General features: G+C 71.4%; 110 protein-coding genes and 3 pseudogenes (1 of these 113 running past the window's edge). 45 read left to right on the top strand and 68 right to left on the bottom strand.

What is annotated here, in order from left to right:
- Window positions 1–1,295, top strand: the 3' portion of a protein-coding gene (locus OOZ19_RS03610) for an alpha/beta hydrolase (protein WP_266088193.1). Its footprint begins 175 nt before the window's first position; 1,295 of the gene's 1,470 nt are visible here — the last part of the coding sequence; the start codon falls outside the window, past its left edge; it ends in the stop codon at window positions 1,293–1,295.
- Window positions 1,296–1,378: 83 nt separating this feature from the next.
- Here the strand turns inward: OOZ19_RS03610 and OOZ19_RS03605 are convergent, their stop codons facing one another.
- Window positions 1,379–2,953: an AMP-binding protein gene (locus tag OOZ19_RS03605; RefSeq protein WP_266088191.1), complete on the bottom strand. Its 1,575-nt coding sequence runs from the start codon at window positions 2,951–2,953 to the stop codon at window positions 1,379–1,381.
- A gap of 88 nt (window positions 2,954–3,041) precedes the next feature.
- Between OOZ19_RS03605 and OOZ19_RS03600 the strand changes: the two genes are divergently transcribed.
- Window positions 3,042–3,167, top strand: a complete 126-nt coding sequence (locus tag OOZ19_RS03600; protein ID WP_266088189.1) for a hypothetical protein — start codon at window positions 3,042–3,044, stop codon at window positions 3,165–3,167.
- A 48-nt stretch (window positions 3,168–3,215) separates the two neighbouring features.
- Here the strand turns inward: OOZ19_RS03600 and OOZ19_RS03595 are convergent, their stop codons facing one another.
- From OOZ19_RS03595 to OOZ19_RS03575, 5 genes are all read right to left on the bottom strand, one after another.
- The gene (locus OOZ19_RS03595; protein WP_266088187.1) at window positions 3,216–4,808 is read right to left on the bottom strand and encodes an FAD-binding protein; all 1,593 of its coding nucleotides are present in this window, start codon (window positions 4,806–4,808) and stop codon (window positions 3,216–3,218) included.
- Window positions 4,809–4,948: 140 nt separating this feature from the next.
- Window positions 4,949–6,268, bottom strand: coding sequence for an MFS transporter (locus tag OOZ19_RS03590; RefSeq protein WP_266088185.1), 1,320 nt, complete (start codon window positions 6,266–6,268; stop codon window positions 4,949–4,951).
- An 83-nt stretch (window positions 6,269–6,351) separates the two neighbouring features.
- On the bottom strand, window positions 6,352–6,891 hold the full coding sequence (locus OOZ19_RS03585; RefSeq protein ID WP_266088183.1) for a LeuD/DmdB family oxidoreductase small subunit: 540 nt from the start codon (window positions 6,889–6,891) through the stop codon (window positions 6,352–6,354).
- Complete coding sequence (locus tag OOZ19_RS03580; protein ID WP_266088181.1) at window positions 6,888–8,156, bottom strand: 3-isopropylmalate dehydratase large subunit; 1,269 nt, start codon at window positions 8,154–8,156, stop codon at window positions 6,888–6,890. Before OOZ19_RS03580 ends, OOZ19_RS03585 begins: the two co-directional genes overlap by 4 nt.
- 9 nt (window positions 8,157–8,165) lie before the next feature.
- Window positions 8,166–9,029, bottom strand: a complete 864-nt coding sequence (locus OOZ19_RS03575) for an isocitrate lyase/PEP mutase family protein (RefSeq protein WP_266088179.1) — start codon at window positions 9,027–9,029, stop codon at window positions 8,166–8,168.
- A gap of 224 nt (window positions 9,030–9,253) precedes the next feature.
- Here OOZ19_RS03575 and OOZ19_RS03570 point away from each other — a divergent pair, with 224 nt between their 5' ends.
- Window positions 9,254–10,042, top strand: coding sequence for an IclR family transcriptional regulator (locus OOZ19_RS03570; RefSeq protein ID WP_266088177.1), 789 nt, complete (start codon window positions 9,254–9,256; stop codon window positions 10,040–10,042).
- Between the two features lie 23 nt (window positions 10,043–10,065).
- On the opposite strand, the gene OOZ19_RS03565 is transcribed toward OOZ19_RS03570, so the two are convergent.
- The 7 genes from OOZ19_RS03565 to OOZ19_RS03535 form a co-directional block, all read right to left on the bottom strand.
- Entirely contained in the window at window positions 10,066–10,524 is a 459-nt protein-coding gene (locus OOZ19_RS03565) for a dihydrofolate reductase (RefSeq protein ID WP_266088175.1), read from the bottom strand.
- Window positions 10,521–11,318, bottom strand: coding sequence for a thymidylate synthase (locus tag OOZ19_RS03560; RefSeq protein WP_266088173.1), 798 nt, complete (start codon window positions 11,316–11,318; stop codon window positions 10,521–10,523). The genes OOZ19_RS03565 and OOZ19_RS03560 overlap by 4 nt, the downstream gene beginning before the upstream one ends.
- Window positions 11,311–12,360 carry a 3,4-dihydroxy-2-butanone-4-phosphate synthase gene (locus tag OOZ19_RS03555; RefSeq protein ID WP_266088170.1) on the bottom strand — a complete coding sequence of 350 codons (1,050 nt, stop codon included), beginning with the start codon at window positions 12,358–12,360 and terminating at the stop codon, window positions 11,311–11,313. The genes OOZ19_RS03560 and OOZ19_RS03555 overlap by 8 nt, the downstream gene beginning before the upstream one ends.
- A 136-nt stretch (window positions 12,361–12,496) precedes the next feature.
- Window positions 12,497–13,927 carry a purine-cytosine permease family protein gene (locus OOZ19_RS03550; protein WP_266088168.1) on the bottom strand — a complete coding sequence of 477 codons (1,431 nt, stop codon included), beginning with the start codon at window positions 13,925–13,927 and terminating at the stop codon, window positions 12,497–12,499.
- A 16-nt stretch (window positions 13,928–13,943) separates the two neighbouring features.
- On the bottom strand, window positions 13,944–14,453 hold the full coding sequence (locus OOZ19_RS03545; protein ID WP_266088165.1) for a flavin reductase family protein: 510 nt from the start codon (window positions 14,451–14,453) through the stop codon (window positions 13,944–13,946).
- Window positions 14,450–14,890 (bottom strand): ester cyclase, encoded by a 441-nt coding sequence (locus OOZ19_RS03540; protein ID WP_266088163.1) that lies wholly within the window; start codon window positions 14,888–14,890, stop codon window positions 14,450–14,452. Before OOZ19_RS03540 ends, OOZ19_RS03545 begins: the two co-directional genes overlap by 4 nt.
- 28 nt (window positions 14,891–14,918) lie before the next feature.
- The gene (locus OOZ19_RS03535) at window positions 14,919–15,488 is read right to left on the bottom strand and encodes a hypothetical protein (RefSeq protein ID WP_266088161.1); all 570 of its coding nucleotides are present in this window, start codon (window positions 15,486–15,488) and stop codon (window positions 14,919–14,921) included.
- Window positions 15,489–15,745: 257 nt separating this feature from the next.
- Between OOZ19_RS03535 and OOZ19_RS03530 the strand changes: the two genes are divergently transcribed.
- The 5 genes from OOZ19_RS03530 (at window position 15,746) to OOZ19_RS03510 (ending at window position 21,062) form a co-directional block, all read left to right on the top strand.
- Entirely contained in the window at window positions 15,746–16,378 is a 633-nt protein-coding gene (locus tag OOZ19_RS03530; protein ID WP_266088159.1) for a GntR family transcriptional regulator, read from the top strand.
- A gap of 190 nt (window positions 16,379–16,568) precedes the next feature.
- Window positions 16,569–17,699: an LLM class flavin-dependent oxidoreductase gene (locus OOZ19_RS03525; protein WP_266088158.1), complete on the top strand. Its 1,131-nt coding sequence runs from the start codon at window positions 16,569–16,571 to the stop codon at window positions 17,697–17,699.
- Window positions 17,696–18,286, top strand: a complete 591-nt coding sequence (locus tag OOZ19_RS03520) for an amino acid synthesis family protein (RefSeq protein ID WP_266088155.1) — start codon at window positions 17,696–17,698, stop codon at window positions 18,284–18,286. The genes OOZ19_RS03525 and OOZ19_RS03520 overlap by 4 nt, the downstream gene beginning before the upstream one ends.
- On the top strand, window positions 18,283–18,834 hold the full coding sequence (locus OOZ19_RS03515) for an amino acid synthesis family protein (protein ID WP_266088153.1): 552 nt from the start codon (window positions 18,283–18,285) through the stop codon (window positions 18,832–18,834). Before OOZ19_RS03520 ends, OOZ19_RS03515 begins: the two co-directional genes overlap by 4 nt.
- Window positions 18,831–21,062: an aldehyde dehydrogenase family protein gene (locus OOZ19_RS03510; RefSeq protein WP_266088151.1), complete on the top strand. Its 2,232-nt coding sequence runs from the start codon at window positions 18,831–18,833 to the stop codon at window positions 21,060–21,062. The genes OOZ19_RS03515 and OOZ19_RS03510 overlap by 4 nt, the downstream gene beginning before the upstream one ends.
- Window positions 21,063–21,111: 49 nt before the next feature.
- On the opposite strand, the gene OOZ19_RS03505 is transcribed toward OOZ19_RS03510, so the two are convergent.
- The 6 genes from OOZ19_RS03505 to OOZ19_RS03480 are packed head-to-tail and all read right to left on the bottom strand — an operon-like array spanning window position 21,112 to window position 27,756.
- Window positions 21,112–22,644: a CoA-acylating methylmalonate-semialdehyde dehydrogenase gene (locus OOZ19_RS03505; protein ID WP_266088149.1), complete on the bottom strand. Its 1,533-nt coding sequence runs from the start codon at window positions 22,642–22,644 to the stop codon at window positions 21,112–21,114.
- A gap of 28 nt (window positions 22,645–22,672) precedes the next feature.
- Window positions 22,673–23,803 (bottom strand): zinc-binding dehydrogenase, encoded by a 1,131-nt coding sequence (locus tag OOZ19_RS03500; protein ID WP_266088147.1) that lies wholly within the window; start codon window positions 23,801–23,803, stop codon window positions 22,673–22,675.
- A 37-nt stretch (window positions 23,804–23,840) separates the two neighbouring features.
- Entirely contained in the window at window positions 23,841–25,130 is a 1,290-nt protein-coding gene (locus OOZ19_RS03495) for an MFS transporter (RefSeq protein ID WP_266088144.1), read from the bottom strand.
- A 52-nt stretch (window positions 25,131–25,182) separates the two neighbouring features.
- Complete coding sequence (locus OOZ19_RS03490) at window positions 25,183–26,019, bottom strand: fumarylacetoacetate hydrolase family protein (protein WP_266088142.1); 837 nt, start codon at window positions 26,017–26,019, stop codon at window positions 25,183–25,185.
- 19 nt (window positions 26,020–26,038) lie between these two features.
- Window positions 26,039–26,740 (bottom strand): DUF4286 family protein, encoded by a 702-nt coding sequence (locus OOZ19_RS03485; protein WP_266088140.1) that lies wholly within the window; start codon window positions 26,738–26,740, stop codon window positions 26,039–26,041.
- Window positions 26,740–27,756 (bottom strand): NAD-dependent epimerase/dehydratase family protein, encoded by a 1,017-nt coding sequence (locus tag OOZ19_RS03480; protein ID WP_266088138.1) that lies wholly within the window; start codon window positions 27,754–27,756, stop codon window positions 26,740–26,742. The genes OOZ19_RS03485 and OOZ19_RS03480 overlap by 1 nt, the downstream gene beginning before the upstream one ends.
- Before the next feature lie 164 nt (window positions 27,757–27,920).
- On the opposite strand from OOZ19_RS03480, the gene OOZ19_RS03475 reads away from it, so the two are divergent.
- Entirely contained in the window at window positions 27,921–29,084 is a 1,164-nt protein-coding gene (locus OOZ19_RS03475; protein ID WP_266088136.1) for a PucR family transcriptional regulator, read from the top strand.
- A 110-nt stretch (window positions 29,085–29,194) separates the two neighbouring features.
- Here OOZ19_RS03475 and OOZ19_RS03470 read toward each other — a convergent pair whose 3' ends face one another.
- Both OOZ19_RS03470 and OOZ19_RS03465 read right to left on the bottom strand, forming a co-directional pair.
- Window positions 29,195–30,085, bottom strand: a complete 891-nt coding sequence (locus OOZ19_RS03470; protein ID WP_266088134.1) for a TIGR03619 family F420-dependent LLM class oxidoreductase — start codon at window positions 30,083–30,085, stop codon at window positions 29,195–29,197.
- Between the two features lie 35 nt (window positions 30,086–30,120).
- The gene (locus tag OOZ19_RS03465) at window positions 30,121–30,390 is read right to left on the bottom strand and encodes a hypothetical protein (protein ID WP_266088132.1); all 270 of its coding nucleotides are present in this window, start codon (window positions 30,388–30,390) and stop codon (window positions 30,121–30,123) included.
- A 153-nt stretch (window positions 30,391–30,543) separates the two neighbouring features.
- On the opposite strand from OOZ19_RS03465, the gene map reads away from it, so the two are divergent.
- Window positions 30,544–31,323 carry a type I methionyl aminopeptidase gene (map, locus tag OOZ19_RS03460; RefSeq protein ID WP_266088130.1) on the top strand — a complete coding sequence of 260 codons (780 nt, stop codon included), beginning with the start codon at window positions 30,544–30,546 and terminating at the stop codon, window positions 31,321–31,323.
- 238 nt (window positions 31,324–31,561) lie between these two features.
- Here map and OOZ19_RS03455 read toward each other — a convergent pair whose 3' ends face one another.
- From OOZ19_RS03455 to OOZ19_RS03420, 8 genes are all read right to left on the bottom strand, one after another.
- Window positions 31,562–32,110, bottom strand: coding sequence for a snapalysin family zinc-dependent metalloprotease (locus OOZ19_RS03455; RefSeq protein WP_266088127.1), 549 nt, complete (start codon window positions 32,108–32,110; stop codon window positions 31,562–31,564).
- A 321-nt stretch (window positions 32,111–32,431) separates the two neighbouring features.
- Window positions 32,432–33,313, bottom strand: coding sequence for a sucrase ferredoxin (locus OOZ19_RS03450; protein ID WP_266088125.1), 882 nt, complete (start codon window positions 33,311–33,313; stop codon window positions 32,432–32,434).
- Complete coding sequence (locus OOZ19_RS03445; protein WP_266088123.1) at window positions 33,310–34,566, bottom strand: cupin domain-containing protein; 1,257 nt, start codon at window positions 34,564–34,566, stop codon at window positions 33,310–33,312. The genes OOZ19_RS03450 and OOZ19_RS03445 overlap by 4 nt, the downstream gene beginning before the upstream one ends.
- A complete protein-coding gene (locus OOZ19_RS03440; protein WP_266088121.1) occupies window positions 34,556–34,849 on the bottom strand; it encodes a hypothetical protein in 294 nt (97 codons plus the stop codon). The genes OOZ19_RS03445 and OOZ19_RS03440 overlap by 11 nt, the downstream gene beginning before the upstream one ends.
- 93 nt (window positions 34,850–34,942) lie before the next feature.
- Complete coding sequence (locus OOZ19_RS03435) at window positions 34,943–35,836, bottom strand: LLM class F420-dependent oxidoreductase (RefSeq protein WP_266088119.1); 894 nt, start codon at window positions 35,834–35,836, stop codon at window positions 34,943–34,945.
- 64 nt (window positions 35,837–35,900) lie between these two features.
- Window positions 35,901–36,053, bottom strand: coding sequence for a hypothetical protein (locus OOZ19_RS03430; RefSeq protein WP_266088117.1), 153 nt, complete (start codon window positions 36,051–36,053; stop codon window positions 35,901–35,903).
- A complete protein-coding gene (locus OOZ19_RS03425; protein WP_266088115.1) occupies window positions 36,032–37,180 on the bottom strand; it encodes an NAD(P)/FAD-dependent oxidoreductase in 1,149 nt (382 codons plus the stop codon). Before OOZ19_RS03425 ends, OOZ19_RS03430 begins: the two co-directional genes overlap by 22 nt.
- A 5-nt stretch (window positions 37,181–37,185) precedes the next feature.
- Window positions 37,186–37,656 (bottom strand): hypothetical protein, encoded by a 471-nt coding sequence (locus OOZ19_RS03420; RefSeq protein ID WP_266088113.1) that lies wholly within the window; start codon window positions 37,654–37,656, stop codon window positions 37,186–37,188.
- 418 nt (window positions 37,657–38,074) lie between these two features.
- Here OOZ19_RS03420 and OOZ19_RS03415 point away from each other — a divergent pair, with 418 nt between their 5' ends.
- From OOZ19_RS03415 to OOZ19_RS03400, 4 genes are read left to right on the top strand one after another with little or no spacing between them, the layout of a single operon-like run.
- The gene (locus OOZ19_RS03415; protein WP_266088111.1) at window positions 38,075–38,695 is read left to right on the top strand and encodes a hypothetical protein; all 621 of its coding nucleotides are present in this window, start codon (window positions 38,075–38,077) and stop codon (window positions 38,693–38,695) included.
- Complete coding sequence (locus OOZ19_RS03410) at window positions 38,695–39,225, top strand: NAD(P)-binding protein (protein ID WP_266088109.1); 531 nt, start codon at window positions 38,695–38,697, stop codon at window positions 39,223–39,225. Before OOZ19_RS03415 ends, OOZ19_RS03410 begins: the two co-directional genes overlap by 1 nt.
- Before the next feature lie 48 nt (window positions 39,226–39,273).
- Complete coding sequence (locus OOZ19_RS03405; protein ID WP_266088107.1) at window positions 39,274–40,650, top strand: GMC oxidoreductase; 1,377 nt, start codon at window positions 39,274–39,276, stop codon at window positions 40,648–40,650.
- 54 nt (window positions 40,651–40,704) lie between these two features.
- Window positions 40,705–41,817, top strand: a complete 1,113-nt coding sequence (locus tag OOZ19_RS03400) for a ferritin-like domain-containing protein (RefSeq protein ID WP_266088105.1) — start codon at window positions 40,705–40,707, stop codon at window positions 41,815–41,817.
- Window positions 41,818–41,898: 81 nt separating this feature from the next.
- On the opposite strand, the gene OOZ19_RS03395 is transcribed toward OOZ19_RS03400, so the two are convergent.
- Window positions 41,899–42,909, bottom strand: coding sequence for an LLM class flavin-dependent oxidoreductase (locus OOZ19_RS03395; RefSeq protein WP_266088335.1), 1,011 nt, complete (start codon window positions 42,907–42,909; stop codon window positions 41,899–41,901).
- Between the two features lie 232 nt (window positions 42,910–43,141).
- On the opposite strand from OOZ19_RS03395, the gene OOZ19_RS03390 reads away from it, so the two are divergent.
- Entirely contained in the window at window positions 43,142–43,696 is a 555-nt protein-coding gene (locus OOZ19_RS03390; protein WP_266088103.1) for a glycerol-3-phosphate responsive antiterminator, read from the top strand.
- Window positions 43,697–43,733: 37 nt separating this feature from the next.
- Here OOZ19_RS03390 and OOZ19_RS03385 read toward each other — a convergent pair whose 3' ends face one another.
- The 4 genes from OOZ19_RS03385 to OOZ19_RS03370 all read right to left on the bottom strand — a co-directional run bounded on the left by OOZ19_RS03385 (window position 43,734) and on the right by OOZ19_RS03370 (window position 47,942).
- Entirely contained in the window at window positions 43,734–44,135 is a 402-nt protein-coding gene (locus OOZ19_RS03385) for a nuclear transport factor 2 family protein (RefSeq protein ID WP_266088101.1), read from the bottom strand.
- Between the two features lie 121 nt (window positions 44,136–44,256).
- A complete protein-coding gene (locus tag OOZ19_RS03380) occupies window positions 44,257–45,684 on the bottom strand; it encodes an FGGY-family carbohydrate kinase (protein ID WP_266088099.1) in 1,428 nt (475 codons plus the stop codon).
- Window positions 45,685–45,693: 9 nt separating this feature from the next.
- The gene (locus OOZ19_RS03375; RefSeq protein ID WP_266088097.1) at window positions 45,694–47,136 is read right to left on the bottom strand and encodes an FAD-binding oxidoreductase; all 1,443 of its coding nucleotides are present in this window, start codon (window positions 47,134–47,136) and stop codon (window positions 45,694–45,696) included.
- 29 nt (window positions 47,137–47,165) lie between these two features.
- Window positions 47,166–47,942, bottom strand: a complete 777-nt coding sequence (locus OOZ19_RS03370) for an SDR family oxidoreductase (protein WP_266088095.1) — start codon at window positions 47,940–47,942, stop codon at window positions 47,166–47,168.
- 444 nt (window positions 47,943–48,386) lie between these two features.
- On the opposite strand from OOZ19_RS03370, the gene OOZ19_RS03365 reads away from it, so the two are divergent.
- From OOZ19_RS03365 to OOZ19_RS03350, 4 genes are all read left to right on the top strand, one after another.
- The gene (locus OOZ19_RS03365; protein WP_266088093.1) at window positions 48,387–49,637 is read left to right on the top strand and encodes an alcohol dehydrogenase catalytic domain-containing protein; all 1,251 of its coding nucleotides are present in this window, start codon (window positions 48,387–48,389) and stop codon (window positions 49,635–49,637) included.
- Entirely contained in the window at window positions 49,634–50,152 is a 519-nt protein-coding gene (locus OOZ19_RS03360; protein WP_266088091.1) for a formaldehyde-activating enzyme, read from the top strand. The genes OOZ19_RS03365 and OOZ19_RS03360 overlap by 4 nt, the downstream gene beginning before the upstream one ends.
- A 126-nt stretch (window positions 50,153–50,278) precedes the next feature.
- Entirely contained in the window at window positions 50,279–50,824 is a 546-nt protein-coding gene (locus OOZ19_RS03355; protein ID WP_266088089.1) for a DUF2243 domain-containing protein, read from the top strand.
- Window positions 50,824–51,696, top strand: coding sequence for a cytochrome c oxidase assembly protein (locus OOZ19_RS03350; protein WP_266088087.1), 873 nt, complete (start codon window positions 50,824–50,826; stop codon window positions 51,694–51,696). The genes OOZ19_RS03355 and OOZ19_RS03350 overlap by 1 nt, the downstream gene beginning before the upstream one ends.
- 24 nt (window positions 51,697–51,720) lie before the next feature.
- Here OOZ19_RS03350 and OOZ19_RS30085 read toward each other — a convergent pair whose 3' ends face one another.
- On the bottom strand, window positions 51,721–52,017 hold the full coding sequence (locus OOZ19_RS30085) for a hypothetical protein (protein WP_416309389.1): 297 nt from the start codon (window positions 52,015–52,017) through the stop codon (window positions 51,721–51,723).
- On the opposite strand from OOZ19_RS30085, the gene OOZ19_RS03345 reads away from it, so the two are divergent.
- Window positions 52,016–52,210, top strand: a complete 195-nt coding sequence (locus tag OOZ19_RS03345) for a hypothetical protein (protein WP_266088085.1) — start codon at window positions 52,016–52,018, stop codon at window positions 52,208–52,210. The genes OOZ19_RS30085 and OOZ19_RS03345 overlap by 2 nt on opposite strands.
- A 656-nt stretch (window positions 52,211–52,866) precedes the next feature.
- Here OOZ19_RS03345 and OOZ19_RS03340 read toward each other — a convergent pair.
- From OOZ19_RS03340 to OOZ19_RS03330, 3 genes are all read right to left on the bottom strand, one after another.
- Entirely contained in the window at window positions 52,867–53,325 is a 459-nt protein-coding gene (locus OOZ19_RS03340; RefSeq protein ID WP_266088083.1) for an SRPBCC family protein, read from the bottom strand.
- Window positions 53,326–53,400: 75 nt separating this feature from the next.
- Entirely contained in the window at window positions 53,401–53,763 is a 363-nt protein-coding gene (locus tag OOZ19_RS03335) for a DUF3140 domain-containing protein (RefSeq protein WP_266088081.1), read from the bottom strand.
- Window positions 53,764–54,192: 429 nt separating this feature from the next.
- Complete coding sequence (locus tag OOZ19_RS03330) at window positions 54,193–54,339, bottom strand: hypothetical protein (RefSeq protein ID WP_266088079.1); 147 nt, start codon at window positions 54,337–54,339, stop codon at window positions 54,193–54,195.
- Here OOZ19_RS03330 and OOZ19_RS03325 point away from each other — a divergent pair.
- A pseudogene (locus OOZ19_RS03325) lies at window positions 54,275–54,607 on the top strand (PP2C family protein-serine/threonine phosphatase); the annotation flags it as partial. The gene OOZ19_RS03330 and the pseudogene OOZ19_RS03325 overlap by 65 nt on opposite strands.
- Before the next feature lie 49 nt (window positions 54,608–54,656).
- Here OOZ19_RS03325 and OOZ19_RS03320 read toward each other — a convergent pair.
- The 6 genes from OOZ19_RS03320 to OOZ19_RS03295 all read right to left on the bottom strand — a co-directional run bounded on the left by OOZ19_RS03320 (window position 54,657) and on the right by OOZ19_RS03295 (window position 59,808).
- A complete protein-coding gene (locus tag OOZ19_RS03320) occupies window positions 54,657–54,842 on the bottom strand; it encodes a hypothetical protein (RefSeq protein ID WP_266088077.1) in 186 nt (61 codons plus the stop codon).
- 100 nt (window positions 54,843–54,942) lie between these two features.
- Window positions 54,943–55,326 (bottom strand): STAS domain-containing protein, encoded by a 384-nt coding sequence (locus tag OOZ19_RS03315; protein WP_266088075.1) that lies wholly within the window; start codon window positions 55,324–55,326, stop codon window positions 54,943–54,945.
- 272 nt (window positions 55,327–55,598) lie between these two features.
- Window positions 55,599–56,897: an MFS transporter gene (locus OOZ19_RS03310; RefSeq protein ID WP_266088073.1), complete on the bottom strand. Its 1,299-nt coding sequence runs from the start codon at window positions 56,895–56,897 to the stop codon at window positions 55,599–55,601.
- Between the two features lie 5 nt (window positions 56,898–56,902).
- Complete coding sequence (gene dgoD / locus OOZ19_RS03305; RefSeq protein ID WP_266088071.1) at window positions 56,903–58,051, bottom strand: galactonate dehydratase; 1,149 nt, start codon at window positions 58,049–58,051, stop codon at window positions 56,903–56,905.
- Between the two features lie 109 nt (window positions 58,052–58,160).
- Window positions 58,161–58,769, bottom strand: coding sequence for a 2-dehydro-3-deoxy-6-phosphogalactonate aldolase (locus tag OOZ19_RS03300; protein ID WP_266088069.1), 609 nt, complete (start codon window positions 58,767–58,769; stop codon window positions 58,161–58,163).
- A gap of 43 nt (window positions 58,770–58,812) precedes the next feature.
- Window positions 58,813–59,808 (bottom strand): 2-dehydro-3-deoxygalactonokinase, encoded by a 996-nt coding sequence (locus tag OOZ19_RS03295; protein WP_266088067.1) that lies wholly within the window; start codon window positions 59,806–59,808, stop codon window positions 58,813–58,815.
- A gap of 64 nt (window positions 59,809–59,872) precedes the next feature.
- On the opposite strand from OOZ19_RS03295, the gene OOZ19_RS03290 reads away from it, so the two are divergent.
- Window positions 59,873–60,643 (top strand): IclR family transcriptional regulator, encoded by a 771-nt coding sequence (locus OOZ19_RS03290; protein WP_266088065.1) that lies wholly within the window; start codon window positions 59,873–59,875, stop codon window positions 60,641–60,643.
- Between the two features lie 10 nt (window positions 60,644–60,653).
- Here OOZ19_RS03290 and OOZ19_RS03285 read toward each other — a convergent pair whose 3' ends face one another.
- The gene (locus OOZ19_RS03285) at window positions 60,654–62,108 is read right to left on the bottom strand and encodes a carotenoid oxygenase family protein (RefSeq protein ID WP_266088063.1); all 1,455 of its coding nucleotides are present in this window, start codon (window positions 62,106–62,108) and stop codon (window positions 60,654–60,656) included.
- Window positions 62,109–62,178: 70 nt separating this feature from the next.
- On the opposite strand from OOZ19_RS03285, the gene OOZ19_RS03280 reads away from it, so the two are divergent.
- From OOZ19_RS03280 to OOZ19_RS03265, 4 genes are all read left to right on the top strand, one after another.
- Window positions 62,179–62,808, top strand: a complete 630-nt coding sequence (locus tag OOZ19_RS03280) for a TetR/AcrR family transcriptional regulator (protein ID WP_266088061.1) — start codon at window positions 62,179–62,181, stop codon at window positions 62,806–62,808.
- Between the two features lie 480 nt (window positions 62,809–63,288).
- Entirely contained in the window at window positions 63,289–65,409 is a 2,121-nt protein-coding gene (locus OOZ19_RS03275) for a glycoside hydrolase family 97 protein (protein WP_266088059.1), read from the top strand.
- Between the two features lie 302 nt (window positions 65,410–65,711).
- On the top strand, window positions 65,712–66,878 hold the full coding sequence (locus tag OOZ19_RS03270) for a carboxylate-amine ligase (protein WP_266088057.1): 1,167 nt from the start codon (window positions 65,712–65,714) through the stop codon (window positions 66,876–66,878).
- A complete protein-coding gene (locus tag OOZ19_RS03265) occupies window positions 66,875–67,891 on the top strand; it encodes an iron-containing redox enzyme family protein (protein ID WP_266088055.1) in 1,017 nt (338 codons plus the stop codon). The genes OOZ19_RS03270 and OOZ19_RS03265 overlap by 4 nt, the downstream gene beginning before the upstream one ends.
- Here the strand turns inward: OOZ19_RS03265 and OOZ19_RS03260 are convergent.
- The 5 genes from OOZ19_RS03260 to OOZ19_RS03240 all read right to left on the bottom strand — a co-directional run bounded on the left by OOZ19_RS03260 (window position 67,888) and on the right by OOZ19_RS03240 (window position 71,436).
- Complete coding sequence (locus tag OOZ19_RS03260; protein ID WP_266088053.1) at window positions 67,888–68,115, bottom strand: CDGSH iron-sulfur domain-containing protein; 228 nt, start codon at window positions 68,113–68,115, stop codon at window positions 67,888–67,890. The genes OOZ19_RS03265 and OOZ19_RS03260 overlap by 4 nt on opposite strands.
- Entirely contained in the window at window positions 68,102–68,761 is a 660-nt protein-coding gene (locus tag OOZ19_RS03255; RefSeq protein WP_266088051.1) for a HemK2/MTQ2 family protein methyltransferase, read from the bottom strand. The genes OOZ19_RS03260 and OOZ19_RS03255 overlap by 14 nt, the downstream gene beginning before the upstream one ends.
- Window positions 68,762–68,786: 25 nt before the next feature.
- A complete protein-coding gene (locus tag OOZ19_RS03250) occupies window positions 68,787–69,353 on the bottom strand; it encodes a hemerythrin domain-containing protein (protein ID WP_266088049.1) in 567 nt (188 codons plus the stop codon).
- A 29-nt stretch (window positions 69,354–69,382) separates the two neighbouring features.
- Entirely contained in the window at window positions 69,383–69,859 is a 477-nt protein-coding gene (locus OOZ19_RS03245; RefSeq protein WP_266088047.1) for a hypothetical protein, read from the bottom strand.
- Between the two features lie 89 nt (window positions 69,860–69,948).
- On the bottom strand, window positions 69,949–71,436 hold the full coding sequence (locus tag OOZ19_RS03240; protein ID WP_266088045.1) for an FAD-dependent oxidoreductase: 1,488 nt from the start codon (window positions 71,434–71,436) through the stop codon (window positions 69,949–69,951).
- A 182-nt stretch (window positions 71,437–71,618) separates the two neighbouring features.
- On the opposite strand from OOZ19_RS03240, the gene OOZ19_RS03235 reads away from it, so the two are divergent.
- Window positions 71,619–73,073, top strand: coding sequence for a glycosyltransferase family 39 protein (locus OOZ19_RS03235; protein ID WP_266088043.1), 1,455 nt, complete (start codon window positions 71,619–71,621; stop codon window positions 73,071–73,073).
- 150 nt (window positions 73,074–73,223) lie between these two features.
- Here OOZ19_RS03235 and OOZ19_RS03230 read toward each other — a convergent pair whose 3' ends face one another.
- The 4 genes from OOZ19_RS03230 to OOZ19_RS03215 all read right to left on the bottom strand — a co-directional run bounded on the left by OOZ19_RS03230 (window position 73,224) and on the right by OOZ19_RS03215 (window position 78,222).
- Window positions 73,224–74,117, bottom strand: a complete 894-nt coding sequence (locus tag OOZ19_RS03230; protein WP_266088041.1) for a dihydrodipicolinate synthase family protein — start codon at window positions 74,115–74,117, stop codon at window positions 73,224–73,226.
- Between the two features lie 174 nt (window positions 74,118–74,291).
- Window positions 74,292–75,551, bottom strand: coding sequence for a trans-sulfuration enzyme family protein (locus tag OOZ19_RS03225; RefSeq protein ID WP_266088039.1), 1,260 nt, complete (start codon window positions 75,549–75,551; stop codon window positions 74,292–74,294).
- 96 nt (window positions 75,552–75,647) lie between these two features.
- The gene (locus tag OOZ19_RS03220) at window positions 75,648–77,267 is read right to left on the bottom strand and encodes a phospholipase D family protein (protein WP_266088036.1); all 1,620 of its coding nucleotides are present in this window, start codon (window positions 77,265–77,267) and stop codon (window positions 75,648–75,650) included.
- An 88-nt stretch (window positions 77,268–77,355) separates the two neighbouring features.
- Window positions 77,356–78,222, bottom strand: a complete 867-nt coding sequence (locus tag OOZ19_RS03215) for an SDR family oxidoreductase (RefSeq protein ID WP_266088034.1) — start codon at window positions 78,220–78,222, stop codon at window positions 77,356–77,358.
- A gap of 788 nt (window positions 78,223–79,010) precedes the next feature.
- Between OOZ19_RS03215 and OOZ19_RS03210 the strand changes: the two genes are divergently transcribed.
- Window positions 79,011–79,238 (top strand): hypothetical protein, encoded by a 228-nt coding sequence (locus tag OOZ19_RS03210; RefSeq protein WP_266088032.1) that lies wholly within the window; start codon window positions 79,011–79,013, stop codon window positions 79,236–79,238.
- 127 nt (window positions 79,239–79,365) lie between these two features.
- On the opposite strand, the gene OOZ19_RS03205 is transcribed toward OOZ19_RS03210, so the two are convergent.
- Window positions 79,366–80,616 carry an MFS transporter gene (locus tag OOZ19_RS03205; RefSeq protein WP_266088030.1) on the bottom strand — a complete coding sequence of 417 codons (1,251 nt, stop codon included), beginning with the start codon at window positions 80,614–80,616 and terminating at the stop codon, window positions 79,366–79,368.
- A gap of 468 nt (window positions 80,617–81,084) precedes the next feature.
- Between OOZ19_RS03205 and OOZ19_RS03200 the strand changes: the two genes are divergently transcribed.
- From OOZ19_RS03200 to OOZ19_RS03185, 4 genes are read left to right on the top strand one after another with little or no spacing between them, the layout of a single operon-like run.
- On the top strand, window positions 81,085–81,405 hold the full coding sequence (locus tag OOZ19_RS03200) for a hypothetical protein (RefSeq protein ID WP_266088028.1): 321 nt from the start codon (window positions 81,085–81,087) through the stop codon (window positions 81,403–81,405).
- A gap of 3 nt (window positions 81,406–81,408) precedes the next feature.
- Window positions 81,409–82,287: a S8 family peptidase gene (locus tag OOZ19_RS03195; RefSeq protein ID WP_266088026.1), complete on the top strand. Its 879-nt coding sequence runs from the start codon at window positions 81,409–81,411 to the stop codon at window positions 82,285–82,287.
- A 12-nt stretch (window positions 82,288–82,299) separates the two neighbouring features.
- Entirely contained in the window at window positions 82,300–82,536 is a 237-nt protein-coding gene (locus OOZ19_RS03190; RefSeq protein WP_266088024.1) for a hypothetical protein, read from the top strand.
- Window positions 82,537–82,581: 45 nt separating this feature from the next.
- Window positions 82,582–83,523 (top strand): cyanobactin maturation protease PatG family protein, encoded by a 942-nt coding sequence (locus tag OOZ19_RS03185; RefSeq protein WP_266088022.1) that lies wholly within the window; start codon window positions 82,582–82,584, stop codon window positions 83,521–83,523.
- Window positions 83,524–83,975: 452 nt separating this feature from the next.
- Here the strand turns inward: OOZ19_RS03185 and OOZ19_RS03180 are convergent, their stop codons facing one another.
- Entirely contained in the window at window positions 83,976–84,224 is a 249-nt protein-coding gene (locus OOZ19_RS03180; protein WP_266088020.1) for a hypothetical protein, read from the bottom strand.
- A gap of 260 nt (window positions 84,225–84,484) precedes the next feature.
- Window positions 84,485–85,492 carry a 1-aminocyclopropane-1-carboxylate deaminase gene (locus OOZ19_RS03175; protein ID WP_266088018.1) on the bottom strand — a complete coding sequence of 336 codons (1,008 nt, stop codon included), beginning with the start codon at window positions 85,490–85,492 and terminating at the stop codon, window positions 84,485–84,487.
- 249 nt (window positions 85,493–85,741) lie between these two features.
- Here OOZ19_RS03175 and OOZ19_RS03170 point away from each other — a divergent pair, with 249 nt between their 5' ends.
- Entirely contained in the window at window positions 85,742–86,197 is a 456-nt protein-coding gene (locus OOZ19_RS03170) for a hypothetical protein (RefSeq protein ID WP_266088016.1), read from the top strand.
- On the opposite strand, the gene OOZ19_RS03165 is transcribed toward OOZ19_RS03170, so the two are convergent.
- The 4 genes from OOZ19_RS03165 to OOZ19_RS03150 are packed head-to-tail and all read right to left on the bottom strand — an operon-like array spanning window position 86,131 to window position 89,726.
- Complete coding sequence (locus tag OOZ19_RS03165; protein WP_266088014.1) at window positions 86,131–87,261, bottom strand: sulfotransferase family protein; 1,131 nt, start codon at window positions 87,259–87,261, stop codon at window positions 86,131–86,133. The two genes, OOZ19_RS03170 and OOZ19_RS03165, sit on opposite strands and share 67 nt — an antisense overlap.
- Before the next feature lie 10 nt (window positions 87,262–87,271).
- On the bottom strand, window positions 87,272–88,051 hold the full coding sequence (locus OOZ19_RS03160) for an SDR family oxidoreductase (protein WP_266088012.1): 780 nt from the start codon (window positions 88,049–88,051) through the stop codon (window positions 87,272–87,274).
- Window positions 88,048–89,217: a hypothetical protein gene (locus tag OOZ19_RS03155; protein ID WP_266088010.1), complete on the bottom strand. Its 1,170-nt coding sequence runs from the start codon at window positions 89,215–89,217 to the stop codon at window positions 88,048–88,050. Before OOZ19_RS03155 ends, OOZ19_RS03160 begins: the two co-directional genes overlap by 4 nt.
- Before the next feature lie 32 nt (window positions 89,218–89,249).
- Window positions 89,250–89,726, bottom strand: coding sequence for a nuclear transport factor 2 family protein (locus tag OOZ19_RS03150; RefSeq protein WP_266088008.1), 477 nt, complete (start codon window positions 89,724–89,726; stop codon window positions 89,250–89,252).
- Window positions 89,727–89,872: 146 nt separating this feature from the next.
- On the opposite strand from OOZ19_RS03150, the gene OOZ19_RS03145 reads away from it, so the two are divergent.
- Window positions 89,873–90,442: a thymidine kinase gene (locus OOZ19_RS03145; RefSeq protein WP_266088006.1), complete on the top strand. Its 570-nt coding sequence runs from the start codon at window positions 89,873–89,875 to the stop codon at window positions 90,440–90,442.
- Between the two features lie 288 nt (window positions 90,443–90,730).
- On the opposite strand, the gene OOZ19_RS03140 is transcribed toward OOZ19_RS03145, so the two are convergent.
- The 6 genes from OOZ19_RS03140 to OOZ19_RS03115 form a co-directional block, all read right to left on the bottom strand.
- On the bottom strand, window positions 90,731–91,012 hold the full coding sequence (locus OOZ19_RS03140) for a hypothetical protein (RefSeq protein WP_266088004.1): 282 nt from the start codon (window positions 91,010–91,012) through the stop codon (window positions 90,731–90,733).
- A 216-nt stretch (window positions 91,013–91,228) separates the two neighbouring features.
- Window positions 91,229–92,332: a mandelate racemase/muconate lactonizing enzyme family protein gene (locus tag OOZ19_RS03135; RefSeq protein ID WP_266088002.1), complete on the bottom strand. Its 1,104-nt coding sequence runs from the start codon at window positions 92,330–92,332 to the stop codon at window positions 91,229–91,231.
- 49 nt (window positions 92,333–92,381) lie between these two features.
- On the bottom strand, window positions 92,382–93,176 hold the full coding sequence (locus OOZ19_RS03130) for an IclR family transcriptional regulator (protein ID WP_266088000.1): 795 nt from the start codon (window positions 93,174–93,176) through the stop codon (window positions 92,382–92,384).
- 171 nt (window positions 93,177–93,347) lie between these two features.
- On the bottom strand, window positions 93,348–94,769 hold the full coding sequence (locus OOZ19_RS03125) for an LLM class flavin-dependent oxidoreductase (RefSeq protein ID WP_266087998.1): 1,422 nt from the start codon (window positions 94,767–94,769) through the stop codon (window positions 93,348–93,350).
- A 75-nt stretch (window positions 94,770–94,844) separates the two neighbouring features.
- Window positions 94,845–95,348: a flavin reductase family protein gene (locus OOZ19_RS03120; RefSeq protein ID WP_266087996.1), complete on the bottom strand. Its 504-nt coding sequence runs from the start codon at window positions 95,346–95,348 to the stop codon at window positions 94,845–94,847.
- A gap of 41 nt (window positions 95,349–95,389) precedes the next feature.
- Window positions 95,390–96,691, bottom strand: coding sequence for a flavin monoamine oxidase family protein (locus tag OOZ19_RS03115; protein ID WP_266087994.1), 1,302 nt, complete (start codon window positions 96,689–96,691; stop codon window positions 95,390–95,392).
- 364 nt (window positions 96,692–97,055) lie between these two features.
- Between OOZ19_RS03115 and OOZ19_RS03110 the strand changes: the two genes are divergently transcribed.
- From OOZ19_RS03110 to OOZ19_RS30080, 3 genes and pseudogenes are all read left to right on the top strand, one after another.
- A complete protein-coding gene (locus OOZ19_RS03110; RefSeq protein WP_266087992.1) occupies window positions 97,056–97,574 on the top strand; it encodes a 3,4-dihydroxy-2-butanone-4-phosphate synthase in 519 nt (172 codons plus the stop codon).
- Window positions 97,463–98,254, top strand: a complete 792-nt coding sequence (gene ribA, locus OOZ19_RS03105; RefSeq protein WP_266087990.1) for a GTP cyclohydrolase II — start codon at window positions 97,463–97,465, stop codon at window positions 98,252–98,254. Before OOZ19_RS03110 ends, ribA begins: the two co-directional genes overlap by 112 nt.
- Before the next feature lie 135 nt (window positions 98,255–98,389).
- Window positions 98,390–98,539 (top strand): annotated as a pseudogene (locus tag OOZ19_RS30080) (dihydrodipicolinate synthase family protein); the annotation flags it as partial.
- 254 nt (window positions 98,540–98,793) lie between these two features.
- On the opposite strand, the gene OOZ19_RS03100 reads toward OOZ19_RS30080, so the two are convergent.
- Window positions 98,794–99,357: a hypothetical protein gene (locus OOZ19_RS03100; RefSeq protein WP_266087988.1), complete on the bottom strand. Its 564-nt coding sequence runs from the start codon at window positions 99,355–99,357 to the stop codon at window positions 98,794–98,796.
- 340 nt (window positions 99,358–99,697) lie between these two features.
- Here OOZ19_RS03100 and OOZ19_RS03095 point away from each other — a divergent pair, with 340 nt between their 5' ends.
- The 8 genes and pseudogenes from OOZ19_RS03095 (at window position 99,698) to OOZ19_RS03060 (ending at window position 110,749) form a co-directional block, all read left to right on the top strand.
- A complete protein-coding gene (locus OOZ19_RS03095; RefSeq protein ID WP_266087987.1) occupies window positions 99,698–100,705 on the top strand; it encodes a sugar phosphate isomerase/epimerase family protein in 1,008 nt (335 codons plus the stop codon).
- 466 nt (window positions 100,706–101,171) lie between these two features.
- Window positions 101,172–102,356 carry an ROK family protein gene (locus OOZ19_RS03090; RefSeq protein WP_266087985.1) on the top strand — a complete coding sequence of 395 codons (1,185 nt, stop codon included), beginning with the start codon at window positions 101,172–101,174 and terminating at the stop codon, window positions 102,354–102,356.
- A gap of 215 nt (window positions 102,357–102,571) precedes the next feature.
- Window positions 102,572–103,720 (top strand): Gfo/Idh/MocA family protein, encoded by a 1,149-nt coding sequence (locus OOZ19_RS03085; RefSeq protein WP_266087983.1) that lies wholly within the window; start codon window positions 102,572–102,574, stop codon window positions 103,718–103,720.
- Entirely contained in the window at window positions 103,717–105,213 is a 1,497-nt protein-coding gene (locus tag OOZ19_RS03080) for a sugar ABC transporter ATP-binding protein (RefSeq protein WP_266087981.1), read from the top strand. Before OOZ19_RS03085 ends, OOZ19_RS03080 begins: the two co-directional genes overlap by 4 nt.
- Window positions 105,210–106,214, top strand: coding sequence for an ABC transporter permease (locus OOZ19_RS03075; protein ID WP_416309387.1), 1,005 nt, complete (start codon window positions 105,210–105,212; stop codon window positions 106,212–106,214). Before OOZ19_RS03080 ends, OOZ19_RS03075 begins: the two co-directional genes overlap by 4 nt.
- A 23-nt stretch (window positions 106,215–106,237) precedes the next feature.
- Window positions 106,238–107,284, top strand: coding sequence for a substrate-binding domain-containing protein (locus tag OOZ19_RS03070; protein WP_266087979.1), 1,047 nt, complete (start codon window positions 106,238–106,240; stop codon window positions 107,282–107,284).
- A 44-nt stretch (window positions 107,285–107,328) separates the two neighbouring features.
- Window positions 107,329–108,036: pseudogene (locus OOZ19_RS03065) on the top strand (ThuA domain-containing protein); the annotation flags it as partial.
- 259 nt (window positions 108,037–108,295) lie between these two features.
- Window positions 108,296–110,749: a PQQ-dependent sugar dehydrogenase gene (locus OOZ19_RS03060; protein WP_323055093.1), complete on the top strand. Its 2,454-nt coding sequence runs from the start codon at window positions 108,296–108,298 to the stop codon at window positions 110,747–110,749.
- The last annotated feature ends 43 nt before the right edge of the window (window positions 110,750–110,792 follow it).

The following is a 110,792-nucleotide window of genomic DNA, read 5'->3' as shown; positions in this document are numbered from 1 at the left end:
TGGACTACCAGGACCCCGGCGGTCGCAAGGTCGAGATCGCGGTGTCGCGCCTGCCGAGCAAGAACCCGGAGCAGCGGCGCGGCGTCCTGCTGACGAACCCGGGCGGTCCCGGCGGCGGGGGACTGGACTACCCGCAGCTGCTGACCGAGTCCGTGCTGCCGAAGCCGCTGCCGCCGAGCGTGCGGGACCAGTACGACGTGATCGGGTTCGACCCGCGCGGCGTCGGCCACAGCGCGCCGGTGACGTGCGATCTGACACCGGAGCAAATCGCGATCGGCAACCTGCCGTACGCGCACGACTCGGCCGACGTGGTGCGGCAGGCCGAGGTCTCGAAGGCGGAAGCCGAGCAGTGCGCGAACTCCGCGACCGGATCGACCCTGCCGTTCATCACCACGGCGAACACCGCGCGCGACATGGACGCGATCCGCGAGGCGCTCGGCGAGTCCACGGCGTCGTACCTCGGCGCTTCCTACGGGAGCTACCTGGGTGCGGTTTACACCACGATGTTCCCGGAGCGCAGCGACCGGGTCGTCCTCGACAGCAACCTCGGGCCGAACGGCTACGACATCGGGGCGATGCGCGCCTTCGGCCGCGGCATGGAGGAACGTTTCCCGGACTTCGCGAGGTTCGCGGCGGCGCGCCCGGATTACGGCCTGGGCACGACTCCGGACGAGGTGACGGCGAAGTTCGACGAGCTCGCCGACCGGCTGGACCGGGAACCGGTCGCGGCCTACAACGGGACGGTCTTCCGCGGTCTGACGTTCAGCCTGCTCTACAGCGCGGACCTGGAGCCCTTGGCGAAGGCGTGGCAGGCGCTGGACGAGGGAGAGGACCCGGAACTGCCGGGCAGCGAGCCGCCCGCGAGCGACAACGTCCCCGCGTCCCGGTTCGCCGTCATCTGCGGCGACTCGGCCTGGCCGCGCTCGGTGGAGAGCTACCAGCGGGACGTCGAGGCCGACCGGGAGCGGTACCCGAAGCTCGGCGCGGCCTCGGCGAACATCTCGCCCTGCGCGTTCTGGGCGGACCCGGCGGAGCCGAAGGTGCGGATCACAGACCGCGGCCCGTCGAACGTCCTCCTGGTGCAGAACGAACGCGATCCGGGCACTCCGATGGCGGGCGCCCGAGAGCTGCGTTCGGCGCTCGGCGACCGCGCCCGGATGGTCTCGGTGGACGAGGGCGGTCACGGCGTCTACGTGGTCGGCGCGAACCAGTGCGCCAACGACGCGGTGACGGACTTCCTGACCACGGGCGCGCGACCGGAGCGGGACTCCTCTTGCGCGCCGGAATCACGCTGAGCACCACCGAACGCACCCGGCCGGTCGCCTCCCGCGATCGGCCGGGCCGCCGAGCGGTCAGGACACTCGCGCGTGGAACCCGCTCACGCCTGCTCCTGGGGCGGACGGCGCAGCTGGTTGCGGAGGATCTTCCCGGACGCCGATTTGGGGATGGTGCCGGTGAATTCGACCGCGCGGACCTTCTTGTGCGGCGCGATCCGCTCGGCCACGTAAGCGATCACCTCGTCGACCGTCAACGTGCTCCCGGCACGCCGGACGACGAAGGCCTTCGGCACCTCCTCGCCGTGTTCGTCGCGGATGCCGATCACCGCCGCGTCGTCGATGGACGGGTTGGTGAGCAGCAACGCCTCCAGTTCGGCGGGAGGAACCTGGTAGCCCTTGTACTTGATCAGTTCTTTGACCCGGTCGACGATCGTGAGCACGCCTTCGGCGGTCACCGTCGCGACGTCCCCGGTGTGCAGGTAGCCGTCCGAGTCGAGGGTGTCCGCGGTGGCCGCGGCGTTGTTCAGGTACCCGGACATGACGTTCGGGCCCCGCACCCACAGCTCACCGCGCTCGCCGGGGCCGACGTCCGCGCCCGTCGCCGAGTCCACCAAGCGGCACTCGACTCCGGGCAGCGGGAAACCGCAGCTCGCCGGGTCGAGGTCCAGCCGGTCCTCGGGGACCGCGTGCGACACCGGGGACATCTCGGTCATCCCGTAGCCCTGCACGACGGCGCACCCCAGCCGGTCGGTGAGCGCCTTGCCGAGCTCGCCGTCCAGCGGCGCGGCGCCGGAGAAGACGATCTCCAGGCTGGACAGGTCGTAGGAGTCGACGAGCTCGTCCTTCGCCAGCGCGAGCACCGTGGGCGGCGCGACGTAGAGCTTGCGGACCCGGTGCTCGCGCACCAGGCGCAGCATCTCGGCGAGGTCGAACCGCGGCATCGTGGTCAGCGGCGCGCGGGCGTGCAGGCAGTGGTTCATCAGCACGGTCATGCCGTAGATGTGGAACAGCGGCAGCACGGCCAGCTGAGCGCTGCCCCTGGTCGACGGCACCATCCGGTCGAACTGCAGGACGTTGGCGACGAGGTTGCGGTGGGTCAGCACCACGCCCTTGGCCCGGCCGGTCGTGCCCGAGGAGTACGGCAGCACCGCCGTGTCGCCGGCGCCGGTGACCGGCGCGGGTGGCGCGCTCCGCTCCGCCGCGAGATCGGCGAGGCAGGAGTGGCCGTCGACGGGTTCGAAGGTGAACACCGAGTCCGGGCCGAGCCCGGCTTTCGCCGCGGCCTCCACCACCTTGTCCCGCAGCGCCGCCGCCGTGATGACGAACCGGGCGCCCGAGTCGGCGAACTGGTTCGCCAGTTCCCCTGCCGTGTAGAGCGGGTTCGCCGTCGTCACGGTGGCGTTGGCGCGCAGCGCGGCGTGGAAGGCCAGCACCCATTCCGGCGAGTTCGCCCCGACCAGCCCGACCACGTCCCCGGCGCGGGCACCACGAGCGTGCAGCCCGGCCGCGACGTTCCGCACCGAGGAGTGGAGTTCGCCGAAGGTCGTCGCGGTTCCGGTCGCACCGTCGACGAGGGCTGTCGCGTCGGCGTGGTGGCCGGGTCCCGCTCCGAACAAGAACTCGGTCAGCGAGACGTCCGGCACGTCGACGTCGGGGTACGGGCTGCGGATCGCCATGGGGCTCCTCGAATCCTGTCTTTGAGCTTGGTGCGCGTAGCGGGTCGGGTGGCGGAACCTCAGCGGCTTGCTCGCTGCCCCTGATCCGATGTGGCCGCGACTTCTGATGTACGCCGTGCACGGCGGCATCGCCGTCCTCGCGAGGGAAGCCGCTGAGCACCCGCCGGTGGTCTTCTTGCTCGGGCTGGTCACTGCTCAGCGGCTCCGCCGCTGACAAGACGCAGCTCACTCGGGAAACAAGATCAAATAGAGGCTCTCAGGATCAGGCGCGGCGGCCGGAGGCGTGTCCGGCCGCGCGGTAGGCGTAGGTGTAGTTGCGGGCGTTGGCCAACCCGGTGACGTACCCGCGCAGTTCGCGGGTGGCCGCGGCGTTGCCCGTCGCGTAGAGCCCGTCGACCGGAGAACCGTCGCGCCGGAGCACGCGGGCGTCCCGATCGATCCGCAGGCCGAGCGTGCCCATGCCGAACCCGACCAGGGACAGTTCGAGGGCGTGGAACGGCGGTGTCCGCAGCGCGCCCAGGCACGGGTTGGGCCCGTGGGCGGCGTCGCCGTACGTGCGCCGCACGAACGGCAGGGAACCCCGGCCGAACTCGGGATCCTCCCCGAAGTCGGCGGCCCGGTTGAACTCGGTGACGGTCCGCTCCAGCCCCGCTCGATCGACGCCGATCAGTCCGGCCAGCTCGCGGAGGTCGTGGGCGCGCGGGATCGAGCTCGGCCACGGTTCGCCCGGCGCGTGCGGGCCGACGCCGTAGCGGCAGCGGAACTCGTCGTCGACGACGAACCAGCACGGCACGTTCGCCCACCGGCGGTGCCGGGCGTCGAAGCGGCGCAGCGCGCTGATCAACGCGCCGTAGTAGCTCTCGTCGCCGAACCTGCGCCCGTCCCGGTTGACGATCAGCGAATGCGGTGAGCCGAGGTGCGTCAGCAGCGGTCGCACCAGCGGAACGTCCGTGCCGGGGTGGACCTCGCCGGGGAACCCGTGCCCGACGCTGAAGAACGGGTCGGCGCCCCGGACCAGGCCCGCCCCCGCCTGCTCGGCGAGCGCGATCGAGTCGCCGTCGACGACCGGGGGCGCGCTCTCGACGAGTTCCGGCAGGTCCTCCAGCTCCGCGCCCTGCGGGGATCCGCCGTACCCGCCCGCCGCGATCAGCACGCCGCCGCGGGCCCGGACCCGGACTCGCCCGCTCGGCCCGTCGAGCACGGCACCGACGACGGTCGCACCGTCGAGCAGCAGCTCGCACGCCCTGGACTCCAGCAGGCACTCGACGCCACGGTGCACCAGCGCCTCCCGGACGAAGGCGGCGGCGAGCCCGACCCCGTGGGTCAGGCGATCCGCCTCCCGCACGTCCTGCGGCGAATCCGCGTACTGCTCGGTGCGGCTGACGCCCACGTCGTAGTACGGCCCCGGCCGCAGGCGCCCTCGCCAGGCGCCGAGCCCCCGGCCGTCCACGACGCACTCGAACAACCGCCCCTCAGCCGTCGAACCGGGGGCGGGGTAGTAGAGGTCCGGAGCTCCCGGGATGGTCCGCAGCGGCACGCCCGCCGCCGCGAACCACGCGGTCGCCTCCCGGGCGTCGTGGAGGTAGTCGCGCCGGGCCGCGCGATCCACGGGGCGGTCGCCTTGGACGTGGTCCAAATAGGACTCGACCGCGCCGATCGGGTCGTCCTGCGGTGACTCCAGCGGATTCCCGCCGACCCAGACGAAGCCGCCGCTGTAGGCCGCGACCCCGCCGACGACGTCGGACCGCTCGACGACGAGGACGTCGCCGCCGAGCTCGTGCGCCCGCACCGCCGCGGCGAGACCGCCGAGCCCACCACCGATGCAGAGGAAGTCCACCTCCCGGTCAGCCGCCACGTCAGCCCCCTGCCGGAACGTTCACCACATCGCCGGGACGGCCGGACGTGACCTCCGCAGGTGCGGAGCAGCGCGAATCGAGCACGGTCGATCTCCTCTCGGGACTGCGGCCGAATTCCTCCACGGCAACCGAAGCGCGGTCACACGGGAAGCCGTTCGCGGCTGGTCTCCCGCATGGTCAGCACCGTCACGAGACCGATTACCGCGACGCCCATGACCCAGAACGCGGGAGCCATCGGGTCGCCCGTGCTCTGCACGAGCTGCGCGGCGATGTAGGGCGCGCTGCCCCCGGCGATGATCGTGCCGACGTTGAAGCCCAGCGCCACGCCGGTGTAGCGCACGCGTCGCGGGAACAGCTCGGTGAACTGGGGGAACGCCGGAACCTGCGCGAAGCCGTTGAACGACATGTAGACGACGTAGACGAGCCCGACGACGACGATGCTCGACGTCGCCCCGAGCACGGCGAAGGCGGGCCAGGCGATGACCAGGTACCCGACGTAGGCGGTGATCAGCACCGGCCGACGCCCGAACCGGTCCGAGAGCGCACCGGCGATCGGGTACGTCACGCAGGCGAGCGCGATGCCGATCGCCGAGGTCCAGTACACCGCCTGCTCCTCGAACCCGAGGTCGTTGATCAGGTAGACGTTGAAGTAGGTCAGGCCGATGTAGCCGCTGCCGTTCATCGCGATCGCGATGCCGATGACCCGCAGCACGGAACCCGGGCGCTCCTTGACGACCTGCAGCAGCGGGCTGCGCACCACTTCCTGCTTGTCGGCCATCTCCGCGAACTCCGCGGTGTCCTCCAACCGGACCCGCACCCACAGGCACAGCACCGCCAGCGGGATGGAGATCAGGAACGGGATCCGCCACCCCCACGCGGCCATCTGCTCGTCGGTGGTCATCGTGGTGACCAGGCCCACGACCGCCGCCGACAGGGCGAAGCCGAAGGTCGACCCGAGCGCCGTGACCGAGCCGTACAGCCCGCGCCGCCGGGGCGGAGCGGACTCCGCGACGTAGGTCGCGGCACCGCCGATCTCGCCGCCCGCCGAGAAGCCCTGCGCCAGCCGGATCAGCACCAGCAGCACGGGTGCGAGCACCCCGACCGCGGAATACGTCGGCAGGAGGCCCAGCAGCCCGCAGCAGACGCCCATCGCCACGACCGTCACGACCAGCGCGTGCCGCCGGCCGCGGCGGTCGCCGAGCCGCCCGAAGAACCAGCCGCCGATCGGCCGCATCACGTACGCGGAACCGAACACCGCCAGCGTGAGCAGCAGGGACACGGCGGGCTGGCCGCTGGGGAAGAACAGCGGGCCGATCGTCACGGCGAGGAAGGCGTAGACGCTGAAGTCGTAGTACTCGATCAGCGTGCCGACGCCTCCCGCCATGGCGGCTCGCCGGGCCATCGCCGGGTTGGTCCCGGGCGTGGTCGCCGCACCGGCGGGTGAGGTCGTGTCGGACATGGTGGAGCTCCTGATCATCGTTGATCGGGTCGGCGGAACGCCGGTGAGGTGGTCTGCGGAACCGGTCGAGCGGACGGGACCGCTCAGCGCGGACGGGAATCGGCGGCGTGCTCGGCGAGCAGGAGCTTCAACGATCCGCCCGCCTCGATCACCCGCCGGGCGCGCTCGCTGGGCGGCTCCCCGCGCAGCTCGGTGCCGCCGGAGCGGACCACCGCCCGCCGCCAGTCGACCGCCACGTCGTCGCCGGTGCCGACCGCCGTGCTGATGCCCGGCACCGTCAGCAGCGGCATGCCGTTGTAGGTCTCGCCGCGCCAGAAGCCGGGGGAGAAGGACTCCGCCAGGACCGCCGCGATGCCCAGGTCGCGCAGCGCGACCATCGGCGGGTAGTGCGGGTGCCCGTAGCCGAAGTTCCGGCCGCCCACGATCACGTCGCCCGGCCGCACGCGGTCGGCGAACTCCGGGTCGTAGGCCCGCATCACCTTGCCACGCAGGAAATCCGCGTCGTAGGACTTGATGTTCTCGACGCCGATCACCAGGTCGATGTCGAAGTCGTCGCCGAACACCCAGGCCACCCGGCCGCGGATGACGTCCGGTGGCGGCGGGTAGTCGCGCACGGCGCTCATGACCGCGTCACCTCCTCCGCCGAGGTGATGGTGCCCGCGACGGCGCTAGCCGCCACCGTGTACGCCGAGCCCATGTAGATGTTCGCCTCGGTGCTGCCCATCCGGCCGGAGATGTTGAGGACGCCGGTGGAGATGCAGTTCTCGTCCGGTTGCAGCGGTTTCTGGTAGCCGAAGCAGAAGTCGCAGCTGGAGCGGGCGATCTGCGCGCCCGCGGCCCGCAGCACGTCGAGCAGCCCCTCGTCCTCGGCCTGGCGGTGCACGGCGTCGGAGGTCGGCACGACGTTGAGCTCCACCCCCGGCCCGACCTGCCGCCCGTCCAGCACCAGGGCCGCGGCCCGGATGTCCTCGATCCGCCCGCTGGCGCAGGAACCGATGAAGGCCTTGGTGACGGGAGTGCCGGACAGCTCGGCGGCGCCGCGGGTGTTGGCCGAGCGGGCCGAACCGGGCAGCACCACCTGTGGTCGCAGCGCCGACAGGTCGATGGTGTGCACGGCCGCGTAGTCGGCGCCGGGGTCGGGCAGCTGCGGGGTGAAGTCCGCCGCCGCGACCCGGCGCGCGTAGGACAGCGCGGCCTCGTCGGGCTCGAACACCGCCGACACCGCCCCGGTGAACATCGCCATCCCGCACAAGCCCTGCCTGCGGTCGATGGACATCGACCGCGCGCCCGGCCCGGCGAACTCCATCACCTGGTGCGCGCACCCGTCGGCGCCGAACTCGCCGATGATGTGGTGCACCAGGTCCCTGCTGTCGACGCCGGGCGCGAACTCGCCGGTCAGCTCGAAGCGGGTGGTGCGGGGAACGTCGAGGTGGATCCGCCCGGATACCCACGCCTCCAGCAGGTCCCGGCGCACGCCCCAGCCCAGCGCGCCGAACGCGCCCGCGCCGGAGATGTGACCGTCGAAGTGGATCAGGAAGTTGCCCGGCAGCGCATAGCCCAGCTCGGCCATCACCTGGTGCCCGATGCCCTGGGCCTCGTGCAGCGGGATGCCGTAGAACTCGCACCAGTCGCGGGTGACCTGGTGGACCTCCTGCTCCTTGTCGGTGCCCTTGGTGAGCATGTGGTCGATGAACACGAGGTAGCGCTCCGGCTCGGCGAGCTCGCGGATGCCGAAGTCGTCGTGCATCTGCCGGAACATCACGTCGGTGTAGCCGGGGAAGTCGTAGGCGATCATGTAGTCCGGCCGCACCGGCAGGTTCTCGCCCGCCTCAACGGAGGCGACGCCCGCGGCCCTGGCCAGGATCTTCTCGGTGATCGTGCTCGGCATGGCGCTCCTTCAGGCCGTTTCGGCGGCGGGCAGGTACGAGCGCTGCTGCCGCTCGATCTCCGGCATGCCGATGAGCTCGACGAATTCGTGGTGCGCGGTGGCGTCGGCGCTGACCTGCGCCGGGGGTTCACCGGAGGCCAGCCTGCGCAGGGATTCCTGCGCGGCACCGGTCACCGCCATCAGCACCTGGGTGGGCAGCAGGGCGATCCGGACGCCGATCTGCTCCATCACCTCGGGGGTGAACTCCCGCTCGGTCCACGCCGAGGCGGTCAGCGTCGCCATCAGCGGGACGCCCGCGACCTCGTGGCAGCGCCGCCATTCCTCGGTGCTGGAGAACGTCTTGGTGACCGGCATGATCAGGTCCGCGCCCGCCGCCGCGTAGGCCTCGGCGCGGCGCAGCGCCTCGTCACCCTTGGCGTCGGTGCGGGCGATGACGAGCATCCCCGTGGCGCGCGCCGCGTCGCGCACGGCGCGGATCTTGCCGGTGGCCTCGGGCAGGTCGAGCAGTTCGAGCTCGGCACCGGGGATGAGCGGGCAGCGCTTCGGCGAGCGCTGGTCCTCCATGAAGACGGCGGCGACCCCGGCGTCCGCGAACCGGCGCGCGGTCCGGGCGGCGTTGACGGCGTTGCCGTAGCCGGTGTCGATGTCGGCGATGACGGGCAGCGGGCTGGCCTCGCGGATCGTGCGGACCGCCTGCAGGTTCTCCGACATCGTGTAGAGCTCGGCGTCCGGATAGCCCAGCGCCGCGGAGATCGCGAACCCGGACGCGCACAGCGCCGGGAAGCCCGCCTGCTCCGCCAACCGTGCGGTGAGCCCGTCCCAGACACCGGGTGCCTGGACGAGTCCTTCGTTGATCATCTCGCGCAGATCCACTGACCACTCCCTTGTGTATCGTGATCCGAAACGCGTTACGAAACTTTGCGCGAGGGGGTCGGGACATGTCAAGCAATCGGCGCCACGAGGTCGCTGGCGGCCCGTCCACGGCTCGCGCGTCGGGCGAGGTGGCGGCTCCGCCGCTGACGAGACGTTGATCGAAGGATCAGGCTGCGAGGACTCGTTAGCCTGGTCGTGCCACAGACGCGACGGGTGAGGTGACGGTGGGACACGAGGCTGCCGAAGACGGCGCCGGGCGGGAGACGGTCGGCTCGGTGCTGCGCGCCTGCCAGCTGCTCGGCCACTTCAGCGCGCAACGGCCGGTGATCACGCTGGCCGAGCTCACGGTCGCCAGCGGGCTGAACAAGCCGACCGTGCACCGGCTGATGAGCTCGTTCGTCGAAGCCGGCTGGATGCACCGGGACCACAGCGGCGCCTACCGCGTCCGGATGCCGGTGTTCACCATCGGCGCCGCCGCGCTCGCCGGGTTCGACCTGCGCACCGAGGCGCGGCCGGAGCTGGAGGCGCTGGCCGGGCGGTTCGGCGACACGGCGTTCCTGATGGTCCCCTCCGGCGCCGGGGCCGTGTGCATCGACCGGGTCGAGGGCGGCAAGCCGATGGTGCTGGCCGCCGTCGCCATCGGGTCGGTCCTGCCCTTCCACGCCGCGGCGGCACCGGTGGCGATGGTCGCGTTCGACCCCGAACTGCGGCGGCGAGTCCTGCGGGAACCGCTGCCCGCCTTCACCGGTGCGACCGTGGTCGACCCTGCGGAGTTCGCCGAGCACCTGGACCGGGCGCGAGCCGAAGGGATCGCCCGCAGCCGCAACGACTACCTGCACGGCGTCTCAGCCGTGGCCGCCCCCGTGCTCGGCTCCGGCGAATCCCTGATCGGCACGATCAGCCTCGGCGGCCACAGCGACGACTTCGCGGGCGAGGCCGGGGACGACCGGGCCGAAGCGGTCCGCGCCGCGGCCCGGCGCCTCAGCGCCACCCTGAACGCGGCCCGGATCTAGGCGTTCACCGGGCGGCCTCCGCGTCAGCCCCAGGTCAGGAAGCGGTAGTGGAGGCCGGTGGAGGATTCCTGCCACTCGCCGGTGGAGTCCGGGGCGCGGTCCACCTCGGGGGCCCGGGTGTCGCCGTCGAAGAGTTCCCGGATCTCGGTGACGACGATGCGGTCCGCGAACGGCAGCGCCGCCTGGTACACGGCCGCACCGCCGATGATCCACACGTCTCCGTCGGCCGCGTCGAGGGCCTGCCGCAGGTCGGGGTAGGTCTCGGCGCCGTCCTGCGGCGTGCGCGAGAGCACGAGGTTGCGCCTGCCCGGCAGCGGCCGGAACCGCGGCGGCAGCGACTCCCACGTGCGGCGGCCCATCAGCACGGTCGCGCCCGAGGTCACCGAGCGGAAGTGCTTGAGGTCCTCGGGCAGGTGCCACGGCATCGTGCCGTCGCGGCCGATGACGCCGTTGGCCGACTGGGCCCAGACGAGCCCGATCACACCGCCACCGGCGCCTTGATGCCGGGGTGCGGGTCGTAGCCGTCGACCAGGAAGTGCTCGTAGGTGTAGTCGAAAAGGCTGTCCGCGGGCCGCAAGGTCAGCTCGGGGAACGGCCGCGGCTCGCGGGAGAGCTGCTTGCGGACCTGCTCCTCGTGGTTGTCGTAGATGTGGCAGTCGCCGCCGGTCCAGATGAAGTCGCCGACCTCCAGGCCCGCCTGCGCGGCCATCATGTGCGTCAGCAGCGCGTAGCTGGCGATGTTGAACGGCACGCCGAGGAACAGGTCCGCGCTGCGCTGGTAGAGCTGGCAGGACAGCTTGCCGTCGGCGACGTAGAACTGGAAGAAGGCGTGGCACGGCGGCAGCGCCATCCGCGGGATGTCCGCGACGTTCCACGCGGACACGATGATCCGCCGGGAGTCGGGATTCTCGCGCAGGGTGCGCAGCACCTCGCTGAGCTGGTCGATGTGCTCGCCGTCCGGGGTCGGCCACGACCGCCACTGCACGCCGTAGATCGGGCCGAGGTCGCCGTCGGGCGCGGCCCACTCGTCCCAGATCGTGACGCCGTTCTCCCGCAGCCAGCCGACGTTCGAGTCGCCGCGCAGGAACCACAGGAGCTCGTAGCCGACGGAGCGGAAGTGGACCTTCTTCGTCGTGATCAGCGGGAAGCCGTCGGAGAGCCGGTAGCGCAGCTGGTGACCGAAGATCGATCGCGTTCCGGTGCCGGTCCGGTCGTCCTTGCGGGAACCCGTGTCGAGCACGTGGCGGAGCAGGTCTTCGTACTGCGCATCAAGCATGCCCACGAGCGTAGACGCCCGTCCGGCCTGCGGACGTAGGGCGGTCGGAGGAGCGCAGGTCGGTGGTGATCGCCTCCGCGAGGAGGTCCGCCAGGTGCTGCCCGCGCGGGTCGGTGGCCGGGCAGGTTCCGGAGGTCATGTCGCCTCGGACGAGCACCACGATCCCTTCCCCTCGCCGGGCGCAGTCCTCCAGCGCGATGTCCAGACGGCGGCGGCAGCCGCAGTGCGCCGCGCCCGGCACGGCGCTGAGCGCGCATTCGCGGTGCACGTGGACCGGTGAGCTCCCCTCGGGCCAGCCCTGCACGAGGGCGAGGTGCTCGTGCTCGTCGAGCAGGCTGCGGTAGCCGACGGCGCGGAAGGTGCCCGCTGCCAGCGGCAGCCGCGCTTCGGCGCACCGCCGCACCACGCCGTCCCGCCGCATCCGGTGCGCCACGACGTCGTCGATCGAGAGCACCGCGAGCCCGTGCTCCCGCGCGAACGCCCGGGCTTCGGCGGCCGGGGCCAAGAGGGTCGGGTCGTCGAGGCCGATGAGCTGGTCGAACGCTCCTGCGCGGGACAGCCCGGCCAGCGCGGCCAGATCCGCGGCGGCCTCCGCGGGACCCCGGTGGGCGAGCACCCCGTGGGAGCCCACCCGCAGCGGGACCACGTGGCCGGGGCGGGCGAGGTCGTCCGGCGCGGTCCGCGGCTCGGCCAGCGCGGTGATCGTGCGCGCCCGGTCGGCCGCGGAGATCCCGGTGGTGACGCCCGCGACCGCGTCGACCGCGACCGCGTGCACCGCGCCGCCCCGCCGGTCGTCGGCGCTCGTCATCGGGGGCAGGCGGAGTTCGTCGGCGCGCTCGGCGCTGATCGCCGCGCGCAGCAGGCCCGAGGTGTGCCGGACCGCGAACGCGACGAGCCGGGCGGTGGCGTGCGCGGCGGCGAACACCAGGTGCGCCTCCCGGTCGTCGAGCACGACGACCGGTCGTCCGGCGGCCAGCTCGGCGAGCGCCGCGGGCACCGGTTCGGCGGTGCCGGTGCGCGCCGGGGCCTCGATGGTGGTCAAGCGGAGCTCCTCTTCCCTGCGGTCGTGCGGGATTCCCGATCGTGCGGCCGGATCCGCGAGAGGAACGAATTCCCCGTCGTGCGGCCGAATCCGGCCGTCGGAGCGGGTCGATCCGATGGACCGGCCCGCCACTCTGCTACTCGCGGCCGAGCGAGACGTCCACCTCGTCGCCGGTGCGCGGCGCCGACGGCCGGACCCACAGGTACGGCAGGCGGTAGGTGGCCAGGTACGCGGCGGCGGCCACCGCGGCCCCGACGAAGTTGCCCAGGTCGCCCCACTCCGGGTGCGCGGCGGCCACCGGACCGGTGTAGAGGTGCGAGTGCCAGAACGGCACCGAGACCACGACACCGGCGGCCCAGGCCACGAAGCCCCAGCCCACGACGCGGGTGCGGTCGTAGAGCTCGCCGATGCGGGTGCGGTCGGACCGGCCGCCCACGTAGTAGTCCAGCAGCAGCACCGCCGCGAACGGCGCGATGAAGTACGCGGTCAAGCTCAGGAAGACCTCGAACTTCGCTTCGATCCCGGTCTCGCCCCACAGGCTGATCAGGAAGCCGAGCACGCAGATCAGCGCCACGCCCTGCGGCCGGGTCAGCGGCACCCGGAGCGTCTGCAGCGAGATCGCGCCGCCGTAGACGTTGAGGAAGTTCTGCGACAGCGCGGAGAGGATCACCGCCGCCAGCGCGGGCACCGCGAACGGCCCGGTCAGCTGGTGCAGCGCGGCGATCGAGTCGCTCGTGGTCGCGCTGTTGGCCAGCAGCGCGCCGACCACGCCCAGCCAGAACACGGTGATGAACGTGCCGAGCCCGGTGAACAGCGCGGTGAGCTTGCCGCTGCGCCGGGTGTCAGGCAGGTAGCGGGAGTAGTCGGAGGCGAACGGCGACCAGGCGACCAGGAACGCGAAGAACGCCCCGGCGAAGGTGATCCACCCGCCCCAGCCGCCGACGTAGCCGTCCGCGGCGGTGTCGGCCTGGAACGTGCCCGCGCCGCGCGCCAGCGCGACCACCGTGATGAGCAGGAACAGCGCGAGCAGCACGAACGCGAGGATCCGCTCCAGGTAGTGGATCATGTTGTAGCCGTAGATCGCCACGACCAGCTGGACCAGGGTCAGCAGCAGCGATCCCACCCAGAACGGGACGGGAAGCAGCTCGGCGATGGCCTTGCCGCCGAGGATCACGGTGACCGACGCCCACCCGACCCCGGCGAAGACGTTGATGTAGGCGACCGGGATGAAGTTGCCGAGGAACCCGAGCGGACCGCGAGCCTGGATCTGCTGCGGCACGCCCAGCCGCACGCCCATCCGGGACATCGTGGCCATCAGCAGCGACCCCGCGGCGGCACCGGCGGCGACCGCGGTGACCGCGGCGGTGAAGCTGAGCCCGAGGGCGATGGCGTTGAACCCGAGCATCATGATCGGGAAGTTGAGGTTCGCCGCGAACCAGACGAAGAACTGGGAACTCGGCTTGCCGTGGCGTTCGGCGTCGGGGATGTGGTCGACCCCGAAGGGCTCGACCGTCGTGACCGATTCGCCGTAGGCGGGCTGCGGAGTCGGCGCTGACTCGTGCGTCATGGTCTCTCCAGTGCGGTCAGGAACTGAGCGGGGTCATGTCGGTGGGCGCGAAGAACTTCCCCGCCCGGTAGACCATCGGGTCCACGTCGCGGTGCTCGGCTTGGACGATGCGGCCGACGAACACCGTGTGGGTCGCGGCGCGCAGCCGCTCGCCGATCTCCACTTCGACGCGCGCCGCCGACCCCGCCAGCAGCGGCGATCCGTGCGCACCGGGCGTCCAGTCGACCTGGGCGAACTTGTCGGTGCTCTTGGAGGCGAACACCCCGGCCACGGCGAGCTGGTCGGCGGCGAGGATGTTGATCCCGAGGTGGTCGGCGCGCACCAGCGCCGGGTACGTGCTCGACGTGGTCTGCACGCAGACCATGACCACCGGTGGTTCCAGCGAGACGCTGCAGAACGCGTTCACCGCCAGCCCGCGCGGCACGTCGCCGTCCATCGCGGTCACCACGGTGACCCCGGTGACGAAGCGGCGGTGCACTTCGCGCACCGCGGCGGGGTCGACTTCCCGGTCCGTCGGCGTGCTCATCGGACTCCTTCCCCGATCGAGATGATGCCCAGCGCCCGCAGCAGCTGGCGCGGATCCCACGTCACCCATTCCTCGGCCACCACGTCGCCCGCGAACGTCGCGAAGGTGACGCCGACGACCTCGACGGCGCGCCCGGTGGGCGGGACGTCGAAGAACGTCGCGGTGTGCGTGCCGCGGCTGCGCCAGCGGATCACCACCCGGTCGCCTTCCTCCACGAGTTCCTCGACCTCGGTGGTGAGGTCGGGGAAGGCGTCGCGGGTGGCGAGGATCGATTCCTTGAAGCCGGCGCGGTCCTGGACCGCGCCGCCGGTGGCCGAGGACCGCGCGTAGTCCGGGGCCAGCAGCTCGTCGAGCGCGTCGACGTCGCCGCGGTCCCAGCACGCGGTCCACGCTGCGCGGATCCGCCGCTTGCGCGACGAGTCGGGTTCTGCGGCCATGTTCCACTCCTTCGATGCCTGGCCAGGGTCAGCACAGACCCTGGTTCCGGTTCGGCTGCCGTTCGACCGGGTCGCCCAGCCGGGTCCGCACGTCGTTGCGCACGCGCTGCACGACGCGGGTGAACGACCCCTCGCCGAACCGGCCGCCGGTGTACAAGCGCATCCAGCCCGCGCCGTCGAGGTAGCCGGCTTCCAGCGCTGCGCACCGGCCGTCGAGCTCGGTGCGAGTGCGATCGCCCGCGATGTCGCGCAGCACCAGGTGGTAGTCCGGCCCGGTCCGTGCGGACCGGGCTCCGATCCCGGCGTCGCGGTCCTTGAACCGCTCGGTCCGGGCCTTGATGTCGACCGCCTCGGCCAGCGCGCCCGCCTCCGCCGGCAGCCAGCCGGGGTCGTTGCCCGCGGCGGCCCGCTGCGCGAGGACCTGGAGGCAGACCTCGGGTTCGTCCCGGCGTCCGCACCAGGTCAAGGCGATCCGGTGCACGTGCGCCTGACCGGGAACGAGCCGCCGCCGCATCGGCCGGTGGCCGGTGAGCAGTTCCAGCTCCGCGGCCAGCACGTCGATCGCCCCGGCGAGGTCGCCGGATTCCGATTCGTCCACCGTCGTCGTCCTCTGCCCGGATCGAGCGCTCGTCCGAACGAGCCCCTGCTTGTATGTCAGCGGGACGCTATGGGTGCGGTGGGTCACTGTCAAGGATTCACCTTGAGTGGTTTGCCGAGATCACCGTTCACCTGGAAATATGGCAAAAACTCCTGGTTCTTCATTGACCTGGGCGGCCGGCGATGGCTAGCGTCCCTGCCATGCAAGAGACCGGATCGAAGGCCACTGGCATACAAGCTCGGGGTAGTCGGGCTCGGGTGCTGGACGGCTTGCGCGAGGCGATCATCCGAGGCGAGCACCAGCCCGGTGCGCTGCTGTCGGAAGGAACGCTCGCCCAGACCTACGGCACGAGCCGGACTCCCATCAGGGAAGCCCTCCAGCAGCTCCAGATCGAAGGACTCGTCGAGGTCCGCCCGCGGGTCGGCAGCTTCGTGCGCGAACCCTCCCGGCGCGAGCTCGGCGAACTCTTCCAGCTCAAAGCGGTGCTGGAAGGGCTCGGCGTGCAGCTGCTCGCGCAGCGCGGCCGGGTCGCGGAGACCGATCTGCTGCGCGACAACCTGGCGGAGTCCGAACGCGCCGTCGCCGACGGGGACGTGGAGCGCTACGCCCAGCTGGTGCACGACTTCCACAGCCTGGTCATCCAGGGCGCGGACAACACGAGGCTCTCCGAGCACTACCAGATGCTGATGAACCAGCTCGCCTACCACCGGGTCGTGATGAACACGCTGCGGCATCCGGGGCGGCTGGGCGCATCGCTGCACGAACACCGCACGGTGTTCGAACGCATCGTGGACAAGGACGCCTTCGGCGCCGAACAGGCGATGCGCGACCACGTCCGCTGCAGCGAACGCGAGGCCATGACCCACCGGGAAGAGCCTGCTCCGGAGTGAGCCGGCGCGGTGGCCGGGTGGCGGGTCCCCGGGGCTGCGCCCGGAACATCCCGCGAGGGCCCGCTGATCCGGTCTCGATTCGGGCTCGTGAAGGGGAGATCGGCGGCTCCGCCGTCGGGTCTCCCGCTACGCACGCGCACCGTCCGGCGGCGACCGGTGCGCACCACAGATCCTCAACGAGGAGGCGAACATGCGTTTTTCGATCTTCCACAACCTCGGCGCGCCCGGACGGCTCGGGGAGTACGACCAGGTCATGAACGAGACTCGGGAGTTCGCCCGGTTCGCCGACCAGGCCGGCTTCTGGTCCATCTGGTACACCGAGCACCACTTCGGCCACGAGGGCTACGAGCTGATCGCCAACCCGGTGCTGATGGGCGCGGACATCGCCGCGCGCACCGAGAACATCCGCATCGGCCAGGCCGCGAACATCGCCACGTTCTGGCACCCGCTGCGGCTGGCGGAGGACATCGCGCAGCTCGACCAGCTCTCCGGCGGGCGCGTCGAGGTCGGTCTGGGCCGCGGGCTCTACGGCCGGGAGGCGCTGAACCTCAACACGCTCGCCGACCCGCGCGACCAGGAGCAGAACCGGGCGCTGTTCGACGAGACCGTCGAGATCCTGCAGAAGGCGTGGTCGAACGAGTTCTTCTCGCACGACGGGCGCTTCTACACCTTCCCGGCGCCGGGCGTGACCTGGGAGCACCCGCTCTCGCCCGCGACCCCGGAGTTCACCGAGGACGGCGTGATCACCAAGCTCGCCGTCACGCCGCGTCCCCACCAGCGCCCGCACCCGCCGCTATGGCAGGTGATCGACAGCCCGCGCTCCATCCAGACCGCCGCCGAGCAAGGCGTGCAGGGGCTGTTCTGGCTGCCGCCGATCTCGGCGCTCAAGGACCGCTTCCAGCTGTACAAGGACTCCGCGCAGGCGGCGGGCCGATCGCTGGAGCTGGGGGAGGGCATCGGCCTGGTCCGCGACGTGTTCGTCGCCGACACCATGGAGCAGGCCCGGCAGCAGTTCGAGGAGGCGCTGCTGACCTCCTACCGCTGGATCACCCACTGGCGCGGCCTGGGCAACCTGATGGAGGCGGGCGAGGAGCTCACCGCCGCCCACGAGCTGTCCTACGAGTTCCTCGACCAGCGCAACCTGCTCGTCGGCACCCCGGAGCACGTCGCGGGCAAGATCGAGGAGTTGCAGGAGGAGCTGAACCTGGAGCACCTGCTGCTGTGGACCACGCACCCCGGCCTGCGCCACGAGCACGCGATGCGCAGCCTGGAGCTGTTCACCGAGAAGGTCATGCCGCGGTTCGCGGGTTCCGGCGCATGACCGGGCCGCGCAAGGTCGTCACGACGACGGAGACGCTGCTGCGCGAGCTCGGCCGCCCGGTCGATTGCACCGCGCACCGCGCCGCCGCGGCGGCGGTGATCCCCAACCCGTGGGCGGGCCGCGGCCACGTCGAGGACCTCTCGGTCGAGGTCGAGCGCATCGCCCCCGGCCTGGCCCGCACGCTGCACCGCGAACTGGCCGCCGCGCTCGGCGGTTCCGCCGAGATCACGGCGTTCGGCAAGGCGGCGATCGTGGGGCTCGACGGCGAGCTCGAACACGCCGCGGCGCTGATCCACACGCCGTACTTCGGCAACGTGCTGCGGGAACTGCTGGACGGGACCTCGATCATCGTGTTCTCCGACGAGCGCGGCCCGGCGGGAACGACGTTGACCGTCCCGATCTGGCACAAGACCGACAGCGCCACCCGCTCGCAGTACCAGACCATTCCCGTGCGGATCCCGGACGCGCCCGCCGACGACGAGATCGTCGTCATCGCGGCGGCCTCGACCGGCCCGCGCCCCAACGCCCGCATCGGCGACCGCACGACGGACCCGGTCGTGCGGCTGGCAGACCTGGAGGACCGATGAACGTCCGCAAGATCGTGACCTGCACCGAGGACGTGCTCACCGAAGGCGGGCGTCCCGTCGACCCGCGGGCGCGCACCGCGGTGGTGCTGGCCGTGGTGCAGAACCCGTGGGCGGGCGAGGGATTCGTGGAGGACCTCGCCCCCGGCATCGAGGAGTTCGCCTCGCCGCTGGGCGCGCTGCTGGCCCCGCGCGTGGTGGAGGCGCTGGGCGAGCCGATCGAGGCCTACGGCAAGGCCGCCATCGTCGGCCTCGGCGGGGAGATCGAGCACGGTTCGGCGCTGATCCACACGTTGAAGTTCGGCGACCACTTCCGCACCGCCGCGAACGCCACGACGCTGCTGCCCGCGGTGGAGAAGCGGGCGGCGGCCGGGACCGCCTTCGACATCCCGCTCAAGCACATCACCGACGCGACGATCCGCTCGCACCACCAGAGCATCGAGGTGCGGCTGGCCGACGCGCCGCGCGCGGACGAGATCGTCGTCGGGCTCGCCGCTGCGGCACAGGGCCGCCCGCAGGCGCGACTCGCCCCGCTGTCGACCGAACGATGACCGCGGATCTGGTCCTGCTGCACGGAGTCGGACTGGACCACCGCATGTGGGACCGCTGCGCGCCGGAGCTCGCCCGGGACCACCGGGTGCTCGCCCCGGACCTGCCGGGCCACGGCGACGGCGGGCCCGTCGCGCCGGACGCGGAGCTCGGCGACCTCGCCGACGCGGTCGCACGCGAGCTGCCCGGACCCGTGCACCTGGTCGGGTTCTCCCTCGGGGCGCTGGTGGCGCAGTGCCTCGCGGTGCGCCGGCCGGAGCTGGTGCGGTCGCTGGTCCTGGTGAGTTCGGTGGCCGCCCGCAGCCCGGAGCAGGCCGCCGGGGTCGGCGACCGGCTGCGCGGCGTGACCCAGGACTTCGCCGGGACCACCGAAGCCGCCGTGCAGCGGTGGATGAGCCCGCAGTGGCGGGCGCGCGAACCGGAACTGGCCGAACGGCTGCGCGCCACGCTGCTGGGCAACGACCTCGACTCCTACCTCGCCTGCTATCGGATCTTCGCGACGGCCGACCGCGAACTGGAACCCCTGCTGCCCGGGATCACCGCGCCGACGCTGGCCATCACCGGCGCCGACGACACCGGATCGACGCCCGCGATGGCCGAACGACTCGCGGAGCTCCTGCCGGACGCCCGCGCCGTGGTGGTTCCCGGCACGCGGCACCTGCTGCCGCTGGAACGGCCGGACCGGCTGGTCGCCGAGATCCGCACCCACCTCACCCGCACGACCGTGGAGCGCTGGACCATGAGCACCGATCTGCCCCGCTACGAGCACTACATCGCCGGTGAGTGGACCACGCCGGCCGAAGGCCGCTACTTCAGCAGCACCAACCCGACCACCGCGGCGCCCTGGTACGAAGCGGCGCTGGGCACCGAGGCGGACGTGGACCGCGCGGTGCGCGCCGCGCGGGAGGCGTTCGAATCGCCGTCGTGGCGGGACATGTCGCAGACCGCGCGCGGCAGGCTGCTGCGCAGGCTCGGCGACCTCATCGCCGAGAACGCCGAGGAGCTGGCCCGCACCGAGACCCTCGACAACGGCAAGCTGCTGCGGGAGATGCGGTCCCAGTTGGCCGGGATCCCGGAGTACTTCTACTACTACGCGGGTTGCGCCGACAAGATCCACGGCGAGGTCATCCCCGCCAACAGCACCAAGCTGCTCAACTACACCCAGCGCGAGCCGGTGGGCGTGGTCGGGGCGATCACCCCGTGGAACTCGCCGCTGATGCTGACCACGGCCAAGATCGCCCCCGCGCTGGCGGCGGGCAACACCGTGGTCATCAAGCCCTCGGAGCACACTTCGGCCTCGCTGCTGAAGCTGGTGCCGCTGTTCGAGCAGGCCGGTTTCCCGCCGGGCGTGGTCAACGTCGTCACCGGGTTCGGCGCCGACGCCGGGGACGCGCTGGTGCGCCACCCGCAGGTCGCGAAGCTCAGCTTCACCGGCAGCACCGCGACCGGTTCGCGCATCGCGGCGAGCTGCGGGTCGCGGTTCGTGCCGGTGACGCTGGAGCTCGGCGGCAAGTCGCCGAACATCGTCTTCGACGACGCCGACACCGACGGCGCGGCGATGGGCATCGTCGCCGGGATCTTCGCCGCCGCCGGTCAGACCTGCATCGCGGGCAGCCGCGCCTTCCTGCAGCGCGGCGTCTACGAGGAGGTGCTGGAGAAGGTCGCCGCGCGCGCCGCCACCATCAAGATCGGCGATCCGCTGGACGAGGACACCGAACTGGGCCCCGTCGCGTTCGGCGACCAGCGCGACAAGATCGAGGAGTACGTGCGGCTGGGTCGAGAGGAAGGCGGCCGGGTGCTGACCGGCGGCGAGCGGCCGGACCTGGGCCTGGACGGCTACTTCTACAGCCCCACGGTGTTCGTCGACACCGACAACACCATGCGGATCTGCCAGGAGGAGATCTTCGGCCCGGTGCTCTCGGTGATGCCGTTCGACACCGAGGAGGAAGTGGTGGCGCTGGCCAACGACACCTCCTACGGCCTGGCCGCCGGGGTGTGGACGCGGGACCTCGCCCGCGCGCACCGGTTGTCCTCGGTGCTGGAGGCCGGAACGGTGTGGGTGAACACCTACCGGGCGATGTCGCCGATGTCCCCGCGCTCCGGCTTCAAGCAGAGCGGCGTCGGCATCGAGCACGGCACCGAGGTGATCCGCGAGTACACCAGGCTCAAGAGCGTCTGGATCAACACCGACGAAAGCCCCGCCCGCGACCCCTTCGTCCTGGGGTCCTGAGCCGAGCCAGGCGGTTCCGGAGCACGGGACCGCCTGGCTCGTGGCGTGCTCAGCCGTTCTGCGGGAAGCCCAGGTTCAGACCGGCGTGGCTCGGGTCGAGCCAGCGGGTCGTGACGACCTTGCCGCGGGTGAAGAAGTGCACGCCCTCGGTGCCGTGCGCGTGGGTGTCGCCGAACAGCGAGTTCTTCCAGCCGCCGAAGCTGTAGTAGGCCATCGGCACCGGGACCGGCACGTTGACGCCGATCATGCCGACCTCGACCTCGTTCTGGAACCTGCGGGCGGCACCGCCGTCGTGGGTGAACAGCGCGGTGCCGTTGCCGTAGGGGTTGGCGTTGATCAGGTCGACGGCCTGCTCGTAGGTCTCCACCCGCACCACCGAGAGCACCGGGCCGAAGATCTCGTCGGTGTAGACGCCCATGTCGGTGCGGACGTGGTCGAGCAACGTGGGCCCGACGAAGAAGCCCTCGCCGTCGGCGTCGAACTCGCCCGCGCGGCCGTCGACGACCACGGTGGCTCCGTCGGCCTCGCCGCCGTCGACGTAGCCCGACACCCGGTCTCGGGACGCCCGGGTGATCAGCGGGCCCATGTCGCACGAGCGGCGGCCGTCGCCGGTGCGCAGCCCGCGCGTCCGCTCGGCGATCTTCGCGACCAGGTCGTCGGCGATGTCGCCGACCGCGACGAGCGCGGAGATCGCCATGCAGCGCTCCCCGGCGGAACCGAACCCGGCGTTGACCGCCTGGTCGGCGGCGAGGTCGAGGTCGGCGTCCGGGAGCACGACCATGTGGTTCTTCGCACCGCCCAAGGCCTGCACGCGCTTGCCGTGCGCGGTGGCGGTCTCGTAGACGTAGCGGGCGATCGGCGTCGACCCCACGAACGAGATCGACTTGACGTCCGGGCTGGTCAGCAGCGCGTCGACAGCGGTCTTGTCCCCGTTGAGGACGTTGAACACCCCGTCGGGAAGACCTGCCTCGCGCCACAGCTCGGCCAGCCACAGCGCGGCCGAGGGCACCTTCTCCGACGGCTTGAGCACCACCGCGTTCCCGGCCGCGATCGCGATCGGGAAGAACCACATCGGCACCATGGCCGGGAAGTTGAACGGGCTGACGATCCCGATCACGCCCAGGGGCTGGCGCACCGAGTGGACGTCGACCCCCGTGGAGGCGTTCTCGGTGGCGGAACCCTTGAGCAGGTGCGGCATTCCGCAGGCGAACTCGACGACCTCCTGACCGCGGGCCACCTCGCCCGCGGCGTCGGACAGGACCTTGCCGTGCTCGGCGGTGATGAGCTCGGCCAGCTCCCCGGAGCGGGCGTTGAGCAGCTCGCGGAAGCGGAACAGGACCTGCACCCGCTTGGCCAGCGAGGTGTCCCGCCAGCCGGGGAACGCCGCCTTCGCCGCCGCGATGACGGCGGCGGCCTCGTCCTCGGTGGCCAGCGGGAGGTGCGCGGTGACGGCGCCCGTCGCCGGGTTCGTGACCTCGGAGAAACGCCCCGAGGCGCCTTCGAGTCGTTGCCCGCCGGACCAGTGGTGCAGCGTGCGGGCGGTGCCGGCCGAGTCCTCCCGGCGGGGTGATGCGGTGACCATGGGAACCTCTCGATGGGTGGTCTGCGGATCAGCTGTGCGAGGCGTCCATCGTGATCACGGCGCGGCCTGGGATGCGACCGCCGGCCAGGTCGTCGAACGCCTCGTTGACGCGCTCCAGCGGATAGGTGCGGCTGACGGTGCGCTCCAGCGACAGGGCACCGCCGACGGCTTCGGCCACGACGGCGGGCAGCGCCTCCCGCGTTCGAGCGCCGAAGGAACCGATGATGCGCAGCCCGCGGCGGACCAGCGGAGTGATCTCCACCTGGGCGCTCGCGGCGCCCGAGCCGATGCCGACGGCGACCATCCGGCCGCCGTCGGCGAGCATCCGCACGGACTGCTCGAAGGTCCGCGGCAGGCCCAGCGCCTCGAACACCACGCTGACGCCCTCGCCGCCGGTGAGCTCGCGCACCTTCGCCACGGCGTCCTCCTCGGCGGAGTTCACCACGTGATCGGCGCCCAGTTCCCGGACCGCGGCGAGCTTGGCGTCGTCGACGTCGACGGCGATGACCGGACCCGCGCCGTGCGACTTGACCAGTTGCACGATGCTCGACCCGACACCTCCGACGGCGACGACGGCGACGGCTTCGCCTTCGGCGACACCACCGGCGTTGACGACGGCGCCGTGCGCGGTGAAGGCGGCGCAGCCGAGGATGGCGGCCTGCGCGGCGGGAACCGCGTCCGGCAGTGCCACGAGCGCCGTCACCGGCACGACGCAGTACTCGGCCAGGCCCGCCATCGAGTACATGGCCAGGTCCTCGCCGTCGCGCCGCCGCAGCCGGGTCGTGCCGTCGAACAGCTGGCCCTTCCCCCTGTTCTTCGCGAAGAACGGGCCGCACAGGTCGTCCCGGCCCGCGCGGCACGCCGCGCACTCGCCGCAGGGCATGATGAACGCGCCCACCACCGCGCCGCCGACCTCCACCCCGGCGGGGAGCTCGGTGCCGGGCCCGGCCTCGACGACGTGGCCGGAGATCTCGTGGCCGAGGACGGCCGGTGCGGGGAAGGTGACTTCGCCCTTCATGACGTGCAGGTCCGTGTGGCACACCCCGCAGGCCACGACCCGCACCAGGGCTTCGCCGCTGCGAGGCGAGGGGCGCGCGATCTCTTCCAGGCGCAACGGCTCGGTGGGGCCGTTCCAGACGGCGGCGGTCATGGTCTGCATGCTGAGTCCTTTCGGAGGTGGGAGGAGGCCGTCGCGATCAGGAACCGGCGCTGATGACCCGGTCGGCGGTGTCCTGGACGAACAGGCAGCCGACGAGCCCGACCAGCGCCCCCACCCCGCCGAGCGCCAGGGCGATGTGCAGGTCACCTCCGGCGAGGGCCACGGCGCCGAGGGGGAACAGCCCCGAGCCGATCCCGCGGGCGACGTAGTAGGTCGCGTTGCTGCCGAAGGCCCGGTACCGGGTGGGGTAGAACTCCGAGATCCACGTCCCCAGCACCCCGAAACCGGCGTAGCCGATCGCCGGGCCCATGAGCGCGATGACCGCCACCGTGGGACTGCCGGTGTCGGCGAAGGCGAACGCCCCGAACGCGACCACACCGACCACCGAGGCGTAGAGGGTGGCCCGCCGCCGCCCGATCCGGTCGGACAGCGTGCCCGCGACGACGTAGGACGCGATGCCCAGCAGGGTGCCGACGGTGAGGATGATCGTGGACGCCGTCAGCGAGACTCCCGCGGTTTCGCGCAAGTAGGTCGGTGCGAACGTGATGTAGGAGTAGCTGGCGGCGAACACGCCGGTGGTGGTGAGGGTCAAGAAGACCGCGCCCCGGATCACGCCCTTGTCCGGCCTCGCTCGGACGGGTGCCGCCGCGGTCTCGCCGGTCGCGCCCGCTTCGTCCTTGGCCGCCAGCCACACCTTCGACTCGGGCAGCCACAGCGCGGCCGTGCCCGCGATGATCAGGCACCCGAAGCCGATGGCGATGAACCCGGTGTGCCAGCCGGTGTCGGAGCCGAGCGCGGAGATCGTCGTGTAGAGCACGACCTGGGTGATGAGCGTCCCGGCGATGAACATCCCCTGGAGGACGGCGCCCATGAACCCGCGCTTCCGCGACTTCCAGCTCTCGGCGAACATCGCGAAGATGACGCCGAACGCGCCGCCCATCGCCAGCCCGGCGATGGCGCGGGTCAGCGTGAAGGTCGTGTAGTCCTGCGCGAAACCGCCGACGACGGCGGCGATCGAGTACATCGCCGTGAAGATCACGTAGCTGGCCTTGCGGCCCCACCGGTCGGCGATCCAGCCGAACAGGAACCCGCCCGCGATCGAGGCGAGGCTCTGCAAGGTGATCACGCCGACGACCGATTGCGTCGACACCGCGAACGAGGCGGCGAGGTCGGTGAGCGGGAAGCTGAGCAGGTTCAGCTCCATGCTCTCGATCAGCGCCCCGACGATCGCGAACGTGAGGATCAGGCTCCGTTCGCGGGAGGTGTAGGCGGTGGCGGCGGTGACCGCGGCGGGGTGCCCGGGAGCGGCTCCCGATTGGAATCCCATGGTCGGTGTGGCCCTTCGTCATTGGAGGGTGAGCACGAGCGGGTCGCGGGGATCATTTGGGCACGAGCACGTGCCGCATGGCGCCGATCCCCTCGATCTCCGTCCCGAGGACCTGGCCCGCGCGCAGGTAGACCGGCGGGCGGTGGCCGAGGCCGACCCCTTCCGGGGTCCCGGTGAAGATCAGGTCGCCGGGCAGCAGCGTGACGATCGCGGAGAGGCGCTCGATCAGCTCGGCGACGGAGAACACGAGGTCGGAGGTGCGGGAGTCCTGGCGGACCTCGCCGTCGACGGTGGTCGCCACGCGCAGGTCGTCGGGATCGGCCACCTCGTCCGCTGTGACCAGCACCGGCCCGATCGGGGCGTAGCCGGGGAAGGACTTGCCCAGGCTGAACTGCGGCGGCGACCCGGCCTGCTGCACGGTGCGGTCGGAGATGTCCTGACCGGCGGTCAACCCCGCGACGTAGGACCACGCGTCCTCCTGCGGCACCCGGTGCGCCTCCCGCCCGATGACGACGACCAGCTCCACCTCCCAGTCGACGGTGTCGCCGCTGAGGGCGATCTCGCCGCGCGGGCCGGTGACGGCGCTCGGGAACTTGGTGAACACCAGCGGGGTGGTGGGGACGGGCAGTCCGGATTCCTCGGCGTGGCGGCGGTAGTTCAGGCCGACCCCGAAGATCTGGCGCGGCCGGGGGACGGGCGCGCCGAAGTCTTCCGGCCGGTGGTCGAGCACGTCGCCCGAAGCCTCGGCCGCCCACGCCCGGAACGCGTCCCAATCGTCGAACGCGCGCTGCGGGTCGGACCCGAACCGGCCCCCGCTGCTCGTCTCGACGTCGATCGGACCGGCGTCGGTGATCAGGGCCGAGCGGCCTCGAACGGATGCGAACTTCATGGCTTCTCCTCCTCGGAGATCAGGGTGCGCGGCGGAGCTCGAACAGCAAGGTGAACTCGCGAGCGGTGGGCGGAGTCGACGCGTCACCGAGGACCTGCCCGAGCTCGGCGAGCAGCCGGGCCGCAGGAACCTCCGGCTGGGGTTCGAGCAGCAGCAGCGCGGATTGGGCCGCCTGCTGCTGCGTCGTCGCCTTCCCCTCGCTCGTCGCGGCCTTGGCCGCCCCGACCGCGGCGTCGGGCTCGTAGACCGAGGCGGCGTGCAGGAGGTGCGCGGCGCGCATCGCGGGCAGGACGGTTCCGGCCAGCTCGTCGCGGACCGCGTCGAGGCGTTCCGGCGCGAGCTCCACGGCGACGCACCGGCCCGTCGATCCCGCGCCGTGCGCGACGGTGATCCGGCACGTCGAGCGGCGGAACCGCGTGAACAGCGGTACGACGCGGCGGGTGAGCTCGGTCGGGGCGTCGAGCGCTCGCAGGTACGCGGGGGAGGCGAGCACCTCGACGTCGTCGGTCTCGTAGATCGTCAGGAAATCGGTGTGCCCGTCCCGCGAGCCGCCGGGAGCGACGTACCGTCGCGCGCGCCGGAAACCGGGGATCTCGACCCGCTCGGGCAGGTGCTCGAAGTTGTACCAGTCCTCGAAGACCTCGCGGTCGCCATCGGCGATCGTGATCCAGTTGAGCATCGCCCCGGCGCCCGCGACCGAGGTGAAGCCGCCGCCGCCCATCAGAACAACCCGTCGCGCTGCTGGAACTTGGTGGGCTTGCCGATCGTGGGGCCCGCTTCGGCGACCCACGCGGCGACCTCGTCGACCATCTCGGCCAGCGTCGTGCCGGGGAATCCGAACTCCCGCTGCAACTCCGACCCGTCCATCACGTAGGCGCTACCCGATTCGACGCCGTCGAACCGGGGCTCGCGCCCGAAGATCTCGCCGAAGCGCTCCGCCAACCGGCGGATCGAGACGATCTCCGGCCCGGTGATGTTGAGCCGCCGGGGCGGGGAGGTCGCCAGGTGCAGCGAACGCAGGGCGTAGGCGGCCACGTCCCGCTGCCAGATCACGCTCGCATGACCCATCTCCAGCGGGATCGGCTCGCCGTCGTGCACGGCCTGCGCGATCTCGTGCAGCACGCCGTACCGGGTCTCGATGGAGTACCCGAGGCGGAACTGCAGCAGCGGCGTCCCGTTCTTGCGGGAGAAGTGCTCGAAGATCCGTTCGCGCCCGACGCAGGACGCGGCGTACTCGCCGAGCGGGCCGGGCCATTCCGCCTCGCGGGAACCGCCGGTCGCGACGTCGACGAGCGGATAGGTCACCAGCGTGGAGAACGCGACGATCCGGGAGTCCGGGAAGCGTTGCGCGACCCGTCCGGGCAAGTAGGCGTTCATCATCCAGGTGAAGTGCTCGTTGCCGGCGGTGCCGAACTTGTTCCCGGCCATGAACACGACGTTGGCGGCGTCGGGCAGTCCGGCCAGGTGGTCGTCGTCGGTGAGGTCCGCGGTGACGGGCCGCACGCCGTACTTCTCCAAGGTGGCGCGGGCCGACGGGTCGGAGAAGCGCGCGACGCCGAACACCGTCTTGTCCACGCCCGCTTCGGCCACCGCGCGGGCGGCCATCACCGCGACGCTGGGGCCGACCTTCCCACCCACGCCCAGCACGGCGATGTCACCGTCCAAGCGAGCGATCGCCTCGACGACCTCGGCGGTGGGGGTGGTGAGCGAGTCTTCCAAGACGGCGATGTCGGTCATCGATGACCTCCGTGGTGTGGGCTGCATCGACGGCGACATGACTGCCGCCGGGATTCAGCACACACTCGCATTGTGTGAACATCGCAGGCCATCCTAGAAGGACCCAACGTGAGCGGAGCCGTGTTGTGAAGACCTCCCAATCTCCTCGGCGCTACGACCCAGTCGTGGACGAGCTCGTCGAGCAGGCCGCCGAGCGCATGTGGGGCGTCTACCCGGGCTACCAGCCGGAGCGGTTCGACCGGTCGGAGCTCGATCCCGCGATCCGCGCCAACATCGAACTCGCGGTGGTCGCGCTCGGCCAGGGCCGGGGCCCGACCCTCGCCGAACTCGAACCGGCGCGGGCTCTCGGCGCGACTCGAGCCGATCAGTCGGTGCCGCTCGAATCGATCATCCAGGCCTACCGGCAGACCGAACGCGTGATCGTCCTCGACTTCCTCCAGCGGTCGCGGGAGTGGCCGCACGAGGAGGCGAACCGGGCAACGGCGCTGCTCATCTCGGTGTTCGACGAGCTGACCGACGCGATGATCGGTTCCTACCGGGACACCTCCAGCGCCCGCGAGGCGGCGCGACGGCAGGTGGAGGACGAGGTCGTCGCGGCGTTGGCGGACGGGATCGACAGCGACTCGACCCGGTTCGACCGGTGGATCCGGCTGCTCGACGTCGACGAGAACGGGTTCTGGACCGCCGCGGCCCTGCGCGGGCGGCCGAGCGATTCCGGGGAGCCGACCGCGCCGCAGCGCCAGGTCCTGCTGCGGCAGCTGGGACCTGACGTCGACGACGTCATCTGCGGCGAGCTCAACAACACGCTCGTGCTCCTGCTCCGCACGTGGGATCGCCGGGATCAGGTGGAGCAGGTCCTGGCTTCCGCGATGACCGGGATCGGCCAGGGCACGCCGTTGGCCTGCGGTCTCGGGACGGCCACCACGTCGCTGCGCACGGCCGCCCAGTCGTGCCGGCAGGCGCTCGCGTCGCTGCGGGTGTCGGCTTCGCCGACGTGGACGGGCGTCCCGGTCGTCGACTACCGGGACGTCGTCGTCGAGACCATGCTGCTCGCCGACCCGCTCGCCGCGGAGGCCCTGTACGCGAGCCGGATCGCGCCGCTCGAACCGCACCCTTACTTGATCGAGACGCTGGAAGCGTTGTCGGACAACCACTTGTCGCAGGCGGCGACGGCGCGGCGGTTGTTCGTGCACCTGAACACGATCGGCCACCGCCTGCAGCGGATCCGCGAGATCAGCGGCCTCGACCCGCTGCGCTTCCCGGACGTCCTGGAGTTCTCCCTCGCGATCCGCTGGCGGAAGATCCGCACGACCGACCCGACTCCCTGACGCCGATCGCGCGGTTCGCCGCGCCGATCTCCCGGCCGGGCCACCGCGATCCTTCGCGGCCCTGGCCCGGAGCCCGGCGGGACGGCCGCCTGCCGCCCCGCCGGGCGCGATCAGTCGAGGACGTGCGTGGCGAGGGCGTCGAGCATCCGGTGGTCCGCCGCCTGCGAGCGCATCTCGTCCGGAGTGCCGGGGTAGGTGTCGAACAGGACGTGCGTCGCCCCGAGCTCCGCGAGCCCGTCGAGGTCCCGGCGGACCTGGTCGAGCGTGCCCTGACCGGCCAGGCGCGCGTCATCGTCGAGCTCGGTGTCGGTGAGCAGCAGGGGAAGCCGCGGCGCGAAGTCGGGTGCCGCGCGACCGGCGTCCTCGGCGGCGCGCCGCAGCGCGGGCACGCCTTCGTCGCGCAGCCACGGGACCCGCTGGTTGTACGGGTGCCACGCGTCGCCGAACCGCACCGCCCGGCGGATCGCCGCGTGCCCGTTGCCGCCCACCCACAGCGGGGGACGGCGAGTCGGGAGCGGGCCGGTGGACACGTCGTCGAAGGAGACGAACTCGCCGTGGAAGGACAGCGTCTCCTCGGTCCAGGCCCGCGTCAGGACCTCCAGGTACTCGTCGGTCATCCGGCCGCGGCGTTCGAAGGGCAGGCCCAGCGCCTCGTACTCCTGGCGCGCCCAGCCGATCCCGGCCCCGAACAGGAGCCGCCCGCCGCTGAACCGGTCGAGGTTGGCGGTGACGCGTGCGGTGTGCAGCGGGTGGCGGTACGGCATGATCGCGACCGTCGTGCCGAGCTCGATCCGCTCGGTCTGCCCGGCGAGCCAGGCGAGCGTGGTGAACGGGTCGTAGAACGGCGCCGGGTACGGCTCGGCCGCGTCCGGCGTGACCGCGACGTGGTCGGAGATCATCGCGAAGCCGAACCCGCGATCCTCCGCGTACCGGGCCCAGCCCAGCAGGGTCGACGGGTCCGTGCCCGGCCCGAAGTTGAGTACGTTGACGCCGAATCGCACCCTTGGCTCCTACCCCTCGTGGATCTTCGTCTGCGTCACCAAGACTGTCGTCCACGAGGGATCCCGTCCAGGAGCGCCCGGTGAGGGCGAGGTGGCCAGCGCCGATCACGGCACGCGTAGCGCCAGCCGAAGTGCAGCGCGCCCGCCGCGCCGACCACCACACCGGCCCAGCTCACGATCACCGCCCACGGGGTCATGTCGCGCGTGCTCCACAGCAGCGAGACCACGACCAGCGCCACGGCGATCCAGAACCGCTCCGCGCAGCTCGCGCCCCGGCGGGCGGTCAGCGGCCGATCACCTCGCACGCGCACCTCCCGGACCGACGACCGACCGCCCGACCTCACCGACGGCACGAGCGCCACCGCGCCACTTCGGGCGTCGGGTGGATGGTATTTCTATACCGCGAACCTGCTACGGTATCGGTATAACTATACCGACGCGGAGGGCTTGAGGTACTCGTGATCGAACTGAAGACGGCTGCGGAGATCGAACGCATGCACGTGGCCGGGCGCTTCGTCGCCGAGGTGCTCTCCGAGGTGGGCCGGATCGCAGACGTGGGCGTCAACCTGATGGACCTGGAACACCACGCGCGCGGCATGATCGAACGACGCGGTGCGGAGTCGTGCTACTGGGACTACTCGCCGTCGTTCGGCAGGGGACCGTTCCGCAACGTCATCTGCCTGGCCGTCAACGACGCCGTCCTGCACGGGCTGCCGCACGACTACACCCTGCGCGACGGGGACGTGCTCACCGCGGACCTCGCGCTCGGCATCGACGGCTGGGTGGCCGACTCGGCGCGCACGGTCATCGTCGGCACCCCCGCCGAGGAGGACCTGCGGATCATCCGCGCCACCGAAGAAGCGCTGGAAGCGGCGATCGAGGTGGCCCGCCCGGGCAACCGCCTGGGCGACATCTCGGCTGCGATCTGGGCGGTGGCCCGCGACTACGGCTACCCGGTCAACACCGAGTTCGGCGGGCACGGCATCGGCCGCACCATGCACGGGGAGCCGCACGTGCCCAACAAGGGCAAAGCGGGGCGCGGCCTGAAGCTCCGGCGTGGCCTGACCCTCGCGCTGGAACCGTGGTTCGCCGCCACGACCGACCAGATCGTCTACGACGCCGATGGCTGGACCATCCGCTCGGCCGACGGTTCCCGCACCGCCCACTCCGAGCACACGATCGCCATCACCGAAGACGCCCCGCTCGTCCTCACCCGCAGGGAAGGCGAACACCACTAGGAGCCCGGCATGGCATCGTGCGCCTGCCGGCGGCGGAGCCGTGCCTCGCGGCCGAAGGCCGTGCCTGGATGCGCCTAGCGCATGGCCCACGTCGAGAACTCGACCACCGGCGGGTTCTCGGCGTTCTCCTCGCGAGGGCGGCGATTTCGCGCGCGGCGGCGCCACTCGCGAGATCGACCCCGCAGCGAGAAGAACGCCGAGCTTCCCCTAGCCGACCTTCACGCTGCCCCCGAGGGGATCAACGAGCAGGGGCTTCGGTGAACAGGCGGGGTTCGATTTCCGCTCCCTGCGCGAAGTTCTCCTCGATCTGGGCCTTCTCCTCGGGGTTGGCGAGGTTGTTCTTGCAGCCGGTCCCGGCGCTCGCCCCGGACATCAGGTCTTCGCAGACACCGGTCCGGTCGTCGGGCAGCCCGAAGATGTGCCCGATCTCGTGGGTGGCGATGCGCGGGATGTGGTGACCTTCGTTGACGGCCTGACGTCCCATCCACACCGTGCCGACGCCGAGGGATTCGGTTTGCGCGCGCGGCCATTCGTCGTCGGCGAGCACGGTGAGGTCGGCTTCGCCGCCGGTGGACTTCTCCAGTTTGACGTTGGTGAGCTGGCCGTTCCACACCTCGGCGGCCTCGTCGATGGCGGCCTGGAACTCCTCGGCCTGGCTGGCGTCGTAGGTGACGACGCGGGGTTCGGCGTAGTCGCTGGAGACGGCGCCGGCCAGCGGCGCACCCGCCACCAGCAGAACCGCGGTCGCCGCACCCGCGAGCGCGGTCGTCATCGAATACCTGGGCATGTGGGCTCCTCCGCTTCGGCCGTGTTCCGATGGCCTAGATGGACACGCCCGGAGGCTAGGCCCGCGATGTGCCCCGATCCGGGCCTTGGCGGGTAACCGCCACGACCCGCCTTACCTGGGGATCGCGTCGGCGATTCCGCGAGAACCCGCTCCGCCGCCGCCGACATCGGCCGCCGGGAGAAGCGGTACGAGCTGGGGTGATAGCCGCTGACACCTGGTGGTCGGTGGCTCGGCATCTCGCGGAGATGCGAGGGTGCGAAGCGGATGTGGCGCGATCAGGCGGGGAGGGTGCGCGGCTGGGCGACCGGTGTCCTCAGTGGACTACCGGAGCGCCACGAGGTCGAACACGCGCATCCGGCCCGGTGCGGTCGCGGCGCAGGTCAGTGGACGTCCGGTGTCGATCCACCGCTCGCGCAGCAGCACCGTGCAGGCGGGCTCGGCGAGTTCCACCCGCCAGCCGTCCGCCCCGTCGGATTCGACGCCGATCATGCGCAGCGCGTCGATCCCGGTTTTCCCGGTCACCGCCCGCGCGTGGTGCTGCGCGGCCTGCGCCGCGGGCGGGAGCGAGGTCCGGCCGCGGACCCAACGCGGATCGAGGCTCCCCGCGCGGTAGTGCCGCACGGCCTCGACCGCGTCCGGTACCGGAACGCCGCCGAGGAGGTAGCCGTGCGGCAGCAGGACCAGCGCGGGCGCGAACCGGCAGCCACCGACGTGGCTGCATTCCCAGGTGCGTCCCGGCGCGGTCGCCGCGAGCGCCGCCGCCACCGGGCGACCGCGCACCGCGCAGCAGGTGTCGTGCCTGCCGTGGGCGCAGACCAGGTTCAGCGGTCCCTCGACGATCTCGCCGGGGGAGTGCGCGGCGGCCGGTAGTTCGGCGTCCGCGGTGAACTGCCCGGCGCGGATCGACTCGTGACCGGGACGGGAATCCACGCGGAACCACTGGCGGGTCGACCCGCTGCGGGCAGCGCGTTCCGGTCGGCGCACGAGGACCAAGCGCGCGTTCCACGCGGTCCCCCACTCGGACAGCGCGGCGACGACGTCGGGGTCGAGACCTGATTCGGTCAGACCGTCGCGCCCCCACGGTCCGGGGTGTTCGATCAGGAACCAGCGGTCGGCGGGCGGCGCGGAGCCCTCCAGCGGATCACCCGCGGCCTGGGCGACGAACGAGCAGCGCGGCCAGATCGGTGCGGGCGGCCCCGTCACGGCGTGGTGGCCGGTACGAGCACGCCTTCCCGCAGCAGTCGGCGCACCAGCACCACCTGGTCGGCCTCGTCGGCTCCCGGCAGCTCTCCCACGCGGACCGTGCCGCCGGCGAGCAGCGCCCGCAGCGGCACCGCCGTCGCCGCGGGCAGCGCGAGCCGTCGGTCCGGCAGCTCCAGCACCACCTCGTCGTCCTGCTCCAGCAGCCGGTGGTGCAACCCGGTGCGCCGTCGCACGGCGTCACCCGCCGCCAGGCCTTCGGCGAACGCGGCACCGGCCACCGGTCGCACCGGCTCGGGCCGCCCACCCGACCAGACCGCGTCGCGGACGCGGCGTGCGACGGCGTCGGCGGACACGTCCCGCAGCGCGTCGGTCAGCGCCGAGCGCACCGAATCCAGGTGCGGGGCGAGTTGCGCCGGGTCGGCCACGTCGATGCCCAGCGGCAGCGAGGCGCGCAGGTCCTGGTCCTGCGCGCAGAGCGCGGTCAGCGCTTCCACCAGCGCGAACCGGGTGAGCACGTGCACGCCCACCGTCAGGTGCGCCGAGACGTCGCCGAGCGCGGTCGCGGCGTGCAGCCAGCCGCGCGGCACGTACATCGCGTCGCCCGGCTCCAGCGCGGTGTCGATCTCGGGCGGGGTCTCGCGGGCGCGGTCGGCCACCGCGCGGGCGTGGTCGTTCCAGGGCTGATCGCGCAGCGGGTCGGCGTGCACGGGAGCGTGCACCGTCCAGTGCTTGCGCCCGGCGAGCTGGAGCACGAACACGTCGTGCACGTCGTAGTGCGCGGAGAACCCGCGCGAGGACGGCGGTGTCACGTAAGCGTTGGCCTGCACGGGATGCCCGAGCTCCTCGGCGAGCGCCGCGGTGAAGTCGATGACGCCGGACCAGGTCCGGTGCAGCGCCTGCAGCACCACCGTGGTGCCTTCGCCGAAGAGCGCGGCCACCTTGTCGTCGCGCACCTGGTCGCCGATCTCCGCGCCGACCCCGCCGGAGCCGGTGAACCACTCGGAGCCGACCACCGCGCCTTCCCGCGCGAGCCGCAGGAACGGCGTGCGCAGGCCCCGGCGCGAGAGCAGTTCATCGACCCCGTCGAGGTCGAGCACGTCACGGAAGGCGTCGGGATCGGCGCCCCGCACCAGCAACGGCTCGCGTCCCCAGTGCCGGTCGCCGAACCCGTCCACGTCCGGGCCGACCACCCGCGCCAGCGCCGCCGGGGGAGCGGCGGCGCTCTCCGCTGGTTCGCTGAGCTCAGCGGGCACCGCTGTCCGCTCCGCCGTCGGCGCCGCCGTCGTGCTGTCCGGGGGTGCCGCGGCCGGTGCCGGAGTCCGCAGGCCCTTCGGCGCTGCCGTCGGCGCCGCCGTCGTGCTGACCGGGAGTGCCTTGTCCCGCACCGGAATCGGCCGGGCCTTCGGCGCCGCCATCGGCGCCGCCGTCAGCGCCGCCGTCGTGCTGTCCGGGGGTGCCGCGGCCCGCGCCCGAGTCGGCCGGGCCTTCGGCACCGCCGCCGTCGGAAGTCCTGATGTCATCGTCGTCGAGTGCCACGAATCCTCCTCGTGTTGTGACCGACCACAGCAACGTTCCTCCGGCGTACCCCGGTCCGGCGCGCGTCATGCCGCGCCGACCCGAAAGGGACCGTCAGCTCAATCCCAGGGCCGGGGCCAGTTCGCGGAGGACGGGCAGCGGGTCCTCCGATTGGTCGTCGCCGAGGACCTGGACCAGCACGTGGTCGGCACCGGCGTCCAGGTGCCGCTTGACGTGCGCGGCGAGCGCCTCCGCGTCGCCCATGGCGACCATGCCGTCGGCCAACCGTTCGGAGCCGCCGACGACCAGGTCGGACTCGTCGAACCCCTGGCGCAGCCAGGAGTTCTGGTAGTTCGGCAGCTGCGAGTACATGTGCAGGTGCTGGTGCGCGCGCCGCAGGCCGGTCTCCCGGTCGGTGGTGAGGGCGACCGCCTGCTCGCTGACGACCCACTTGTCCGGGCCGAGCTGTTCCCGAGTGCTCGCGGTCTGCCCGGGAGTCACCAGGTACGGGTGCGCCCCGTCGGCGGCGGTCCCGGAGAGCTCGATCATCTTCGGTCCCAGCGCGGCCAGCAGCCGGGCCGGGCGCTGGTCGTTCGGTTCGATCTCGTCCGAGACGGCGTCCATGGTCCGCAGGTAGTCGCGCATGGTGCTCAGCGGTTTGGCGTAGGTGCCCGCGTAGCTGTGCTCCACCAGCGGCGCGTGGCTGACTCCCAGCCCGAGCACGAACCGGCCCGGGTGCAGCGCCCCGAGCGTGCGGGAGGCGGTTTCGCTGGCCGGGGCGCTTCGGGCGTGGATGTTGGCGATGCCGGTGCCGACCACGAGCCGCTCGGTGCCGCCCAGCAGGGCAGCGGCCTGGGTGAAGGTCTCCTTGCCGCCGGCTTCGCCGTAGAACAGCGACGCGTACCCGAGCTGCTCGATCTCGCGGGCACGGGCGATCACGTCGTTGATCGGCCACAGGTCGCTGGTCCACCAGACGCCGACACGAGAACTGAAGTTGATTTCAGGCATTCCGCCGAGGCTACCGGCGCCCGCGGCGCTTTCCCCGTCGTGGCTGCCGCTGGTCGCGCGCGGTTCACGCTTTCGCGGTGTCGTCGACGGCGGCGGACTGCCCTGGCACTTCGACGTCCTGGTCGGACGTCCGCGGCGTGTAGTAGGCGAACGCCGCACCGGCCGGGTCGGCGAGGGTCGACACCGGGGACTTCTTCAAGTACAGGTCGATCGACACTGCGACGGCGGCTCCTTGCCCGGCGGCTTGGGCGATGCGCTGCACGACGCCAGCGAGCGCACGTCGCCGATGGCGAACAGCCCTGGGACCACGGTCTGCATCGGCAACGGCGTGGCGAACACCTCGTTGGGTTGCTCGGTGCGGATGAAGCGCTTCTTGTCCAGCAGCTTGTTGCCGAACCGCACGTCCAGATCGTTGAGCCAGGTCGTGCTGGGCACTCCGCCGATCAGGGCGTACACCCGGTCCACGTCGAGCGACTCGGGTCGCGCGTCCTTGTGCTTGATCTTGATCTGGGTCAGGTGGGTGTCGTCACCTGCGAAGTCGACGACGTCGTAGGGCTGCTTCAGGACGATGAGCTTCCGCTGCATGAGTTCGTCGATCTGCTTCTTCAGCGCGGTCCCCATGCTGAACTCGCCCCGGACCACCATGGTGACTCCGGCGCCGTGCTGGGCGAACATCACGGCCGCGCGCCCGGCGGTGTCGCCTGCCCCCACGATCGCGATCCGCTTGCCGCGGACGGTGGCGTCGGCGTCCGCTAAAACTGCGTCGTAGTAGAGGCCCCGGTCGGCGTACTTGTCCTCGTTGTTCGCTCCGCTGCCGTCCTTCGGGATCACGCGGCGCGGGACGCGTCCGCTGGCGACCACCACGATCCCGGCGGTCACCACTGCGGGCTGCTCACCTTCGGCGTGCCAGTGCACCCGGAACCGCCGCGATGCCGGAGTGGCGAGCTGCTCGATCTTGGTGGCCCTCAGGCCGGGGAGGACGTGGGCGTCGAGGTTGAACGTCTGGTTCAGTCCGCGCTGCACGAGGTCGGATGCCGCCACTCCGCCAGGAAAGCCGTAGTGGTTGTCGATGCGGTTGATGCTGGTGCCCGCCTGTCCGCCGACCGCGTCGTCCTCCAGCACGAGGGTGGTGAGGCCCAGCCCGGCGCCCGAGATGGCCGTCGACATGCCCGCAGGACCACCACCCACGATGACGAGGTCGTAGTCCTTGTTCGCGATGTTCTCGTCCGGGGAGACGAAGTTCAGCAGCTTCGCCAGCTCCAGCGGTGAAGGATCGGCCTTCCAAGTGGGTCCCACCCGGACGGTGACGTTCTGCCCGTTGTTCTCCCGCAACGTGAACGGCACGCGGTTCAGCTGCAGGACCGCTTCACCCGCTGCATCCGCGCGGCGTGCGGGGGGCCTTCGACCTGCACGGCCGCCACGTCGGTGCCGCCGGAGCGGAGCAGGTGCACGAAGTGGTACATCAGCGCTTCGCCGTCCGGTTCGGGGACGAAGCGGACGATCCCGTCGTCGCCGGCTTCTTGGGGCTTGGCGGTGAGCAGGCCGCGCAGCCGGAGACCGGTGCCCACCGGCTCGGTCTTGATCTGCTTGAGGAAGTCGATCCCGGACGCTCCGCCGCCCAGGTCCTCGGCGGCGAGCAGCACTCGTGTGGTGGCCGTGCTCGGCATGCGGTTCAGGATCGTCCGCGCCTCGGCGGCATCCGCGGCCCGGATGATCCGGCAGTCGCCGCCGACCCAGTTCGCCATGCTCCGGGCCAGTTCCGCTGCTCGCGCGGCGTCGGGTTCCACCGCGACGACGTACATGTTCACATCGATTCGCATTGCTGCGATCTCCATTTCGATTAATCCCGCGCTGTTCTGCATAGGGGCCGTGGAAGCGGGATCTGGAAAGCCGGTTGCAGGCCGCTTTGAGTGGCTCGATCGTGCCGGTGGTTCCACGAGGATTCGGCAGTGCGATGGCGGTCCAGAAATGGGCGAACCGATGTTGCAGTCGCCGAGGAGGGCGTGCAACTCGGGGTGGTCGAAGCTTTTTCGGATTCACCGCAGATCGTCCTCGTCCTGGTAGTGCGCCCGTTCGTGCGTGTCCGGAAGGTTGCTCCAGGAGTTTCAGGGGGGCGATTGTCACGCGAAAATACTTCGCATTCGTGGAATATGACGGACGAGGCGTTTCCGTTGTCGGTGAGGGTTTCGTCATGTCCTGCGATGCCTGGCTTCGGCTGTTAGTCTTCCGGCGCTCAGAATGGGAATGGTGGTGATAAGAATGACTTCTTCGGCTACCTCGGATGCCATTCCGGAACAGGTCGGAGAGCGACCGGCGAAAAAGAAACCTGAACAGGTCGAAGTCAAGGATCTGCGTGAAGATCCGCGCTATTTCATCGACATGTCCGTCCCGCTCAGCGGATTCGATCCGCTGGCGCTGCAGGGCACCGGAATGACCGAGCTCTACCTGCGGGTCGCGCTGGAGCACTCGGGCTCCGCCGTCCTGTTGCAGCTGTACCGGCATTGCGCGACGGAGAGGGAGGAGAAGAAGAAGGATCCGAACCGGGACTTCCGCCTCCCCGAGGCCCGGCATGTGAGCGCGGTGGCGTGTGCGATCGCGAAGATGTGGTACTTGGGTGCCTGGTACGGGTTCTCCGCGCAGGTTTACGCGGTCCTCGTCGAAGAGGCCGGGAAGACCGCCGAGCGGCTCGCGCCGAACGAGCCGTACATGGTCTCGCCGGACGCGTACGTCAACGGCTTGCTGTGGCAGTTGACCGGTGGGCACGTGCCCGGTGCGAAACCGCCGGGCTTCGGCAGCTGGGCGAAACGACCGGTTCCGATCCCCCCGACGCCGACCGGACCGTACGAGGAGACCATCTGATGAGCCAGGACAACTACGCAGAAGGACAGCACTACGACGCCGTGATCGTCGGGTCCGGGGTCTACGGCAGCCTCGTCGCCAAACGCCTCGGCGAACGCGGTTGGCGCGTGCTCGTGCTGGAAGCGGGGACCACCGCGGCGGCCAGCTGGGAGGGCTACACCGAAGCGGTCCGCGGCTTCCGCGCCGCGCTGACCAAATCCCCCAACTCGCCGTACCTGCCGAACCCGGCCGCGCCGTCTCCGGACGCCACCGATCCCGACGGCTACTTCGTGCAGAACCCGGTCGTCTCCCCCTACGGCAGCGACTACCTGCGGGCGCGCGGGGGGACCACCCTGCACTGGGAGGGAGTGGTGCCGCGGATGCACGAAGCCGACCTGCTGATGCACACCCGCTACGAGCACGGGCGGGATTGGCCGTTCGCGCACGAGACGGGGCCTGGCGGTGTCGAGCGGCTCTCCCCGAAAGTCCTGGCCGACCTGCGCAAGTACTACAAGCAGGCCGAGTTCGAGCTCGGCGTCTCCGGCAACTAGGCGCTGCTCGAAGGCAGCGGCATCACGATCCCGGACTACGTCTACCCGATGCACGAGATCCCGCAGACCTACCTCGATCAGCAGCTCGCGGAAGGGATCGGGGACCTGGAGGTCACCCTCGACCGGGCGGGCGGACACAAGGTGAGCCCGCGGCTCGCGCCGGCGCCGCAGGCGCGCAACGGCACGCCGAACGCCGAGTACGACAACGGACGGGGTTACCGGCCGCACGGCGCGGTGGGCATGCCGAACTACGGCGAGCGCTGCGTGGGCAATTCCAGTTGCATCCCGATCTGCCCCGTGCAGGCGAAGTACACGCCGCTGCGCACCCAGGCGCAGTGCGACCCGGACTTGGTCGCCATCGCCACCCGCCGGGTCGTCAACCGGGTGCTGTTCCGGGAGAACGGCCGTGCCACCGGTGTCGAGTACCAGGTCTACGACGACCCGCGCTCGACGGCGGCGTCCACGCACTACGTCACCGGGTCGGTGGTCGTGCTGGCCGCGCACGCGATCGAGAACGCCAAGCTGCTGCTCGCCTCGGACGTGCGGAACCAGGCCGTCGGGCGGCACCTGATGGATCACCCCCTGGTGGTCACCCAGGCGCTCGTGCCGGAGGAGCTGAGCCGGAACCTCGGCCCGCACCGCGGCCCTGCGGCGACGTCGTTCATCGACCAGTTCCGCGACGGCCCGTGGCGGGAGTCGATGGCCGCGTTCCGCGTTGGAGTGTTCAACTGGGGCTGGGGGTTCAAGGCGGAGTCGTTCTCCCGCGAGGTCCGCGCGCTGGCGGACCACGGCACCCTCACGCCGACGAACGGATCCGACGGGCCGAACTCCCCGATGATCGGCCGGAAGATGCGCCAAGCGCTCGTCGAGCACATGCCCCGGCAGTTCCAGCTCGAATTCATGTTGGAGCAGACGCCGAAGTGGACCAACCGGGTCACCATCGACCGCGCGCACCGGGATCGCCTCGGCAACTTCCGGCCCGTGATCAGCTACGGCATCGACGAGTACGTGCGCGCGGGAGTGCGGCAGGCCATCGAGGTCTCCGAGCAGATCAACGCGAAGCTGGGCGCGAAGGAGTGGAACTTCACCCCGAGGAAGCGCACCGAACACCGCAAGGGCGAGGAGACGGTCATCGAGATCCTCCAAGCCGGCAACCACGGCCACCACTACGAGGTCCTCGGCGCTCGCCACGGCGCCGGGACCCACCTGATGGGCACCGAACCCACGACCTCCGTGGTCGACGAGTACCAGCGCTGCCACCAGCACCAGAACCTGTACGCGGTCGGCTGCGGCAGCATGGTCACGATCGGGACCTCGAACCCCACGCTCACCGGCGCGATGCTGGCGCTGCGTAGCGCCGATCAGATGCATCGCGATCTGATGGAACTGAACCGGCCGGCGAACATCGCCGCCCGCGTCGGCTGACCCGCCACGTTCTTGCTCGGCCACCTGAACCGACTCGTAGGAGACGCGCGCCCGATGGCACCCACCTTCGACAACGAGAACTTCGACCCCAAGGACCTGACCGAAACCCCGGATCTCCCGCAACTGCGCCACTTCCTGCAGGCGGCGCTGCAGATCGAGCTGACCACGATCCCGCTGTACCTGACCGCGATGTACAGCATCCGGCCAGGTGCCAACGAGGAATCGTTCTACGTCATGCGCTCGGTCGTGCTCGAAGAGATGCTGCACATGACGCTGGCCGCCAACCTGATCAACGCCCTGGGCGGAAAGCCGATCTTGGACAAGGTGCGGAACATCCCGCACTACCCGGCGAAGGCGCCGTACTCCGCGGAATCCGTCGCGCCGTTCCCGCTGCGGCACTTCTCGCCCGAGGCGCTGGACATGTTCATCGCCATCGAGAGCCCGCCGTACGGCAAGCCGCATTGGGACGATCGCGGCTGGCACACGATCGGTCAGTTCTACGGGATCATCGACCGCGGACTGCGGAACCTCGTCGAACGCGAGGGGGAGAAGGCGGTCTTCCTGGGCGAACACGCACGGCAGGTCGGGCCGGACGACTTCTACAACTCCGGCGGCGAGGCGTTCGCCGTCACCGATCTCGCGTCGGCCAGGAAGGCCATCGAGGTGATCGTGGAGGAAGGCGAGGGGCTCGATGAATCGATCTTCAGCCGCGATGACCGGTTGTTCGACGAACAGCGGCAGGAAGCGCACTACTTCCGGTTCCGGCAGATCCGGCACGCGCGCCGGTACGGGCCGCACGACACTCCTTCCGATCGGCCCAGCGGCGCCCCGATCGAGGTGGACTGGTCCGCGGCCTACGCCTTCAAACCCGGTGCGATGAATCTGCAGGACCCGCGGATGGCCTCGGCCAAGAAGCTGATCGACGGGTTCAACGCGCAGTACACCGGGCTGATCAAGGGGCTGAACCAGGCGTTCAACGGGCAGCCGCAGGTCCTCAGGGACGCCATCCCCGCGATGCTCGAACTGCGCTACCTGGCCGAGGAGATCCACCGCACGCCGCACCCGCTGCACGAAGGGCTGCACCTGCACCCGACCTACCAGGTCCGCAAGGACCTCCTGGAACCGAGCGCCGCCGCGGAGCAGGCCGAGGCCCCGGCCCGGATCTGATCCGACGCGGGAGGGCCGCCCGCAGCGGCATCGGGCGGCCCTCGGCGTCGCGCCCCCGGCGCTTCGGGAGCCGGCTCGCGCTCACTCCGCCGGGTGCCAGCCCAGGGAGGGGCCCAGCTTCGTGGCCATGTCGGTGAGGATCTGGACGTAGTCGTCGTGGTCGAAGTCGAACGGGAGCGCGAACGCGACTTCGTCCACCGCGCGGAACGCCGCGTGCCCGGACAGCCGTTCGGCGAGCTGGGCGGAGTCGCCCACCAGGTCGGGGGCGTACATCATCCGGGCCGGTCCGTGCGGGGTCGTGGTGCGCGGCAACCGGTCCGCCGCGTAGGCGGCGTACTTGGCGCGCTGCGCTGGAGTGGCGCTGTCGGTGGGGATCACCACCAGCCCCTGTGAGACCCGTGCGCGCTGCCCGGCGGGGTGGTGGGCGCGGAACTCCTCGATCAAACCGAGCTGGATCTGCTCGAAGTCCTCGGAGCGTTCGGCCTTGACCACGCTGCTGATCAGCAGGTTCAGCCCTCGCCGTCCCGCCCAGGCAGCCGAGCGGAGGCTGCCGCCGCCGTACCAGAGCCGGTCGGCCAAGCCGGGGGAGTGCGGCTGCACGCGGTCGGAGAACACCTCGATGCCCTCGGTGCCGCGGAACTCCGCGGCCGGTGCACCGCGCAGGAAGTCGATCAAGCGCTCGGCCCGGCCGTAGCCGAGGTCCTCCTGCTCGGCGGTGTCCGGGTACAGCGCCGAGCGGACCCGGTCGAAGTGCATCGGAGGTCCGGCGCTGACACCGGGGTTGAGCCGCCCGCCGGAGAACACGTCGACCGTCGCCAGGTCCTCGGCCAGCCGCAGCGGGTTCTCCCAGCCCAGCGGGATCACCGCGGTGCCCAGCTCGATCCGGCTGGTGCGCTGGGTGAGCGCGGCTAGCACCGCGGTGGGTGAGGAGATGCCGTACTGCAGGTGGCGGTGGCGCAACCACGCCGAGTCGAACCCCAGCTGCTCGCCCAGCTCCACGATCTCCAGCGTCGACTCGTGGCCCGGGCGGGGGTCGTCCCCGTCGAACAGCCCGATCGTCAGGAATCCCAGCTTGCGCAGGGGTTTCACCAGCTCGGACACGGTGTCCTCCGTCCAGTCGCTCCGGTCACGGCTCTCAACACGACCGCGCGTGCTGGTAGTCCCGCGGCGGTGGCCGTCCCAACCGGCGGGATGCGAGCGGGCCCGGCTGGCGGCGGCTGCCGGCTCCGATGACGAATTCCGCGTGGTCAGCGGCTCGCGAGGGTGGACCTCCGCATCGGACCGGGTGCTCGGAGTTCCGGCGCCGTGGCATGATTCGGGCACCATGCACGAACTTCTGCGCGACGATCCGGTGATCGCGAGCGTCAAGGACGAGGCGGGGCTGCGGGCCGTGCTGCGTTCGGACCGCTCGGTGGTGTTCCTGCTGTTCGGGACGATCCTCACCGTTCCCCGGCTGGTCGGGGAGTTGAAGCAGGCGGGCAAGACGGTCCTGGTCAACGTCGACATGGTGGAAGGGCTCGTCGGCAAGGAGATCGCCGTCCGCTACCTGCGGGAGAACACGCGCGCCGACGGCCTGCTCAGCTCCAAGGCGGCGGTGGTCAAGGCGGCCCGGAGCCACGGATTGCACGCGGTGCACCGCTTCTTCCTGGTCGACTCGTTCTCGTACCACAACCTGGCGAAGCAGATCGAGCTGTCCAAGCCCGATTTCGTCGAGATCCTCCCGGGATGCGTGCCGCGGGTGATCAGCTGGCTGCGCGCGGACATCGACGTGCCGATCATCGCCGGGGGACTGGTGTGCGACAAGGAGGACGTGGTGGCCGCCTTGGGGGCGGGTGCGGCGGCCATCGCCTCCTCCAACACCGACGTCTGGGCGATGTGAGCCGCTGACGTCGGGAGTTCTTCAGGGCGCGGGGCCGTTACTCGGAGAACGCGGCGAGAGCCCGGGCCGTGTCGATGTACTCCCTGGCCGCCACCACTTTCGCGTCCCTGAACTCGAACGCGAAATGATATGCCTGGTCGAGATGCTTCCCGTTGTGCAACCGAGCGCGTGAAACCGCCTCGACGGCGGCGCCCGCCTCATCCGCGATCACGTTCGTCACCGTCACGCTGATGGCGTCGGGCAGCGATGCGTGGAAGTGCTCCATGTGCTCGATGAAGGCGACTTTCGACATGCTCCCGGAAACCGGGAACGAGCTCGGGTCGGCCATCACCGTCCACACGGCGGCGGCGTCGAGGATGTCGGAGGCATCGGAGAGCCGGCCTGTTGACAGCCCCTCGACGAGGCGCTGGGCCGACTCCCGGTTCTGCTCGATCGTCATGTTCGCTCCCATCGTCGGACGGGGTGCGCCTGCTCGCCGCCCTGCTTCCGCGTCGAGTGTTCCACGCGCTCGCGCGTGAACTTCCCGAGCGCCGGAGGCAGAGCGCCGCGGAACTCCCCTCTCAGCCGAAGATCCGCGCTGACCGGCGGAAGATCTCGTCGGTGTGGCGGGTGATGTCACGGTGCACTTCGCGTTGGCGCGCGTACAGCTCGTGGTGGGCCGCCGTGGGCCGGAACTCGGTGTCGACCGAGACCATCGCGCGCGCAGCCTCGTCCACGTCCGAGTGCAGGCCGAGGCCGACGCTCGCGATCAGCGCGGCGCCGAGCCCCGCCGCGTTGTTCACCGCGGGCCGAGCGGCAGGAACGCCGAACACGTCGGCGACGATGCCCATCATCACCTCGGACCCCGCGCCGCCACCGGAGACCAGCACTCGCTCGAATCCGGTGCCCAGTTCGGCCGCCATCGCCGCGGCGTGCTCGTGCATGGTCAGCGCGATGGCTTCGAGCACCGCGCGGTACAGGTGGAACCTGCCTTGCCGCCCGTCGAAACCGAGGAACGCTCCCTTGCGGTGGGGCGCGTCGACCGGCGCGAGCCAGTCCAGCACCGCCATCAGGCCGTCGCAGCCCGGCCGGACCTGCGCGGCCTGGACGTCCAGGTACTCCTCGACGCCGAGCCCGGCTTCCCGCGCCCGCCCGGTCACCTCGTCGCCGAGCAGGTCCCGCAGCCAGCTGACCGTCCACATGCCGCGCCGGATGCCACCGCTCTCGTAGAGGTAGCGGTGCGGCTCGCAGGCGAAGTTCGTCCAGAACCCGTCGGCGCCGGTGATGTTGCGCTCGCCGGTGGTCATGCTGGTGATGTAGGTGCCCAGCGAGATCAGCAGCGTGCCGGGGTCGCGCAACCCGCATCCCAGGGCTTCCACGGCCTTGTCGTTCGCGGTGGCCACCACGGGCAACCCGCTGGGCAGGCCGGTGTGCTCGGCGGCGGCCGGGGTGATCCGGCCCAACACCTCGCCCGGCATGACCAGCTCGAACAACACGTCCGGTGGCATCCCGGCCGCCTGGTGCGCCGACGGGTCCTGGGACCACTGCCAGGTGTCGGTGTCGATCGGCCAGACGCCCTGGTAGTTCGCGGCCGTGTCGCGGAACTTCCCGGTCAGCCGGTGCGTGAGGTAGCCGGCGGACGTGGTCACCCAGGCCACCGAGTCGTCCTCGTGCTCGTGCGGCCGGGAGACCCGCTCGTCCATCCAGCTCAGCACCGGCCGCGCGAGGCTCCCGTCGGCGCGCAGCAGCGCGCGGCAGAAGCGGATCGTGCACAGCCCGACACCGGCGATCTCCCGCGGGTCACCGGGAAACCCGGCCATCGCCGCGCGGCACGCGGCGCCGATCGAGGACCACAGGTCGTCGTCGGGGTGCTCGACCACACCGGGCCGCGGCGTGCGGCTCGGCCGCAGCGCCTGGCGCCCGTGGCTGACCACGGCGCCGTGCTCGTCGAAGATGGTGACCTTCGTGCTCTGCGAACCGTTGTCGATGCCGACCAGGTAGCGCGTCACGGGAACTCCTCACGCCGGGAAGATCGTGCCGCGGTTCATGATTCCGTTGGGGTCGAAGGACTCCTTGAGCCGCAACAACATCTCGTAGGCGCTGCCGTGCTCCTGCTCCGTCCACCGTGCGCGGTACTTGCCGATGCCGTGGTGGTGCACCATGGATCCGCCGTGCCGCAGCGCCTCCTCGACGATGATCGCGTTCAGCGGCTCGTGGTACTGCTCGATCTCCTCGCGGGGTTCGCAGTTGATCCGGTAGTCGTAGACGAAGTACATGTTCGTACCGGTCTGGTAGCTGTGCGAGGAGTGCCCGCCGAGCATCGTCAGGTCCTCGAAGCGCGGGAACTCGGTGCGGATCCGGTGCATGACGCTGTCGTAGATCGCGCCGATGCTCGACCAGTCCGCGGAGATCTCGGTGGTGTAGCCGAGGCGGCGTTCCGCGAGCATCGCCTGCTGCTCGGCGCGGATCTTGTCGGTCCCCCAGTTCAGGTTCTCGAACCAGGACTGGATCAGCGCCGGATCCACCAGCGTGTTCGGGTGCGCGGCGACGACCCGCTCGATCTCGGCACTGGTGGCCTCGACGATGCCCGCGGGCCCTTCGGCGACGAACACCAGCACGCAGCGGCCGTCGCTGAAGTGTGCGAAGTGCTGGTCGGCGTCCTGCTCGGAGTACACCCGCGCGACCGACGGGCGGAACCCGTTCGTGACGACCTCCCGCAGGATCGAGATCCCGGTGTGCACGTCGTCGAGCAGGTAACCGTGGAAGCGGTTGTTCTCGGGCTGGTGCTTGAACAACTTCACCGTCACCTCGGTGACGAAGCACAGCGCGCCTTCGTTGCCGATCACGACGCTGCGGATGTCCGGGCCCGCCGCCCGGCGCGGCACGTTCTTGATCCGGCTGGTGCCGCCGCCCGGGAACACCGCCTCCAGGCCGACCACCATGTCCTCGATTCCGCCGTAGAGCGTGGAGAACTGGCCGATCGACCGGGTCGCGACCAGCCCGCCCAGCTGTGCCAGCGGCTTGGACTGCGGGGAGTGGCCGGTGGTGAGGCCGTGTTCGCGCACCGCGTCCTCCAGGACCTGCAGCGGCACGCCGCACTGGGCGGTGACCTGCATGTTCTTCGGGTCGACGTGCACGATCGCGTCCATGTCGGAGCCGTCGAGCACGATCGTGCCCTCGACGGTCGTCTCCAGGCCGCCTTCGGTGCCGGTGCGGCCGGTGCGCGGGACCACGTTGATCCGGTGCTCGTCGGCGAACGCGAGCACCGCCGCGACCTGCGCGGTGTCGGCGGCGCGGACGATCGCGCAGGGCAGCGGACCGTCGAAGATGCCGTGCACCGCGGTGTACTTCTTGAAGCGGTCCACGCTGGCTTCGCGCAGCTCCTGCTCGTCGGTCACCACGCGCTGCGGTCCCGCGATGTCGTGCAGGCGCTCGACGATCCATGCGGCTGTTGCGGTCAAGGGAGTTCTCCGTTCCGGTTCGGTGCCGGTCAGCGGGTCAGGTAGCCGCCGTCGACGGCGAGCACCTGCCCGTTGACGTAGTCGGACGCGGGGCTGGCGAGGAAGACGGTCGCGCCCATCAGGTCGGCGACCTCGCCCCACCGCCCGGCGGGGATGTGGTCGAGCACCCGGCGGCTGGCCACCGGATCGGCCCGGGTCTGCTCGGTGATGGCGGTGGCGAAGTAGCCCGGCGCGATCGCGTTGACCTGGATGCCGTGCTGGGCGAGCTCGTCGCAGTAGGTCTTGGTGAAGCCCACGATCGCGTGCTTGGTCGCCGCGTAGGCGGGGGACCACTGCCCGCCCAGGAACGAGAACAGCGACGCGATGTTGATGATCTTGCCGGAGCGCTGCGCGGTCATGAACCGGGCGGCCTCCCGGCTGAGCTCGAACGGCACCGTGAGGTTGACGTCCAGCATCGGGTCCCACTCGGCCCGCCCGAACTCCGCGACTGGAGCGGTGCGGCAGATCCCGGCCGAGTTGACCAGGACGTCCACCGAACCGAGCCGGTAGACGCAGGATTCGATCGCGGCGCGCGGGCCGCCGTCCTCGGTGAGGTCGGTGGACAGGAACTCCATCCGCCGCCCGGTGGCCGCGACGAGTTCCCGCGTGGCGCCGCCGTCGTCGAGCACGCTGGGCACGAACACGTCGGCGCCCGCCTTGGCCAGCGCCAGCGTGAACGCCTGCCCCAGGCCGGTGTTCCCGCCCGTGATGACGGCGTTCTTGCCGGCGAGGGAGAACGCGTCCAGCGAGAAGTCTCGAACGTCCATCCGTTTCCTTCCGCTTTCCGGGGCGAATTCGGGCACGACGATTCCGGAGTCCGGCGGGAAACCGGCTCCGAGCGCAAAAAAAGAGAACAGTCCCCGGCGTGAGCACGGGTCGCTGTTCTCTAGGTCTCTAGCAACCGCCCGCAAGGAACTGCGGGCACATCTGAAGTTGGGGACGCCCGAGCGGCGTGCCGCCACGCTAACCAGCGCGTTCGGCCGCTGTCAAGGACCGTGCCCGGCGCTGTGCCTTCCGGGCGATTCGCCGGAGCGCTCTTGACACTCCCACTGCGGCCCTCGCAAACTTCCGGCGTCACGCCGGAATCCGTTCCAAACCTGGAACGAATCACTCCTTCCGCCTCCGGACGATCCCCGCTCGTGCTCTGACGGTCGCTGGGCCTTTCCGCGCCCATTCGGGCCGTCGTCCCCTCGGCATGAAAGCGAGCGGTCATGCGCGTCAACGCAGCCGTGCTGGAGCAGTACGGCGACCCACTGCGAATCCGGGAACTGGAGCTCGACGAACCGGGCCCGCGCGAGGTCCTGGTTCGGATCGCCGCCACCGGCGTCTGCGCCAGCGACGCCCACACCCGAGCAGACCGGATCCCGTCGCCGCTGGCGGTCGTGCTCGGCCACGAAGGAGCGGGCGTGGTGGTGGCCACCGGCTCCGAGGTCACCCACGTCGCGACGGGGGACCACGTCGCCCTGTCCTGGATGCCCAGCTGCGGGCGTTGCCGGCACTGCGAGGGCGGGCGGCCGGTGCTGTGCGCGGTCAGCGCGCCCGCGCTGCTCGGCGGAACGCTGATGGACGGTGGCGTCCGGATGCGCGACGAGGGCCGCGACGTGCACCACTACTCGTTCCTGTCCACGTTCGCCGACCACGCGGTGGCGCCCGCGGCCAGCGCCGTCCGGGTCCGCGACGACGTGCCGCTGGCGGTGGCCGCGCCCGCGCTCCCCGGCGGTGCGGCAGGCCTTCGCGGTGCTCGACGGTTGGGCGAATCGCCGGAAGGCTTGCGGATCAACGAGATCCTGCGACGCGTGGACCTGCCGAAGACCACCGCGCACCGGCTGCTGCGGACCCTCGTAAACGTCGGCGCGGTGGTGCACCGGGCCGGACCCGGCACCTACCGGATCGGCCCGGGGATGGCCGCGTACTCCCGGACCGCGGAGAACACGGGGCTGCTCGGCGCGTTCCACTCCCTCGCCGAGCGGCTGCGCGGCGGACTCGGCGAGGCGGTGCGGCTCGGAGTGCTCACCGGCACCGACGTCACCTTCATCGCGCAGGTCGGCGAGCCCGCCCGAACCCGCCGGTCGCCCGCGCACGCGTCGACCACCGGCAAGGCGCTGCTCGCCTTCGGCGGCGCGGACGAGCGCGCGGCGGTGCTCGCCCGGCACCTCGGCGCCGAGGTGGAGGACCTGCGCGCGCAACTGGCCGAGATCCGCGCGCGGGGCTACGCGGTCGAGCAGCGCGCGGGCGACGGGTGGTGCCTCGCCGCCCCGGTGCTCGGTCGCCGAGGGCGCGGGCTGGCGGCGATCAGCGTGTGCACGGCGGGCGATGCTCCGCACGAACGCGCGGACGAGCTGTTGGGGAGCGCGGCCGAGATGACCCGGCGGTTGTGGGGCGAGGCGCACCCACCGCGGCAACACGATCCGCGCCGCCCCGGAACGCGGCGCGGAGAACCGGATGACGAGGAGAGCGCATGAGCACGACCCGCCAGTTGGACGGCCGCATCGCGCAGGGCTGGGGAGGGCGCACACCCAACGGGTGCCACGTGAACGTCGTGCTGGCCGACCGGGGCAGCCCCACGGCCGCCGCGATGATGACGACCTACGCGGCCCCGGCCGAGGGCTTCACCTCGATCCTGGTGTCGGTGGGACAGGACCAGCCGTCCGACGAGGCGGTGCACCCGCCGACGCTGATGGTGAACAAGACCCGCGCGGACCCCGGCCTCATCGCAGGGGCCTGCCAGGTGGGCATCGCGCAGGGAGTGCTCGACGTGGTCGCCGCGGGAACCCTGGTGGCGGACCAGGAAACGCTGGTGTTCGTCTCGATCCGGCTCGGCCCCGACGCCGACGACGAGACGGCCGCGAAGCACTCCAGCAGAGAAGCCACCCGCAACGCCGTCGGCGAGGCCACCACCGGCCGAGATCCCGCCGCCGTCCAGCGGCTCTTCCTCGCACGCGACCGACTGGCCCACCCGTTCTACGGAGGGGACTGAGCGGGTCCTGCCCCGGCAGCGGCAGGCGTCGCGGAAGCCCCGGGGGAAGTGCCGGTCGTGATGATTGCGCATCACTTCGGCCGGGAATTCCCGGAGGTGCGGCGCGTCCGACCGGGGAGGGAACACATGGCACTCGGCGGCACGAGCGAGGCCGGGTCGGGCGGGGAACCCGTCAGCCTGCGGTTGCCGGGCATCGTGCTGGGCGCAGGGCTGGGCGGGTTCGTCGACGGCATCCTGCTGCACCAGGTCTTGCAGTGGCACCACATGTTGAGCAGCACGAACAGCGACCACATCGGGGTGAGGTACTACGACCCGGCGAGCGTGTCCGGGTTGGAGATGAACACCGTGTGGGACGGTCTTTTCCACACGGTGTGCTGGCTCGCGGTGCTGGTCGGATTGGCGCTGCTCTACTCGCGGGTGACCCGCCGCCGTCGTCGGGTGTGGGCCTCGCGCGTGTTGTGGGGGTGGGTCCTGGTCGGCTGGGGGATGTTCAACCTCGTCGAAGGCGTCGTGGACCACCACGTCCTGGGCATCCACCACGTCCGGAGCGGGCCGCACCAGTGGTGGTGGGACGTCGGATTCCTCCTCCTCGGCGCGTTGCTGGTCGTCGGGGGTCACCTGCTCCAACGCGGTGGACGGCCGATCGCTCCCGGCGGCCGGGGGAGTGCCTGATGGGCCACGAGGTGCACGGGCACGGTTCGGCCGGTGCCATCGCCGGCGTGCTGCTGCTCGCTCTCGTGCTGCTGACCGTCGTCGGCTACGCGTGCCTCGCGCACCGGGCGCGTCGGCGCAATCCCGAACGCGGGTGGAACCGGTGGCGCACCGCAGGATTCGCCACCGGAGTCGCTCTTGTGGCGGTCGCGTTGCTGCCCCCGGCGGCGACGTGGGCGCACTCCGATTTCCGCGGCCACATGGCGCAGCACGTGCTGGTGGGCATGTACGCCCCGCTCGGACTGGTGCTGGGGGCGCCGGTGACCTTGCTGCTGCGCACCATTCCTGCGGCGCGCGGGCGCGAGCTGGTCGCCGTGCTGCGCAGCGGCCCGCTCCGGCTGCTGTGCCACCCGGCGACGGCGCTGGTGCTCTCCAGCGGTGGGCTGGTCCTGGTGTACTGCACGCCGCTGCACGCCATCGCGTCGGCGCATCCGGCCGGGCATTGGCTGCTGAACGCCCACTTCCTGCTTTCCGGCTGCCTCTTCGCCCACGCCATCGCGGGCCCCGACCCGGGGCCGGACCGGCCGGGGGTGCGAGTCCGCCTGGTCTACCTCGGCTGCGCCATCGCGGTGCACGCGATCATCGCGCAACTGGTGTACGGCGGCTGGACGGCCGTTCGAGCTCCTGCCGCAGAGGTCCGAGCGGGTGCGGAGATCATGTACTACTTCGGCGACATCGCCGAACTCCTGCTCGCCGCGTCCCTCGTGGCGACGTGGCATCCGGACCGCCCGCAGATCACTTCGCCGCGTTCGCCCCGGACGGCCCTGCGCCGACGCGCCACCACGCGCTGCGCCCCGCACGTTCTCCGGCACCTCCAGCGGAGCGGTGATTGAGCGGGTCGGCCGCCGTCCCGCGCGTCACGCGCACCGCCGACACGCCTTGAGCCCGCCTGAGGGCGAACGCCGCTGGGGAGCAACGAGGTGATGCGGTCGACTTCCGTCCACTGAGGACGGCGTCCCGTACTGCGGAAGCCGCCGATCACTGCCCTTGGCAGGGTGCGGCGCCACCCGCGTCAGCGTTGATCGCCCCCGGGAAGCCAGCCGGTTTCCACGACCTCGGCGGCGATGTCCCGTCCGGAGCTCGACGTTGCGCGACTGGGAGCTCTTCTGCAGCATCTCGAACGCGTCGGCCCTGGAGATCTTGCAGCGGTGCATGAGAACACCCATCGCTTCGCCGATGCCCTGGCGCGTCGCAACGGCCTCGTGCAACTGCGCGTCGTTGCGGGCGCTGGCGAAGGCGACCGACGCAGGAGAGGCGAAGATCCATCCCGTCGTCCCGGACCGCTGCGTGAACGAATCCGTCTTCGACGAGTACATGTTGAGCATGCCGAGGCTCTCCCGGTGGTGAAGAGCAGGAAACCCATCCTGCTGCCGACGCCGAGAGGGCACGCCTCGGGGACGTAGGACGGCCACCGATCTCCGCTGGCGCCCATGTCGGTGACTCGCAAGATCTCCCGCTTCTGGCCGGCCGCGTCGAAGCGGGGCCCTCGCCCAGCCTCGTCTGGATGCGGTTCGACTCCGGGCCCACCTCATTGGTGGCGGCAAGGGTGTTGAGCCGCCGATCGCGGTTCAGCACCACGATGCTGGCTGCCTCGCACCCGTCGACCACGCCCAGCGCGTGGGAAACGATGCCGTCCAGCGTGCTGTTCACCGACTCGTGGGCGAGCAGATCTCTGGCCATGTGCGCCAGCGAAGTCGCCAACTCCGCCATCACGAGGTCAGCCCTCTCGCCATGCTCAACGCCCCTCTCGCAACCGCGAACAGCCGGCGAGCCGAATCTACCCGAGACCGAGATGGTCTCCGCGGCGAAGCGTGGGACGGCCGACTTCGACGGGTGCCGGGGTCGCTGACGCGTGATCAACGGCGGGGGTCGGAATCCGTACCACCGCGGCAAAAGCGGTCCAGCACTCCTCACAACTGCCGCGGAATGCTGGACCGCCGCACATCGTCGATCGTGTTTCGATCGGCTGGTTGGCCGAGATCAGATGCCGAGCCGTCCGCGCGTCAGCGAGTGGGGCTCGAGTTCTCCATGAGTTCCTTGAAGGAATCGAGAGCGCGTTCGACCTTCTGCTGCGGATCGGCGAACAGAGCGGCCACCGCCTCGGTCATGGCCCCGCCAGGTGGTTCGTACTGCAAGCTGACTTCCACACCGGTCGTGTCGCCGTGGTCGTCGAAGCGGACGGCTCCCGCGGTGGACACGGTGTTGGACTTCTCCGTGCCTGCCTCCACCGATTTCCACGCGACCTTGCGGCCCGGCTCGTCATCGACGATCCGCGCGTCCCACTCGACGCTCTTGCCCGCGGGCCCGGAGACCACCCAGTGCGTCAGGTCCGCTTCACCGCTGCGCGGCTCCACTCGTTGCACGTCGGGGAAGATCTCCGGCACGTGCGTCAACGGCCGCCACCAGTCGTAACAGCGCTGAGCCGGGGCCTGGATCTCTAGGTAATGTGCTACTGAACCCATCGGAATCCCTTTCCGTACGCGGCTTCCGGTTCTCCTCGGCCTACCCGTCCGAGCCGGTGCCGACACACCCGCGAATCAGCTGGCGGGTCCGTAGCGGATGGGTTCGTCGGCCTCGGCGAGCTCGATCTCCGCGGTCGCCTGGACGAGTTCCAGGAGCGCAGGGTCGAGTCCGGGGGAGAACTCCTCCGGGCGTGGTTCGGCGATCTCGCCGGGCACTCCTTCCGGTGCTTGTGCGGTGCGCAGGGTGCTGCCGGGACCCGAGGGGCCGGAGTCCGATTGCCCGGCGGTCTTCGACTCGTCGGTGGCGAGCCACTGTTCGAGCTGCTTCGGGGTCATGTTGACCAGCCGCTCGAAATCGGCGATCAGGTTTTGGTCGTCTTCGCTCAGGGCGCGCGGGTGCGCGTCGTCGCGTTCGTGATCTTGCTGGTTCTCGGCCATACCTCGTGGGTGCCCGGTTTCAAGGTGCTCACCACACGTCGGCCAGGATTCGACCGGGACCGCGTCGGGCCCGTGCCGGGCGTCGGCTCTCAGCGGTACCGAGCGGTCGCCGCGACACCAGCCCGCATCCGCCCCGGGGCTCGCGGAGCGTGCTGAGCGCGGGTCGCTTCGGTCGCGACTCGCCGGGAGCAAAATGGTTCCGGCCGGGTGATCCACCCCGCCCTCCCGTACGGACTTGGCCGACGTGGTGCTGGACCGATTGGAGTTGCGGGCATCGGCCCTGTCCGCCCTGCGGGAGGAACGCGAAGGGCGCAGGCAGGTCGAAGACTTCGCTTCCACCTTGCGACGAGTTCTGCTCCCCCCGGTTCCGGGCCTGGAGCTGGCATGTCACTACCACGCCGCCTCCAGGACCGACGTGACGGGAGATTTCTACGACGTCTTCCGCGCGGGCAGCGGGCGCTGGGCCTTCTTCCTTGGTGACGTCACGGGCCATGGCGCGTTGGCGGCCTCGGTGACCTCCCAGGTCCGCCACACGCTGCGGGCCGCCGCCCACCACGGCGATGATCCGCGGCTCATGCTGGACGAGCTGAACAACGTGCTGTTGATCGATCCCCACGTTCCCCACCACTGCACCGTCCTGTTCGGACTGATCGAACGCGCGCCGGGGGGAGGGATCGACGTGGTCCTCGCGAGTGGCGGGCATCCTCCAGCGCTGCTCCTGGACTCGCGCACCGGCGTGATCGACGAGGTCGAGCTGCCCGGCGGCATGCTCGTCGGTGCCCTCCCCGATGCGGAGTTCGTCAGCCGCGAGCTGCACCTGCGCGCAGGTCAGGCGTTGCTCCTCTACACCGACGGACTCACCGAGGCGCGTCCGGACGGCGAGTTCTTCGACGTTACCCGGCGAAGCCCACCATCTCGGCCTGCTCGGTGCTCAACCCCACGCTCGTGGCCCATGCCATCAAGGCGCGCCGCAACGAGGGGACTCGGGCGGGCTCGGCCGGTAGCGCGCGGCACGACAGCTCCGGTGCCTGGATGTCGGCGCCGAAACCGTGCGGGGCCGTGTGGCCGTCGGTGCTCATCAAGTCCGTTCCTCGGCCGACCGCAGGCTTGCGCACCACCGTTCCGCGCGTTCGCTCGCGGTCGGCCGCCGATCATCCGCTTCGGTGCGGCTGCGTCGAGCTACTTCCGCTGCAGCGCGTCGATGCGGGACTCGTGCACCGGGATCTTCCGGTCCAACGCCGTGATCTGCAGCGGTCGTGCCGTGGCGCTGGTCGGTGCGACCACCCGCACGACGGTGTCCGTGCCTGCTTGCTGGTACGCGGCCACCAGGGCCGATAGGCCCGCTGAGGCGAAGAACTCCACGTCCGTCAAATCCACGATCAACGCCGAAGGCCGCTCGTGCACCGCTGCGAGCAACTCCTGCTGGAACCGCGGCGCCGTCACCATGTCGATCTCACCTGAGGCCACGAGAACGGCCGCGTCGTCCTGCTGCTCCAGTGCAAGCCGCAGCTGGTTGCTCCCAGCGGTTCCAACGAGATCCGTCGGTGCGTCGTCTGCGGTCATACCGCCGACCCTGCTCAAATCCCCCTGACCTCCGAAAGCGATCGTGCTCACCGCTCGCGGACAACGGTGCTCGACCGTCGAAGCTGCTCGCCGCGCGCCGACCTGTGCTGCGATTCGCGTGGCGCGCCTGACCTCCACCGCGCGGAGTCCGATGTGGCCGGTCCGCGCGTGCGTTGGCCACCCCGGTTCCCCGGGCGCCCGTTCTCAGGTCGTCGACCAGCTGCGCACTCCTCGAACTCTTCGTCCGGGCCCGGGGAGGGGCTTCGGGCGCGTCAGCGCTCGGTGACCCGTTCGACTCGGCCGACGAGGACGACGTAGGACAGGATCCCGAGCAGGGTCACCGCGGTCATGTACGCGAAGGCCGGGGTGAAGCTGTCCTCGGTGACCAGGAATCCGATCACGATCGGCGTCGCGATCGACGACAGGTTGCCGATGAAGTTGAACATGCCGCCGGTGAGACCGAGCAGCCGTTCCGGTGCCAGCGCCGACACGAGCGACCACGTGATGGAGGCGAGGCCGTTGCCGAAGAACGCCACCGACAGGAACACGATCACCAGCGGTGTCGAGTCGGTGAAGCTCGCGCCCACCATCAGCGTGCTCAGCAGCAGGCCGACGACGATCGGGGCCTTGCGCGCCATGCCGAGCGACGTCCCCCGGCGCAGCAGGAAGTCCGAGACGACGCCCGAGGCCAGCACTCCGACCAGGGCGGCCACGAACGGCAGCGCGGCGAGGAAACCGGACTCGATGTAGTCCATGCCGCGGTAGTCCACCAGGTAGGTCGGGAACCAGGTGAGGAAGAACCACAACGTCGAGGTCAGGCAGAACTGGCCCAGGTAGATGCCCCACAGCTTCCGCCGCCCGAGCACGGTGGCGAGGTCGCCGCGGGTGATCCGGGCGCGCTTCGGCTGCTCGTCGACCAGGTCGACCAGGCCGCCGCCGGAGCTGATCAGCTCGACCTCGGCGGCGTTGGCCCGCGACTCGCGCGGTTCCCGGTAGGCGAGGTACCAGACGGCGCCCCAGATGATCCCGACCAGGCCGGTGAGGATGAAGACCCAGTGCCAGGACACCGCGGCCTGCAACCAGGACAGCACCGGGGTGAGCATCGCGAGGCCGATGAACTGGCCGGACGTGTAGAAGCCGATGGCGGTGGCGCGTTCCCGCTCCGGGAACCACACCGTGGCCACCCGGCTGTTGATCGGATAGGCGGGCGCCTCGAACCCGCCGACCAGCAGCCGCAGGACGATCAGCGCGACGAAGCCGCCGACCACGCCCATGAACACCGTCGCCAGTGACCACAGCACGAGGCACAGCGGGTAGAGCACGCGCGGCCGGATCCGGTCGACGAGCCAGCCCCCGGGGAGCTGCATCGCCGCGTAGGTCCAGCCGAACGCCGAGAGCAGCAGGCCCTGCTGGGCCTTGGACAGGTCCATTTCCTCGGCGATGGCGGGCAGCGCGATCGAGAGGTTCGAGCGGTCCAGGTAGTTGATCACGACGGTGCCGAACAGCAGCACCGCGATGAGCACGCGGGCGCGGGAGGCGGATCGTGCGGCCGTCGTCGCGGTGTCGGTCATGTCGCTCACCACTCCGCCACGGATCCGTCGGCGTGCCGCCACACCGGGTTGCGCCAGCGGTGGCCTTCGGCGGCGCGCTCGGCGACGTAGGGCTCGTTGATCTCGACGCCCAGTCCGGGCCCGGCCGGGATCGCGACCTGCCCGGCGTCGTAGGTGAACACCGCCGGATCGACCAGGTAGTCGAGCAGGTCGTTAGAGGTGTTGTAGTGGATGCCGAGGCTCTGCTCCTGGATCGTGGCGTTGTAGCAGCCGGCGTCGATCTGCAGGCAGGCGGCCAGCGCGATCGGCCCGAGCGGGCAGTGCAGCGCCAGGGCCACGTCGTGGGCCTCGGCCATGTGCGCGATCTTGCGGGCCTCGGTGATCCCGCCGCAGTGCGACGGGTCGGGCTGGACGATGTCCACCGCGCCGGAGGCCAGCACCGACTTGAAGTCCCACCGCGAGTACAGCCGCTCGCCCAGCGCGATCGGGATCGGCGAACCCCGCAGCACGTCGGCGAAATCGTCCAAGTGCTCGGAGAGCACCGGTTCCTCGACGAACATCAACCGGTAGGGCTCCAGTTCGCGCAGCAGCACCTTGGCCATCGGCCGGTGCACGCGGCCGTGGAAGTCCACGCCGATGCCGATGTCGGGGCCGACCGCCTCCCGCACCGCGGCGACGTTGGCCACGCACCGGTCGACCTCGGCCCAGCTGTCGAGGTACTGGAGCTCCTGGGTGCCGTTCATCTTCACCGCGGTGAAGCCGCGATCGACCACCGCGGCGGCGGCCTGCGCGGTGTCGGCGGGGCGGTCGCCGCCGATCCACGAGTAGACCTTGATCCGGTCGCGCACCCGGCCGCCGAGCAGGTCGTGCACCGGCACCCCCAGCACCTTGCCGCGGATGTCCCACAGCGCCTGGTCGATCCCGGCGAGCGCGCTCATGTGGATGCCGCCGCCCCGGTAGAACCCGCCGCGGTAGAGCACCGTCCAGAGGTCCTCGATCCGGGACGGGTCCTGGCCGATGAGGTAGTCGGAGAGCTCGTCGACCGTGGCGGCCACCGCGTCGGCGCGGCCCTCCAGGACCGGCTCGCCCCACCCGACGACGCCTTCGTCGGTCTCGATCTTCAGGAACAGCCATCGCGGCGGAACCTGATATGTCGTCATTGACGTGATCTTCATGGCTCTTCCTTCTCAGGAGAACGTTCGGGGGTGATCGCGCAGCGGGTCGTTCGGCGAGCTCTGGTGCTCATCGGCTTCGGCGCCGACGAGAACCCGCGGGCCGTGTTCCTCAGCCGGTGGCGGCGGTCCAGGCTCGGCGCAGCGCGGCTGCTCGGGCGCCGACTCGTTCGGGACCGTCGCCCGGCCGGTAGAGGGCGGAGCCCAGCCCCGCACCGCCCGCTCCGGCCGCCGCCCAGGTGGCGAGGTCGGTCTCGTCGACGCCACCGACGGGGAGCAGTTCGACGTCGGGCGGCAGGACCGCTCGCCACGCCTTCATCCCGGCGACGCCCACCGCGTCGGCGGGGAACAGCTTGAGGTGGCGTGCTCCGGCGGCGACGGCGGCGAACGCCTCGGTCGGCGTGGCCACGCCGGGGTAGGGGCGCAGGCCCGCGTCCACCGCCGCCGCGATCACGGCGGGATCGGCGTTGGGCGCGACGACGATCCGCGCACCGGCGTCGCGGGCGCGCGGCACGTCCTCGACGTCGAGCACGGTGCCGGCGCCCACCACGCACCTGTCGCCCACGGCGACGGCCAAGCGCTCGACGGACGTGAACGGGTCCGGTGAGTTCAGCGGGACCTCGATGGCATCGACCCCGCCGTCCGCGAGGACCTCGCCGATGTCCGCCACTTCGCCGGGTGTGACGCCGCGCAGGATCGCGACCAGTCCGGTGCCTGCCACTGCCGCTCCTGTTCCTCGATGTCGTGGGGGAGTGCCGGGGTGATCAGTCATGGCCGGGTGCTCCGTTCCTCCCGCGGCGGCCCCGGATTCCGGTGGACAGCGCGATCCGCCACAGCCCGCGCGCCGCCACGTCCTCGGTGAGCGCAGTCGCGACGATGTCGTGCGCGGCCAGCGCCGCCGCGTACCGGCGGCACAGGTCCTCGGCGCCGCACAGCACCACCCGGCCGACGCCGACGGTCGGCGCGAGGTGGCCGACCTCGTCGGCGATGAGCACGCCGGAGACGTAATCGGGCACCGAGGCCGGGTCGAGCAGCCCGTCGAGCACCAGCGGCCGGGCGCCGAAGAGTTCGGTGGACAGGCCGCGCGAACGGTCGGCGGCTGCGGCGGCCAGCCCGCGGGCGAACGCCTCGTCGTCGCGGCGCGGTCCGGCGGCCGTGCGGGCGAGGATGCCGTCGGTCGTGAGCAGGCCGAACAACTCGCCCGACATCGCCGTGGCGAACGAGACCACCTCGCCGCCGGCCACCCGCACCCACTTGCCGTGCGTTCCGGGCAGCACCAGCGTGACGGGCTCGGCCGGGGAGCCTAGTGCTTCCAGCGCGCCGACGATCTGGGTCTCCTCGCCGCGGATGACGTCGCCCGGCCGACCGTCCTGGGAGGGCGTCCGCAGCCCGGGAACGAGGTGGGCGACACCGCGGCGGTGCTCGACCCGCGTGAGCGCGTCGGCGCCGAAGCGGAGCTCGGCGGGAACGGTGAGGTAGCCCGCCTCGGCCCAGCCCTGCGCGCTGCCGACCATGCCGCACGCGAGCACCGGCAGCTCCGGGTGCGCGGTGACCCACTCGCCGCACGCCGACCAGAAGGCGGCCTCGTACGCGCGGGCCCGCGCTCCGGCGTCGCGGACGTCGAGGCCCGCCGTGGTCGGCAGCAGGCCCAGCTCGGGACGGCGCGTGGCGAGGATTCCGCCCTCGTCGTCGAGCAGCCAGGCGCGCTGGGCGGTGGTCCCCCAATCGAGCGCGATCAGGCTCGGAGCGGCGTCGGTCATGGGCGGAACTGTGCGAGATGGTTCCCGATAATGCGAACATGGTCCCGATATGTAGGATCACGCCATGGCTTCCGAGGATCCCGCCGACCTGCCGGGCACCCGGACGCTGGCCAGGGGGCTCGCCGTGGTCCGGGCCGTCGCCGACGGCGCCACCGACCTGCGCGCCCTCGTCGAGCGCACCGGCCTGGGCCGCAGCACCGCGCACCGGCTGGCGCAGCTGCTGGTCCGGGAGGGATACCTGCGGACCGGCCGGGACGGCTACGCGCTCGGGCCGACGTTGATCGAACTCGGATTCCAGGCGCTGCACGGCAATCCGCTGCCGGTGGTGGCCCGGCCCGTGCTGGAGGAGCTCTCCGAGCAGTTGCAGGACACCGTGCACCTCGCCGTGCGCGACGGCTCCACGGTGCTCTACCTCGACAAGCTGCCCGGTTCCAGGGGTGCGGAGATGCGCTCGCGCATCGGGCACCGGATGCCGCTGACCCGCACCGGCGTCGGCATGGCGCTGCTGCTGGACTCGCCGCACGAGTGGGAACCGCTGTACGAGGCCGAAACCCCGGTGGAACCCGGCGTGGCGCGCGGCGGCGACATCGACGCGTTCACCGCCAGGATGCGCGAGTACGTCGACACGCAGGTGGCGATGGACACCGAGGACAACGAGCCGGGCATCCGCTGCGTCGCGGCACCGGTCCGCGACGCGGCGGGCGCCTTGGTCGGCGCGATCAGCGTGTCGGCGACCCGGCCGTACATGCCCGCCGCCCGCATGCGCGGCTTGGTGAAGGTCGTCGGCCGCAGCGCCCGGGGGATCTCCGCGGCCTTGGGGCATCGCACGCCGTGACCGCGGCCCGTCATCCGCCGGTGGGGAGCCAGTTCCCGTGGAATCCGTTGGGCACCCTGGTGGGCAGGTGCACCGCGGCGACGGTCTCCAGGTCGGCCGCGTCGAGGATCAGCAGGTCGCTGCGGGACTCCGCCTTGTCGTGGAGCAAGCCCATGAGGACCCCGTTGTCCTCGGCGGATTCCGGGGTGCGGGGTTCGAAGACGAACTCGCCGATCTCCGTGCCGCGCTCGAACTCCCGTACCGTGGTCCTGCCCACCCGCAGGTCGTGCTTGAGCAGGGTGGAGCCCTGCTCCAGCCCTCGTCCGACCGCGGGCGCGTAGCCGTAGCGGTGCCGCCGCCCGAGGAGTCGTTCGTCGACCCGGGGGAACTCCTGAGCTCGATCGTCGAGGCGTTCCTCGCGCACCGTCCCGCCGGTGAGGTCCACGGTCCAGCGGTCCAGCACGGGCGGTCCCTCGTCGGGGCCGCGTCGGTCGGTGTCGAACATCTTCGGGTGCCGCACCACGTCGAGCACCACGTTCGCGCCGTCGTCGTAGGCGTTCATGGGGTGGAACACGTAGCACGGTTCGACCTCGAACCAGCGCACGTCGGCGTTGCCGCCTTCGCGCGGCATGACACCGACCCGCGCCGGATAGCGCGGATCCCAGCGGTACGGGAACCCGGTGTTCGCGCCGCCCCGGCCTGCGGCCATCGCGGCGATCGGGTCGGGCACCCGGACCTTGCCGATGATCGCCGAGAGCACCAGTTGCGCCGGCCTGCGCAGCAGGGGCGGCACCGTGGCCCGCGAAACCGCCCGGACGTCGAAGGTGACGGGTAAGTCGTAGAACACCACGTGGTTCTCGGTCAGCGAGAAGTCGTGCATCATCGGCGAGCCGGTGACCTCGACGTCGACGCTGCGCCTGCACCGCCCGTCGACGCCGATGACCGAGTACTGCACGGTGTTGCCGCGGCCGAAGGAGTACGAGACGGCGTGCAGCTCGCCGGTGCCGGGATCCCGCTTGGGGTGGGCGGTGTAGCCGCCGGTCAGGGTGCCGTCGAAGTCGCACGGGCCGACGGTGTCGAGCTCGTCGGTGAGCTCGTAGTTCGCGGCGCCGCCTTCGATGAGCGCCAGGGTGCGCCCGGCGTGCCCGATGACGTTGGTGTTCGCGCCGAGCGCGTTCAGCCCGGCTCGGTGCTTCCGGTTGCGGGGAAGGGATTCGCCGAGCCGTGCCGCGACGCCCGGCGAGCGCACCCACCGGTTCCGGTACCACTCGGCGCGGCCGTCGCGCAGCCGGAGGCCGTGCACCATCCCGTCGCCCATGAACCAGTGGTAGGTGGCCGGGTCGACCTCGCCGAGCGGGTTGGGGCCGTTGCGGACGTAGCGCCCGTCGAGGTGTTCCGGGATCGAGCCCGTGACCGCCATCTCGGTCAGCGTGTGCTCGTGCGTGACGGGGGCGAAGTTGCCGTTCAGGTAGGGGTTGCCGCTCATGATCGAGCTCCATCCTGTCCATAACGCGGTTATATAGTTAACATAACGGCGTTATAGGAGGTTGGCAAGAGTGAGCACCACGGGGAAGGACGGCGCGGGCATGCGGGACCGGCTGGTGGAAGCCGCGGTACGACTGCTCGCCGAAGAAGGCCCGGCGGTGCTGCAGGCCCGCCGGCTCGCGCGCGAGGTCGACGCGTCGACGATGGCCGTCTACCACTACTTCGGCGGTATGCCGCAACTGCTCGCCGCGGTCGTCGACGAGGGCTTCCGGCGACTGGACGTCCGGCTCGCGGCGGTACCGAGCACCGACGACGCCGTCACCGACCTGGGCGGGCTGGCGCTGGCCTACCGCGCCGCCGCCCGGGACAACCCCCACCTCTACGACCTGATGTTCGGCCTTCCGGCTTCCGGGGGCGCGCCCCCCGGCGAGTCGGAGGTGGCCGAGCGCGCCTACGGGCATCTCGTGGCCGCCGCCGACCGGGTCGCTCGCGCCGGTCGGATTCGGGAGCAGGAACCGGCCCGCGCCGCCGCGCAGCTGTGGAGCATGCTGCACGGCTACGTCACCCTCGAGCTGTCCGGGCACTTCGACCGGTTCGACGACCTCGACCAGGTGTTCATTCCCATGGCCACCAACCTGATCGTCGGCCTCGGGGACGCGCCCGATCGCGCCGCGCGTTCCTGGGCCCGGATCCAGCACTGAGGGCCCGCCTGGGAACCAGGTCCGCGTTGCTGGTCGCTCGGCGGAACCTCAGCGGCTTCCTCGCGGCGGAATCGATCTCTCCTGCGCGCCGTGCACGGCGGGATCGCTGTCCTCGCGAGGAAGCCGCTGAGCACCCGCCGGTGGTCGGCTTGCTCGGGCTGGTCACTGCTCAGCGGCTCCGCCGCTGACAACGCAGACCGAGAACGCTGCTCACCTGGAACGAACAGGTTCAAGGACGAGCAGGTTCCCTCGTCGGCGGCTCGTGCGACCGGCGTCCACTGAGGACTGATCGGTGACCGGGCGGGTCGCCCGGATGTCGCATTGACGTGCTCGTTGCCTTGACCGGTCCCGCGGTCGGCTGAACACTGGCCGCCGGTCTTGATCGAATCGTTTCGACCCGCCTCCGGCCGAGCCCGCGGCGGATCGCCCCGCGGCGGACGCGCGGACGAGCCGGTGGCGCAACGACGACGAAGGGGTCGCATGTCCACGAACGAGATCGACCGGCGCACTTTCGGCAAGGCGGCGGGCATCGCCGGATTCACCGCACTGGTCTGGAGCCCGGGAACCGCGGCACAAGCGGCGGGCGAGCCGATCGCGACGAGCTCTCCCGACGGCTCGATCACCGCGCACTTCCGGTTGCAGGAGGGGACACCGCAGTACCGCATCACCCGCGGAACGCAGGTCGTGCTCGACTGGTCGGGCATGGGATTCGAACTCGGCGACCGGCGCTTGGGCGAGGCCGCGGAGCTGGTGGGCACCGCCCGCGACGAGCTGGACGAGACCTGGCGGCCGGTGTGGGGTTCGTCGGCCGAGGTCCGCAGCCACTGCCGCAGCACCGTGGTGCGGCTCCGCGAGCAGATCGAGTTCGACGTCGAGTTCCGCGTGTTCGACGACGGCGCGGGATTCCGCTACTTCTTCCCGCAGCAGCCCGAGCTTGGGGATTTCGAGGTGCTCGACGAGCACACCGAATTCCGCTTCACCGCCGACCACACCGCCTGGTCCACCCCGGCCAACTACGACTCGGTCGAATACCTCTACACCGAGACGGCCCTGAGCGGTGCCGGGCGGCTGCACCCCTGGCAGGAGCCCCGCGACGACGCCGAGCGGCTCGGCGACCTCGCGACGCCGCTGACGGTGCGGGTCGCCGACGACCTGTACCTCGCGGTGCACGAGGCCGCGCTGCTGAGCTACCCGGACATGACACTCGCCAAGATCGACGGCGGACCGGGGTTGCGCAGCGCGCTGGTGCCGCGCAAGGGCGAAGGGCGGCGGAAGGCGTTGCTGCGCACGCCCTTCCCGACTCCGTGGCGGGCGTTCCTGATCGGCCGGGAGCCGGGTGCCCTGGTCGAATCGAACCTGGTGCTCAACCTCAACGAGCCTTGCGCGATCGAGGACACCGCCTGGATCAAGCCCGGCAAGTTCCTCGGCGTGTGGTGGGAGATCCACAAGGGCCGCAACACCTGGATCGAGGGCCCGGACCTGGGCGCGAGCACGGAGAACGTGCTGCGCGCGGTGGATTTCGCCGCGGACAACGGGATTCCCTACGTGCTCGCCGAAGGCTGGAACAAGGGCTGGAAGACCGGCGGCGACTTCGGTGACGACCAGGACTTCCTGACCCCGAACGCGCAGCTGGACCTGCAGCGGGTGCTCGACCACTGCAGCGAGCGCGGCGTGGCGTTCCTCGCGCACAACGAGACCGGTGGCGGCATCGACAACTACGAGCGGCAGCTCGACCAGGCCTTCGCCCTGTACGCCGAGCTCGGGATGCCGGGCGTGAAGACGGGCTACGCCGGGGACATCGACGCGCACCACCACCACGACCAGTGGATGGTGGAGCACTACCAGCGGGTGATCCACAAGGCCGCGCAGCACCGGCTGCTGATCAACGCGCACGAGCCGATCAAGGGCACCGGCATCGAGCGGACCTACCCGAACTTCGTCTCCCGAGAAGGCGCCCGCGGCATCGAGTACGACGCGTGGTCGCAGGGGAACCCGCCGGAGCACACGGTCACGTTGCCGTTCACCACCATGCTGGCCGGGCCGTTCGACTACACGCCGGGGATCTTCGACATCACCTGGTTCCCGCCGCAGAGCCCGCAAGACGACCACGGTGAGAGCAACGACGGCACCCGCGTGCACACGACCCGCGCGCACCAGCTCGCGCTGTACCCGGTGCTGCTGAGCGGGTTGCAGCAGCTCGCGGACGTGCCGGAGCACTACGAGGGCGTGCCGGAGTTCGAGTTCCTGCGGCAGGTCCCGGTGTCCTGGGACGAGACCCGCGTGCTGCACGGCGAGATCGGCGACTTCATCACGATGGCGCGGCGCAGCGGCGCGGCGTGGTTCGTGGGCTCGCTGACCGACGAGCAGGAGCGGACGCTGGAGATTCCGCTGGACTTCCTCGGCGCGGGCCGGTTCGTGGCGCACTTCTACCGCGACGCTCCCGGAACCGACGTCGAGACCAACCCGAACGAGGTGGAGATCGACCACCGCCTGGTCGACGCGAGCACCGTGATCCGCGCCGAGCTCGCCGGAGGTGGCGGCCACGCCCTGCACCTCGCGCCCGCGGGGGAGGACGACGCGCAGCTGCCCGAGTACCGGTGACCGGCCGCGGGCGCGTGCGTCGGATCGGCGGCACGCGCCCGCGGTCGTCCGCGCCGAGGGCGGCACGTCCACCACCGGCGACGACCTGCACCGATTCGGCCTGCGCCGGGAAGCGGTTCCTCGCGGCGCTGGTGCGGGGTCGCGGCGGGCGGGGCACGACGTGCGCGGAACGAGCTCGGAGGGGAGCGCGATGCGCGGAGACGCCGGATCGGGTTCCGCTCGGCGGGCCTGGCAGGTGTGAGCGTCGCGTCGCGGGGTAAGCGTCGGAGTGACACGACCCACGACAGGGGAGCGCAGGTCGTATGGACGGCTCCGGCGAGGGAGCCTCGATCCCCGGCGTGACCGCGGGGGTGGAGGAGGAGTTCCTGCTGCTCGACCCGCACACGGGCCAGGCGGTGCCGAAGGCCGCGGCGGTTCTCGCGGACGCCGCACCGGCTCGCGGGGAGGAAGCCGGGACGCTGCAACCGGAACTGCTGCGCAGCCAGGTCGAGGCCGCCACCGGCCGGTGCACCACGTCGGCGCAGCTGCGCGCGCAGCTCCGGGACGCCCGGCACCGCCTCGCCCGCGCCGCCGTGCGGCACGGTGCGGTGCTGGTGTCGTCCGGGACGCCCGTGGCCGACGGCCCGCCGCCCGGGATCACCGAAGGCGACCGGTTCGGCCGGATCGCCGAGGAGTACGCGGCGGTCGTGACCGGCTACCAGGCGTGCGGCTGCCACGTGCACGTGGCGGTCCCGGACGAGGAGAGCGCGGTCGCCGTGGTCAACCACCTGCGCCCGTGGTTGCCGACCTTGCTGGCGCTGTCGGCGAACTCGCCGTTCCACCGCGGGCGGGACACCGGCTGCGCGAGCTGGCGGGTGGTGCAGCAGCTGCGGTTCCCCGGCGCGGGAGTACCGCCGCACTTCGAATCCGCCGCGGCCTACCGGGAGCAGGTGGCGCGGTTGGTCGAGTGCGGGGCGCTGATCGATCGCGAGATGTCGTTCTGGCTGGTCCGTCCCTCGCCGCGCCTGCCCACGGTGGAACTCCGCGTCGCCGACGCGCTGCCCACCGCCGCGGACGCCCTCGTCCACGCAGTCCTCGCCCGAGCGCTGGTGCGCACCGCGCTCGACGAGGTGGCGCGAGGGCGGCCCGCTCCAGCGGTGCGCGACCAGGTGGCGGCGGCTGCGGTGTGGGCCGCGGCCCGGTACGGCGTGACGTCCTCGCTGGTCGACCCGGTCCGGGAACGGCGGGTGCCCGCCGCGGTCCTGCTGCGGGAACTCGTGGAGCGGGTGACTCCGGCGCTGCGCGAAGCCGGGGACGCGGACGTGGTTCCGGAACTCCTCCGCGGCCTCGCCCTGGGCGGCGGCGCGGAACGGCAGCGCCGGGCGGCGGCGGGCGGGACTCGCTCCTTGGTGCGCGCGCTCGCGCAGGCGACGTCGCCCGGTTCGGCGGACGACGAAACGACCCCGGAAGCGATCGAGGAGAGCACATGACCGTCCCGGCCTCCACCACCACGTCCGCCGTGCTGCCGCGACCGCGCGGGCCGCTTTCCGAAGCGGTCGTCTCCGCGCTCGGCGCGCCACCATCCCGTCCGGTGGCGCTGCCCGCACGGGACGCGGTGGACGCGGACCCGTTCGGCGACGACCTCGCGCTGGCCCTGCACACCTGCTACGAGCTGCACTACCGGGGCTTCGCGGGAGTCATGCCGGACTGGGAGTGGGACGCGGACCTCCTGCGCTGGCGCAAGGGGCTGGAAGACCGCTTCCGGCAGGCGCTGCGCGACGGCGTCGCGGGCGGTGATGACGTGGACGGCGAGCTGGCAGGGCTGCTGATCGAGCCGGTGCCCGGCGACGGCCCCTCGCACCACCTGCGCGACCGGGGGAGCTGGGGGCAGCTGCAGGAGTACTTCGTGCACCGCTCGATCTACCACCTCAAGGAGGCCGACCCGCACGCCTGGGTCATTCCGCGCCTGCAGGGGCAGGCGAAGGCGGCGCTGGTCGCCGTCGAGTTCGACGAGTTCGGCGGGGGCCGGGGCGAGGACGTGCACGCGCAGCTGTTCGCCGACCTCCTCGGCGCCGCCGGACTGGAACCGGGCTACCTGCACTACCTCGACGTGGTGCCCGCGCCGCAACTCGCGATCGTGAACCTGATGTCGATGTTCGGCCTGCACCGGGCGCTGCGCGGCGCGCTCGTCGGCCACTTCGCCGCCGCCGAGATCAGCACCGCGCCCAGCGCGAGGCGGCTGGTGAGCGCGCTGGACCGGTTCGACGCCCCGGAGGCGTGCACCCGGTTCTTCACCGAGCACGTCGAGGCCGACGCCGTGCACGAGCAGATCATGCGCCACGACGTCGTCGGCGATCTGCTGGCCCGCGAGCCGGAGCTCGCCGCGGACGTCGTGTTCGGCGTCCAGGCCACGGAACTGCTCGAAGGCGCGCTCGCTGAGCGGTTGCTCGGTGCGTGGCGGGCAGGGCGCAGCTCGCTCCTCCACCCGCTGGAGGCGGCCTAGGCCGTCCCGTCGTCCGGTGGGCGGCGCTCGCGGCGCCGGTGGCTGGTGTCGCAGAGCGGGAAGCGGCGACTGCGCCGGCAGGCGCACACGGCCACGACGAAGCGGTCGCAGCGCAGGACGCTCCCGTCCGCCGCCACCAGGTCCACGGGGCCGTCGACGAGCACGGGCCCGTCCGGGACGACCCGGACCCGGCGGCGGTCCGCCCGGGGCTCACCACCGGTCACCTCGGATCACCACCAGTTCCTCCACCCGCTGCCCGGGGGCGATGAGCCCGCGGGCCTCCAAGTAGCCGGCCCGCTGCCGCAGCACGGGTCCGAACGGTTGCGCGCGGCGCGCGGCGATCGACACGTCCAGTCCCGCCGCGGCGAACCAGGAGACCGTTGTGTCCACATCGGACAGATCGGACTGCACGAGCAGGACTCGGCCTCCTGGAGCCAGCAGGCCCGGTGCGGTCGCGCACAGCGCGTCCAGCACCGCACGTCCGTCCGGACCGGCGTCCCAGGCCCGCGCGGCGCCCCGGCAGGGCGGGGACTGGGCCGCAGACGGGACGTACGGGGGATTGGACACGACCAGGTCGAACCGCCGCGCCCCGAACTCCTCCAGCGAGCCCGCCCGCCGGACCTCGACGGGCAGGCCGCGGAGCCGGGCGTTGAGCCTGGCCGCGAGCACCGCGCGCGCGGACACGTCGATGGCGGTCACCAGCCCGGCTCCGGCGCGGGCGGCGGCCACCGCGAGCGCCCCGGTTCCCGTGCCGACGTCGAGCACCCGCGCCCCGGCCGGCACCCCGCTCCGGTGCAGCACCTCTTCGAGCAGCCGGGTATCCCCTTGCGGCCGGTACACACCCGGCGAGCTCAGCAGCCGCGTGCTCATCAGGGCCCGCTCCGCCCGGCGCGGCTCATCGGGATCGAACCGACAAGGCGTCCCGCAACCGGTCGACCATGCCCGCGCCCGGGGCCAAGATCTTGTTGGCGGGCGGGCGATCGGGCGCCGCCGGATGCGGTCGCGTGGGTGCCGCTTCCTTCGCCCGCAGGATCTTCTCGCCGAGTTCCCGGCGCTCATCGGCCGAGCACGCCTCGCGCAGCCGCGGCAGCAGGTCCTGCTCCTCGTCCTGGACGTGGTGGCGCACGTCGCCGATCAGCTGCCGGGTGAGGCGGTCGAACTCCGGATCGGTCGTCGCGGTGCTCTCCAGCCGCTTCATCACGACCTCGGCCTCGGCGTGCTCCTGGACCTCGTGATCGACGATCTCGTCGCCGTCGGCGAGCACGCGCCGCGCGGCGGGGTAGAGGTGCTGCTCCTCGGCCACCGAATGCCGCACCGGCTCGGTGATGGTGTGGTCGACCAGCTCGCGCCGCTGGGGTTCGGACAAGCCGCCGTTCTCGTAGTCGGCGAAGGCCCGGTCGACGGCGCGGTGGTCCTGGACGACGACGTCGATCAGGTCGTGGGCCGTCTGCTGCTGCACCATCGGTTCGCCTCCTGGTTCCGCGCGGTCGCTCATGAACGTCGATCCCGGCGCCCTGCGAAGGCGTCGAAGGTGAGGGCGGTGACGAGGCCGTAGGCCAGGTGCGGGACGAGGTCCATGAGCCAGCTCTCCGCGGTCCACTCGCGCGGATCGGTCACGCCCAGCGCGGACATGGGGGCCGTGCTGCCCGCGTTCGCCGTGACACCGGCGGCGAGGGCCAGCACCGGCAGCGGAGCACGCGCGGCCTTCGCCCGGACGCAGCCGTAGACGGCACCCACGCCCCCCTGCTCCGATGCCCAGCAGTGCCCCGAGGCCTGCCGTCGGTTGTCCCGAGCCGACGCGTCCTCGCCGGGAACCGGCCGGAAGTGCTGCTCGACCTCTTGCACCGTCCGCTCGGGACTGGTGCTGCTAGGCCGGGCCCGAATCGCCATGTCCAGGTAGGTCGCGGTGTTGAGCGCGGTCGTTCCGGCGGCGCCCGCCAGCGCGCCGCGCACCAGTTCGCCCAGCACGTGCACCTCCTCGGTGGTGGCCCCGGGTCCACACCCCTCGTTCTAGGCCGGGTCGCACCAGGGTTCCTCGTCGCTCGCAGGGGAAAACCTCATCGCTCCGGCTCCTTGCGCGGCAGCGGGCGGACGGCCGGGCCCTCCAGCACGGTTCCGTCCACGTCGAACCGCGAGCCGTGGCAGGGGCAGTCCCAGCTGCGTTCGTCGTCGTTGAACCGCAGCAGGCAGCCCAGGTGGGTGCATCGCAGGGAGACCGCGTGCGCGCACCCGTCCTCGTCGCGGTACACCCCGGTCAGGTCGGTGCCCGCCCGCACCACCCGGGCCGCCCCGAGCGGGACCTGCTCGACGGAACCGACCTCGCCCGCGGTGAGCCGGTCGCCGACGAAGGCGACGCCCACCCCGGCGTTCATCTTCGCCAGCCGGCCCGCGGACCGGGGCGAGACGCGACCGGGGTCGAACGGCTCCGCCTCCGGACCCGGCGTGCCGGTGAGCCGGTCGGCCAGCAGCGCAGCCGCCGCCGTGCCGCCGCACAGCCCCCACTTCATGAACCCGGTCGCCACGAACAAGCGCGTCGAGCCCGGCAGGTAGGGCCCGACCATCGGGAACCGGTCGTACGCCGTCGGGTCCTGCGCGGACCAGCGGTGCGTGATCTCCTCGACGGGCCAGTGCCGCCGGGCGAACTCCTCCAGCGCCGCGTACGGCGGCCGACCGGCGGGTGAACCCGTCGGATGGCTTTCCCCGCACACGACGACCGCCTCGCCGGCCGAGCGCAGCGACCGCTTCGGGGCTCGCACGTTGATCGCGAGCGGCAGCGGCTCGTGCGGGCCGACGCGGGCGGCGACGCAGTAGGAGCGCTCCGCTTCCAGCCGCGGGAAGTACAGGCCGCGGTCCAGGACCGGGTAGTGCGTGGCCACCACGACGCGCTCCGCGCGCACGGTCCCGCCGGTCGTGACGACCTCGCACGGAGCCCCCTGCCGCACGTCGAGCGCGCGGGTGTCCTCGAAGACGGCGCAGCCGTCGTCCCGCAGCGCGCTGGCGAGCCCCGCCGCGTATTCGACCGGCTGGAACTCGATCTGGTCGGCGAGCCGGACCGCGCCCGCCACCGGGAACGGCAGCCCGGCGGCGCGGTCGAGTTCGACGGGCAGCCCCGCTTCCCGCGCGGCGGCGGCCTCCGCGTCGATCGCCTCGGTCTCCGCCGCGTCGGCCGCGTAGGTGCAGGCGGGGCGCCGCCGCAGCGCGCACTCGATCCGCTCTTCCGCCGCCAGCGCGGCTACCCGCTCGACGGCGTCGGCGCACACCGCGGCGTAGGCGGCGGCGGCCTCCGGGCCGCGCTGGGATCGGATCGTCGAGCACATCGTGGCCTGCAGCGCGGTGACCTTCGCGGTGCTGGACCCGGTCGCCCCGGAGCCGACCCGCCCGGCCTCGACGACGGCGACGCGGGCTCCCGCGCGCCGCAGCAGCAGCGCGGTGGTGAGCCCCGTGATGCCGCCGCCGAGCACCGCCACGTCGAAGTCCCCCGCCGCGGCCACCGGCGGGACCCGCGCGGGAAGCCGGGCGGTGTCCCACCACAACGATCGCGACATCGGCGGCTCCTCCGGAGTTCGCTGCTGATGGCCCGCGTGGACTCCTTCGCACTGGAAAGCGGACGCCGCCGAGGCCTTCCCGCGGGGAGCGGGCGGCAAACGGGCCCCCGCACTTGACCGTGCCGCCGCGGCATGGTGTTCGCTGGGTTCGCTGATCGCGGGGAGACGGGAGCGGGCACCTGATGGAGATCTCGCGGCCGGCGTGGGCGCCGGTGTCGGTCGTCGCCGGTGTGGTCGCCACCGCGCACCTGGCGCTGGCCGCCGTCCCGCGCCGGTGGTTCGACGAGGACCTGATGCTCACGATCGGTCGCCACCACCTCGACTGGGGCGCGGTCGACCAGCCGCCGCTGACACCGCTGCTGGCCCGGTTCGCCGACGCGGTGGCGCCGGGGAACCAGGTGGTGCTGGCGTTCCCGGCGGTCCTGGCCACCGCCGCCGCGATCGTGCTGGTCGCGCTGATGGCCCGCGAACTCGGCGGTGACCGGCGCGCTCAGGTGCTCGCCGCGTCGGGGCAGGCGACGTGCGTGGCCGCCGCCCAGTTCGGGCACTGGCTGACGCCCTACACCCTGGAACCCGCGCTGTGGGCGGGGTTGTTCTGGTTGCTGCTGCGGTGGATCCGGGTCCGCGACGACCGGCTGCTGCCGGTGTTCGGCGCGGTCGCCGGGATCGCCGCGCAAACCCGGTTCCAGGTGCTGGCGCTGGGGATCGTGCTGCTGGGCGCGGTCGTGCTGGTGGGGCCCCGCGCGTTGCTCCGCCGCCCGCTGCTGTGGGCCGGTGTGGTGCTGGCGCTGCTGATCGCGGCTCCGACGCTGGGCTGGCAGGCGGCCCACGGCTGGCCGCAAGCGGGCATGGCGCAGGTGGTTGCGGGGGAGAACGAACTCATCTACGGCGGCCGGACCCTCGTGGTGCTGCACGGCGTCGCCGTCACCGGGCCGCTGACGCTCGGGCTGGCGGTGTGCGGCCTGGTCGCGCTCTGCCGGGAGGCGCGGTGGCGCGAGCACCGGTTCCTCGCGGTGGCGTTCGCGCTGCTGGTGGCCGCCGTCGTGCTCGGTTCGGGCCGCCACTACTACCTGATCCCGCTCTGGTCGCCGTACGTCGCGATCGGCGCGGTGGCGTTGCAGCACCGGAGGGAAGCGGGGGCGCGGCGGCGGGCGTGGCCGGTCGTGGCGTTCAGCGCGGTGCTCGCCACGGGCGCGTTGGTGTTCACGTCGGTGATGGCCTCGCCGCGCTTCGCCGACGAGCTGGCGACCGCGACCGCCCGCGCCTACGCGGACCTCCCCGCCGAGCAGCGCGCCCGCACCGCGCTCGTGGCGACGCCCTACGTCTACGCGACCTACCTCGACGCGGCCCCGCCGGAACTCGGACTGCCACCCGCCGCGAGCACCAACCGCGCCTACGGCTGGTTCCCGCCCCCACCGGAGCACCAGGACCGGGTGCTGTTCGTCGGCGACCTCGGGCGGCTGCGCCCGTGGTTCGCCGAAGCCCGCCCGGTGGCGGTGGTCGAGGCGCCGACACCGCTGGGCACCTACGGCGGTCTGGTCCCGGAACGCACGACGATCTGGCAGCTCACCGGCCGCACCGCTGCCTGGCCCGTCATCTGGGAGGACCTCCGCGACCTCACACTCACCCCGCGCTGATCGCGAGCCGTCGGAGCGGGACGTTCAGCGCTGCGCTCCGCGCGCGTGGAGGTCGGGCACTCCCGGAAGACCCCGTGCCGTCCGGGAACCTCCCCACGCCGGGGCGACACCGGCCGGCTCAGACGGCATCGGGCGCCGAGCGCCGGATGGTCACTGATGCAGATCCAGGGCGTGGACGACGCGGGCTGCTTCGGCGCGGTCGGCTTCGGGCAGGGCGCGTACGGGGCGGGGGAGGTTGGGGTGGGCGACGAGGCCGAGCTGTTCCGCGATCGCCGAGACGACGCGGAAGCTGCCGTGGCGGGTGAACAGCTCCCACAACGGGCGGAGTCGTTCGGACTCCGCGTTCGCGGTGGCGACGTCGCCCGCCCGCGCCGCGCGCGTGATCGTCAGGGCCGGTTCGGGCAGGGCTCCGGCCACGACCGAGTACCAGGCCTGGCACCCGGCGTTGAGGCCGGTCGCGGCCAGGGGGTCCCCGCTGACCCCGACCGTCACCGAAGCGGGCAGCAGCGATCGCAAGTGGGACACGCGGGCTTCGGCTTCGGCGGGCGCGGGTGGCACGCCGGGGATCTTGATCGAGGCGACGTTCGGCAGCTCGGCGATCCGGGCGTAGAGCTCGTCGGTGAAGGTGAAGTGCGTGGTGCCGGGGTTGTCGTAGACCACGAGCGGGACCGACAGCTCGCCGGTGACGTCCTCGTAGAGGCCGAACACCTCGTCGGCGGTCAGCGCCTGGTAGGACACCGGCGCGAGCAGCACACCCGAGGCCCCGGCCCGCTGGGCGTCCTCGGCCAGCGCGAGGACCTCGCGGGTGCGCAGCGCGCCGATGCCGGCCAGCACCGGGACGTCCCCGGCGTGCTCGACGGCGAGCCGCGCGGCGCGGGCGCGTTCGGCGCGGTCCAGGTACGGGTAGGAGCCCGTGGAACCGAGCGCGGTGATCGAGTCGACCCGCGCCGCCGCGAGCCGCTCGACGAGCCCGGCGAACGCCGCCTCGTCGATGCCGTCCTCGGCGACGGGCGTCAGCGGAAAAGCGCTGAGTCCGGTGAACATCCATCTCCCCTCAACATCCTTTGAGGACGGTACTCGCCTTGTGCGCTCGTGTTCCGCCGTGAACTCGGTGTTGTTGTTCGTCGTCTTGTCAGCGGCGGAGCCGCTGAGCAGTGACCACCAGAGTGACCGGCACCGCTGAGTTCCCGCCACCCGACCCACTACGCGAAGCCGTCCTCACGGGAATGTTCGACCAAGGGCGGTGCGGATGTCGGCGATGAGGTCGTCGGGGTCCTCCAGCCCGACCGCGAGCCGCAGGTGGCCGTAGCGCTGGAACGGTTCGGGGTAGTGCTCGTCGCCGCCGCGAGCACCGGCCGCGACGTGCACGATCAGCGTTTCGTCGTGGCCGAGCGAGACCGCGGAGGTGATCACGCGCAACGCGTTGACGAACTCGTTCTGCACCGCGGTGCCCCCGTCCAGCGCGAACGCCAGAACGGCTCCGTGGCCCCGGCCCCCGAACTGCCGGGTGGCGAGCTCGTGCTGCGGATGGCCGGGCAGACCGGGGTAGGCGACGAACGCGATGCGCGGGTCGGCGTCGAGGGCTTCGGCGATGCGCTGCGCGGAGCCGAGGTGCTGGCGCAGCCGCAGCGGCAGCGTCACCGATCCGCGCATGATGAGCCAGGCGTTGAACGGCGCGAGCACGCCGCCGACGTCCACCCCGGCGTCTCCTCGGATCTTCCCGACGAGCTCGTGCGAGCCGATCACCGCTCCGCCCGTGGCGTCGCCGTGCCCGTTGATGAACTTCGTCAGCGAGTGGATCACCAGGTCCGCGCCGTCGGCCAGCGGGCGGTACAGCGGCGGCGGGGTGAACGTGCCGTCCACGCTCAGCAGCGCCCCGCCGGTGTGCGCGATCTCCGCGACCGCGGCGATGTCGGTGACGGCGGTGGTCGGGTTCGCGATGGTCTCCACGTGCACCAGCCGGGTGGCCGGGCGCATCGCGGCGCGCACCGCGTCCAGGTCGGTGCTGTCGACGAACGTCGCCTCGATCCCGTAGCGATCCGGCAGCAGCTCGGCGAACAACCGCCACACCGCTTCGTAGGTCACCGAGGACACCACGACGTGATCACCGCTGCGCAGGTGCGTGAAGAACACCGCGTGCAGCGCGGCGACCCCGGTGGCGAACACCGCCGCCTGCTCACCGCCGTCGAGCGCGGCCAGCTTGGATTCCAGCGCGCGCTGGTTGACGTGCCCGTTGCGGGCGTACACCAGGCGGTTCGGATCCGACCAGCTCACCTCGGAAGCGTCCTCGGGCAGCAGGTAGGAGTTGGCCAGCACCAGCGGGGTGCGCAACGCTCCCGTGGCCGGGTCGATCGCGTTCCCGCCGTGCACGGCCCAGGTCGTGTCGGCGACCGTGGCGGGGTCGTGCTTGTCCGGAGCGGACATCCGGTTTCCCTTCGTCGAGCGCAGGACGGCGCCGAACGCGGTCGCCGAGGTCACCCGCAGCGCACCCGAGCCGCGTCCGGATCTCCAGTGTGTCAGCGACCCCTCACATCCCCGCCGTCCCGCCGCCCGGCGGGAGCTCGCCGGCGGACGTCACCACTGGTCCCGGCCGCGCAATCGGGCCGGTCGGCCGTCCGGGTCCATCACGACTCGTTCGACCGGAACCGCCCAGGCGCGGGTCAGCGGCGACACGGCGGGCCGCGCGTGACCGCGCAGGTGTCCCGGCGGGCGCGGAGCCGGTTCGGCTGCCTCGTGCCAGCGGTCGAGCCGGTCCGCGGCGCCGCGCAGCACGTCGGCTCCCTCCACCGGATCGGTCAGGTCCGAGGTGCGGCCGGGCTCGCGGCCGAGGTGCTCGCGCCACAGGCGCAGGCGCAGGTCCTGGGCGAACGCGCCGCCTCCGGGCTCCTCGTCGACGACCGCGGCCGTGAGCTCCGAGTCGTAGGCCCACGACCGCCGGTTCAGGTTCGCCGAGCCCACCGCGGCCCAGCGGTCGTCGACGACGCAGACCTTCGAGTGCAGGTAGATCGGCAGTCCTGCGGTGCTCTCCAGGTCGTACACGTCGACCCGGTCGCCGCCCGCCGCGCGCAGCAGGTCCAGCGCCTTGCCGTGGGCCACGCCGTTCGTGGCGATCTCCACGGTGCCGCCCTTCTCCGGGAGGCGCGGCACCACGGCGATCAAGCGCAGTTCGGGTTCGCGGCGCAGCGCCGCCGCGAACGCCTCGGCCACCACCGGTGACCAGAGGAACTGGTCCTCCACGTAGACCAGCCGCCGGGCGTGGCGCAGCGCCTTCACGCAGCCCCGCGCGACGCTGCGCTCGCCCTGCGGCGCGAACGGGTAGCGCGGCCGTTTCGCCGGGTAGGTGCGCAGCAGCTGCACCGAGCAGGTCCCGGCCCGTGGCGGCGGCGGGAGCCGGGTGGGCAGCGGTGCGGGCCGCCGCGGGCTCAGCAACCGGCGGGTCCGGGAGATCGGCCCGCGCCGGGAGGCCGCCGCGTCCGCCCACCGTTCCCGGAAGCAGTGCTCGACGTCGTCGACCGCTGGGCCGCGCACCAGCAGGTGCGCGTCGTGCCAGGCCGGGCGCGTGCCGTACCGGTCGTCGATCGAGGCCTGCACGTCGGGATCGCCGCAGTGGCGCTCGTCGTCGCGGCGGCTCGGGCACGGGTCGATCCCGCCGACGAAGGCGACGTCGGTGTCCGGGCGCCGCGGGCGGCGGATCACCAGGAACTTCTGGTGGTGGCAGCCGATCGGTCGCACCCGCTGGTCGAGCAGCGGCGCACCGCCCCGGCGCCGCAGCGCGGTGACGAACCGCCGGTTGTCCGGGATCAGGTCCCGGCGCAGCGTCAGGAACGGCCACCAGAACAGCGCGTGCACCGAGGCGCCGGCGTCCAGGGCGCGTGCCAGCAGCTCTCCCAGCGCGTGGCCCGCTTCGTCGAGGGGTTTGTCCCGGACGCCGATCCAAGCGGCGAGGAAGATCTGGTCCCCGGCGTGGACGTCGTCGAGCTCGGCCACCAAGCGCTCGAAGCATTCGGTGCCGTCGATCAGCGGTTGCGCGAGGTTGCCCGTCGACCACGAAGCCCTTTCCGGGCGCCGCCGGTCGAGGGCCGTGGCGGGGTTGTCGCGTTCCTCCGCCGTCAAGAACCAGTGCGCTGGTCCGCTTTCCGGGTCCTGGGGAGTCGTTCCGCCGCCCGGACGCGGGTCGTGGGGGAGTCCCAGCACGGGGCGCCGCTCACCGCCTTTCGCGTCGCCTCGCCGGACGACGTGGTCGTGGGCGCAATGCGAGGATTGCGCGCTGCGTCCTGCCAGGTCACCCCGGATGGGTCTCGCCGCCGACGGGTGCCAGGACCTCGCCGGTGTAGTAGCTGGAGAGCTGTTCGGCGGCGAAGAACACGTACGAGGGCGCGATCTCGTCCGGATGCGCCATGCGTCCCATCGGCACGTGCTCGCCGAAGCCCTCCACGGAGCTCTCCGGCAGGGTGGCCGGGATCAGCGGTGTCCACACCGGGCCGGGCGCGACGCAGTTGACCCGGATCCCCTGCTGCGCCAGCGATTGCGCCAGCGACATCGTGAGCACGTGCACCGCGCCCTTGCTGGCGGCGTAGTCGATGAGCGTCTTGTTGCCGCGCAGCCCGTTGACCGAACCGGTGTTGACGATCGCCGACCCCCGGGGCAGGTGCGCGAGCGCGGCGCGGATGAGCCAGAACGGGGCGTAGACGTTCACCTTGAAGGTGCGGTCGAACTGCTCGGTGGTGGTGTCGACGAACTCCTCCACCGGCGCCTGGGTCCCGGCGTGGTTGACCAGCAGGTCGAGCCCGCCCAGCTCGTCGGCGACCCCGTCGACGAGCTCCTGGCAGGCGGCTTCCGAGCCGAGGTCGGTCTTGTGCAGCTCGCAGCGGCGCTGCTGGGCGCGGACGAGTTCGGCGGTGTGCTCGGCGTCGGAGTCCTCCAGGTCCGCGTAGTAGGCGATGGCCACGTCGGCCCCTTCCTTCGCGAACGCCACCGCCACCGCGCGGCCGATCCCGGAGTCGCCTCCGGTGATCAGCGCGCGCTTGCCTTCGAGCAGTCCTCGGCCCCGGTAGTCGGCCATCTCGTCACGGGGAGCGGGCACCATCGCCTCGCTCGATCCGGGCGGGGTCTGCTGCTGCGGCGGGGGAGTGGAGTTCTGGTCGGCCATGATGGCGCCTCCTTCGTCGTGCGGTTCGTCCGGGCTCGCCCGGCACGTGGTCGCGCGGGATCGAGTGCCCCCAGTCCTTCGACGGCACGCGCCGCTCGTTCTCGCAGGCGTCGAGCCTGGCGCGCAGGTGGAACTACTCGGGCGTGGAGGTGAGCACGGTGCGGGTCGCGGTCCGCGCTTCCCAGCCGCCGCACCGGAATCCCATCCACCATGTGTTCTCGCCGACCGAGTCGAAGCCAGCCATGTTCTCCTCAACGGGGACGGGGTACTGGGCTGCCCCCGCCTACCCCGCCTGGAAGCGGAGTAATCCGATCGGAGGTCGGCGAGGGTGCCGCCGGACGCGCGGGCGGTCCGGACCGGCAGGAGCCGGTCGGTTCCCGCGTCGGGTGGCCCGGTCCGCACCCGCCCGGCGACGCGGTGCCGATCGATCCGCCTCCGCGCGCTCCGCACCGGAGCCCGCAACGGCTCCCCGAAGCGCGAACCGCGCTGGAACGTCCCGCGGAATTCCTGCGCACCGGCGCCGTCCCGGACGCCTGCGGCTGAGTTCCGCCGCCGAGTTGATGTTCGGGGGAGGTTTCCCCACACCCTCGGCCCCGGTGCGGGATCAGGCGGCCGGGGGCGCGCCGTTGCGGTCGACTTGGCGGGCGGGGCGGAACGGATTCCGGCCGCCGACCGGCCGGTGTGCCGTGCTGCGGAGGAATCGACGTGGTTCCCGCCCCGCTTCGGGAAGCGATTCCGGCCGAGTGTTCGGCCGGTGCGCGGTCATATCGGCTGACGAGAGGATCGTTGTGAAGAGGCTTGCGACCGGTGCCGCGATCGGGCTGGGAATGCTGCTGGTCACCGCGGCGCCCGCCGCCGCGGAGGGCTACGTCTACACCGGCAAGTGGTACGGCACCGCCGCCGCCTGCGAGAAGGCGTGGGCGGACGCGCACGGCGGCGGTGGCGGGACGAGCCTGGGCCACGAGTGCCGCCGCAACGGCGTCGGCGTGTACGAGCTGTGGGCCTACCAGCTCTGATGATCCGGTGCTGACCGGATGATGCGGCGAGGTTCCCGGCCGGGCCGGGAACCTCGCCGCACACCGAACTTCGCCGACGACGTCCACGAATCCGCTGCGGTGGAGCGACTTCCGGCGTCGGCCAGGTCTACTTCGCAGCTCGTTCCGGGTCGATGTCGGTGTCCGGGTGGACCGACTCCGACGCGGGAGGGCCGCCGCTGGTCTCAGGAGCCGTGAGCCACGCGCCCAGTGCGAGCACAGCGGTCAGGGCCGTCACCCCGAAGGCCACCTGGTACGAGATGGCGTCGGCGATCAGGCCCGTGACCAGCGGCCCCACGATCGCTCCGACGTCGGCGGCCATCTGGAACGCGGCCAGCACCGGGCCGCCCTTGCCCTTGCTGCCGAGCAGGTCGGCGACGGCCGCGTTCTGCGCCGGGTTGAGCAGTCCCGCGCCCACCCCGGCGACCAGCGACGCCACCAGGAAGACCGCGATGGAGCCGCTGAACCCCAGCGCCGCGGTGCCGACCACCGAGACGGCGAGCCCGAGCAGCGCCATCGGCTTCCGGCCGTGGCGGTCGGAGAACCGCCCGGACAGCATGATCACCGCCGCGTTGCCGACGGCGAACACCGACAGCGCCACCCCGGCCATCGCCTGCGTGGAGTGCAGCACCTCGACCACGAACAGCGGGATCAGCGCGATGCGCACGCCGAACACCGCCCAGCCGGTGCTGAAGTTGGACAGCATCGCCGCCCGGTAGATCCGCGACCGGAGCGCCTCGCGGACCGTCATCGCCGGGACGTCGTCCTTCACCGGCGCGGCCAGCGTCGACTTCCGCAGCAGCAGCCAGCCGACGAACGCGGCCAGGAACAGCGCTGCACCGTAGATCAGGAACGGCAGCCGCAGCGAGTAGCCGACCAGGAGGCTGCCGATGATCGGGCCGGAGACGTTGCCCAGCAGGAAGCTCGTCGCCCACAGCCCGGAGGCCCGCCCGCGCTGCTGCGGCGGCGACAGCCGCACCAGCAGCGCCACCACGGACACGGTGAACATCGTCGAACCGGTGCCGCCGAGCGCCCGGAACACCAGCAGCTGCCAGTACGAGTCGGCGAAGGCGCAGGCCGCGCTGCTCACGCCGACGATCGACACGCCCCACACGTAGATCGGGCGCTCGCCGAACCACGCCACGAGCCGCCCGCTCGCGGGGGCGAAGGCCAGCCGCATGAAGGCGAACGCGCTCACGATGAACGACGCCGCGGTCACCCCCACGTCGAACGAGGTCGCGAACGCCGGCAGCGCGGGGGAGACGATGCCCATCCCGATCGCGACGATGAAGCTGCCGGCGACCAGGATCCAGATCTCGCGCGGCAACCGCTCACCCGTGTCGGACCCGCTTGCCCGCATCGGCATCCCTGACCTCACGCCGCCTCGCTCCCGTTCGACGAACCGGACGCGATCGCACTCCGGCCAGAGGGGTAGAACCAGCGTGGAGGCCTGCGCATTCCCAGCAGGTGACGGGCCCTTGACAGCAGCGTCCGAGGGCATCCGGGGTGCGCGGCGCCCGGTGAGGTCCCGCCCGGCCGGAAATACGACCGAAGTCCCTGGATCCGGGTTTCGAGCGGGCTTAACGTCGTCATGTCTCCTCGGGGTGCCGCGCTCGACGCAGTGATCGGCGAGGACCGAAGGCGAACCGCCGTGATCACAAGGTGGCTTCGGCCTCCGCCCGCGGCCCGGGGAGCGAACTCCTACCCGGCTCCGCCGGGGATTCTGGGATGACCGATCTCCGGTGATCCCGAGGACGGTGGCGCCCGCAAGGCGCGCGGTTCGGTGCTCTCGGCGGAGAACTGCCATTCGGCTCGTAAGGGGGAAAGCATGGCTACTCTCACCATTCATTCCGTGATATGCCACGAGACGTCCGACGGCTTCGGCTCCGACGACCTGTTCATCAACTTCCGGGGCGAGCGGGTATTCGGCGTTCAGCAGATCGACGAGGGACAGACGATCAACCCCGGCACGGTCTCGAACTTCTCCGTCAAGGGCCTGGTCGACTTCTGGGAGCGCGACAGCGGCTCGGACAACGACTACCTGGGCGGGTTCTGGGTGCACCGCAATCAGGTGGGGCAGGGGGAGTTGAACGCGCAGCTTTCCGGCGACGACTCCAACTACGCCGTCAACTACGAGATCACGGCGTGAGCCGTGCAACCCGGTTCCGGAGCGCGGTCGCCGAGTCCGGTCGGGGCGCCGGATCCGCTCGGGCTGGTCTCCCTGCCACCGCTGATGCGGCGGACCCGCGGCCTGCCGGACCTCCGGGTCGGGCTGATCGACGGCGTGGTGCTCGCTGACCACCCCGGCTTCTCCGAGGCGAGGGTGGAAGTCCAGCCTGAGGGCCAGGGCGGAGGAGACGCGTCCGATCATGCGACGGCCGTGGCGGGCGTGCTCGTGGCCGATCGCGAGTCCGGCGCCCCCGGCATCTGCCCCGGGGCGACGCTGCTGGTTCATCCGATCTACGACGCGGCAGGGCCGGGTCGCGGGACGGCGGCACCGGACGAGCTGGCCGCGGCGATCGTCGGACTGGCCGAATCGGGTGCCGCCGTCATCAACATGAGCCTGGTGCTCGACCAGCGGCGCGGTGCGGCGCGTGTCGTGCGGGAGGCGTTGGACTACGCCTCCTCACGTGGCGTGGTGCTGGTGGCGGCGGCCGGGAACCGGGCGAGCGTCGGAGGCTCCACGATCACCGGGCACCGCTCGGTGATCCCGGTGGCCGCCTACGACCTGGCAGGGAACCTCGCGCCGTACTCGAACCTCGGCCACTCGATCGGTCGGCGCGGAGTGGGCGCGGTCGCGGAGGGACTGGTCAGCCTCGGAGCGGACGGCGGGTTGCGCCCGATCGGCGGGACGAGCGCCGCGGCGGCCGTCGTCGCGGGAGCGGTCGTGCTGCTGTGGTCGGAATTCCCGCGCGCCGCACCGGCGGAGGTCGTGCTCGCGGTGAACCGGTCCGCGCCGTGCCGACCGAGCGTGGTGCCGCCGCTGCTGGACGCGTGGGCGGCGCACGAGGTCCTGCGGACCGTGCGGTGAGGAGGGACGGACGTGGTCGACGACGACGAACCTCGGGTCGATCCCGAGGACGAGGACACCGAGCGCATCAGGAGACCTTCGCGGGTCGCCCTCCCGGCTTTCCTCTCCGAGGAGGACATCGGTCTCGGGGACGCGGTCAAGCGCGTCACCTACGCGGCGGGGGTGCGGCCGTGCCGCGGATGCGAGCGGCGTGCCGCCGTCCTCAACCGCTGGGTCGTGCTCTCCGGCAGGAGCGGCCGGAGGCGCTGAGGAGTACCCGGTGCGCGGATCTCCGATCGAGGAAGGAGCGAACTCATGGATGAGCGCGAGCTGCCCCCGCAGGCGGTGGAATCCCCGGCCGGGGCACGCGGCGGCGCGGCGGCGCGACCTCGCGACCCGATGCCGAGCCGACAAGCCCACGAGTGCGCGGCCTGCGGTCGCGGTGACGTCGTGGCGAGCGGCGAGAACGGGCGGGATGAGTTCTCGTCGCCGTACGTCTACGCGCTGGGCCGGGTCGAACCGCGCCTGCCGAGCCTGGGGGTGGAGAAGGAGTTCGCGCAGGTGATCGGTCAGGCCGACACCGCGGACCTGACCGATCGGGAAGCACTGCACGCCGTGCTGGCCGAGCCGCGCAACCGTTACCTGGCCAGGCACCTGTGCTACGTGTTCACCGTTCGAGAGCTCGAAACCTACGTCGTGCGTCCGCACGAGTCCGGCGACCTGCCGTTGCTCGTCGAGGCGTTGCGCGCCGCCCCGCGGTCGACCGATCTGCACGCGCTGATCGGCGTGCGGGGCCCGCTCGCCCCACCCGATCTCTGCAACGGGTTGATGATCCCGGTGGTGACGTTCGACCAGATCTACTCGTTCGACGCGGGTTCGCTCGTGCGCTCGCTGCCCAAGCCCGACGGGGTCGCGGAGGAACCGTTCCGCTCGGCGGCGGAGGAGTTGTTCGAGCGGGTCATGCACCTCGCCGACAACGCGGGTTCGTCCGACGAGCACCGGGCGTTGAACTACCTGGTCGTGCGCTATCCGAGCGTCTACGCCAAGACGGCGGAGGCCTTCGCGGAGGGGGCTTCGCTGACGGCGATCGAGACCCGGCCGTCGCGCCTGAGCGGGCGGATGCGCACCATCCTGGACGTCATCTTCTCGTACACCGGCCGCACGACCGATGTGACCGAGAAGTTCTTCGTCCGGGTCGACGTCACCGAGGAGTTCCCGTTCCTCGTCACCAAACTGTCTCCGTACTACGACCGATGACGCGGTCGGGAGGAGCGTGGCGCGATGTCATTGCCCGGCGCTACGGCGGACTACTCGCTCTACCGGACGAGACGGCACTACCGCGCGAGGGCAGGACCGGCCGGGGGTGAGGGCGCCGTCCACCCCGCGGACGCCTGCGTTGAGGACTGCGTGCGGGACTGCATGGCCATGGCGGACGGCGGCGACGTTTCCGGTGCGCTCCTCGAGCGGGAATGCCGGGTCCCCTGCACGAACTGGTGCCGCGAATCGCGGCTCCCGCAATGCGGGACCGGTGAGAAGTTGTGCAGGAGGCTGAACACGGGACAGCCCGAGTGCTGCCCGGAAACCCACGGGTGTTGCACCGTCTTCGACTGGCACGGAATCATCCCCAGCTTCAACGTGTGCTGCCCGCCTGGCCAGGAGTGCTGCCACGGCAACGGGTGCTACGTCCCCGGTGAACGGCAGTGCTCGGATCACGCGCTGTGCCGACTGGACCAGCAGGTGTGCGGCACGGACTGCTGCGACCCGGGGGAACGGTGCGAACCGAGCCTGGGCGGATGCGTTCCGGAGGCGGCGGTCAACTGCGGCGGCACGCTGTGCGTCCCGCCCGACGTGTGCCGGGCGGGCAGGTGCTGCCCGCCGGGTGCGGCCACGTCGTCGCAGTGCTGCCCGTCGGGGGTGAGCTGCCGGAACGAGTGCTGCCGCAGCGGCGAGATCTGCACCCGCCTGGGATGCCTTCCCCAAGGCGACTACTGCAACGAGACGACCGGGTGCCCGGCCGGGAAGTACTGCTGCGACAACATCAAGTGCTGCAACGAGGCCGGGCCCGCGGGGAGGCCGCGCGACCTGTGCGAGCCGTCCGCTGATCCCGAAGATCCGGAGCCCAAGTGCGTCACCCCGTTCCACTGACCTGGAGGGAGGGCGCCGGTCGGACGCAGGAGGCGGCCCCGGGCGTGGTCCGGGGCCGCCTCGCCGAGCCGGATCAGGCGAAGGCGCCCGCGTACGCGTTGAGCGCGGGCTGTCCGCCGAGGTGGGCGTAGAGCACGTTCGAGCCCTGCTCGATCTCGCCGTCGCGGACCAGGTCGATCAGCCCGGCCATCGACTTCCCCTCGTACACCGGATCGATGATCATCCCTTCCAGCCTGCCGCAGAGCCGGATCGCGTCGATCGTCGACTGCACCGGCACGCCGTAGAGCTCACCCGCCCAGCCCGCGAGCACGGTGATCTCGTCCTCGCGGAGCTCCCGGCCCAGCCCGATCAGCTCGGCCGTGGCGCGCGCGATCCGCGCGACCTGGTCGCGCGTCTTGTCCAGCGTCGCGGAGGCGTCGATGCCGATGACCCGGCGCGGGCGTTCCTGCCCGGCGAACCCCGCGATCATCCCGGCGTGCGTGGAGCCGGTGACGGTGCAGACGACGATCGTGTCGAAGAAGACCCCCAGCTGCTCTTCCTGCTGGGCGACCTCCTCGGCCCAGTTCGCGAAGCCGAGCCCGCCGAGCTCGTGCTCGGACGCCCCGGCCGGGATGCCGTAGGGCGTCCCGCCGGCGGCCCGGACCTCGTCCATCGCATCCTCCCAGGACCGGCGGATGCCGATGTCGAATCCGGCCGGGTCCAGCCGCACGTCGGCGCCCATGATCCGGGAGAGCAGGATGTTGCCGACCTTGTCGTTGACCGAGTCCGGCCAGTCCACCCACTTCTCCTGGACCAGCCGCGCCCCGAGCCCCAGCTTCGCCGCGACGGCCGCGACCTGGCGGGTGTGGTTGGACTGGTAGCCGCCGATGGAGACCAGCGTGTCGGCGCCGGAGGCGAGCACGTCCGGCACGATGTACTCCAGCTTGCGGGTCTTGTTGCCGCCGTAGGCGAGGCCGGAGTTGCAGTCCTCGCGCTTGGCCCAGATCCGGGCCCCACCGAGGTGGGCGGTGAGCCGATCGAGCGGGTGCACCGGACTGGGCCCGAACAGCAGCGGGTAGCGGGGGAAGTCGGCGAGGGACATGAAGCTCCTGCGTCTCGTCGGTGGCGGCTCCCTCCGGAGCCGCCGCACCTGCCGGGTGCCGGATCACCCGGCACCTCTGATCACCCGCCGATCTTGCGCGGCACCTCCGCCGCACGCCACCCCCGTTCTCGCTCCGCGGACCGCCTGGCGAATCCGCCGCAGGCCACCCGTTCGCCTGCGGGGCGCGCTGCCCGGTGAAATCCCAGTATCCATCAAAATGGTTTGACTGGTTACTCGGAGGTCCGCGGAATGGCCGATCGGATCGCTCCCGCCGATGCGGGGAAGCAGTCCAGCGCGGCGCCAGGTGACGCCGACGTGCGCAACACCGCGGTGCTGGTCGTGTCCACGGCGGTGCCGAACCTGGCCGATGGGTTGATGGGGCGCTACAGCGCGGTCGCCCGCCTGTTCAGCTGGGGCGCCATGCCGGTCGGGGCCGCGGTGGTCGGCCTGCTCGCGGAGTTCTTCGGCGTGCGGATCGCGTTCGCGGTGCTCGCCGCCGTGGTGTTGAGCACTGTCGTGCCGTTCCTGCGCACCGCGACCCCGGAAGTCCTCCGCGACGCGGAACGGGGGAGTTCGCGGACGAGGGCGGTTCACCGGTGGCGAGCCGGTGATGCCGGGTGCCGGCGGCTGCGGCCTCCTCAGCCCGCCGCCGGGAACCGGGACCTAACGTCCATTTCGGACAGTCCGAAGTCCGCGAGGCGGTAGCGGTGGGAGGGTTTGCGCGCGCCCGTGGTGCTCTCGGTGTGCAGGCGTCGCATCGCGGAATCGGCCTCGTCGCCGAGTTCCAGGCCGAAGTGGTCGTAGAGCGCGGCCACGGTGCCCAGCGGGTCGGCCACGAAGTCCTCGTAGTGCACGTCGTAGAACCGCGCCTGGTCGTGCTTCGCCCGCTCGGCGGTGAACGCCTCCAAGCCGCGGGACCACAGCTCCAGCTGGTCGCGACCGACGGTGCCGCCCCGGAACGTCTCCGACCAGTCGGCGCTGGCCTGAGCGTTGAGGCTGCACACCGAGGCGATCGCGACCTCGGGCGCGCGGTGGGTCTGCACGACCAGAGCGTCCGGGTAGACCTCCAGCAGGGCGTCCAGGGCGAACAGGTGGCTCGGGTTCTTCAGCACCCAGCGGCGGTGCCGATCGGGCAACCCGATCAGCTGGAGGTTGCGCCGGTGCCTGCGGTAGGCCGCCGTCCAGTCCTGGCCGGCCAGCCACCGGGAGTACGACGGGACGTGCGCGAGGCACTCGTAGGAGATCGAGCGCATCGACTGCCGCAGCAGCTGCCAGCACTCCTCGACCTCGTCGGCGGACATCGCGTGCACGCCGAGGAATTCGGGGTGCCGCACGTGGTACTGCCGGTATCCGGCTTGGACGTGCTGGAACACCGGATCGTGCGGCCACGTCTCGCGGGGCGGTCTCGGTTGTGGCGCCTCGGTCAGCCACACCTCCAGCCCCTGGTGCGCGGGGTCGGCGGTGAGCAGCCGGTGCAAGGCGGTCGTGCCGGTGCGGGGCAGGCCGGTGACGAAGATCGGGCGTGCGACGGGCACGTCGGCGTGCTCGGGGTGCGCCTGCCACGCGGACTCGCTGAGCAACCGGGCGATCAGCGCTCCCCGCAGGAAGGACCGGTGCACCTTCTCGCCCAGCGGTGTCAGGCCCGCTTCGCGTTCGTAGGAGTCCAGCAGCGCGGCGAGGCCTTCGGTGTAGTCGTCGGGGCCGAAGTCGTCCAGCCCGGTGCGCCGCGTCGCGGAGGCGTGCAGGTCGGACACGGTGCCCACGCTCATGAGGCCCCCTTCAGTGGTGGTACTCGCCGCCGTTGACGTCGAGGCACTGGCCGGTGATGGCGCGTGCCATGGGGGAGGCGAGGAAGAGCACGGCATCGGCGATCTCGTCCGGCTCGGGCAGCTTGCGCAGGTCGGTGGTCGCCGCCGTCTCGTCGTAGACCTGCTGCGGGTCCACGCCGCGTTCCTGCGCCAGGTGGGCGAAGTACCACTGCAGTGAGCCCGCCCAGATGTAGCCGGGGGCGACCGTGTTGACCCGCACGCCGCGCGGCCCCAGCTCGGTGGACAGGCTCTGCGCCATCGACAGCAGGCTCGTCTTCGCCATCTTGTACGCGCCGAAGGTCCGCCGGGAATGCCGCAGCACCGCCGAGTTGATCATCACGACGGATCCCTGCCGTTCCGCGAGCAGCGGTGCGCACTCGCGCGTCAACCGCAGGGAGGCGAACACCCCGGTCTCGAACCCGGCGCGCACCGCGTCGAGGTCGACGTCGAGCAGGTCGGTCATCGGCGGGATCGCGAACGCGTTGTTGATCAGGACGTCCAGCCGCCCGAAGGAGTCGGCCGCGACGTCGGCGAGCCGCCGCGCCGCGTCCGGCTCGGTGATGTCCACCGCCGCGGTGACGGCCCGCCTGCCCATCGCGGTGACCTCCTCGGCCACCGCGTCGAGCCGGTGCCGCGTGCGGGCGGCGAGCACCACGTCGGCACCCGCTTCGGCGCACCGCACCGCGAGCGCCCTGCCGAGCCCGGGGCCGATCCCGGACACCAGAACCACCTTGTCCCGCAACAACATCATCCGAGCATCCTCCAGGCCACCGCGGTCTGCCGCGCCGCGATCCGCTCCGCCCACTCGGCGGTGGTGACCTGCGAGCGCTCGTGGTGCGGGAGCTTCGCGGGCAGGTCGGCGACGTCCACCACTTCGATCTGGGGGCCATCGGCGGGCCCGAGTTCGCGGGACAGGCGTTGCCAGCGGATCTGCACGAATCCGCGGGAATGCCCCAGCCGTTCCAGCCAGTTCGCGACCCCGGGGTCGCGCTCGCTGATCACGAACCGGAGCATGCCGTCCGGGTCGGTCCGCGCCTGGTCGGCGGTGAGGCTGGTCTGGTGGTCGCTGTAATCCAGCGAGACGTACCACTGGCTGCCGAGCTGGATGCCCTGGTACGGCGCCTCGGAAGCGGGCACGGTGACGATCATGGCTTGGTCGTCGGCGAGGTCGTAGTGCCCAGCCGAGGAGAACTGCGTGGCCAGTCCGCCGGGCGTGCGCCGGGGCTCGGTCATCGTGTTCGCGGGCAGGTCCAGGTAGAACCACTCCGGGAACGCCAGGAACGTCCGCAGCCTGTTGAGCAGGATCTTGCCCGCGACCCCGTAGCGCTTCTCCAGCGTCGTGCGCTGCCGGGGCGGCGGTGCCGAACCGAGCCGGTCGGCGCGGTGGACGCGCAGCGTGCCGCGCCGTTCGGTGCTCCAGTCGCTGTAGACCTCGCGCACCACGAGCATCGCGGCTCCTTCGCCGAGCACCACGTACCCGGGTCCGGCCTTGGCGCGATCGGGCCCGAACCGCAGCTCGAACCGGCCGTCCGGGCCGATGTCCAGCTCGCGGTCGTCGAAGGCCGTGAGGCTGTCCGGCACCTCCACCGGCGAGTAGTCGCCGCCGAGCACCTGGAAGCTCAGGTCGCGGGTGGAGCCGCGCGTGCCGGTGACGACGTACTCGGCGTCGTCGCGCAGGTAGGCGTGGAAGTACAGCGCGTCGGGGTTGTCCAGCCCCATCTTGGTGTGCGGGCCGGTGGAGCTGACGAAGAACGGGAAGTCGCGCTCGTACGCCCAGGCCATCTGCAGCGAGGCGCGGATGCTTCCCGCCAGGTAGTCGTAGCCCTCGACCAGGTCCTGCTCGGTCCGGATGTGCGGTGCCTCGGCGATGACCTTCTCGGCTTCGACGACGGCGTCGGCGAACGGCTGGGTGAGCATCGACCGAGGGTAGAACTAGTTCTAGTGAGCGGTCAACGTCCGCGCCAGCGGTCGGCGGTCATCCGGAAGCCCGGCAGCTCGCCCAGCGCGACCACGTACTCGTAGGTGCGGGTGAACCCGGTGTGCCGGATGCGCCAGGCGCCGTCGTCGCCGCGCGCGTACCGGTCCTCGTAGAAGGCGGCGCCCTGGATCATCGTGTGGTCGTGCTCGGTCGCGATCACGGTGTCGGTGAAGCACCAGGTGCCGGTGGCGGTGTCGCCGTCGAGGTGGATCTCCGGCTGTTGCGCCGAATGCGCGGTGATGATGCCCGGGGTGAGCGTCTCGCGCAGGAAGCCGACGATCGCCTCGCGCCCGGTGCGCCGCACCGGGCCGCCCTGGACGGCCGTGCCGTACTCGGCGGTCGCATCGGCGGTCAGCGTGCCCGCGAGCTCGTCCCACTGCTTGAGGTCGACGCAGCGGAGGTAGCGGTACTTGAGCCGTTTGATCTCTTCGAGAGCCGCGATGTCCATCTCGGCAGTCTTGCGAGTCCGCCCGGCCAACGCAAGAACCTGTTCTATTTGAGGTAGTCGGACGAGTCTCCCCGGACGTCGGCTGCCGGAGGTCTCAGCCCTGCCGGATCGAGCTCGCCACGGCGCTTTGGCTAGCGTGTCCGGTCGTGGCGAAGCTCTACTTCCGGTACGGAGCGATGAACTCCGGCAAGTCGACGGCACTGATCCAAGTGGCGCACAACTACAGGGAACGCGGACAGCACGTCCTCGTGGTGAAACCGACGGTCGACACCAAGAGTCCGCAGGTGGTGTCGCGGCTCATGGTGAGCAGAGAAGTCGACCTCGTCCTGGACGAGGAGGCCGCCCTGCGCGATGCCGTTCTGGCCGCGGGCGCGCCGGACTGCTTGCTCGTCGACGAGGCGCAGTTCCTCACCGGGGTCCAGGTCGAGGACCTGTTCCGGCTCGCCGTGCAGGACGGGATCCCGGTGATCGCCTACGGGTTGCGCAACGACTTCCGCACCCGCGGGTTCCCGGGCAGTCTGCGGTTGATGGAGCTGGCTCATTCCATCGAGGAGCTCAAGACGATCTGCCGCTGCGGGCGCAAGGCGACCCTGAACGCGCGCACCGTCGGGGGCGCCTTCACGCGCGAGGGCAGCCAGGTCGCCATCGACGGCGAGGTCGGCTACGAATCCATGTGCGGTACCTGCTACCTGCTGAAGATCGGCACCTTGGGGTAGCGGCTCGGCGCGACCTCGGGCCGGGTGGCTGCGATCACGTCCTAGCAGTGCGCCGCCGTCGTTCCGTCCCGACCGCGAAAGCGGACGATCGAACCGATCGGCGGCATCCACGAGCGCCGCCCCCACGACGAAGACCTGACCGCCACGCGCCTTCGCTGAGAAGGTGGAGACCAGGCGTACATCGGCCCCATGATTCGGCCCCGCGTCGAGACCCGGGGCAACGGCCGACGGCGAGGGACCGGCGCGGCCGGAAAGGCATTCCCCGACTCGCAGCCGAGCTCCGTCCGGTCACCGACCGGACGGAGCGACATCCGACGCGTGTGGCAGGCCGTCGAGTTCGTCGCGCAACCTTTCCGCGTCGATGCGGCGGTGTTGGGCCTCGTACAGGTCGAGGGCCCGTTCCCAAGCCCCGCGGGCTCGGGGCTGGTCGAGTTCGACGAGGTTGCGGCCGAGGTGTTCGAGCAGGTCGGCTTCGGACGAGGTGTCGCCGAGCTCCCGAAAGAACTCGAGAGATCTTTCGTAGTGGGTCACGGCCTGCTGGGCCTGATGGGCGATGTACCCCAGGCTCATCAGCGCGGCACCAGCGCCCCTGCGGTCACCTGCAGCAACGGATCGCTGGAGCGCGGGGGTCGAATCCGATTCGCTCCAGGTGGTGGCCGGCGAGGTGTGGTCCGAGGTGCGCGCGAGGTGATGGACGGGAACACATCGCCGGGTGGTGGGCTCTTGGCCGCGATCGGAGCGTCGGTCACCGGGGCGCGGAGATGACGAGCGCGCACTCCCCGGAGGTCAGAAGGAGGAGATCGGGGCGCCGAAGAGGGTTTCGTCGGGCGTCACGCCCAAACCGGGACCGGTGGGCATGGAGATGTGGCCGCCCTCGATCCGAATGCCGCCCCGCGGGTCGTAGTGGTCCGCGATGTAGGGCGCGGCGATCCAGACCCCTTCGTTGAGCCCCGGTCCTACCGTGGCGCCGACGTGCAGGCAGGCGGCGGCGATCACGTCTCCGCCCCACGCGTCGTCGCAGCTGTGCGGCAACCGCCGCGCGGCGCACAGGTCGCGGAACGTGCGCATCGGCTGCAGGCCGCCGATTCGCGTCACCTTCATGCCGAACCCGTCGACCAAGCCGGTGCCCGCTGCCGTGATGACCGCGTTCAGGTCGATGCCGCCCTCGTCCAGGTAGATCGGGTGCTGCACCTGCGGGCGGATGCGGGCCAGTTCTTCGACGCTGTCGCAGGGCTGTTCCAGCACGAAGGGGATGTCGGCGCACTCGCGGCTGAGACGCAGCACGTCGCGCGTGTTCCAGCTGCGGTTCCCGTCCGCCGCGAGCCGCACGCCCGAGTCGCCGACGGCCTCCCAGACCTTGCGCAAGGCCTCGATGTCGATCTCCACCGGACGTCCGCCGAGCTTCACCTGCAGGCGCGGGTATCCCTCGGCGACCCGGTCCGCGGCGATCCGCGCGGTCTCGTCCGGATCTCCCACACCGGAGGAGTAGTAGGAGGGCACCCGTTCCACCGCCGCGCCGCCCAGGAGCTCGGCCACCCGCACGCCGAGCCGTTTGCCGATCAGGTCGTGCGCGGCGATGTCGAGGGCCGCCTTCGCGTAGTGGTGGCCGTTGAGCAGCGCGTCCATGCGGCCGTGCAGCGCCAGCGGCCAGAGGTCGGCGCCGATCAGCCCCGGCGCCATTTCGAGCAGCGCGGCGCGGGCGCCCCCGGCGTGGGCTTCGGCGTAGGTGGGGCCGACGGGGCAGGTCTCGCCCCAGCCTTCGGTGCCGTCCTCGGCAACCAGCCGCACCAGCGTGGTCTCCAGCGACCAGACCGTGCTGCTGGCGATGACGAACGGCGCGTTCGCGACCGGCAGGTCGTGCGCGTAGACGTGGATTTCGCGGATCTTCATGCGGCTCCCGACCTGGGCGGAGAAGCGGAAGGGGAAGAACGACCGGCGGTCACCGCTTCGCGGAGTCCCGCCAGAACAGTTCTGCCAGGCGGTCGACGGTGCGCTGCATCTGCTGGAGGGCTTCGGGGATCCGGGCACGGCCGAAGCGGCTGCGGGGCCCGTTGAGGGTCAGGATCGCCACAAGGGTTCCGGCGCTGTCGCGGATGGGCCGCGACAGCGACAGCAGTTCCGGTTCGAGTTCGTTGTCGATGATGGCGAAGCCCTGTTCGCGGACCTGCTCCAGCTCGGTGATCAGGGCTTCGCGGTCGGTGATGGTCTGCGGGGTGAAGGCTTCGAGCTCGTCGGGCAGCGTCGCGCGCAGCGCCTCGGCGGGTTGTTCTGCCAGCAGCACTTTGCCGGTCGAGCTGGCGTGCATCGGGTACCGCTCGCCGACCATGTTGCGCGAGAGCACGCCGACCACGTGCGAGCCGACGGCTTCGGCGACCAGGTCGAGGCCGTCCAGGGAGTTCGGGATCGACAGCGTCACCGCTTCGTTGAACTCGTCGGCCAGTTCCTGCAGCACGGGTTTGGCGTGCGCGACCAGACCGGCGTACGGGTCGGCGTGCCTGCCGAGGCGGGCGAGTTCCCAGCCGAGGACGTAGTTGGTGTCGATGCGGTCGACCAAGCCGCCCTGTTCGAGGCTGTAGAGCAGTCGGAACGCCGTCGGCCTGCTCAGGCCCGCCGCTTTCGCGAGCGTGGTGACGGTGGTGCCGGTGCGCGGTTGGGCGGCCAGTTCGCGGAGCAGCCGCACTGCTTTGGTGACCGATTTGTTGGCCAACTCCGACTGCTTGGGCTCCTCGCCCATCGACTCTCGCCTCCTGATCGCGCCTGATTCGGGGGAGCCGTTCGTGCGAACAGGCTAACAGGCGCGTTCACTTAGTGGACGCGATGGCCGAAACCGCATGGGGGCGCAGCAGCTGGAGCCGATGCTGGTGCGGGGCTGCGGGTTCCGGTGGAACCGCAGCCCCGCGGTCGGTCAGGCGGTCGAGACTTCGAGCCGGTCGGCGGCGGATCGCCCGGCGTCAGCGTGGGTGCGGGCGAACCGGCGGCCCGGGTGGTCCTCGGCGAGGTGGACCTGGCCGGGCCCGTGGAGCTTCTCGCGCAGCGTGCGGCCCTCGTACTCGGTCCAGACCGCCTCGCGGCGCTGCAGCTCGGGCACGACGAGTTCGACGAAGTCCGCGATGTCCTGGTACTTCACGGCATTGCCGAGGTTGAAGCCGTCGACGTCGCAGTCCTCGACCCAGCTGATCAGCTCCTTGGCGACGGTCCGCGGTGAGCCGACGATGGTGGGCCCGCTGCCGCCGATCCCGATGAACTCGGCGATGTCACGCGGAGTCCACTCGCGGTCCGGGTCCATCTTCGAGAACAGGTCGACCATGGTCTGCCCGGCTTCGGTCTTGACGTGCCGCAGCGGCACGTCCGGGTCGAACTGGGACATGTCCAGGGCGGTCCAGCCGCTGTAGCGGGCCATCGCGCCGGAGTAGCTGACCAGGTCGCGGTACTGCCGGTACTTCGCGTGCGCCTGCTCGTCGGTGCCGGCGACCACGACGTTGAGCATCTGCAGCACCCGCACCGAACGCGGATCCCGGCCCGCCTGGGCCGCCTGCAGGCGCAACGCGTCGACCTGCTTGCGCAGCGCCTTCTTCGACACGGCGTTGACGAACACGCCTTCGGCGTGGGCGGCGGCCAGCGCGCGGCCCTTCGACGAACCGCCCGCCTGGAAGATCACCGGGGTGCGTTGCGGCGACGGCTCGCACAGCGCGAAACCCGGCACGGTGAAGTACTTGCCCCGGTGGTCGATGTCGTGCACCCGCAGCGGATCGGCGTAGACGCAGCGCTCGCGGTCGCGGACCACGGCGTCGTCGTCCCAGGATCCCTCCCACAGCTTGTAGCAGACCTCCAAGTGCTCGGCGGCCACGTCGTAGCGCTCGTCGTGGGAGGTCAGCAGGCCGTTGCCGATGTTGCGGGCGGCGCTGCCGGCGTAGGAGGTCACCAGGTTCCAGCCGATGCGGCCGTCGGTGAGGTGGTCGAGGGTGCTGAACTTGCGGGCCAGCGAATAGGGGTGCTCGTAGGTCGTCGATCCGGTCAGGCCGAACCCCAGGTGCTCGGTGGCGGCGGCCATCGCCGAGAGCACCAGCGCCGGGTCGTTCGCGGGCAGCTGCGCGCCGTCGGCCAGCGCGGCGGCGGCACTGCCCTGGTAGACGTCGTGGTACCCGGCGTTGTCGGCGAAGAACACACCGTCGAAGCGGCCCTGTTCGAGCAACCGGGCGTACTCGGTCCAGTAGCGGACGTCCTTGTAGCGGTGGCCCTGGTCCTTCTCGTGCCGCCACAATCCCGCGGAGAGGTGCGCCGGGCCCTGGAATTCGAAGGCGAACAGCCGCATGCGGCGAGACAGCATCGTCTACTCCTGTTCAAATACGGGAGGGGTGGAACGGGATCTGCTGCTGCGGTGCGGTGCACCGCGGCGGAGCCCCTACGGGGCCGGTTCGCGGTAGCCGCCGAGCGCACCTCGGTGGAAGATCAGCGGCCGGCCGCCACCGGCTTGCAGGCGCAGCACCTCCGCCACCACGATCACGTGGTCGCCGCCTGCCAGTTCCTGCACGATCGTGCAGTCGATCCAGGCGTGCGCACCGGCGATCTGCGGGCTGCCTTCGGCGGATTCGTGCCAGTTCAGCGCGGCGAACTTGTCGGCCCGCCTGCTGGACATCGCGTGGCAGACGTCGTGCTGGCCGTCGGACAGGACGCTGGCGCTGAAGTGCCGGGCGTGGCGCACCTTCGGCCAGCTGCCGGAGGTGGCCGCGACGCTGAAGGTGACCAGCGGCGGGTCGAGCGACAGCGATTGGAAGGTGCCCACGACGAGACCGGCGGGGGAGCCGGTGCCGGGGTCGCGCCCGGCCACGACGGTGACGCCGGTGGGCAGGTGACCGATGACGTCGCGGAAATAACGGGGCTCGATCGTCGCAGTCGGCAGTGTCATGATCGTGTTCCTCCCTGGCGGATACCGGTTGTGCGTTGCTGTCACGGAGAAGTGGTCAGTCCGGTGCGGACCTCGCGGGCCACGCGCAGGCCGCTCTCGATCGCTCCGTCGATGAAGCCGGCCCAGACGTTCGCGTAGTCGCTGCCCGCGAAGTGCAGGACGCCTTCGGCGCGCTGCTGGGCGGCGAAGTAGCGGGTGAGCTGGTGCGGTCGTTGCATCAGCCAGGTCTCCCGAGAGTGCGGGTCGGCCATCCAGTCGTGGCCGGTGACTTCGAGGACCTCCAGGTCGTCGCGCCAGACGCGCAGCGCGTCGGCGACGGCGTCGGCGTCGTGCGGGGAGATCCGGCGGGAGTCGGCGCCGAAGGACACCAGCACGGCGTCGTCCTCGCCGAGGAATTCCGTGCGCGCCACCGAAAGCGGGTGCGAAGCCGAGGAGTACGCGAAGAACGGCGCGATCGGCCCGCGCACCCGGATCCAGACCTTGACGCCGCGCGAGGCGGTGCCTTCTTCGGTCGCGGCGCGCTTCTCCGCGCACAGCTCGGGGGAGACGTCGAGCTCGCCGAGGATGTTCTGCGGCAGGGTCAGCACCACTCGTCGCGCGCGGATCGCGTCGCCACCGGACGTGGTCACCACGGCGCCGTCGGCGTCGTGCTCGATCCGGTGCACGGCGGTGGCGGTGCGGATGTCGGCGTCGGTGTCGGCCACGATCGACTCGACCAGCGAGCGGGTGCCCCCGACGAGGCGGAACACCGCGGAGGCTTCGTGCATCAGGTGCCAGGAGCCCGCGGTGGCCGCGGTCCAGCGCAGGGCGCTGGTGAACGCGCCGTCGGTCAGCGGGGCGTTGAAGTGCCCCACCCACGCGGCTTCGTTGGCGCGGTACTCCTCGACGGGGAGGTCGAGTTCGTCGAGCTTGTCCTGGACGCTGAACCCGTCGGCGGACTCCAACCCGGGTTCGGACAGGGGAGCGTGCGGCCGGGGGATCCGCTGCATCGTGTCCGCCAGCAACCGGCGCATGCCGGGATCGATGAGCTCCATGAACTCGTCGAGGGTGCCGGTGCGGCGTTCGTCGCCCGCCAGCCAGTAGGCCTGCTCCGGGCGCGGTCCGCGGGTGATGTCCAGGCCGTAGCGGGTGACCTCCGCCCACGCGTGCGGCTGGACCCAGTGCAGCCAGGTCCCGCCGATCTCCAGGTCGCGGCCGAGTCGTTGATCGGTCCACACCCGGCCGCCGAGGCGGTCGCGGGCTTCCAGCACGGTGACGCGCAGGCCTTGGCGGCCGAGCTCGCGAGCGGTGATCAGGCCGGCGATGCCGCCGCCGACCACGACGACGTCAGATTCCTCGGTCACGGGGCAGTGCTCCCTCGCAGTCGGTTCGTCCGGGTCCGGTCGAGCCCTCGCGGGGGAGAGCGCAGGGAGGGCCGGGGACGAAATACGTCTACTTACGAACGAAACGTTCATTATGCGAACGCGATGTCGATAGTGTGGGGCGGCCTGTCTGGCTCGTCAATAGTCTTGAAGAGTGGCGATTTGCAAGGCCAGGCAAGGACTTTGCTTGACCGTGCCGATGGCGGCTGTCAGTATCCGTGAACGAAACGTTCATTAAGTGAACGTGTGTTTGGGTGCGTCATTCGAACGGCCCAGCGCGTAGCAACCGGCCAGCGCTCGGCGCCAGCTCCGCCGAGCGGGACACCCGCGCACAGGAGGGCCGCCCATGCCCACGTCGAGCGTCGCCGAAGCCGTCGCCACCCTCGCCGCAGGCGGGAAGGTCCTCGTCATCGACGACGAGGACCGGGAGAACGAAGGCGACCTGATCACGGCCGCCGAACACGCCACCACCGACGAGGTCGCGCTCTCCCCGGGCCACACCTCGGGATTCCTGTGCGTGTCGCTCGACGAACGCCGGGCGCGCGAGCCCGAACTGGACCTGATGGTCACCGCCGACGCGGAGAGCCACGGCACGGCGTTCCTGGTCAGCGTCGACCTCCGGCACGGCACGTCCACCGGCATCAGCGCCGGTGACCGGGCCGCCACCATCCGGGCGCTCGCCGATCCGGGGCCGGCGCCGTCCGACCTGGCCCGGCCCGGTCACGGCTGCCGCTGCGCGCCAGGTCCGGCGGGGTGCTGGAACGCGCCGGGCACACCGAGGCCGGCGTCGACCTGTGCCGCGCGGCCGGGCTCAGCGGCGCGGCGCTGCTGTGCGAGATCGTCACCCCGGACCGGCGCGCGATGATGCGCCGCCCGGAACTCGACGATTTCGCGCTGCGGCACGACGTTCCGATGATCACGATCGCGGATCTCGTGGAGCACGCGCGCACGGCGGAAGCGGCGGCCCGGCCCACGGGACGGGCCGATCTCCCCACCGACCTCGGCACGTTCCAGGCCGCCACCTACCCGTCCGCGGCGGGCATCGAGCACCTGGCGCTGACGATGGGCGACCCGCGCGGCGCGGGAGCTCCGCTGGTCCGGCTGCACAGCGAATGCCTCACCGGCGACCTCGTCGGCTCGCTGCGCTGCGACTGCGGCGCCGCGATGAGCGCCATCGCCGAGCAGGGGCGGGGAATCCTCGTCTACCTGCGGGGGCACGAGGGGCGCGGCATCGGGCTCGGGCACAAGCTGCGGGCTTACGCACTCCAGCAGCACCGCGGGATGGACACCGTCGAGGCCAACGTGGAGCTCGGGTTCCCGGTCGACGGCCGCGACTACACCGACGCGGCGCGGATCCTGCACGAACTCGGGGTGAGCTCGGTGCGGCTGATGACGAACAACCCGGACAAGTGCCGGGCGCTGGCCGAGCGCGGAATCGCCGTCGCCGAGCGCATCGCCCTCGAAGTGCCGTCGAACCCGCACAGCACCCGCTACCTGGCCGCCGAGCGCGACCGCATGGGCCACCTGCTCCAGCGACCCGCCTGAGGCGGGGAGATCCGGTGCCCGGGAGGCGCCGTGCGCGACTCCGCTCCCGATGAACGGGGGACGGCACCACCACGCGGGCCCGGCCGCTCACGCGACGGCCGCGAGCGAACGCACGCGAGAAGAAGGGGTTCCTGCATGTCGCCGCACCTGAGCGGAATTCTCATCGCGCTGCCGACGCCGTCCACCTCGGACGGCGAGATCGACGTCGCCGCCTTGGGTCGCGTGGTCGTCCGCAGCGTCGGGGGCGGGGTCGACGGTCTCGTCGCCTGCGGGTCCACCGGTGAGTTCGCCGCGCTCGCCGGTGCCTACGCGCGCCCGACCTCGACGCGGGAGCTCGACGCGATCGACCCGTGTTCGGAGCAGCTGCTCTGCCGCACCCTTCACGGCACCTCCGAGGGCGTCGACCGGGCCTGGCCGAAGCCGTCGCGGCTAGCCGCTCCTGGGCGCGGCGGGTGCCGAAGGACCGCTCGGACGTGCAGCACGCGATCGCCGGCCGCGTCGACGCGCACGGGGACCTGCCAGTGCTTGAGCCGGCGAGCTCAGGGGGTCATCTTGTCGAGCTCGCGCAGCACCGTCTTGCGGGCCTTGTGCTCGCGCTCGTGCCGCTGCGCCTCCTTCGCTTCGGCCGCGGTCAGCTTCCGCGCGCGCCGGGCCGCTTCGCGCGCGGGCAGCGCGTCGAGTTCGGCGACCTTGCGCGCGGACTTCGCCGCGGGCGGGTTCGGCGCGCGTTGCTCGCCGCGCCGCGACCCGGCTCGCTTCGCCCGCTGCGTTTCGCGGCGTTCGGCCGGGGACAGCTCCGCCCAGGCCTGTTCCGGGAGGTAGCGCTCGGTGCTCCCGCCGTGGCGCGCGTTCGCCGAGCCCGACTCGGTCATCCAGCGCTGCTCGGTCCATTCGGCCAGGTCCTGCTGGGACCGGGTCGGCCGCTGCGGGTGCCGGTAGCCGCCGCCGTGCTCCTCGTACTCCTGGGTGAGCAGCTGGCTCTTGCGCGCGGACCACTGTCCCGGCCTGCCGCCTCTGCCGGAGGCCTTCAGCTCCTCCTTCAGCCGCTCCCGCAGCTCAGGATGGGTGTAGTCCTGCTGGTAGTCGTCGCGGTTCTTGCTCATGCGCACCGGGTACCCAACGGAGGGGCGACATGTGCAGATCGAGTGGCGCCGAACGCGGTGGGGCACCGACTTCCGCAGGAACTCGTGCGCGGGGTCTGGTGCTGGTGTTGCGGGTGGCTTAATTTGGGCGGTGTTCGTGCCCGCCCGGGAATGCGGCGTTCGCCGGAATGCCGCGAATCGGCGAACCGAACCAGTCGGCCCACTGCGGATTTCCGGACTCCCTCCGTTCTCATTCCCGCGAGCGCCGTGCCTCGTGCGGAAATCCCGCGGACGCTTCCAGGCCGATCGGCGCCCTCCCCGGCGGGTGTTCTTCCCGCACCGTCGAGCAAGGGAGATCACGATGCCGAGACCGGTCACGTTGTTCACCGGCCAGTGGGCCGACCTGCCGTTCGAGGAGGTGTGCAGGCTGGCCGCCGGGTGGGGTTACGACGGGTTGGAGATCGCCTGCTCAGGCGATCATTTCGAGGTCGACCGGGCGTTGGCCGAGGACGACTACGTCCAGGGGCGACTGGACCTCCTGCAAGCCCACGGGCTGGAGGTGTGGACGCTGTCGAACCACCTGGTGGGGCAGGCGGTCTGCGATCACCCGATCGACGAGCGGCACCGCAACATCCTGCCCGGCCGCATCTGGGGCGACGGTGAGCCCGAGGGCGTGCGCACGCGCGCCGCGGCGGAGTTGCAGGACACCGCGCGAGCCGCCGCGAAGCTCGGGGTGTCCACGGTGGTCGGGTTCACGGGGTCCTCCATCTGGCACGCGGTGGCGATGTTCCCACCGGTGCCACCGGAGATGGTCGAGCGGGGCTACGCCGACTTCGCCGAGCGGTGGAACCCGATCCTGGACGTGTTCGACGAGGTGGGCGTGCGGTTCGCGCACGAGGTGCATCCCAGTGAGATCGCCTACGACTACTGGACCACTCAGCGCGCGTTGGAGGCGATCGGGCACCGGCCCGCGTTCGGGCTGAACTTCGACCCGAGCCACTTCCTCTGGCAGGACCTGGACCCGGTGACCTTCCTGTGGGATTTCCGGGACCGGATCTACCACGTGGACTGCAAGGAGTCGGTCAAGCAGTTCAACGGGCGCAACGGACGGCTCGGCTCGCACCTGCCGTGGGCGGATCCGCGGCGCGGCTGGGACTTCGTCTCGACCGGGCACGGCGATGTGCCGTGGGAGCCGATCTTCCGGGGGCTCAACGCGATCGGCTACGCGGGACCGATCTCCGTCGAGTGGGAGGACGCGGGCATGGACAGGATGATCGGTGCGCCGGACGCGCTCGCCTTCGTCCGCAAGCTGACGGCGATCGAACCGCCCGAGGTCGCGTTCGACGCGGCCTTCGCCACCGACAAGTAGCGAAACCGCGCTCGCGGACGCGGAGTCCGATCATCGGCGTCGCCCTCGACTCGACGGGCGGCGCCGATTTTCGCGTTCGGGGGCGGTGTTTCCGCGTTCGGGATGTGCTCGCTCGAACCGCCTCGGCAGTGGGCGTTCGGCCCAGTGGGCGCAGGACCTTTCGGCGGCGCGGTGAGTCGGCGGACGGCGGAGGGTGGTTCGAGGTCCCCGCAACGCCCCGAGACGGTGTTCTTGCAGCGTCGAGTGATGTCCACTGTGGAATCGGGGTGGGGGTGAGCTCGTGCTCCCGCGTTTTCGGCGGAGTTCACCGGTTCCGGCGCCGAGGTCCGAACGGCGGCGGGCGGATGCGGCCGATCGGGCAGCGAACATCCGGGGGACATCGCGAATTCTCCCTTGACCGCGGGAGAAACCATTCGCTTACTCTGTGACGGACTTCATACGCTTCGTGCAAGAAGTGGGGTAGTCGGTGCAACCAGAGAATTCCCACCAAGCCCGCTTGCTGGCGTCCTTGCGGTTCAACGGGGCCCAAGCCGCGGCGGAACTCGCCGCGCAGGTGTCCCTGTCCCGCTCCAAGATCGGCCAAGAACTGGGCCGGTTGCAGGAGTCGGGGTTCGTGGAACGGGCGGGCAAGGCCGCGTCGCAAGGCGGACGGCGGTCCGGTCTGGTGCAGCTGTCCCGGCGGCTGCGCTTCGTCGGCGTGGACATCGGCGCCACCTCGCTGGACGTCGGGGTCACCGACGGACTGCTGGAGCTCGTCGCGCACACCAGCGAACCCATCGACATCAAGGACGGTCCGGACGCGATCCTCGGGCGGGCTGTCGAGGTGATCGACAAGCTGCGCGCCGAAGGGCACCTGCCGGGGTTGAACGGAGTGGGCGTCGGAGTGCCGGGGCCGGTGAGCTTCCGGGACGGTTTCACCGTGTCACCGCCGATCATGCCGGGCTGGGACCGCTACCCGGTGCGCGAGTACTTCATGCAGCAGCTGGACTGCCCGGTCCAGCTCGACAACGACGTCAACCTGATGGCCCTCGGCGAGATGTACTGCGGGCTGGCCCGATCCGTGCCGGACTTCCTGTTCGTCAAGATCGGCACCGGCATCGGCTGCGGGATCGTCACCGGGAACCGGGTGCTGCGCGGCAGCAACGGCAGCGCGGGCGACATCGGGCACATCGCGGTGCACGACACCGGCCCGGTGTGCGGATGCGGGCGAACGGGCTGCCTGGAGGCGTGGTTCAGCGGCGCTTCGCTGTCCCGCGATGCGACCGCGCTCGCGCGCAGCGGCGAATCACCGGGACTGCACGAGCTCCTCGGCGAACGCGACGTGCTGAGCGCGCACGACGTGGGGATCGCGATGCGCCACGGCGATCCGCAAGCGCTCGGGCTGGTGCGCGACGGGGGCCGCCGGCTGGGCCGGGTGCTGGCCGGGCTGGTCAACTTCGCCAACCCGGCGATGATCGTGGTCGGCGGCGGGGTGGCCGGGCTCGGCCACCCGCTGCTGGCGGAAGTCCGCAGCGAGCTGTACCGGCGGTCGACGCCGCTGGCCACCAGCACGCTGCCGATAGCGCTCTCCGAACTCGGCGAGCACGCCGGAGTGGTGGGCGCCGCGGCCCTCATCAGCGACCAGGTGTTCGGCGTCAACCAGAACCCCTGACACCACAACGCTTTTAATCCTTCCCTCCTCAGCGGCGAAGCCGCTGAGCAGTGACCACGCACGCAGATCGACCACCGGCGGGTTCTCAGCGGTTTCCTCGCGAGGACGGCTTTTTCCCTCGTGGCGGAGCCACTTGGGAAAAAGATCCCGCAGCGAGGAAGCCGCTGAGGTTCCGCCAACCGACCAGCTACGCAAATCGATCGCGAGGAGAACGCATGAACGTGCTCGGTGTCGCCTTGGTGGGTCATGCCTTCATGGGCGTGGTCCACTCGCAAGCGTGGCGGACCGTGGGACGGGTCTTCGATCTCCCGGCCCGGCCGGAGATGGTGGTGCTGTGCGGGCGGCGCAAGGACGCCGTGCACGAGGACGCCGCCCGGCACGGTTGGCGGGAGGCCAGCGACGACTGGAAGTCCGTGCTGCTGCGCGACGACGTGCACGTGGTCGACATCTGCACCCCGGGCGACAGCCACGCCGAGATCGCGATGAGCGCCTTGGAAGCGGGCAAGCACGTGCTGTGCGAGAAACCGCTGGCGAACTCGGTCACCGAAGCGGAGTCGATGGCCGAGGCGGCGGATCGCGCGCGGCGCGGCGGAATCCAGGCGATGGTCGGGTTCAACTACCGCCGGGTGCCCGCGCTGTCGTTGGCGCGCGAGCTGATCGAGCAGGGCAGGCTGGGCACGATCCGGCACGTGCGGGCCCAGTACCTGCAGGACTGGTTACTCGATCCGCAGGCGCCGCTGACCTGGCGGTTGCGCGCGGAGCGGGCCGGTTCCGGGGCGTTGGGGGATTTGGGCGCCCACTTGGTGGATCTCGCGCAGTTCCTGCTCGACGAGGACATCGTCAGCGTCTGCGGCCTGGTCGACACCTTCGTGGCGGAGCGCCCGCTGGTCGACGACGCTCGGCGCACCGGGCCGGTGACGGTGGACGACGCGACGATGTTCACCGCCCGGTTCGGCGGCGGCGCGCTCGGGACGTTCGAGGCGACCCGCTACGCGGCCGGGCGCAAGAACGGGTTGCGCATCGAGATCAACGGCAGCGCGGGAAGCCTCGCGTTCGACTTCGAGTCGATGAACGAGCTGTCCTTCTACGATGCGACCGAGGGCGCCGAGACCGCCGGTTTCCGGCGCATCCTTGCCACCGAAGCCGACCACCCGTACCTGGGTGCCTGGTACCCGCCGGGGCACGTGCTCGGCTACGAGCACACGTTCACCCACCAGCTGCGGGACTTCGTCACCGCCATCGCCGAACGCACCACGCCGAGCCCGGACTTCGCCGCCGGTCTGCGGGTGCAGCGGGTCTTGGACGCGGTGCAGCGCAGCGCGGCCCACCACAGCAGATGGATACCGGTGGGAGGCGGCAGATGACGGCCGAACTGCTGGCGATGTCCGGCATCGTCAAGGTCTTCCCGGGCGTGCGCGCCCTGGACGGGGTGGATCTGCGGGTGCGCCCCGGTGAAGTGCACTGCCTGCTGGGGCAGAACGGTGCCGGGAAATCCACGTTGATCAAAGTGCTGTCCGGGGCGCACCCCGCGGACGGCGGCACGATCCGGTGGCGCGGCGAGGAGATCTCGCTGTCCTCACCGGCCGACGCGTTGCGGCGGGGCATCGCCGCGATGTACCAGGAACTGGACCTGGTCGCCGGCTTGAGCGTCGCGGAGAACATCTTCCTCGGCCACGAACCGGCCACCGCCGGTTTCAGCCGGCGAGGTCAGGCGCGCGGCGTGGCGGCGCGGCTGATGGCGCGGCTGGGGCACCCGGAGATCGACCCGGCCCAGGAGGTCGGCAGCCTGCCCGCGGCGTCGCGGCAGCTGGTGTCGATGGCGCGGGCGCTCCAGCACGAGGCGCGGCTGATCGTGATGGACGAGCCGACCGCGGCGCTGTCGGCGGGTGAGGTCGACAACCTGTTCCGCGTCATCGGCGAACTCACCGCCGACGGCGTCGGGGTCATCTACATCTCCCACCGCATGGAGGAGATCCGGCGCATCGCCGACCGCGTCACGGTCATCAAGGACGGCCGCACGGTCGCCGCCGACCTCGCGGTGGCGGAGGCGACGACCGGCGACCTGGTCGCGCTGATGACGGGTGGCTCCCCGCCGGAACTCGAAGCGGTGGGGAGCACGGCCACCGAGCGGCCGGTGCTGGAGGTGCGCGGGCTCGGCCGCCGGGGCGAGTTCGCGGACGTGAGCTTCACCGTGCACGCGGGCGAGATCTTCGGGCTCGCCGGACTCGTCGGGTGCGGTCGCAGCGAACTGCTGGAGACCGTCTTCGGCGCCCGCGCACCGGATTCGGGCGAGGTGCGGGTCGGCGGTCGTCGAGTGCGGCCGGGCAGCGTCCCGGCTGCGGTGGCGGCGGGAATCGGGCTGACGCCCGAAGAGCGCAAGAGCCAAGCGCTGCTGCCGCTGCTGCCGCTGGCCGCGAACGTCACGCTGGCGTCGCTGCCGCGGTTGAGCCGGTTCGGCTTCACCGACCGCGCCAAGGAGATCACCGAGACCCGGCAGGTCGTCGACCAGCTCCAGCTGCGTCCCGCCGACCCGTTCCGGCCGATCGCCGCCTTCTCCGGCGGCAACCAGCAGAAGGCCGTCATCGGCCGCTGGGTGCTGCGCGGCTGCCGGGTGCTGCTGCTCGACGAACCCACCCGCGGCGTCGACGTCGGGGCCAGGGCGGAGCTGTACGCGCTGATGCGGCGCCTCGCCGCCGGGGGGATCGCGATCGTGGTGGTCTCCAGCGACATCCCGGAAGTGCTGGCGCTGGCCGATCGTGTCCTGGTGCTGCGCGACGGAGCAGCGGTGCGCACCGCGACCGCCGGTGAGATCACCGAATCCGACGTCCTGGACCTGGTCATGGAGGCGGCGCGATGAACGAGCAGACCCTCGACGCGACACCCGCCGCGACCCGCTCGACGCTGGTGAGCCGCTGGTGGGCGCGGGCCGACATCAGGCTGGCCGCGCTGATGATCGTCCTCATCGGACTGTGCGTGGCCGGCTACATCACCCGCCCGGACGCGTTCCTGACCGAGGGCAACATCTCCACCGTGCTGCGGCTGGCCGCGGCCATCGGAGTGGTCAGCGTCGGCATGACGTTCGTGATCTCGGCGGGCGGGATCGACCTGTCGGTCGGTTCGATGGTCGCGCTGTGCAGCGTGTGGATGACGACCTGGGCCACCCAGTCCCACGGGGTGGGTGTGATGGTGGTGTGCGCGCTGCTGGTCGGCACCGGTTGCGGCCTGGTCAACGGGTTGCTGGTCGCCTACGGCCGGGTGGTGCCGTTCATCGCGACGCTGGCGATGATGGCCTCGGCGCGCGGGCTGGCCGAGCGGATCAGCGGCAGGCAGACGCAGGTGGTCGACGCTCCGGCGTTCGGCGCGATCTTCCAGGCCGACCTGCTGGGCGTCCCGGTGCTGATCTGGATCTTCGCCGCGGTGTTCGCGGGCGGCTGGACGCTGCTCAACCGCACCACGTTCGGACGCCGGACGCTGGCGGTCGGCGGCAACGCCGAAGCCGCTCGGCTCGCCGGGATCAACGTCCGCAGGCACACCGCGCTGGTCTACGCGCTGGCCGGGTTCTGCTGCGCCATCGCGGCGATCATGGTGGTGGCGCGCACCACCTCCGGCGCGTCCACCAACGGCCTGTACTACGAGCTGGACGCGATCGCCGCGGTCGTCATCGGCGGGACCTTGCTCTCCGGTGGGCGCGGCAGCATGACCGGCACCTTGATCGGCGTGCTGATCTTCACGACGTTGAGCAACGTCTTCACGCTCAACAACCTCGAAACCGACATCCAGAACATCGTCAAGGGCGCGATCATCGTGCTCGCCGTGCTGCTGCAGGCCCGCACTCGCCGCCGCAGTTCCCCCAGCTGAATCCCCCACGTTCGGAGATCGCCATGTCCGCAACTCCTCGTCGCGGGTTCCTGTTCGGCACCGGTGCGCTGGGCGCGACCGCGCTGCTGACCGGGTGCCTGGCCAACGACCCGCCGCAGCAGCAGAACCCGTCCGCGGTCGCCGCCGGTGGCGACAACGCCGCCCCCGGCACCCAGGTGACGATCGGCTTTTCCGCGCCCGCCGCCGACCACGGCTGGATGGCGGCGATGACCACCAACGCCCGCGCGCAGGCCGAAGGGCTGCCCGACGTCACGTTCCGGGCGACCGAGGGCAGCAGCGACGTCAACCAGCAGATCGCCCAGGTCGAAACCCTGATCAACGAGCAGGTCGACGTGCTCGTGATCCTGCCCGCCGACGGCAAGGCGCTGACCGACGTGGCGCGGCGGGCCACGCGGGCCGGGATTCCCGTGGTCAACGTGGACCGCGTCTTCGACTCGCCCGACGCCTACCGGGTGTGGATCGGTGGCGACAACCACGGCATGGGCGTCAACGCGGCCGACCACATCGCCGCCGAGCTGCGCCGCCGGGGCGTCGCGGACCCGGTGATCGCCGAGATCGCGGGCACCGATTCGCTGCCGCTGACCCAGGAGCGCAGCGCCGGGTTCCGCGACGGGCTGGCGCGGCACGGGCTGCGGGTGGCGCGGCGGGTCGCCGCGGACTTCACCGCCGAGTCCGGTGAGCGGCAGGCGACGAACCTGCTGCAGGCCGCGGCGCACCTGGACGCGGTGTGGAACCACGACGACGACCAGGGGATCGGGGTGCTCGCCGCGGTCGAGGCCGCCGGGCGCGAGGAGTTCTTCCTCGTCGGCGGCGCGGGTTCGCGCGACATGATGGAACGCATCAAGGCGGGCGGCGGCGTCGTGCAGGCCACGGTGCTCTACAACCCGTCGATGTGCTCGTCGGCGATCGCGCTGGCGCGGCTGCTGGTGCAGGCGCGCGGCATGTCCGACCTGGCCGAGCACGAGGTGCCGCGCTCGATCACGACCTACTCGGCCGTGGTGACCCGCGAGAACGTGGACCGGTACCTCGACGTCGGGTTCGCGTCGTGAGCGCCGGGCGGAAGGTCGCGGGCAGGAAGCTCCTGGGCTTGGCGCTGGCGCTGTGCACGGCCGGGGCGCTGGCCGCTCCGGCGTGGGCGGGCGAGCACGACGAACCGAGCGTGCTGGTCTTCTCCGAGACCGCCGGTTTCCGGCACGAGTCCATCGAGTCCGGCATCGCGGCGATCGAACGCCTCGGCCAGGAACACGGATTCGCGGTCGAGTCCACGGAGGACTCCGCGGCGTTCAGCGATGCCGAACTCGCGCGCCACGACGCGGTGGTGTGGCTGTCGACCACCGGGGACGTGCTCGAACCCGGCGAGCAGTCGGCGTTCGAGCGCTACATCCGCGGAGGCGGTGGCTACTTCGGCGTGCACGCCGCCGCCGACACCGAGTACGACTGGCCGTTCTACGGCGAGCTCGTCGGTGCGTACTTCGCCGACCACCCCGAGATCCAGCCCGCGACGGTCCGGATCGAAGACCACGAGCACGACTCCACGGCGCACCTGCCGCGCCACTGGCACCGCACGGACGAGTGGTACAACTTCGCGACCAATCCCCGCGGTGACACGCACGTGCTGGCCGCCCTCGACGAGTCCGGCTACGACCCCGGCGAAGGCGCGATGGGTGATCACCCGATCGCCTGGTGCCACGTCATCGACTCCGGCCGCGCCTACTACACCGGTGGCGGCCACACCGAGGAGTCCTTCGCCGAACCGGATTTCCTGCGTCACCTGCTCGGCGGCATCCGCACCGCCACCGGGCAGACCCCCTGCTGAGCCCTTCGGAACGGCCTGCGCAGCGGAAGCTCAGCGGCTCGCTCGCCGCGGAAGCGATTTCTCGTGCAGCGGTCCTGCACGGCGACATCGCCTCCTCGCGAGGAAGCCGCGGACGAGGCACCGAGCGCGGAGATCGTTCCGCACGGATTCGTAGATCGTCCCGGCGATGCCGCCGGGACCGTGAGCGACGAGGAGTGACCTGGTGCGATTCCTACGATTGGCCGCATCCACGACCCTGGCGGTCGTGACTGCGGCTGCCCTGGCAGTACCGTCCGCGTCCGCCGCATCGCCTCCACCGGATACGGCGTTCGACCAGATCACGCTGGCCCAGGGCGAAACCAAGCTGGGCGAACCGATGGCGCTGGCGGTGCTGCCCGACCGCCGCGTGCTGCACACCTCCCGCGACGGCGACGTGTACCTCACCACGCCGGACGCCACCACCACGCTGGCCGCCGCGCTGCCCGTGTACAACCACGACGAGGACGGCCTGCAGGGCATCGCCGTGGACCCCGGCTTCGCCGAGAACCGGTGGGTGTACCTGTACTACGCGCCGCCGCTGGACACCCCCGCCGGCGATGCGCCGGAAGAGGGCGAGGCCGCGGACTTCGCGCCCTTCGACGGGCACAACGTGCTGGCCCGGTTCCCGCTCACCGACGCGGGCACGCTCGACCTCGCGAGCGGGCAGGAAATCCTGCGGGTTCCGGCGAACCGCGGCACCTGCTGCCACGCGGGCGGTGAGATCGACTTCGACGCCGACGGCAACCTCTACCTGTCCACAGGGGACGACACGAACCCGTTCTCCTCGGACGGCTACACCCCGATCGACGAGCGCCCGGAGCGCAACCCCGCCTTCGACGCGCAGCGCTCCGCGGGCAACACCGACGACCTGCGCGGCAAGATCCTGCGCATCCACGTCGAAGCCGACGGCAGCTACACCTCCCCGGAGGGCAACCTGTTCCCGGCGGGCACGGACGGCACCCGCCCCGAGATCTACGCGATGGGGCTGCGCAACCCGTTCCGGTTCACCGTGGACGAGCAGACCGGGTGGATCCACCTCGGCGAGTACGGACCGGACGCCGGATCCGCGGATCCGGAGCGCGGACCCAGCGGCACCGTGGAGTACAACCTGATCAAGGAGCCGGGCAACTTCGGCTGGCCCTACTGCATCGGCGCCAACGAACCGTTCATCGACCACGACTACGCGACCGGCGAGTCCGGGCAGCCCTTCGACTGCGCGGCGCCGCGCAACGAGAGCCCGCACAACACCGGGCTGGTCGAGCTGCCACCGGCGCAACCCGCGTGGTTGGACTACGACGACGGGTCGGTGCCCGAACTCGGCGAGGGGCCGGAGTCGCCGATGGGCGGACCGGTGTACCACTTCGACCCGGACCTGGACGAGCCGCTGAAGTTCCCGGAGTACTACGACGGGAAGGTGCTGAACTACGAGTGGGACCGGGGCTGGATCAAGGAGTTCGAGCTCGCCGAGGACGGGAACCTGGCCGCTGTCCGGCCGTTCTTCGACTCGATGGACCTGACCCGGCCGATGAACATCGAGTTCGGCCCCGACGGCGCGCTGTACGTGCTGGACTACGGCTCCAGCTACTTCGGCGGCGCGGACGACTCGGCGCTGTACCGCATCGAGCACAGCCCCGACGCGAAGACCCCGAGGGCGAAGCTGAGCGCCGACGTCACCTCCTCCGGTGAGGCACCGCTGACGGTCGAGTTCGACCCGGCGGGCACCACCGACCCCGACGGCGGGCCGCTGAGCTACGAGTGGGACTTCACCAGCGACGGCACCGTGGACTCGACCGCGGACGGGCCGGTGTCGTTCACCTACGACGAGCGCGGCGGCTACACCGCGAAGCTCACCGTGACCGACTCGACCGGCAAGGTCGGGCACGCCAGCGTGCAGATCATCGTCGGCAACACGCCGCCGCAGGTCAGCGTCGAGCTGCCGCCGGACGGCGGGGTGTACACCTTCGGCGAGCAGGTGCCGTTCCGGGTCAGCGTCACCGACGCCGAGGACGAGCAGATCGACTGCTCCCGGGTGCAGGTCAGCTACGCGCTCGGCCACGACACCCACGCGCACCCGCTGAGCGAGGAGGTCGGCTGCGAAGGCGTGATCGAGACTCCGGCCGACGAGGGCCACGGGCTCGACGCCGACGTGTTCGGCGTGATCACCGCCGATTACACCGACACCGGCGCCGAGGACCTGCCACCCGTGACGGGCACCGACCGGGTGGTGCTGCAGCCCGCGGACAAGCAGGCCGAGTTCTTCACCGACGCCCAGGGCGTCGAGGTGGTGGAGGAGCCGGACGCGGCCGGTGGCCGCAAGGTCGGCGGCATCGAAGCGGGCGACTGGATCTCCATCGACCCGGTGAACCTGACGGGCGTGGACGGCATCGGCTACCGGGTCTCGGCGGCCGGACCGGGCGGCACCATCGAAGTCCGAGCCGGTGCTCCGGACGGGGAGCTGCTGCAGACGGCGCAAGTGCCCAGCACCGGCGGCGAATACCTGGACGTGGAGCCGGTTCCGGTGACCGATCCGGGCAACTCCGGGCCGCTGTTCTTCGTGTTCGTGGGTGAAGGGACCGATTTGTTCGAAATCGACGCGGTGCACTTCACCGGCGACGGGGTGTCCGAGCCCGTTCCTCCGGACGACTCCTCGGCGCGGGCGAAGGGCGACCTGCCGCGTTGATCCAGGTGGTGGTGGCCCGCACCCACTCGTGCAAGCCGCGCAC

Origin of the sequence: Saccharopolyspora sp. NFXS83, assembly GCF_026241095.1 — a bacterium.
GTDB lineage: Bacteria > Actinomycetota > Actinomycetes > Mycobacteriales > Pseudonocardiaceae > Saccharopolyspora_C.
Note: the sequence above shows the minus strand (reverse complement) of the source record. Positions and strands in the feature narration are given on the sequence as shown.

Bases quoted from the DNA above. Each gene is read 5' to 3' on its own strand.
- OOZ19_RS03135 (WP_266088002.1), bottom strand. From the start codon at position 92,332: ATGAAGATCCGCGAAATCCACGTCTACGCGCACGACCTGCCGGTCGCG.
- OOZ19_RS03185 (WP_266088022.1), top strand. From the start codon at position 82,582: ATGGATGAGCGCGAGCTGCCCCCGCAGGCGGTGGAATCCCCGGCCGGG.
- OOZ19_RS03340 (WP_266088083.1), bottom strand. From the start codon at position 53,325: ATGGGTTCAGTAGCACATTACCTAGAGATCCAGGCCCCGGCTCAGCGC.
- OOZ19_RS03240 (WP_266088045.1), bottom strand. From the start codon at position 71,436: ATGTCGCGATCGTTGTGGTGGGACACCGCCCGGCTTCCCGCGCGGGTC.
- OOZ19_RS03310 (WP_266088073.1), bottom strand. From the start codon at position 56,897: ATGACCGACACCGCGACGACGGCCGCACGATCCGCCTCCCGCGCCCGC.
- OOZ19_RS03275 (WP_266088059.1), top strand. From the start codon at position 63,289: ATGTCCACGAACGAGATCGACCGGCGCACTTTCGGCAAGGCGGCGGGC.
- OOZ19_RS03545 (WP_266088165.1), bottom strand. From the start codon at position 14,453: ATGAGCACGCCGACGGACCGGGAAGTCGACCCCGCCGCGGTGCGCGAA.
- OOZ19_RS03165 (WP_266088014.1), bottom strand. From the start codon at position 87,261: ATGAGCGTGGGCACCGTGTCCGACCTGCACGCCTCCGCGACGCGGCGC.
- OOZ19_RS03200 (WP_266088028.1), top strand. From the start codon at position 81,085: ATGGCTACTCTCACCATTCATTCCGTGATATGCCACGAGACGTCCGAC.
- OOZ19_RS03365 (WP_266088093.1), top strand. From the start codon at position 48,387: ATGCGCGTCAACGCAGCCGTGCTGGAGCAGTACGGCGACCCACTGCGA.
- OOZ19_RS03415 (WP_266088111.1), top strand. From the start codon at position 38,075: ATGGGAATGGTGGTGATAAGAATGACTTCTTCGGCTACCTCGGATGCC.
- dgoD (WP_266088071.1), bottom strand. From the start codon at position 58,051: ATGAAGATCACGTCAATGACGACATATCAGGTTCCGCCGCGATGGCTG.
- OOZ19_RS03605 (WP_266088191.1), bottom strand. From the start codon at position 2,953: ATGGCGATCCGCAGCCCGTACCCCGACGTCGACGTGCCGGACGTCTCG.
- OOZ19_RS03140 (WP_266088004.1), bottom strand. From the start codon at position 91,012: ATGAGCCTGGGGTACATCGCCCATCAGGCCCAGCAGGCCGTGACCCAC.
- OOZ19_RS03505 (WP_266088149.1), bottom strand. From the start codon at position 22,644: ATGGTCACCGCATCACCCCGCCGGGAGGACTCGGCCGGCACCGCCCGC.
- OOZ19_RS03320 (WP_266088077.1), bottom strand. From the start codon at position 54,842: ATGAGCACCGACGGCCACACGGCCCCGCACGGTTTCGGCGCCGACATC.
- OOZ19_RS03170 (WP_266088016.1), top strand. From the start codon at position 85,742: ATGGCCGATCGGATCGCTCCCGCCGATGCGGGGAAGCAGTCCAGCGCG.
- OOZ19_RS03315 (WP_266088075.1), bottom strand. From the start codon at position 55,326: ATGACCGCAGACGACGCACCGACGGATCTCGTTGGAACCGCTGGGAGC.
- OOZ19_RS03455 (WP_266088127.1), bottom strand. From the start codon at position 32,110: ATGCCCAGGTATTCGATGACGACCGCGCTCGCGGGTGCGGCGACCGCG.
- OOZ19_RS03335 (WP_266088081.1), bottom strand. From the start codon at position 53,763: ATGGCCGAGAACCAGCAAGATCACGAACGCGACGACGCGCACCCGCGC.
- OOZ19_RS03370 (WP_266088095.1), bottom strand. From the start codon at position 47,942: ATGGACGTTCGAGACTTCTCGCTGGACGCGTTCTCCCTCGCCGGCAAG.
- OOZ19_RS03590 (WP_266088185.1), bottom strand. From the start codon at position 6,268: ATGTCCGACACGACCTCACCCGCCGGTGCGGCGACCACGCCCGGGACC.
- OOZ19_RS03150 (WP_266088008.1), bottom strand. From the start codon at position 89,726: ATGGACATCGCGGCTCTCGAAGAGATCAAACGGCTCAAGTACCGCTAC.
- OOZ19_RS03520 (WP_266088155.1), top strand. From the start codon at position 17,696: ATGACCGGGCCGCGCAAGGTCGTCACGACGACGGAGACGCTGCTGCGC.
- OOZ19_RS03110 (WP_266087992.1), top strand. From the start codon at position 97,056: ATGCCCACGTCGAGCGTCGCCGAAGCCGTCGCCACCCTCGCCGCAGGC.
- OOZ19_RS03600 (WP_266088189.1), top strand. From the start codon at position 3,042: ATGTGGCCGCGACTTCTGATGTACGCCGTGCACGGCGGCATCGCCGTC.
- OOZ19_RS03515 (WP_266088153.1), top strand. From the start codon at position 18,283: ATGAACGTCCGCAAGATCGTGACCTGCACCGAGGACGTGCTCACCGAA.
- OOZ19_RS03270 (WP_266088057.1), top strand. From the start codon at position 65,712: ATGGACGGCTCCGGCGAGGGAGCCTCGATCCCCGGCGTGACCGCGGGG.
- OOZ19_RS03560 (WP_266088173.1), bottom strand. From the start codon at position 11,318: ATGCTTGATGCGCAGTACGAAGACCTGCTCCGCCACGTGCTCGACACG.
- OOZ19_RS03525 (WP_266088158.1), top strand. From the start codon at position 16,569: ATGCGTTTTTCGATCTTCCACAACCTCGGCGCGCCCGGACGGCTCGGG.
- OOZ19_RS03095 (WP_266087987.1), top strand. From the start codon at position 99,698: ATGCCGAGACCGGTCACGTTGTTCACCGGCCAGTGGGCCGACCTGCCG.
- OOZ19_RS03485 (WP_266088140.1), bottom strand. From the start codon at position 26,740: ATGGGCGGCGGCGGCTTCACCTCGGTCGCGGGCGCCGGGGCGATGCTC.
- OOZ19_RS03250 (WP_266088049.1), bottom strand. From the start codon at position 69,353: ATGGTGCAGCAGCAGACGGCCCACGACCTGATCGACGTCGTCGTCCAG.
- OOZ19_RS03495 (WP_266088144.1), bottom strand. From the start codon at position 25,130: ATGGGATTCCAATCGGGAGCCGCTCCCGGGCACCCCGCCGCGGTCACC.
- OOZ19_RS03435 (WP_266088119.1), bottom strand. From the start codon at position 35,836: ATGCCTGAAATCAACTTCAGTTCTCGTGTCGGCGTCTGGTGGACCAGC.
- OOZ19_RS03350 (WP_266088087.1), top strand. From the start codon at position 50,824: ATGGGCCACGAGGTGCACGGGCACGGTTCGGCCGGTGCCATCGCCGGC.
- OOZ19_RS03175 (WP_266088018.1), bottom strand. From the start codon at position 85,492: ATGTCCCTCGCCGACTTCCCCCGCTACCCGCTGCTGTTCGGGCCCAGT.
- OOZ19_RS03130 (WP_266088000.1), bottom strand. From the start codon at position 93,176: ATGGGCGAGGAGCCCAAGCAGTCGGAGTTGGCCAACAAATCGGTCACC.
- OOZ19_RS03500 (WP_266088147.1), bottom strand. From the start codon at position 23,803: ATGCAGACCATGACCGCCGCCGTCTGGAACGGCCCCACCGAGCCGTTG.
- OOZ19_RS03405 (WP_266088107.1), top strand. From the start codon at position 39,274: ATGCACGAGATCCCGCAGACCTACCTCGATCAGCAGCTCGCGGAAGGG.
- OOZ19_RS03230 (WP_266088041.1), bottom strand. From the start codon at position 74,117: ATGTTCACCGGACTCAGCGCTTTTCCGCTGACGCCCGTCGCCGAGGAC.
- OOZ19_RS03120 (WP_266087996.1), bottom strand. From the start codon at position 95,348: ATGACACTGCCGACTGCGACGATCGAGCCCCGTTATTTCCGCGACGTC.
- OOZ19_RS03585 (WP_266088183.1), bottom strand. From the start codon at position 6,891: ATGAGCGCCGTGCGCGACTACCCGCCGCCACCGGACGTCATCCGCGGC.
- OOZ19_RS03390 (WP_266088103.1), top strand. From the start codon at position 43,142: ATGCACGAACTTCTGCGCGACGATCCGGTGATCGCGAGCGTCAAGGAC.
- OOZ19_RS03480 (WP_266088138.1), bottom strand. From the start codon at position 27,756: ATGACCGACATCGCCGTCTTGGAAGACTCGCTCACCACCCCCACCGCC.
- OOZ19_RS03160 (WP_266088012.1), bottom strand. From the start codon at position 88,051: ATGATGTTGTTGCGGGACAAGGTGGTTCTGGTGTCCGGGATCGGCCCC.
- OOZ19_RS03420 (WP_266088113.1), bottom strand. From the start codon at position 37,656: ATGCGAATCGATGTGAACATGTACGTCGTCGCGGTGGAACCCGACGCC.
- OOZ19_RS03330 (WP_266088079.1), bottom strand. From the start codon at position 54,339: ATGAGCCGCGGATCATCGCCGTGGTGGGCGGCGGCCCGCAGCGTGTGG.
- OOZ19_RS03355 (WP_266088089.1), top strand. From the start codon at position 50,279: ATGGCACTCGGCGGCACGAGCGAGGCCGGGTCGGGCGGGGAACCCGTC.
- OOZ19_RS03085 (WP_266087983.1), top strand. From the start codon at position 102,572: ATGAACGTGCTCGGTGTCGCCTTGGTGGGTCATGCCTTCATGGGCGTG.
- OOZ19_RS03070 (WP_266087979.1), top strand. From the start codon at position 106,238: ATGTCCGCAACTCCTCGTCGCGGGTTCCTGTTCGGCACCGGTGCGCTG.
- OOZ19_RS03400 (WP_266088105.1), top strand. From the start codon at position 40,705: ATGGCACCCACCTTCGACAACGAGAACTTCGACCCCAAGGACCTGACC.
- OOZ19_RS03360 (WP_266088091.1), top strand. From the start codon at position 49,634: ATGAGCACGACCCGCCAGTTGGACGGCCGCATCGCGCAGGGCTGGGGA.
- OOZ19_RS03205 (WP_266088030.1), bottom strand. From the start codon at position 80,616: ATGCGGGCAAGCGGGTCCGACACGGGTGAGCGGTTGCCGCGCGAGATC.
- OOZ19_RS03155 (WP_266088010.1), bottom strand. From the start codon at position 89,217: ATGCTCACCCAGCCGTTCGCCGACGCCGTCGTCGAAGCCGAGAAGGTC.
- OOZ19_RS03265 (WP_266088055.1), top strand. From the start codon at position 66,875: ATGACCGTCCCGGCCTCCACCACCACGTCCGCCGTGCTGCCGCGACCG.
- OOZ19_RS03290 (WP_266088065.1), top strand. From the start codon at position 59,873: ATGGCTTCCGAGGATCCCGCCGACCTGCCGGGCACCCGGACGCTGGCC.
- OOZ19_RS03235 (WP_266088043.1), top strand. From the start codon at position 71,619: ATGGAGATCTCGCGGCCGGCGTGGGCGCCGGTGTCGGTCGTCGCCGGT.
- OOZ19_RS03100 (WP_266087988.1), bottom strand. From the start codon at position 99,357: ATGAGCAAGAACCGCGACGACTACCAGCAGGACTACACCCATCCTGAG.
- OOZ19_RS30085 (WP_416309389.1), bottom strand. From the start codon at position 52,017: ATGCACCGCTGCAAGATCTCCAGGGCCGACGCGTTCGAGATGCTGCAG.
- OOZ19_RS03510 (WP_266088151.1), top strand. From the start codon at position 18,831: ATGACCGCGGATCTGGTCCTGCTGCACGGAGTCGGACTGGACCACCGC.
- OOZ19_RS03385 (WP_266088101.1), bottom strand. From the start codon at position 44,135: ATGACGATCGAGCAGAACCGGGAGTCGGCCCAGCGCCTCGTCGAGGGG.
- OOZ19_RS03580 (WP_266088181.1), bottom strand. From the start codon at position 8,156: ATGCCGAGCACGATCACCGAGAAGATCCTGGCCAGGGCCGCGGGCGTC.
- OOZ19_RS03285 (WP_266088063.1), bottom strand. From the start codon at position 62,108: ATGAGCGGCAACCCCTACCTGAACGGCAACTTCGCCCCCGTCACGCAC.
- OOZ19_RS03125 (WP_266087998.1), bottom strand. From the start codon at position 94,769: ATGCTGTCTCGCCGCATGCGGCTGTTCGCCTTCGAATTCCAGGGCCCG.
- OOZ19_RS03255 (WP_266088051.1), bottom strand. From the start codon at position 68,761: ATGAGCACGCGGCTGCTGAGCTCGCCGGGTGTGTACCGGCCGCAAGGG.
- OOZ19_RS03490 (WP_266088142.1), bottom strand. From the start codon at position 26,019: ATGAAGTTCGCATCCGTTCGAGGCCGCTCGGCCCTGATCACCGACGCC.
- OOZ19_RS03540 (WP_266088163.1), bottom strand. From the start codon at position 14,890: ATGGCCGCAGAACCCGACTCGTCGCGCAAGCGGCGGATCCGCGCAGCG.
- OOZ19_RS03295 (WP_266088067.1), bottom strand. From the start codon at position 59,808: ATGACCGACGCCGCTCCGAGCCTGATCGCGCTCGATTGGGGGACCACC.
- OOZ19_RS03550 (WP_266088168.1), bottom strand. From the start codon at position 13,927: ATGACGCACGAGTCAGCGCCGACTCCGCAGCCCGCCTACGGCGAATCG.
- OOZ19_RS03075 (WP_416309387.1), top strand. From the start codon at position 105,210: ATGAACGAGCAGACCCTCGACGCGACACCCGCCGCGACCCGCTCGACG.
- OOZ19_RS03345 (WP_266088085.1), top strand. From the start codon at position 52,016: ATGAGAACACCCATCGCTTCGCCGATGCCCTGGCGCGTCGCAACGGCC.
- OOZ19_RS03410 (WP_266088109.1), top strand. From the start codon at position 38,695: ATGAGCCAGGACAACTACGCAGAAGGACAGCACTACGACGCCGTGATC.
- OOZ19_RS03215 (WP_266088034.1), bottom strand. From the start codon at position 78,222: ATGGCCGACCAGAACTCCACTCCCCCGCCGCAGCAGCAGACCCCGCCC.
- OOZ19_RS03080 (WP_266087981.1), top strand. From the start codon at position 103,717: ATGACGGCCGAACTGCTGGCGATGTCCGGCATCGTCAAGGTCTTCCCG.